General features: G+C 63.0%; 108 protein-coding genes, 3 tRNA genes and 4 pseudogenes. 48 read left to right on the top strand and 67 right to left on the bottom strand.

Features of this window, described 5'->3' with window-relative positions:
• Positions 1–41: 41 nt before the first annotated feature.
• Positions 42–1,016: a nucleotidyltransferase family protein gene (locus ACWUI7_RS08910; protein WP_496641875.1), complete on the top strand. Its 975-nt coding sequence runs from the start codon at positions 42–44 to the stop codon at positions 1,014–1,016.
• A 182-nt stretch (positions 1,017–1,198) separates the two neighbouring features.
• Here ACWUI7_RS08910 and ACWUI7_RS08905 read toward each other — a convergent pair.
• From ACWUI7_RS08905 to ACWUI7_RS08890, 4 genes and pseudogenes are all read right to left on the bottom strand, one after another.
• A pseudogene (locus tag ACWUI7_RS08905) lies at positions 1,199–1,384 on the bottom strand (DUF8145 family protein); the annotation flags it as partial.
• Between the two features lie 89 nt (positions 1,385–1,473).
• Entirely contained in the window at positions 1,474–2,997 is a 1,524-nt protein-coding gene (gene menE / locus ACWUI7_RS08900) for an o-succinylbenzoate--CoA ligase (protein ID WP_496641874.1), read from the bottom strand.
• Positions 2,998–3,027: 30 nt separating this feature from the next.
• Positions 3,028–3,462, bottom strand: coding sequence for a universal stress protein (locus tag ACWUI7_RS08895; RefSeq protein ID WP_496641873.1), 435 nt, complete (start codon positions 3,460–3,462; stop codon positions 3,028–3,030).
• A 152-nt stretch (positions 3,463–3,614) separates the two neighbouring features.
• Positions 3,615–4,568, bottom strand: a complete 954-nt coding sequence (locus tag ACWUI7_RS08890) for a transcription initiation factor IIB (RefSeq protein WP_496641872.1) — start codon at positions 4,566–4,568, stop codon at positions 3,615–3,617.
• Between the two features lie 239 nt (positions 4,569–4,807).
• Between ACWUI7_RS08890 and ACWUI7_RS08885 the strand changes: the two genes are divergently transcribed.
• On the top strand, positions 4,808–5,431 hold the full coding sequence (locus ACWUI7_RS08885) for an METTL5 family protein (RefSeq protein ID WP_496641871.1): 624 nt from the start codon (positions 4,808–4,810) through the stop codon (positions 5,429–5,431).
• Positions 5,432–5,461: 30 nt separating this feature from the next.
• On the opposite strand, the gene ACWUI7_RS08880 is transcribed toward ACWUI7_RS08885, so the two are convergent.
• From ACWUI7_RS08880 to ACWUI7_RS08870, 3 genes are all read right to left on the bottom strand, one after another.
• Entirely contained in the window at positions 5,462–7,306 is a 1,845-nt protein-coding gene (locus tag ACWUI7_RS08880) for a rhomboid family intramembrane serine protease (RefSeq protein ID WP_496641870.1), read from the bottom strand.
• Between the two features lie 67 nt (positions 7,307–7,373).
• Positions 7,374–7,652 (bottom strand): UPF0058 family protein, encoded by a 279-nt coding sequence (locus ACWUI7_RS08875; RefSeq protein ID WP_496641869.1) that lies wholly within the window; start codon positions 7,650–7,652, stop codon positions 7,374–7,376.
• 73 nt (positions 7,653–7,725) lie between these two features.
• A complete protein-coding gene (locus ACWUI7_RS08870; RefSeq protein ID WP_496641868.1) occupies positions 7,726–7,941 on the bottom strand; it encodes a DUF7120 family protein in 216 nt (71 codons plus the stop codon).
• Positions 7,942–8,127: 186 nt separating this feature from the next.
• On the opposite strand from ACWUI7_RS08870, the gene ACWUI7_RS08865 reads away from it, so the two are divergent.
• Complete coding sequence (locus ACWUI7_RS08865) at positions 8,128–8,739, top strand: molybdopterin-dependent oxidoreductase (protein ID WP_496641867.1); 612 nt, start codon at positions 8,128–8,130, stop codon at positions 8,737–8,739.
• Between the two features lie 67 nt (positions 8,740–8,806).
• Positions 8,807–10,228, top strand: coding sequence for an isochorismate synthase (locus tag ACWUI7_RS08860; RefSeq protein ID WP_496641866.1), 1,422 nt, complete (start codon positions 8,807–8,809; stop codon positions 10,226–10,228).
• A gap of 15 nt (positions 10,229–10,243) precedes the next feature.
• On the opposite strand, the gene ACWUI7_RS08855 is transcribed toward ACWUI7_RS08860, so the two are convergent.
• Entirely contained in the window at positions 10,244–10,984 is a 741-nt protein-coding gene (locus ACWUI7_RS08855; RefSeq protein ID WP_496641865.1) for a proteasome assembly chaperone family protein, read from the bottom strand.
• Between the two features lie 89 nt (positions 10,985–11,073).
• On the opposite strand from ACWUI7_RS08855, the gene ACWUI7_RS08850 reads away from it, so the two are divergent.
• On the top strand, positions 11,074–12,036 hold the full coding sequence (locus ACWUI7_RS08850; RefSeq protein WP_496641864.1) for an RsmB/NOP family class I SAM-dependent RNA methyltransferase: 963 nt from the start codon (positions 11,074–11,076) through the stop codon (positions 12,034–12,036).
• A complete protein-coding gene (locus ACWUI7_RS08845) occupies positions 12,033–12,560 on the top strand; it encodes a DUF7122 family protein (protein WP_496641863.1) in 528 nt (175 codons plus the stop codon). Before ACWUI7_RS08850 ends, ACWUI7_RS08845 begins: the two co-directional genes overlap by 4 nt.
• Positions 12,561–12,597: 37 nt before the next feature.
• Here ACWUI7_RS08845 and ACWUI7_RS08840 read toward each other — a convergent pair whose 3' ends face one another.
• The 6 genes and pseudogenes from ACWUI7_RS08840 to ACWUI7_RS08815 form a co-directional block, all read right to left on the bottom strand.
• A complete protein-coding gene (locus ACWUI7_RS08840; RefSeq protein WP_496641862.1) occupies positions 12,598–12,768 on the bottom strand; it encodes a hypothetical protein in 171 nt (56 codons plus the stop codon).
• A gap of 100 nt (positions 12,769–12,868) precedes the next feature.
• Positions 12,869–14,155: pseudogene (locus ACWUI7_RS08835) on the bottom strand (RNA-guided endonuclease InsQ/TnpB family protein).
• Positions 14,152–14,541 carry an IS200/IS605 family transposase gene (gene tnpA / locus ACWUI7_RS08830; protein WP_496641861.1) on the bottom strand — a complete coding sequence of 130 codons (390 nt, stop codon included), beginning with the start codon at positions 14,539–14,541 and terminating at the stop codon, positions 14,152–14,154. Before tnpA ends, ACWUI7_RS08835 begins: the two are co-directional and overlap by 4 nt.
• A 41-nt stretch (positions 14,542–14,582) precedes the next feature.
• Positions 14,583–14,741: a hypothetical protein gene (locus tag ACWUI7_RS08825; protein WP_496641860.1), complete on the bottom strand. Its 159-nt coding sequence runs from the start codon at positions 14,739–14,741 to the stop codon at positions 14,583–14,585.
• A 14-nt stretch (positions 14,742–14,755) separates the two neighbouring features.
• Positions 14,756–15,289, bottom strand: coding sequence for a DoxX family membrane protein (locus ACWUI7_RS08820; RefSeq protein ID WP_496641859.1), 534 nt, complete (start codon positions 15,287–15,289; stop codon positions 14,756–14,758).
• A 142-nt stretch (positions 15,290–15,431) separates the two neighbouring features.
• On the bottom strand, positions 15,432–16,937 hold the full coding sequence (locus tag ACWUI7_RS08815) for a DUF790 family protein (protein ID WP_496641858.1): 1,506 nt from the start codon (positions 16,935–16,937) through the stop codon (positions 15,432–15,434).
• Between the two features lie 295 nt (positions 16,938–17,232).
• Between ACWUI7_RS08815 and ACWUI7_RS08810 the strand changes: the two genes are divergently transcribed.
• Together ACWUI7_RS08810 and ACWUI7_RS08805 are read left to right on the top strand one after the other, a co-directional pair.
• A complete protein-coding gene (locus tag ACWUI7_RS08810) occupies positions 17,233–17,673 on the top strand; it encodes a universal stress protein (RefSeq protein WP_496641857.1) in 441 nt (146 codons plus the stop codon).
• The gene (locus ACWUI7_RS08805) at positions 17,670–19,952 is read left to right on the top strand and encodes an amino acid permease (RefSeq protein WP_496641856.1); all 2,283 of its coding nucleotides are present in this window, start codon (positions 17,670–17,672) and stop codon (positions 19,950–19,952) included. The genes ACWUI7_RS08810 and ACWUI7_RS08805 overlap by 4 nt, the downstream gene beginning before the upstream one ends.
• Positions 19,953–20,005: 53 nt before the next feature.
• Here the strand turns inward: ACWUI7_RS08805 and ACWUI7_RS08800 are convergent, their stop codons facing one another.
• Entirely contained in the window at positions 20,006–21,367 is a 1,362-nt protein-coding gene (locus ACWUI7_RS08800; RefSeq protein WP_496641855.1) for a DEAD/DEAH box helicase family protein, read from the bottom strand.
• Positions 21,368–21,416: 49 nt separating this feature from the next.
• On the opposite strand from ACWUI7_RS08800, the gene lipP1 reads away from it, so the two are divergent.
• Positions 21,417–22,364 carry a LipP1 family hormone-sensitive lipase gene (gene lipP1 / locus ACWUI7_RS08795; protein ID WP_496641854.1) on the top strand — a complete coding sequence of 316 codons (948 nt, stop codon included), beginning with the start codon at positions 21,417–21,419 and terminating at the stop codon, positions 22,362–22,364.
• A gap of 71 nt (positions 22,365–22,435) precedes the next feature.
• Here lipP1 and mvaD read toward each other — a convergent pair whose 3' ends face one another.
• Positions 22,436–23,434 carry a phosphomevalonate decarboxylase MvaD gene (gene mvaD / locus ACWUI7_RS08790; protein WP_496641853.1) on the bottom strand — a complete coding sequence of 333 codons (999 nt, stop codon included), beginning with the start codon at positions 23,432–23,434 and terminating at the stop codon, positions 22,436–22,438.
• Positions 23,435–23,522: 88 nt separating this feature from the next.
• On the opposite strand from mvaD, the gene ACWUI7_RS08785 reads away from it, so the two are divergent.
• The 3 genes from ACWUI7_RS08785 (at position 23,523) to ACWUI7_RS08775 (ending at position 25,402) form a co-directional block, all read left to right on the top strand.
• Positions 23,523–23,894 (top strand): hypothetical protein, encoded by a 372-nt coding sequence (locus ACWUI7_RS08785; RefSeq protein WP_496641852.1) that lies wholly within the window; start codon positions 23,523–23,525, stop codon positions 23,892–23,894.
• Positions 23,895–24,021: 127 nt separating this feature from the next.
• Positions 24,022–24,945, top strand: coding sequence for a sulfide-dependent adenosine diphosphate thiazole synthase (locus tag ACWUI7_RS08780; RefSeq protein WP_496641851.1), 924 nt, complete (start codon positions 24,022–24,024; stop codon positions 24,943–24,945).
• Positions 24,946–25,072: 127 nt separating this feature from the next.
• On the top strand, positions 25,073–25,402 hold the full coding sequence (locus ACWUI7_RS08775) for a 2Fe-2S iron-sulfur cluster-binding protein (RefSeq protein WP_496641850.1): 330 nt from the start codon (positions 25,073–25,075) through the stop codon (positions 25,400–25,402).
• Positions 25,403–25,697: 295 nt separating this feature from the next.
• On the opposite strand, the gene ACWUI7_RS08770 is transcribed toward ACWUI7_RS08775, so the two are convergent.
• Positions 25,698–27,017 carry an NAD(P)/FAD-dependent oxidoreductase gene (locus tag ACWUI7_RS08770; protein WP_496641849.1) on the bottom strand — a complete coding sequence of 440 codons (1,320 nt, stop codon included), beginning with the start codon at positions 27,015–27,017 and terminating at the stop codon, positions 25,698–25,700.
• Positions 27,018–27,125: 108 nt separating this feature from the next.
• Here ACWUI7_RS08770 and ACWUI7_RS08765 point away from each other — a divergent pair, with 108 nt between their 5' ends.
• Complete coding sequence (locus ACWUI7_RS08765; RefSeq protein WP_496641848.1) at positions 27,126–28,331, top strand: threonine synthase; 1,206 nt, start codon at positions 27,126–27,128, stop codon at positions 28,329–28,331.
• Positions 28,332–28,346: 15 nt separating this feature from the next.
• Here the strand turns inward: ACWUI7_RS08765 and ACWUI7_RS08760 are convergent, their stop codons facing one another.
• Positions 28,347–29,477 (bottom strand): PGF-CTERM-anchored ABC transporter substrate-binding protein, encoded by a 1,131-nt coding sequence (locus tag ACWUI7_RS08760; protein WP_496641847.1) that lies wholly within the window; start codon positions 29,475–29,477, stop codon positions 28,347–28,349.
• Between the two features lie 62 nt (positions 29,478–29,539).
• Here ACWUI7_RS08760 and btuC point away from each other — a divergent pair, with 62 nt between their 5' ends.
• The 6 genes from btuC to ACWUI7_RS08730 all read left to right on the top strand — a co-directional run bounded on the left by btuC (position 29,540) and on the right by ACWUI7_RS08730 (position 34,334).
• Positions 29,540–30,682 (top strand): vitamin B12 ABC transporter permease BtuC, encoded by a 1,143-nt coding sequence (btuC, locus tag ACWUI7_RS08755; protein WP_496641846.1) that lies wholly within the window; start codon positions 29,540–29,542, stop codon positions 30,680–30,682.
• Complete coding sequence (locus ACWUI7_RS08750) at positions 30,679–31,884, top strand: ATP-binding cassette domain-containing protein (protein WP_496641845.1); 1,206 nt, start codon at positions 30,679–30,681, stop codon at positions 31,882–31,884. Before btuC ends, ACWUI7_RS08750 begins: the two co-directional genes overlap by 4 nt.
• Positions 31,885–32,003: 119 nt before the next feature.
• Positions 32,004–32,993 carry a class I SAM-dependent methyltransferase gene (locus ACWUI7_RS08745; RefSeq protein ID WP_496641844.1) on the top strand — a complete coding sequence of 330 codons (990 nt, stop codon included), beginning with the start codon at positions 32,004–32,006 and terminating at the stop codon, positions 32,991–32,993.
• A gap of 70 nt (positions 32,994–33,063) precedes the next feature.
• On the top strand, positions 33,064–33,285 hold the full coding sequence (locus ACWUI7_RS08740; protein WP_496641843.1) for a hypothetical protein: 222 nt from the start codon (positions 33,064–33,066) through the stop codon (positions 33,283–33,285).
• A complete protein-coding gene (locus ACWUI7_RS08735; protein ID WP_496641842.1) occupies positions 33,272–33,661 on the top strand; it encodes a peptide ABC transporter ATP-binding protein in 390 nt (129 codons plus the stop codon). Before ACWUI7_RS08740 ends, ACWUI7_RS08735 begins: the two co-directional genes overlap by 14 nt.
• Positions 33,662–34,261: 600 nt before the next feature.
• Positions 34,262–34,334: transfer RNA gene (locus ACWUI7_RS08730), tRNA-Thr, on the top strand.
• 546 nt (positions 34,335–34,880) lie between these two features.
• Here the strand turns inward: ACWUI7_RS08730 and moaA are convergent.
• The 7 genes from moaA to crtID form a co-directional block, all read right to left on the bottom strand.
• Positions 34,881–35,885, bottom strand: coding sequence for a GTP 3',8-cyclase MoaA (gene moaA / locus ACWUI7_RS08725; protein ID WP_496641841.1), 1,005 nt, complete (start codon positions 35,883–35,885; stop codon positions 34,881–34,883).
• A 116-nt stretch (positions 35,886–36,001) separates the two neighbouring features.
• Positions 36,002–36,805 (bottom strand): MBL fold metallo-hydrolase, encoded by an 804-nt coding sequence (locus ACWUI7_RS08720; RefSeq protein WP_496641840.1) that lies wholly within the window; start codon positions 36,803–36,805, stop codon positions 36,002–36,004.
• Complete coding sequence (locus ACWUI7_RS08715; RefSeq protein WP_496641839.1) at positions 36,802–37,227, bottom strand: universal stress protein; 426 nt, start codon at positions 37,225–37,227, stop codon at positions 36,802–36,804. The genes ACWUI7_RS08720 and ACWUI7_RS08715 overlap by 4 nt, the downstream gene beginning before the upstream one ends.
• Before the next feature lie 52 nt (positions 37,228–37,279).
• Positions 37,280–37,837, bottom strand: coding sequence for a hypothetical protein (locus tag ACWUI7_RS08710; protein ID WP_496641838.1), 558 nt, complete (start codon positions 37,835–37,837; stop codon positions 37,280–37,282).
• A 126-nt stretch (positions 37,838–37,963) separates the two neighbouring features.
• Positions 37,964–38,842 carry a bisanhydrobacterioruberin hydratase gene (gene cruF, locus ACWUI7_RS08705; protein ID WP_496641837.1) on the bottom strand — a complete coding sequence of 293 codons (879 nt, stop codon included), beginning with the start codon at positions 38,840–38,842 and terminating at the stop codon, positions 37,964–37,966.
• A complete protein-coding gene (locus ACWUI7_RS08700) occupies positions 38,839–39,816 on the bottom strand; it encodes a prenyltransferase (RefSeq protein ID WP_496641836.1) in 978 nt (325 codons plus the stop codon). The genes cruF and ACWUI7_RS08700 overlap by 4 nt, the downstream gene beginning before the upstream one ends.
• On the bottom strand, positions 39,806–41,305 hold the full coding sequence (crtID, locus tag ACWUI7_RS08695; RefSeq protein ID WP_496641835.1) for a bifunctional phytoene desaturase/3,4-desaturase: 1,500 nt from the start codon (positions 41,303–41,305) through the stop codon (positions 39,806–39,808). Before crtID ends, ACWUI7_RS08700 begins: the two co-directional genes overlap by 11 nt.
• 126 nt (positions 41,306–41,431) lie before the next feature.
• Between crtID and ACWUI7_RS08690 the strand changes: the two genes are divergently transcribed.
• On the top strand, positions 41,432–42,148 hold the full coding sequence (locus tag ACWUI7_RS08690; RefSeq protein WP_496641834.1) for an SDR family NAD(P)-dependent oxidoreductase: 717 nt from the start codon (positions 41,432–41,434) through the stop codon (positions 42,146–42,148).
• A gap of 69 nt (positions 42,149–42,217) precedes the next feature.
• Positions 42,218–42,799: pseudogene (locus tag ACWUI7_RS08685) on the top strand (transposase domain-containing protein).
• A gap of 106 nt (positions 42,800–42,905) precedes the next feature.
• Here ACWUI7_RS08685 and thiM read toward each other — a convergent pair.
• Both thiM and thiE read right to left on the bottom strand, forming a co-directional pair.
• Positions 42,906–43,766: a hydroxyethylthiazole kinase gene (thiM, locus tag ACWUI7_RS08680; protein WP_496641833.1), complete on the bottom strand. Its 861-nt coding sequence runs from the start codon at positions 43,764–43,766 to the stop codon at positions 42,906–42,908.
• On the bottom strand, positions 43,756–44,394 hold the full coding sequence (gene thiE, locus ACWUI7_RS08675) for a thiamine phosphate synthase (protein ID WP_496641832.1): 639 nt from the start codon (positions 44,392–44,394) through the stop codon (positions 43,756–43,758). The genes thiM and thiE overlap by 11 nt, the downstream gene beginning before the upstream one ends.
• Positions 44,395–44,520: 126 nt before the next feature.
• On the opposite strand from thiE, the gene ACWUI7_RS08670 reads away from it, so the two are divergent.
• Positions 44,521–45,972 (top strand): MATE family efflux transporter, encoded by a 1,452-nt coding sequence (locus ACWUI7_RS08670; protein ID WP_496641831.1) that lies wholly within the window; start codon positions 44,521–44,523, stop codon positions 45,970–45,972.
• Positions 45,973–45,986: 14 nt separating this feature from the next.
• Here the strand turns inward: ACWUI7_RS08670 and ACWUI7_RS08665 are convergent, their stop codons facing one another.
• The 6 genes from ACWUI7_RS08665 to fen all read right to left on the bottom strand — a co-directional run bounded on the left by ACWUI7_RS08665 (position 45,987) and on the right by fen (position 52,156).
• The gene (locus ACWUI7_RS08665; protein ID WP_496641830.1) at positions 45,987–46,850 is read right to left on the bottom strand and encodes a mechanosensitive ion channel family protein; all 864 of its coding nucleotides are present in this window, start codon (positions 46,848–46,850) and stop codon (positions 45,987–45,989) included.
• Positions 46,851–46,882: 32 nt separating this feature from the next.
• Positions 46,883–48,082: a 7,8-didemethyl-8-hydroxy-5-deazariboflavin synthase subunit CofG gene (gene cofG, locus ACWUI7_RS08660; protein ID WP_496642056.1), complete on the bottom strand. Its 1,200-nt coding sequence runs from the start codon at positions 48,080–48,082 to the stop codon at positions 46,883–46,885.
• Between the two features lie 70 nt (positions 48,083–48,152).
• Positions 48,153–48,881 carry a 2-phospho-L-lactate guanylyltransferase gene (gene cofC, locus ACWUI7_RS08655; protein WP_496641829.1) on the bottom strand — a complete coding sequence of 243 codons (729 nt, stop codon included), beginning with the start codon at positions 48,879–48,881 and terminating at the stop codon, positions 48,153–48,155.
• Positions 48,882–48,893: 12 nt separating this feature from the next.
• The gene (locus tag ACWUI7_RS08650; protein ID WP_496641828.1) at positions 48,894–50,072 is read right to left on the bottom strand and encodes a tubulin/FtsZ family protein; all 1,179 of its coding nucleotides are present in this window, start codon (positions 50,070–50,072) and stop codon (positions 48,894–48,896) included.
• Positions 50,073–50,193: 121 nt separating this feature from the next.
• Positions 50,194–51,090, bottom strand: coding sequence for a complex I NDUFA9 subunit family protein (locus tag ACWUI7_RS08645; RefSeq protein ID WP_496641827.1), 897 nt, complete (start codon positions 51,088–51,090; stop codon positions 50,194–50,196).
• A gap of 88 nt (positions 51,091–51,178) precedes the next feature.
• Positions 51,179–52,156: a flap endonuclease-1 gene (fen, locus tag ACWUI7_RS08640; protein ID WP_496641826.1), complete on the bottom strand. Its 978-nt coding sequence runs from the start codon at positions 52,154–52,156 to the stop codon at positions 51,179–51,181.
• 266 nt (positions 52,157–52,422) lie between these two features.
• Here fen and fer point away from each other — a divergent pair, with 266 nt between their 5' ends.
• A complete protein-coding gene (fer, locus tag ACWUI7_RS08635; RefSeq protein ID WP_496641825.1) occupies positions 52,423–53,082 on the top strand; it encodes a ferredoxin Fer in 660 nt (219 codons plus the stop codon).
• A gap of 85 nt (positions 53,083–53,167) precedes the next feature.
• On the opposite strand, the gene ACWUI7_RS08630 is transcribed toward fer, so the two are convergent.
• Together ACWUI7_RS08630 and ACWUI7_RS08625 are read right to left on the bottom strand one after the other, a co-directional pair.
• Positions 53,168–55,387, bottom strand: coding sequence for a DHH family phosphoesterase (locus ACWUI7_RS08630; RefSeq protein ID WP_496641824.1), 2,220 nt, complete (start codon positions 55,385–55,387; stop codon positions 53,168–53,170).
• Between the two features lie 47 nt (positions 55,388–55,434).
• Positions 55,435–55,995 (bottom strand): YIP1 family protein, encoded by a 561-nt coding sequence (locus ACWUI7_RS08625; protein WP_496642055.1) that lies wholly within the window; start codon positions 55,993–55,995, stop codon positions 55,435–55,437.
• A 208-nt stretch (positions 55,996–56,203) separates the two neighbouring features.
• Here ACWUI7_RS08625 and ACWUI7_RS08620 point away from each other — a divergent pair, with 208 nt between their 5' ends.
• The 4 genes from ACWUI7_RS08620 to ACWUI7_RS08605 all read left to right on the top strand — a co-directional run bounded on the left by ACWUI7_RS08620 (position 56,204) and on the right by ACWUI7_RS08605 (position 59,757).
• The gene (locus ACWUI7_RS08620; RefSeq protein WP_496641823.1) at positions 56,204–56,659 is read left to right on the top strand and encodes a type IV pilin; all 456 of its coding nucleotides are present in this window, start codon (positions 56,204–56,206) and stop codon (positions 56,657–56,659) included.
• Positions 56,660–56,722: 63 nt separating this feature from the next.
• Positions 56,723–57,829 (top strand): S49 family peptidase, encoded by a 1,107-nt coding sequence (locus ACWUI7_RS08615; RefSeq protein ID WP_496641822.1) that lies wholly within the window; start codon positions 56,723–56,725, stop codon positions 57,827–57,829.
• Positions 57,826–58,830: a DUF4350 domain-containing protein gene (locus ACWUI7_RS08610; protein WP_496641821.1), complete on the top strand. Its 1,005-nt coding sequence runs from the start codon at positions 57,826–57,828 to the stop codon at positions 58,828–58,830. Before ACWUI7_RS08615 ends, ACWUI7_RS08610 begins: the two co-directional genes overlap by 4 nt.
• A 114-nt stretch (positions 58,831–58,944) precedes the next feature.
• Positions 58,945–59,757: a PspA/IM30 family protein gene (locus ACWUI7_RS08605; RefSeq protein WP_496641820.1), complete on the top strand. Its 813-nt coding sequence runs from the start codon at positions 58,945–58,947 to the stop codon at positions 59,755–59,757.
• A 45-nt stretch (positions 59,758–59,802) separates the two neighbouring features.
• Here ACWUI7_RS08605 and thiL read toward each other — a convergent pair whose 3' ends face one another.
• Positions 59,803–60,696 (bottom strand): thiamine-phosphate kinase, encoded by an 894-nt coding sequence (gene thiL / locus ACWUI7_RS08600; protein ID WP_496641819.1) that lies wholly within the window; start codon positions 60,694–60,696, stop codon positions 59,803–59,805.
• A gap of 494 nt (positions 60,697–61,190) precedes the next feature.
• On the opposite strand from thiL, the gene ACWUI7_RS08595 reads away from it, so the two are divergent.
• Positions 61,191–62,489 carry a DHH family phosphoesterase gene (locus ACWUI7_RS08595; RefSeq protein WP_496641818.1) on the top strand — a complete coding sequence of 433 codons (1,299 nt, stop codon included), beginning with the start codon at positions 61,191–61,193 and terminating at the stop codon, positions 62,487–62,489.
• Positions 62,490–62,541: 52 nt separating this feature from the next.
• On the opposite strand, the gene ACWUI7_RS08590 is transcribed toward ACWUI7_RS08595, so the two are convergent.
• The 4 genes from ACWUI7_RS08590 to ACWUI7_RS08575 all read right to left on the bottom strand — a co-directional run bounded on the left by ACWUI7_RS08590 (position 62,542) and on the right by ACWUI7_RS08575 (position 65,183).
• Positions 62,542–63,450, bottom strand: coding sequence for a DUF106 domain-containing protein (locus tag ACWUI7_RS08590; RefSeq protein WP_496641817.1), 909 nt, complete (start codon positions 63,448–63,450; stop codon positions 62,542–62,544).
• Between the two features lie 96 nt (positions 63,451–63,546).
• A complete protein-coding gene (locus ACWUI7_RS08585) occupies positions 63,547–64,170 on the bottom strand; it encodes an adenylate kinase (protein WP_496641816.1) in 624 nt (207 codons plus the stop codon).
• Positions 64,171–64,233: 63 nt separating this feature from the next.
• Entirely contained in the window at positions 64,234–64,818 is a 585-nt protein-coding gene (locus ACWUI7_RS08580; protein ID WP_496641815.1) for a GNAT family N-acetyltransferase, read from the bottom strand.
• On the bottom strand, positions 64,815–65,183 hold the full coding sequence (locus ACWUI7_RS08575; RefSeq protein ID WP_496641814.1) for a universal stress protein: 369 nt from the start codon (positions 65,181–65,183) through the stop codon (positions 64,815–64,817). The genes ACWUI7_RS08580 and ACWUI7_RS08575 overlap by 4 nt, the downstream gene beginning before the upstream one ends.
• Before the next feature lie 95 nt (positions 65,184–65,278).
• On the opposite strand from ACWUI7_RS08575, the gene ACWUI7_RS08570 reads away from it, so the two are divergent.
• Positions 65,279–65,986: a DUF5806 family protein gene (locus ACWUI7_RS08570; RefSeq protein WP_496641813.1), complete on the top strand. Its 708-nt coding sequence runs from the start codon at positions 65,279–65,281 to the stop codon at positions 65,984–65,986.
• A gap of 33 nt (positions 65,987–66,019) precedes the next feature.
• Here the strand turns inward: ACWUI7_RS08570 and ACWUI7_RS08565 are convergent, their stop codons facing one another.
• The 6 genes from ACWUI7_RS08565 to gcvH all read right to left on the bottom strand — a co-directional run bounded on the left by ACWUI7_RS08565 (position 66,020) and on the right by gcvH (position 72,314).
• On the bottom strand, positions 66,020–67,744 hold the full coding sequence (locus tag ACWUI7_RS08565) for an aldehyde ferredoxin oxidoreductase family protein (protein WP_496641812.1): 1,725 nt from the start codon (positions 67,742–67,744) through the stop codon (positions 66,020–66,022).
• Positions 67,745–67,817: 73 nt separating this feature from the next.
• Positions 67,818–68,384, bottom strand: coding sequence for a metallophosphoesterase (locus ACWUI7_RS08560; RefSeq protein ID WP_496641811.1), 567 nt, complete (start codon positions 68,382–68,384; stop codon positions 67,818–67,820).
• Positions 68,385–68,460: 76 nt separating this feature from the next.
• Positions 68,461–68,907, bottom strand: coding sequence for a hypothetical protein (locus ACWUI7_RS08555; RefSeq protein WP_496641810.1), 447 nt, complete (start codon positions 68,905–68,907; stop codon positions 68,461–68,463).
• An 84-nt stretch (positions 68,908–68,991) separates the two neighbouring features.
• Entirely contained in the window at positions 68,992–70,425 is a 1,434-nt protein-coding gene (gcvPB, locus tag ACWUI7_RS08550) for an aminomethyl-transferring glycine dehydrogenase subunit GcvPB (protein WP_496641809.1), read from the bottom strand.
• A 1-nt stretch (position 70,426) separates the two neighbouring features.
• Positions 70,427–71,746 (bottom strand): aminomethyl-transferring glycine dehydrogenase subunit GcvPA, encoded by a 1,320-nt coding sequence (gene gcvPA / locus ACWUI7_RS08545; RefSeq protein ID WP_496641808.1) that lies wholly within the window; start codon positions 71,744–71,746, stop codon positions 70,427–70,429.
• A gap of 184 nt (positions 71,747–71,930) precedes the next feature.
• Positions 71,931–72,314, bottom strand: a complete 384-nt coding sequence (gcvH, locus tag ACWUI7_RS08540; RefSeq protein WP_496641807.1) for a glycine cleavage system protein GcvH — start codon at positions 72,312–72,314, stop codon at positions 71,931–71,933.
• Between the two features lie 243 nt (positions 72,315–72,557).
• On the opposite strand from gcvH, the gene tmk reads away from it, so the two are divergent.
• A complete protein-coding gene (gene tmk, locus ACWUI7_RS08535) occupies positions 72,558–73,154 on the top strand; it encodes a dTMP kinase (RefSeq protein ID WP_496641806.1) in 597 nt (198 codons plus the stop codon).
• A 29-nt stretch (positions 73,155–73,183) separates the two neighbouring features.
• On the opposite strand, the gene ACWUI7_RS08530 is transcribed toward tmk, so the two are convergent.
• Both ACWUI7_RS08530 and ACWUI7_RS08525 read right to left on the bottom strand, forming a co-directional pair.
• Positions 73,184–73,507: a DUF7991 family protein gene (locus tag ACWUI7_RS08530; protein ID WP_496641805.1), complete on the bottom strand. Its 324-nt coding sequence runs from the start codon at positions 73,505–73,507 to the stop codon at positions 73,184–73,186.
• Positions 73,508–73,605: 98 nt separating this feature from the next.
• Positions 73,606–74,121, bottom strand: a complete 516-nt coding sequence (locus ACWUI7_RS08525; RefSeq protein WP_496641804.1) for a DUF5813 family protein — start codon at positions 74,119–74,121, stop codon at positions 73,606–73,608.
• Between the two features lie 100 nt (positions 74,122–74,221).
• Here ACWUI7_RS08525 and ACWUI7_RS08520 point away from each other — a divergent pair, with 100 nt between their 5' ends.
• Complete coding sequence (locus ACWUI7_RS08520) at positions 74,222–75,412, top strand: amidohydrolase family protein (protein ID WP_496641803.1); 1,191 nt, start codon at positions 74,222–74,224, stop codon at positions 75,410–75,412.
• Positions 75,413–75,453: 41 nt separating this feature from the next.
• Here ACWUI7_RS08520 and ACWUI7_RS08515 read toward each other — a convergent pair whose 3' ends face one another.
• Positions 75,454–75,873: a halocyanin domain-containing protein gene (locus tag ACWUI7_RS08515; protein WP_496641802.1), complete on the bottom strand. Its 420-nt coding sequence runs from the start codon at positions 75,871–75,873 to the stop codon at positions 75,454–75,456.
• A gap of 87 nt (positions 75,874–75,960) precedes the next feature.
• Here ACWUI7_RS08515 and ACWUI7_RS08510 point away from each other — a divergent pair, with 87 nt between their 5' ends.
• Positions 75,961–76,413 carry a DUF5799 family protein gene (locus ACWUI7_RS08510; protein ID WP_496641801.1) on the top strand — a complete coding sequence of 151 codons (453 nt, stop codon included), beginning with the start codon at positions 75,961–75,963 and terminating at the stop codon, positions 76,411–76,413.
• A 25-nt stretch (positions 76,414–76,438) separates the two neighbouring features.
• Here ACWUI7_RS08510 and ACWUI7_RS08505 read toward each other — a convergent pair whose 3' ends face one another.
• Entirely contained in the window at positions 76,439–76,597 is a 159-nt protein-coding gene (locus ACWUI7_RS08505; RefSeq protein ID WP_496641800.1) for a DUF7557 family protein, read from the bottom strand.
• 123 nt (positions 76,598–76,720) lie between these two features.
• Between ACWUI7_RS08505 and ACWUI7_RS08500 the strand changes: the two genes are divergently transcribed.
• Positions 76,721–77,830 carry a phosphotransferase family protein gene (locus tag ACWUI7_RS08500; RefSeq protein WP_496641799.1) on the top strand — a complete coding sequence of 370 codons (1,110 nt, stop codon included), beginning with the start codon at positions 76,721–76,723 and terminating at the stop codon, positions 77,828–77,830.
• A gap of 65 nt (positions 77,831–77,895) precedes the next feature.
• Here the strand turns inward: ACWUI7_RS08500 and ACWUI7_RS08495 are convergent, their stop codons facing one another.
• Both ACWUI7_RS08495 and ACWUI7_RS08490 read right to left on the bottom strand, forming a co-directional pair.
• Entirely contained in the window at positions 77,896–78,717 is an 822-nt protein-coding gene (locus ACWUI7_RS08495; protein WP_496641798.1) for an RIO1 family regulatory kinase/ATPase domain-containing protein, read from the bottom strand.
• Positions 78,718–78,854: 137 nt separating this feature from the next.
• A complete protein-coding gene (locus ACWUI7_RS08490; RefSeq protein ID WP_496641797.1) occupies positions 78,855–79,481 on the bottom strand; it encodes a hypothetical protein in 627 nt (208 codons plus the stop codon).
• A gap of 145 nt (positions 79,482–79,626) precedes the next feature.
• Between ACWUI7_RS08490 and ACWUI7_RS08485 the strand changes: the two genes are divergently transcribed.
• Positions 79,627–80,238, top strand: a complete 612-nt coding sequence (locus ACWUI7_RS08485; RefSeq protein ID WP_496642054.1) for a halocyanin domain-containing protein — start codon at positions 79,627–79,629, stop codon at positions 80,236–80,238.
• A 70-nt stretch (positions 80,239–80,308) separates the two neighbouring features.
• Positions 80,309–80,959 (top strand): DUF6517 family protein, encoded by a 651-nt coding sequence (locus tag ACWUI7_RS08480; RefSeq protein WP_496641796.1) that lies wholly within the window; start codon positions 80,309–80,311, stop codon positions 80,957–80,959.
• A 332-nt stretch (positions 80,960–81,291) separates the two neighbouring features.
• On the opposite strand, the gene ACWUI7_RS08475 is transcribed toward ACWUI7_RS08480, so the two are convergent.
• Both ACWUI7_RS08475 and ribH read right to left on the bottom strand, forming a co-directional pair.
• Entirely contained in the window at positions 81,292–82,446 is a 1,155-nt protein-coding gene (locus ACWUI7_RS08475; protein ID WP_496641795.1) for a pyridoxal phosphate-dependent aminotransferase, read from the bottom strand.
• Positions 82,443–82,847, bottom strand: a complete 405-nt coding sequence (gene ribH / locus ACWUI7_RS08470; protein WP_496641794.1) for a 6,7-dimethyl-8-ribityllumazine synthase — start codon at positions 82,845–82,847, stop codon at positions 82,443–82,445. The genes ACWUI7_RS08475 and ribH overlap by 4 nt, the downstream gene beginning before the upstream one ends.
• 91 nt (positions 82,848–82,938) lie before the next feature.
• Here ribH and msrA point away from each other — a divergent pair, with 91 nt between their 5' ends.
• Positions 82,939–83,475: a peptide-methionine (S)-S-oxide reductase MsrA gene (msrA, locus tag ACWUI7_RS08465; RefSeq protein ID WP_496641793.1), complete on the top strand. Its 537-nt coding sequence runs from the start codon at positions 82,939–82,941 to the stop codon at positions 83,473–83,475.
• Between the two features lie 474 nt (positions 83,476–83,949).
• On the opposite strand, the gene ACWUI7_RS08460 is transcribed toward msrA, so the two are convergent.
• A tRNA-Leu gene (locus ACWUI7_RS08460) sits at positions 83,950–84,013 on the bottom strand.
• Positions 84,014–84,660: 647 nt separating this feature from the next.
• Between ACWUI7_RS08460 and ACWUI7_RS08455 the strand changes: the two genes are divergently transcribed.
• The 3 genes from ACWUI7_RS08455 (at position 84,661) to ACWUI7_RS08445 (ending at position 87,717) form a co-directional block, all read left to right on the top strand.
• Positions 84,661–85,149, top strand: coding sequence for a hypothetical protein (locus tag ACWUI7_RS08455; RefSeq protein WP_496641792.1), 489 nt, complete (start codon positions 84,661–84,663; stop codon positions 85,147–85,149).
• Between the two features lie 502 nt (positions 85,150–85,651).
• A complete protein-coding gene (locus tag ACWUI7_RS08450) occupies positions 85,652–86,560 on the top strand; it encodes a DpnII family type II restriction endonuclease (protein WP_496641791.1) in 909 nt (302 codons plus the stop codon).
• Positions 86,561–86,634: 74 nt separating this feature from the next.
• Positions 86,635–87,717, top strand: a complete 1,083-nt coding sequence (locus ACWUI7_RS08445; protein WP_496641790.1) for a PDDEXK family nuclease — start codon at positions 86,635–86,637, stop codon at positions 87,715–87,717.
• 4 nt (positions 87,718–87,721) lie between these two features.
• Here ACWUI7_RS08445 and ACWUI7_RS08440 read toward each other — a convergent pair whose 3' ends face one another.
• The 7 genes from ACWUI7_RS08440 to ACWUI7_RS08410 form a co-directional block, all read right to left on the bottom strand.
• The gene (locus ACWUI7_RS08440) at positions 87,722–88,645 is read right to left on the bottom strand and encodes a DNA adenine methylase (protein WP_496641789.1); all 924 of its coding nucleotides are present in this window, start codon (positions 88,643–88,645) and stop codon (positions 87,722–87,724) included.
• Between the two features lie 2,272 nt (positions 88,646–90,917).
• Positions 90,918–91,418: a hypothetical protein gene (locus ACWUI7_RS08435; RefSeq protein ID WP_496641788.1), complete on the bottom strand. Its 501-nt coding sequence runs from the start codon at positions 91,416–91,418 to the stop codon at positions 90,918–90,920.
• Positions 91,419–91,688: 270 nt separating this feature from the next.
• Positions 91,689–91,994, bottom strand: a complete 306-nt coding sequence (locus ACWUI7_RS08430) for a hypothetical protein (protein WP_496641787.1) — start codon at positions 91,992–91,994, stop codon at positions 91,689–91,691.
• Between the two features lie 809 nt (positions 91,995–92,803).
• Positions 92,804–92,944 (bottom strand): hypothetical protein, encoded by a 141-nt coding sequence (locus ACWUI7_RS08425; protein ID WP_496641786.1) that lies wholly within the window; start codon positions 92,942–92,944, stop codon positions 92,804–92,806.
• 68 nt (positions 92,945–93,012) lie between these two features.
• Positions 93,013–94,113, bottom strand: a complete 1,101-nt coding sequence (locus ACWUI7_RS08420) for a tyrosine-type recombinase/integrase (protein ID WP_496641785.1) — start codon at positions 94,111–94,113, stop codon at positions 93,013–93,015.
• A 152-nt stretch (positions 94,114–94,265) separates the two neighbouring features.
• Positions 94,266–94,336: transfer RNA gene (locus ACWUI7_RS08415), tRNA-Gly, on the bottom strand.
• A 34-nt stretch (positions 94,337–94,370) separates the two neighbouring features.
• The gene (locus ACWUI7_RS08410; RefSeq protein WP_496641784.1) at positions 94,371–95,006 is read right to left on the bottom strand and encodes a class I SAM-dependent methyltransferase; all 636 of its coding nucleotides are present in this window, start codon (positions 95,004–95,006) and stop codon (positions 94,371–94,373) included.
• 115 nt (positions 95,007–95,121) lie between these two features.
• On the opposite strand from ACWUI7_RS08410, the gene ACWUI7_RS08405 reads away from it, so the two are divergent.
• Positions 95,122–95,580, top strand: coding sequence for a DUF5793 family protein (locus tag ACWUI7_RS08405; RefSeq protein WP_496641783.1), 459 nt, complete (start codon positions 95,122–95,124; stop codon positions 95,578–95,580).
• Between the two features lie 25 nt (positions 95,581–95,605).
• On the opposite strand, the gene ACWUI7_RS08400 is transcribed toward ACWUI7_RS08405, so the two are convergent.
• Together ACWUI7_RS08400 and ACWUI7_RS08395 are read right to left on the bottom strand one after the other, a co-directional pair.
• Complete coding sequence (locus ACWUI7_RS08400) at positions 95,606–96,457, bottom strand: SAM hydrolase/SAM-dependent halogenase family protein (protein WP_496642053.1); 852 nt, start codon at positions 96,455–96,457, stop codon at positions 95,606–95,608.
• Positions 96,458–96,532: 75 nt separating this feature from the next.
• A complete protein-coding gene (locus ACWUI7_RS08395) occupies positions 96,533–97,051 on the bottom strand; it encodes a nicotinamide-nucleotide adenylyltransferase (RefSeq protein ID WP_496641782.1) in 519 nt (172 codons plus the stop codon).
• Between the two features lie 169 nt (positions 97,052–97,220).
• On the opposite strand from ACWUI7_RS08395, the gene lonB reads away from it, so the two are divergent.
• Positions 97,221–99,560, top strand: a complete 2,340-nt coding sequence (lonB, locus tag ACWUI7_RS08390; protein WP_496641781.1) for an ATP-dependent protease LonB — start codon at positions 97,221–97,223, stop codon at positions 99,558–99,560.
• A gap of 131 nt (positions 99,561–99,691) precedes the next feature.
• Positions 99,692–100,474 (top strand): CBS domain-containing protein, encoded by a 783-nt coding sequence (locus tag ACWUI7_RS08385; RefSeq protein ID WP_496641780.1) that lies wholly within the window; start codon positions 99,692–99,694, stop codon positions 100,472–100,474.
• A 542-nt stretch (positions 100,475–101,016) separates the two neighbouring features.
• On the opposite strand, the pseudogene ACWUI7_RS08380 reads toward ACWUI7_RS08385, so the two are convergent.
• Positions 101,017–102,297 (bottom strand): annotated as a pseudogene (locus ACWUI7_RS08380) (RNA-guided endonuclease InsQ/TnpB family protein).
• Positions 102,298–102,518: 221 nt separating this feature from the next.
• Complete coding sequence (locus ACWUI7_RS08375) at positions 102,519–103,436, bottom strand: NAD-dependent epimerase/dehydratase family protein (RefSeq protein ID WP_496641779.1); 918 nt, start codon at positions 103,434–103,436, stop codon at positions 102,519–102,521.
• Between the two features lie 218 nt (positions 103,437–103,654).
• Here ACWUI7_RS08375 and ACWUI7_RS08370 point away from each other — a divergent pair, with 218 nt between their 5' ends.
• Positions 103,655–103,945 (top strand): hypothetical protein, encoded by a 291-nt coding sequence (locus tag ACWUI7_RS08370; protein WP_496641778.1) that lies wholly within the window; start codon positions 103,655–103,657, stop codon positions 103,943–103,945.
• Positions 103,945–104,457, top strand: a complete 513-nt coding sequence (locus tag ACWUI7_RS08365; protein ID WP_496641777.1) for a PIN domain-containing protein — start codon at positions 103,945–103,947, stop codon at positions 104,455–104,457. The genes ACWUI7_RS08370 and ACWUI7_RS08365 overlap by 1 nt, the downstream gene beginning before the upstream one ends.
• A gap of 337 nt (positions 104,458–104,794) precedes the next feature.
• Here ACWUI7_RS08365 and ACWUI7_RS08360 read toward each other — a convergent pair whose 3' ends face one another.
• Positions 104,795–106,330 (bottom strand): flippase, encoded by a 1,536-nt coding sequence (locus tag ACWUI7_RS08360; RefSeq protein WP_496641776.1) that lies wholly within the window; start codon positions 106,328–106,330, stop codon positions 104,795–104,797.
• Positions 106,331–106,471: 141 nt separating this feature from the next.
• On the opposite strand from ACWUI7_RS08360, the gene ACWUI7_RS08355 reads away from it, so the two are divergent.
• From ACWUI7_RS08355 to ACWUI7_RS08340, 4 genes are all read left to right on the top strand, one after another.
• Positions 106,472–107,695 (top strand): sugar phosphate nucleotidyltransferase, encoded by a 1,224-nt coding sequence (locus tag ACWUI7_RS08355; RefSeq protein WP_496641775.1) that lies wholly within the window; start codon positions 106,472–106,474, stop codon positions 107,693–107,695.
• 2 nt (positions 107,696–107,697) lie between these two features.
• Positions 107,698–109,548: a glutamine--fructose-6-phosphate transaminase (isomerizing) gene (gene glmS / locus ACWUI7_RS08350; protein ID WP_496641774.1), complete on the top strand. Its 1,851-nt coding sequence runs from the start codon at positions 107,698–107,700 to the stop codon at positions 109,546–109,548.
• 163 nt (positions 109,549–109,711) lie between these two features.
• The gene (locus tag ACWUI7_RS08345) at positions 109,712–110,239 is read left to right on the top strand and encodes a DUF7342 family protein (protein ID WP_496641773.1); all 528 of its coding nucleotides are present in this window, start codon (positions 109,712–109,714) and stop codon (positions 110,237–110,239) included.
• Positions 110,240–110,689 carry a toxin-antitoxin system TumE family protein gene (locus ACWUI7_RS08340; protein WP_496641772.1) on the top strand — a complete coding sequence of 150 codons (450 nt, stop codon included), beginning with the start codon at positions 110,240–110,242 and terminating at the stop codon, positions 110,687–110,689. It abuts the gene before it with no gap.
• Positions 110,690–111,387: the final 698 nt, after the last annotated feature.

Raw genomic sequence — 111,387 nt, 5'->3', positions numbered from 1 at the left:
CGAACACAAGAAGTATGACGGGGGCCCGTGAGGGTGGTGGTATGAAGGCAGTGGTACTTGCCGGCGGGTACGCCACCCGACTGTGGCCGATCACGAAGGACCGTCCCAAGATGTTCCTCCCGGTGGGCGAACAGACCGTCATCGACGCGATTTTCGCCGATCTTGAAGACGACGACCGCATCGACGAGGTATTCGTCTCGACGAACGAACGGTTCGCCGAGACGTTCGAGTCGTACATCGCCGAGAGCGACTTCGAGAAACCCACACTCTCGATCGAAGAAACCGTCGAAGAAGACGAAAAGTTCGGCGTCGTCGGCGCGCTCGCCCAACTCGTCGACAGAGAGGGCGTCGAGGACGACCTCGTCGTCGTCGCCGGCGACAATCTCATTAGCTTTGACATTGCCGAGTTCGCCGACTTCTTCGAGACCAAAGAAACGCCCACGCTGGCCGCGTACGACGTCGGCTCGCTCGAACGGGCAAAGTCGTACGGACTCGTTGAGCTCGACGGCGACCGTGTCGTCAACTTCCAAGAGAAGCCGGACGATCCCAAGAGCACACTGGTCTCGATTGCGTGTTACGGATTTCCCGCAGAGACGCTGCCGGACCTCGAGGTGTACCTCGAAGACGACAACAACCCGGACGAGCCCGGCTGGTTCCTTCAGTGGCTACAATCGCGCGAGCCCGTCCACGCGTTCACGTTTGACGGCGCGTGGTACGATATCGGTACCGCAGAGAGCTATCTCGACACCGTCGAGTACGCGCTCGACGGAGAGCCGCTTATCGCCGACGATGCGACGGTCGAGAACGCCGACCTCGGCGACGTTGTCCACGTCATGTCGGGCGCAGAAGTCACCGACACCACACTCGAACGCGCCGTCGTCTTCCCGAACGCGACGATCACCGACAGCGAGGTGCGAAACGCCGTCGTCGACGAACACGCCGTCTTAGAGTCACTCGGTATCGCCGGAGCCCTCGTCGGGGCGTACACCTCGATCACCGAGGGCGACGACTTCTGAGACGCTCTCCCTGATCATCTCACTCCGCCTCCAGTATCGCTGGAGGCCCAGTGACTCGGGTCCAGCACGCCGGACTCGGTCGATCACGGCCGGTCGGATGGCTGTACAACATCTGTCGACCCGTCGTTCGGGTCGGCCACTTCTCGACCCGTCGCCTCAGAATGCGACGACACCGTCGACGTCTCGTGAGTGTGGTGATAACAGTCGAGCGCCGGCGCACCCTCGACAGTCGACGGGTGAAAACACACGCGTCGGTAGCGCTCGTTGTCAAGGAGGTTGACAAGGAAGCCGTCGTCGTGTCGCGACACCGACTCGTACTCGTCGCCGCAGGCCGGACACGTCGCCGGTGGGTTCTCTGGAACGAACATACGAATGCGCCTAACGGGCTGTTGTACTGGCCCCGCGGACAAAACTCACTCGACGGTCGTGTTCGACGTCCAACACGCTGGCACCAGCCTCATAGCTCATGTCCGTCAGCGAGGAGTCGATCGCGGACGGCGTCGCGGTCAACCGTCCCCGAGACAGTCCGGGGGAGCTTCTCGACGTACCCGACCGTCTTTGGGCGCTTGAATCCGGCAAGTCGCTCCTGAATGAACGCGTGTACCGACTCGTCGTCAAGTGATTCGGCATCGCTTTCGGCCGCAACGAGCGCCGCGACCCGTTCACCCCACTCGTCGTCGTCAAGTCCGATGACAGCCGCCGCCGCCACTGCTGGGTGTTCGGTGAGCACCGCAGTCACTTCGCCCGGGTCAACATTCTCCCCACCGGTGACGATCCGGTCGTCGAGACGACCGAGCACCGTCAGTGACCCCGTCTCGTCGAGACGCCCGACGTCACCGGTATGGAAGCCGTGCGGACCAAACGGCGTCTCACGCCCATCGTCGATCAGGTACCCAGGCGTGATCGTCGGTCCGCTGACGACGATCTCACCGGCGTCGCCCTGCCCGACGGGACAATCATCCTCGTCGACGATCGTCACCGTCGTTCCAAACAGCGGGCGCCCGACGGTCCCCGGCTGCTCACGGGTGAGCGCAGGTGTCGCGGTCGTCACCTGTGAGGCCGCCTCGGTCATCCCGTAGGTCGGGTACACCGGCACGGCACGCTCGTGACACCGCTCGATCAGCGTCTCACTCGCCGGTGCGCCGCCGAGCAGCACGACGCGCAGCGAGTCGGCTAGTGTGTCGTGATCCGCGAGCATGCGGCGAAGCATCGTCGGCACGAGCGAAACGAGGGTGGCGCCGTGGCGCTCGAGATCGGCGACGACACCTTCGGCGTCGAACCCAGCCCGGAGCACGACCGTCGTCCCGTACAGTGCCGAGCGGTACACCGGAGCGAGCCCACCCATGTGGTGTAACGAGAGTGTCACAAGCCATCGGTCGGCCGGGTTGAGCCCCAACCGGAACGCCGAGGCGACCGCCGAGGAGAAGACGTTCCCGGCGGTGAGTGACACCGGCTTGGGTGCCCCGGTCGTTCCGGAGGTGAACAACACACACAGTGGGTCTGCAAGCGACCACCCGTGATGCTGTACAGTAGCCGAATCGTGGGCCACGCTCCCCGTAGCCGTCCGACCTGGTGTCGCGTCGTTCACAGTCGTATCAGCTGGCTCGTCGAACGTGTACAGGGGGAGGCTGTCGACCGCGGCCGCGGCCCGTGGTCTGGTCACACCGGTACACGCCACTGCGTCGAGATCGACGCGGGTCAGCCGATCGCGAGCCTCGCGTTCGGTCAGGGTCTCACCGATAGGTACGAACACCGCGCCGAGTCGCATCGCTGCGTGGACGAGCACGACGGTCCCGACCGTCGATTCGGTGAACACACCGAGTCGGTCGCCAGCACCGACACCGGCAGTTGCGAGTTGACCGGCCATCGACGAGACGTGATCGTCAAGTAACCGGTAGGTCCAGTGACGGCCGTCCGCGGCCCGAATCAGCGCCGGTCGATCTGGCGTTACGACGGCTCTATGTGCGACCGGGTCGCGCATCAGCACGCGGTTTGCCGGTTCACCGGCCGCTCACGCATCGTCTGGTTGTCGGACGGTGAGTACCGGGACGTCGGAGGTTCTGACCACCCGCTCGGTTACGCTGCCGAGGAGGTAGCGGTCAAGCCCCTTCCGGCCGTGGGTTCCCATCACAATCATATCGATTTCGTTCTCGTCGGCGTAGTCGAGGATCGACCGGTATGCGGTGCCGCTCGTCACTGTCGAGTCGACGTCGACGCCGGCGTCCGCGGCGGCCGCGGTGACACGCTCGGTTGCCGACTCACCCTCTTCTTCGAGCGCTTCGACGACGATCTCCGAACCCGCCTCGAGCGTCGAATAGGCAGTTCCATCGACGACGTAGAGGGCGTGAAGCGTGGCGTCGTACTGCGCGGCGAGGTCGATAGCGTGGTCGATCGCGACGTCTGAGGCTGGACTCCCGTCGGTCGGCACGAGGATGTGGTCGTACATCACAGGAAGATGTACGATGGGTGGTAAGTAAAAACCGATCCTCCGTGCCCGGATCCCGAAGGTACGCCAAGCGTGCCGACCACTCATCGAGGCGCGTCCAGTTGGTGGTCCGCTTCGACTTGAGGGATAGTGGCTCCTCTGTATCCGTCAGGTCACCGGAATCCCATCGCTTCGATCTGCTCTTGGTACCGATTCCGGATGGTGACCTCGGTGACCTGCGCGACGTCTGCGACCTCACGCTGGGTTTTTTTCTCGTTACACAATAGCGAGGCGGCGTAGATCGCAGCAGCCGCAAATCCAGTCGGCGACTTCCCCGAGAGCAGTCCTTGTTCGGCCGAGACGTCGATGATCTCGGTCGCTTTCGACTGTACCTCCTCTGAGAGCTGTAACGAGGAGGCAAACCGCGGCACGAACTGCTTCGGATCGACCGGTTTGAGCTCCAAGCCGAGCTCCTGAGAGATGTATCGATACGTCCGACCGATCTCTTTTTGTGGCACACGCGATACCTCTGCGACCTCATCGAGCGAGCGGGGGATCCCCTCCTGTCTACAGGCGGCATACAGCGCGGCAGTGGACACACCCTCGATAGAGCGGCCGCGGATGAGGTCCTCGTCGAGTGCACGGCGATATATGACCGAGGCGACCTCGCGAACCGATCGGGGCACGCCAAGCGCGCTCGCCATGCGGTCGACCTCCGAGAGTGCGAACTGAAGGTTGCGTTCGCCGGCATCCTTCGTACGGATTCGCTCCTGCCACTTGCGCAGCCGGTGCATCTGCGAGCGCTTGTTCGATGAGATAGAGCGGCCGTAGGCGTCTTTATCTTTCCAATCAATCGTCGTTGTCAGCCCCTTGTCGTGCATTGTCTCCGTGATCGGGGCGCCGACGCGTGACTTCGACTGCCGCTCCGAGTGGTTGAACGCACGCCACTCTGGTCCGCGGTCTATCGTTTGTTCGTCGAGTACGAGTCCACAGTCCTCACAAATCAGCTCCTGGTCGGCGTCGGTGACGATCTCATTTGAATCACACTCCGGGCACGTAATCGCCGCTTCGTCCGATTCCTGCTCCGTATTCCGCTCCTGCTGGCGCTGACGGCTCGGACGTTCCATATAAGCGTTCTGGTTACTCCCCTATTTAACACTTGTCCAGGCGTGTCGACTATCAAATGTGTTTGCGTGCAGCCACCGCTCGCGAAGCGCTTTTGTGTCGCTGCCGGGTGCTGATGATATGTTCGAGTTCGTAGCCGCGTTCTCTCTCGGTCGATCGAGCCTTCCTGCCCGTCACCGGGTCCGTATTTTTCGACCGTCTGTACCAGTCGTCAACAGCCAGTCCGTGCTTGGCCGGTAAGATGGCGACGAAGCGATCGCTGGCGGCAAAACTCGGGGTCGTCGCCGGCTTCGATTCCCCGCGTGCGGCCCTCGAACAGTATCACACACCCCCTGGACTTGCCGCCCACGTCGTCCATCTCGCGGACCTCAACGGTGACGTCGACGGGCGCACCGTCGTCGATCTCGGTGCCGGAACGGGCATGCTCGCGCTCGGGGCCGCCCTCCGCGGCCCCGCCCGTGTTATCGCTCTTGAGCTTGACCGCGCTGCCCTCGAGACGGCCCGCGCGAACGAGCGCCGAGTCGCCGCCAGTGCGCCGATCCACTGGGTCCACGCCGACGCCACACGGTCGCCGGTCGCTCCGGCTGAACCGGTCACGCTCGTCATGAACCCACCGTTCGGCGCACAAAACAGCAATCGTCACGCAGACCGCCGGTTTCTCGAGACGGCAAGTGACCTCGCTGCGGTCTCGTACTCCGTACACAATGCTGGCAGCGAGTCGTTCATCGACGCATTCGTGGCCGACCGTGGCGGTGCCGTGACACACGCGTTCGCGGCCGCATTCACCGTCGACGCCCAGTTCACACACCACACCGACGAGACGCGCGACCTCGACGTCGAGGTGTACCGGATCGAATGGGCGTGAGCCTGTACTCGTGAGACTCCTCTCATCCAGTCAGCCGCTGCGTCGCTGTCCTTCGTACTGCTCTCTCTCGGCGACGCGCACCCGTGTTTCGCCGCGGGCAGCGTATATCACGCCGCCAGCACGACTGAACATCACCCCACGAAGCGTCACCGACTCGCTCGGTTCCGGGACCGGTGCCGTCTCGACCGACCCCTCGTGGTCGACGCGGAGCTCGAACTCCCGGTCAGTCGCTGCGATCGTGACGATGCGGCCGTCGATGCGCGCCTCTGCGTTGACCGGCTCGCTCACGAACAACGTCGACCGGTCGCGCTCGTGTACGGCCACCACGCGGTAGGTCGGGCCGCCGCCGGTAGCGACCCATCCAGACCGTCGTATCGACACTGTCTCGCGCCACCCTGTCCCGCCGACGTCGACCCGGCGCTCGCCCCAGTAGGCGAGTGCCCCCTTCGAGACGGCCGTCGTCCAAATTGCCCGGTTTGGATTCGCCACGATCACTCCCGAAGTCTGTACTGCTGTGGTTCGCCCGAACACCTCCACATCCACCACGCTTACGACCCGATCCTCGACGTTTTCGGCGTACGTCACGCCGTACCCATCGATTTCGATCGGATCGCCAGGAAGGTCGCCGTCGGCGACTGTCACGAGATTCGGAACAATACCCGGCCCCGCAAGACCACCCAGCGCGGCGACGAGCAGCAGCATGCCGACCGCGACGGGCGTCACCGACGCGAGTCGCCCTCGGAGCGTCTGCGGCGCAGCCGCGGCGCGTTCCGGCCAGAGAGGCTTGTCACGACCGGTCGCCGCGACAGCGACAACCGCAGCGAGCACGACGAGCGCCCCGAGACCGATCGCGCGGTACAGCTCGTACTGATCATTGCCGAGGTACCAGTATACTGCCCACAGGCGACGCGAGGCGCCAAAAAACAACACGGCAAGGAACACGACGAGCGCGCGGTGTCGAACGGGGTCGAACCCGGCGTGTGCCTCGCGTCGATGCGCGTCAGCGTTGTGCTCACTCTGCTCGGGGTAATCGACCTCGTTCTCGCCGGCGCGCCGCGAGCGCCGCAGCCACACCGCGGCGAGCACGCCGGCGACGAGTCCCAGCGCGTGTCCTTGTATCGCGACGTTCGCCCAGCTTGGTGGCCCAAACGAGGGCGTCGCCTCGGCGAACTCGACGGGTGCCCGGAGCGTTTCGTACCCGACGTGCGCGAGCGTTACGCCCGAGAGCGATGCGAGCGTCCCTACCGGATACCACACCAGCGCGAAGCCCCACAGCGCGAATACCACTCCGGAGAACCCGATTACGGGCCCTAAGACGAACAGTGCAGACACCACACCGAAGCCGATCGTGGCGAGCGGAAACACGACCACCGCCCGGGCGAGCGGGGACGTACGCAGCCTCGAACGGGCCCTTGCCATCCACGAGGCACCCGCAACCTCGTGTTCGGTGTCGGCCGGTTCGACATCGGTCGGTTCGGTGTCGACGGTTCGGGTTGGATAGTGACCAAACGCGTGCTCTGCGAGCGTCCCTGCGACGAGCGCGGCGAGTGCGTTCCCAACGAGGTGACCCCGGCTCGCGTGCGCGAACGACGACCAGACGAGTCCCTCCGGGGCAGTGTACGACCACGCTCTAAACGGGATCACCACGGGATTCGACGGGTCTTCGACGCCCCGCTGGACGAACAAGTAAACGGCACAGACGAACACGACAACTAGGAGCGTGCCCCACGGCACACCGTAGATGAGTCGTGAGCGCAGCCGGTCAAGCGGCGACGCGGGCCGGTCCACGGCGATCACCGCGGCGAGTGCGACCGCAATCGCGACGACGACGAGCGTCAAGTGAATAGCGTGGACCAGTTGGCCCTCCGCGACCATACCTCAAGGTGGGTTCGACGGATAATGAATACGCGGGTCAGCTCGACATGCCGGCCGGCGGGTCAGCTCAGATCTTGTTCTCGGCGTCGTCAGCGAGCTCTTTCATTCGCTTGCCGACGCGGCCGGCCGGCGAGAACTCGTCCTCGCTCATGGCATTCGCCAGCGCGTTTCCGAGGACGAACACCGCGTGTTTGTGCTCGCTCTTCGATTTGTGTACGTGTGAGGGGTCGACGTCGAGCTCGTCATACGGGGTAAAGAGGTTGCTGTCGACGCTCTCGTGAGCCCTGAAATGCTCCATGATCGTCACCATCTGCTCGTGGAGCTCGAGCAGCTCGTCTTTGTGCATGATTTCATGTACGGGTGCGCGCCGCTAAAAGCGTTGTTGCGGCGGTCCGCGCCGTCGACGCTGGCCCGCTCGCTCAGAAGACGTACTCGTCTTCGTGGCCCATCATCCCCTCGCCTTCGAATCCACCCGAGTCTTCATCGTCGATCGGTCCGCTCGTTTTGTACGCCTTGATTCCTGTCGAGAGCAGCTCTTCGACGGCCTCCTCGCGGTTGAGAAATTCGCCTCGTTCAACCATCTGTGTGATCTGCATCTCGAGATGTTCCGGCACAGTCATCTTCACCCGTGGCATTCTTTCGTGGGCGACTAACAGCATGGGGGATATAAATGTAGCGTCGGAGACCAGGAAAATAGAATATATCGATCGTACTCAAGAAATAAAATATATCACAACGAAAACTCTAGTGACAGTTCAGAAAACTCACGTCACTCACCGGCGGGCGGTAGGCCTACGTCACCAGAGGGCGTGGTAGCTGGTATGACAGACTCTCAGGGTACTGCCCTCGAGGACCACACCGACCTCTATCGTGAGTACGGCGACAGTCGCATTCCGCCGGGGCAGCGGGAAACGGACACGTTTCCGGTGCTCTCGAAGAGCGGAACCCCATCGTGGGGACCGGACGACACGCTCGAAGTCTGGGGTGCCGTCGACACACCACTCACGCTGTCGCTCGAAGCGGTTCGCTCGCTCCCTACAGTCACCCAACAACAGGACTTCCACTGTGTCACCGGGTGGAGCAAGCTCGGTTGTACGTTCACCGGCGTCCGGTTCACCGATCTCGCAGAGCGCGCCGGCGTCGATGACGATGCGGTACACGTGGTGTTTCACGCCCTCGACGGCTACACGACTGACCTGCCGCTGTCCGAGTGCACCCGCGAGAGCGTCCTCCTCGCGTACGGGTACGACGGCGACGACCTCCCGGCCGACCATGGCGGGCCGCTCCGCGTCGTTACCCCACACAAGTACGCGTACAAGGGCGCAAAGTGGGTATGTGGCGTCGAGTTCTGTACCGAGCCCGAGCGCGGGTACTGGGAAAAGCGCGGCTACAGCGACACCGCAAATCCCTGGAACGAAGAACGATACAGCTGATCGGGCGACGACGGGACGGGATCCGGAGTTGACACCCTTAATAGCCCTCGGCTCCGATCAATTGGATATGGAACCGGCGCGCTCGACGTCGTCGCCAACGCTCGTCAGCCGCACGATCGCGGTCGAGGAGCCGGCGTTCGCCCCGACGTTCGACGCGCTGCCGGCCCCGCGGACACTGTGGAGCGCACCGGACGACGCGCTCGTCCTTGGTGGGGGCGCAGCAGCCACGCTTACTGCCAGCGGTCCCGACCGATTTACCACAGTGCGAACGGCAGCCGAAGAGCTGTTCACTACGGGCGACGTCCACGCGGGAACCGAAGCGGCTCGCCCTCGCCTGTTTGGCGGGTTTGCGTTTCACACGGGCGCGTGTGCCACTGAGCCGTGGACGGCGTTTCCGGAGGCCCGATTCGTCCTTCCTCGAGTGCAAGTTACCGTCGCCGACAACGGAGCGTGGCTCACCGTCACCGACGTCGGCGAGGGCGCCACGCCTACCGCGGTGGAGCACCGGCTCGAGGACGAGCGAGCACGGCTCATCGGCGCCGGGCTCGACGAGTCTCCCCCTGAGCGTCCAGGAATCCGTGCCGGTCGACGCACGACGACGAAGGCCGATTGGCGCGAGAGCGTCACCGCTGCGACCGACCGGATCCAGGCGGGGGCGCTCCGAAAAGTCGTGCTCGCACAGGCGATGGAAGCGCAGCTATCGGCCGACCTCCCGCGTGGGGCAACACTTGCGCGCATCGCGCAGACGTATCCGGATTGTCTCCGCTACGGCTTCGAAACTGCGGGAGGGAATCGAATCTTCTTCGGCGCCACTCCCGAGCGTCTCGTCTCACTACGTGGGCGGACGGTCGAGACGGACGCCCTGGCGGGGACGACGGGACGGGGCGAGACTCCAGCGGAAGACGAGTGGCTCGCCGACGAACTGCTTGCAGACTCGAAGAACGGACACGAACACGAACTGGTCGCCGAGACGATCCGCGAGCAGCTCGAACCGTACGCGGCGTCCATCGCCACCGGTGAGCGACGCGTGCGGCGGTTGGCGACGGTCCAACACCTGCACACGCCGATCACGGCTGAGTTGGCGGCCGACGGCCACGTGCTTGACCTCGTCGAGGCGCTGCACCCGACGCCGGCTGTCGGCGGACTTCCTCCCGGACGCGCTCTCGAGACGATCCGCGACACGGAGCCGTTCGACCGCGGCTGGTATGCCGCACCCGTCGGCTGGATCGATGCCGCGGGTAACGGTACGTTTGCGGTCGCGATCCGGTCGGCGGTCGCGAGTGAACGGCTCGCGACGCTGTTTGCCGGCGTCGGCGTCGTCGCCGACTCCGAACCGGATCGCGAGTGGGACGAAGTTCAGCTCAAGTATCGACCGATACTCGACGAACTAGAGCGTGATGCGGGAGCGGACGCCGAGCGGTTCGAGGAGCCGGCGTCGGCACCGTCATCAGGCGAGGATGACCGGCAGTCTGGCGCGCACACCGATTGAGCTCGTGGCGACGCGTCACTGATACATCTTCAGCGGCTCAGCCTGCGTGCTCTCCTCCGTAGCCTGTCGCATACGCTCTGCGAGCGCCTGCTTGGCGTTTCGAATTTCTGAGGCCTGCTCAACGAGTCCGTCCGTCGGCGTCTCCGTGCCCGCGATCGGGTCGATGCCGTCGACGATCAGTCGGCGGGCGGCTTCCGGGTCCGGAAACTGTGGATCCGACTCGACGACGAGTCCAACAGCGTCTCGGCCGTGTTCGAGCGCCTCTGCGAGCATCGCTCCGGTCGGTCCCGAAACGAGCCCCGTCTCCGGCGGCTCGGCGATCGACGCCCGTGTGAGGGCGTCGGCGCCGTCACCTGTCGCCACACCGTACAGCTCGGGCGGCTCCTCGTTCTTTTCGCGGCCGAGGCCGGTGAGGTAGACGGGGAACGCACCGTGGTCGTCGAACCACTCCTCGAGACAGCCGGCCAGCTCGTCGGCGGCCATCGGCGTCACCGGGACGTCACTGCGGAGCGCCATGAGGTCGCGTTCTGTGTCGGCGTAGAGCCTGACAGGCGTCGAAAGCAACGTATCTGACTCGTGGTACACCGCCACCGGCGGGATACCATCACCGTAGACGTTCGCGTAGTGGGTCATCTCGTAGGCGTCGATGAGGTGGTCGGTCGCGATCTTCCCGACCAGCCCGACGCCGGGGAATCCTTCGATCAGTGTCGGCGCGTCCAGCGAGACGTCCTCGTCGACGACGGAGATTGTTGCCATAGCTACAGGTTGTGCTGGCTTCGTGATTAAATGATGGGGAGACGGCCGCATCCCGAAACCGACTAACCCGATGGGAGTGTACAGCGGTCATGAATCCACTCGAGCGGTACGAACCGCTCGTCGACGATCCGGCGGCGTTCCGGGCCGCCTGTGAGCGGCCACTCCCGTCCGTCGTTCGCACGAACACCCTCCACGTCTCGCCTGACCGGGTTCGTGAGGCGTTCGACGAGAGCGGCGTCCCCTACGAGCCCGTCGACTGGCACGACGGCCTGTTCCGGCTTCCCGAGGGAAGCCCCGGCCGTACCTGGCCGCACGTTCACGGCTGGACACACGGACAAGAGGAGGTGTCGACACTCCCCGGTATCGCGCTCGACGCACAGCCTGGAGACCGTGTCTTCGACGCCTGTGCGGCCCCCGGAAGCAAGACGACACAGGTGGCCGCCGCGATGGACGACACCGGCACCCTCGTCGCCAACGACAACAACCTCGGCCGGCTGTCGGCGCTTCGACACAACGCCGAGCGCCTCGGCGTGACGAACACCATCGTGACGAACCAGGACGCCCGCAACTTCTCACTGAAACCGCTCGCGTTCGACGACTTCGACAGCGCGCTCGTCGATGCGCCGTGTTCGTGTGAAGGGACGTGTCGAAAGAACCCGGACGTGGTCGACGAGTGGACGCTTGACCACGTCCATGGCGTTGCTGGCATCCAGAAGGGCATTCTCACACGCGCAGTGCAGGCAACCCGGCCCGGCGGTACCGTCGTCTACTCGACGTGTACGTTCGCCCCCGAGGAGAATGAGGCCGTACTTGACCACGTGCTCGCTGCTGAGGCCTGTGAACTCGTCTCTGTTGACCTCCCGCTCGAGACGACCCCAGGCGTGACCGAGTGGGAAGACGAGACGTACGACCCAAGCGTCAGGCGTGCACACCGGATCTACCCACACCACAACGACACTGGTGGGTTCTTCTGTGCGGTGCTTCGCGTCGGCGGAGCCGACGAAGGACGCGGAGCGCAGAAGACAGTCCGCGACGCAGAGGTGGCCTCGTGACCGACGGAGCCAACGACGGGAGTCGGTTCGACAGACTCCCGTCGACGCCGGCCGACCGCGAGGTTACCGGTCGAGCCAGCCGCGAGGAGGTGCTCGACTGGTGGGAGACCCGCTTCGGGATCGGACGCGAGATCCTCGGCGGCTACTCGTTCTGGGAGAAGGGCGCCGGGAAGGTGTGGGTGTTCAACGGCGAGGCGTCGGACCCGAGTCAGCTCGAAGCGATCGGGATGACGTTCTTGCGGACCAGACAAGAGCACTGGAAGCCGACGACCCGCGCCGTGAGTCGCTTCGGCAGCTACGCCACGCACAACGTGGTGGAACTCGACGGTGAGCGCGCGAGCCGGTTCGTCGCCGGCGAGGACCAGCCGCTCCCCGGGTGGGATGGCGACTGGGGGTACCTCATCGTCGCACACCGGATTGCGGGTAGGGTCGAGCCGATCGGTGTCGGGCTCTACCTCCACGACGAGCTCCGATCGGTCGTTCCGAAGGGGAGCCGAGCCGATCTTCCGGTCGTCGAGCACTGAGGTCGCGTCGGTGATCGTCTGTCGGCGTCCCCGCAGCTCACACCGATGTATCTGTGGCCGGTGCCTTCGTGGCGACGCGGGCGACCGCGTACGTCCCCCACAGAAGCAGTCCGAGCAGGATGACGTACGAGCGGAAGTGTAGCGGTACCAGCGCCTCGTGGACGATCTGTCCCTCACCGGTGACCGGATGGGGTGCGCCAGCGACCATCTCCAGCAACCCGATCCCGACCGTGCCTTTGACCTCCTCCCGCGCCTAAAATCGCGGGAATCCCACCATGGGATTTCAGGCCGAGCGCGGCCCCAAGGTTTCAAGACGCATACGTTCCAAGCATCTCTTGCTGGGTGTCAGCATCGGCTTGGCTGTCTTGTGGGACGGTCAAACGTCCCCCTTCCTCAGCCGAGTCATCGCCACTCGTGTCTTCTCTTGAATGGCTCTCTCCACTGAGGTAGCGGTCTGCAATATTGAGCGCGGCATTAATGTCTGCTTGGTACTCTGAAACCCAACACTCCGAGTTGGAACACTTGAACGTCGCCTGCTTCGGACGGTAGCCCTGTTCTCCACAACAGTGGCACGTCTTCGAGGTGTACGCGGGATTCACCATCTCCACACGAATTCCTTTCTCAGCCGCTTTGTAGCGAATCTGAGCGTGCATCTTGGCGAATCCCCATCCATGGAGGCGGCGGTTCATGAACGCGCCGTAGTCCATGTTCTCGCGGATGTGCGTCAAGTCTTCCAGAACCAGTACGGGGTTCTCGAATTGGTCGGCGTAGGCGACGGCCTCCGATGTGACCGTGTGAAGGATGTGGTCGATGTGCCGCCACAACTCGCCGCCGTAGGACTCTGCGATACGTTCGCTTCCGCGTTGCTGAAGGCGTCGAGTCGCCGTAAAATACGTCTCACGGAGTTAGCGTACTCGCTCGCCTTCGTCGTTCCAGAGGGTGGGTGCAGTCGGGGAGCCGTCGCCAGATCGCTTGCGATCTGGCTGCCCATCAGACATTGTCTGATGACCGCGCTCGTCACGGTGACACACCGTTAACAAAGAGGCTTCCCCAATGTCTACTCCAATCGGCGTTTCCGCCGAACTGGTTTCTCGTTCCGCCACATCTCGCGTAGCAACGATGTGGAAGTACCACTCATCGTCGCGGTTGAACAGCCGACACTCTCCCAGTTCCGCGTCTCCGGCGTGCAACGCTTCCAGCCACTCTCGTTGTTCGGGATTCGGCTGTGCAGGCAACCAGAGATGGTAGTCGTTGTGGTGCGGGATTTTGACGTACCACTCGATGGCGTTCTGCGGCTTGTGGTTGAGCTTCGGCCCTTCGTTCGTGAACCGAACAGGGTGGTCGTCGTGAAGCTCGTTCGCGTCGTAGCTTCCGCCACAGAGTTGTGGGACGTACTTCTTGAGCGCATTCTTCGCGTAGCCGCTCAGGTCGTAGTTGACTACTACGTCGTTGGCCGCTGACTGTGTGGTGCAGTTAGCGTTGAACGCGGCTTCGAGCGCGTCTTGATACGCTTGTTTCGTCTCACAGAGTTTACGATGCTTGTGGGCGTTCGGCTCCACAAGCTTGAGTTCTAGCGTCTCGGTGAGTTCGGTCATTGTTCGTCCTCCTCGTGACCTTGGATGTACTTCTCGACAGTCTCGCCCGAAACGTGTCCCGCTGTTCCTGCGTAGTAGCCACGTGCCCACTTGATTTTCTCGCCGTCGTGGTTGGCGTGTCGGTGGTTGTATTTCCGCGAACTGATGCCTTTGAACCAGTTGGCGAGGAGAGAGGGGGCGTGTTTCGGCGGGCTACTGACGAACAGGTGGATGTGGTCGGGTTGGACGGTCAGGTCGATGATCTCCAACCCTTTCCCGTCGGCTATTTCGTGGAGGATGTCTCGCACACGGGGTGCAACGTCACCGACGAGTACCGATTGGCGGTACTTCGGTATCCACACTATGTGGTAGTTGAGGTTGTACGTTGCGTGCCGTGTAGTCTTCATCCGTACTACACACTATACCTCTGTGGTGTATTAAAACTAACTCACACGGTGGGAAATCCAGCCGTACTATCATCGGTAGAGATGTACGCTATTGTCCGCTTGACCCGCGCCTGAAGACGCGGGTATGCGCTCGCACTATGTATCAAGAGGAGGCCGCCGCCGTACAGTGCGATCCGTTCGAGTGTGGTGAGTTGTGTCATTGGTTTGGTCTCCGTTAGCCGATCAGGTACCGTAGCCGCGGGTGGTCGGTGACGATCGACGTCTGTGCGAGGTAGGCGTCGACACCGAGTACGCGTCCGGCGCCGAGCGTCGCGATCATCACGAAGATGAGCAGCCCGAGCAGGTCACCGGTGATCACGCCGTGTACCCAGCCACCGGTCTCACCGTTGATAAAATAAAAGAATACCATCAAAAACGCGCCGAAGAACGCGGCGAGCTTGGTGAGCGCACCCACCAACAGGCCGAGCCCGATCAGCACTTGGCCGACGGGTACCATGACGTTGGTAAACGCCAGCAGGGCACCGTCGGCAAACAGCGTCACCACCGGTCCGAGACTCGTTTGTGCGGCTGCACCGCCGACGAACCAGCTCGCGTCAAACGGCCACGCGAGGAACTTATCGAGCCCTGCGTGGAGGAACCACCAGCCGACGACGAGTCGCAGCACGACGAGCCAGTACGCCAGCCACGACTCCGCGACTGGGAACGCGACGGGTCGTCCGAGCAACTGCGTATGAATGTCTGTAACCATGATTCGACAGCTGAAGCTCCACCGCGTGAATATAAATGGTGCGGTCGAGATTATCACAGGACAACAACAGTGAACGCGCTTGGCGACACCAAGCGGTCAGACCGTGTTTCGATGACTCCTCACCGCGTCCCTGAGCGGTCCCTCACGCTCGCTCTCTGACGGTTCCTCCACTGATCCCCTCCCACTCGACGCGATAGCCGAGCCACGAAAGCGTCGCACTGACGTCGTCGATACCGTGTTCTTTGAGCCGCGATTCGACCGTCGACAGCGACATCCCCGCCTCGACTACTGACGCGAGCCGGTTGAGCACGGCCGGGCGAACGAGCGTCCGCCCGACTCGCACGTGATCCGGAAACGAGACCGCCTCCAGTGCGTTCTCGCTCACCCCGTGTCGATCCGCGAGTGTCTCGAGGTCGACGACGTCATCGTCGGGCGACAGCGAGTCGGGAAGCGCATCGGCCGCCGCCTCGACGAGGGCCGTCTCGTACTCCTGAAGGACGTCGACGACGTCTTTCACCCGCACGGTGTCTGTGTACGGTATCACCCGGTGTTCGTGGGCGGCAATCTCCTCGCCGACACCGAGACTCTCGTCGACGGCAACGATGAGGTCGACGGCTTCGAGGTCCGCGAGCTGCTCGAGCTTCTTCTCGACGTAGGCAGGCGTCCAAAATCCCATCACCTCGAAGTAGTACGTGACGTCCGCGTGGGCGTACCCGAACGAGAAGTCGGGGATCATCACCCGACTGCCCGTCGCAAGCGGGGCGGGTTCACGAACCAGCGACCAGTCGAGCTCAAGCGCCCGGAAGCGACCGGCGAAGTCGGCCTCCACCCCGCTGTCGAACGACGGCTCCGCCACGGGGTCGACGTCCGGCACCGACACGTCGGCGTCAGTGAGCGTCAGTTCGCGCGTCGTCCCTCGGTCGTCGATCGTCGCCTCGAGTCGCCACTCGGCGGTGCCCGCGACGCTTCGGAGAAGCCGTGCGAACGCGGTGCCGTACCGCCGGGTCCGCCGAAACAACGCGTCCGGGCCGGTGACGAGAAGTTCGCGGTCGCCGTCGTCGGTCACGCGGAGCTCGTACATGAGCCGGAGCCGCTTTACCGCGCTCACGAGCCGCTTCGGGTCGACGGACCGCACCCGCACCTCGGTGGCGTCGAACAGCGCGGTCTGTGCGAGCGAGAGGTTGTACTGCTCGAGCAGCGCGTCGGGGTCGAATCGAACACTCGCGTCGACGAGAACCTCGTTAGACTCGCGGTCCGCGTAGAGGTCTGCGTCGACGACCGCGGGGTCGACACCGAGTTGCGCCGCGGCCCGGTCGATCGCTCGCGACCTGTCGGCCGCCTCGGAGACGCCGACGGCCTCGGCCGCCTCGAAGGCGGCTCGGCGAACGCGCCCCGGCGGCACGGTCGACCGCGGCTCGAAGGTGCACTCCCGCTCGACCAGCGCGGCGAGTCCACGGACGAGTTTGTAGTCGTCTGCGTCCGCCTCCAGCGTCTCGAGTCTGTTGGTGAGGGCCGCACGTCGGTCGCCGACGGCTGCCTCGAACGCGCCGAGGACCCGTGCGGCGAGCGGCCGCTGGGACCGGTCGACGAACGCGGGGCGGTAGCCGCCGCCGGCTCGCGAGACGCGGAGGTGGTCCTTCCGTAACACAGCGAGGGGTAGACGCCGCCCAAATTAATACTCGACGACGGCCGTCCTCGTACGTGTTCTCGACGGTGACTCGATCGAGGTATCGTAGTCCTTCACACGGTATGTCGGATAACTGGGCTGTTCAGGCAGGTGAACGCTCACGGTGTTCTCGAAGTGAGTCAGTCGGCTGGACCTCGTTCCGATGCTCACAGTGTGCCTGTTGGTGAGTGACCGTCCGTGCCAAGTGCCGAACCAGCGCTCGCATCTTCGGCGTCGAGAGGGTATCTTCTTATCTGGCAAACTGAATACGGTAGGTATGACGCGCACCGACAAGACCGCCGATCAGGATCTACTCGGTCACATTCTCCTCCCCGTCGCTCACGAGGAGGATGCGCTGGCGACAGCGCGGGCGCTCAAACCGTATGGCCCGGAGCATGTGACCGCGCTTCACGTCGTCGAGAAGGGCGAGGGTGTCCCAGACAAAACGCCCGTCGTGCAATCTGAGGAACTAGCAGCGGAGTCGTATACTGCTGTTCGGCGGGTATTCCCTGATGCTGACGATCACACCGCGTACGCTCGCGACATCGTCGATGCCATCTTCGACGCAGCTGAGGAGGTAAATGCGAGCGCAATCGCCTATCGGTCCCGCGGCGGGAACCGAATCATGCAGTTCCTCTCCGGTGATCTCTCGTTGAAGTTGGTCACGAACTCCCACCTTCCTGTGATTGCTCTTCCGCGTGGGGACGCAACCGAATGAGCGACGAAGAGCTCGCGAAGGATCTTGGGTTGGTGTCAGCGATGACGATCGGGATCGGGACAATGATCGGGGCGGGGATCTTCGTCCTCCCGGGCGTTGCTGTTAACGCCGACGGCGGCGCTGGCCCCATCGTCGTCGTGTCGTTTCTCGTCGGCGGTGTGATCGCAATGGTGAACGCGCTCTCGGTTTCCGAACTCGGAACCGCGATGCCAAAGGCCGGCGGCGGCTACTACTACATCAACAAGTCACTCGGTCCGATGTTCGGGTCGATCGCGGGGATGGGCGACTGGATGGGCCTTGCGTTCGCCTCCGCATTCTACTGTATCGGATTCGGCCAGTACCTTGCCGTCTTCGTTGGTCTCCCCACCATTCCCGGTCTTAATTCGATACAGGTTGGGGCGCTCGTCGCCGGCGCGATCTTCATCGGCGTGAATTATATCGGTGCAAAAGAGACTGGGAGAATCCAGACGGTGATCGTCGGCCTTCTAGTTTCGATTCTAACGTTGTTCGCCGTCGCGGGCTTCTTTTCATTCGATTACGCGACGCTCGCGGGCAACGACGGTGGGATCGCCCCTGGCGGGTACGGCGCGATACTCCCCGGAACCGCGCTCGTGTTTGTTTCCTTCCTCGGGTACGCAAAGATTGCAACCGTCGCTGAGGAACTGAAGAACCCCGGCCGTAACCTTCCGATTGCAATCATTGGGAGCGTAGGTATCGTCACCGTGATCTACGCGATTCTCGTCACGACGATGCTTGGTGTCGTCCCGTGGCCGGAACTCAGCCAGGATGCGCCGGTTGCCCAAGCGGCACGCGTGGCCTTCCCCGGGTCAATCGGTCCGTTCGGTGGTGTTGCGGCCGCAGCGGCCGCGGTGATGACCGTCGGTGCACTGTTGGCGACCGCCTCATCGGCGAACGCCTCGATTCTCGCATCCGCACGGATCAACTTCGCGATGGGACGCGACAAAATCGTCACCAACTGGCTCAACGAAATTCACCCCAACTACGCGACCCCGTACCGGTCGATCCTCGTCACAGGTGGGCTCATCGTGGTATTCATTGCACTGTTAGGGCAGGACATCGAGATCCTCTCGAAGGCTGCGAGTGTGCTCCATCTCATTGTGTACGCGCTGATGAACGTCGGGCTCATCGTCTTCCGCGAGGCCGACACACCAGAGTACGATCCAGATTTCACCGTCCCATTGTATCCGATCACGCCACTACTCGGTGCAGTGTTGTCACTCGGACTTGTCGCGTTCATGGACGGAATCGAGATCGCGCTGTCTGGCGCATTCGTCGTCGCTGCCGTGGCGTGGTACTTCGTGTACGCGCGTGAAAAGACCGACAAACAGGGCGTGCTCTCCGAGCACATCCGGAGCCGCGGGAGCGACCTCCCCGACGGGGTCGTTGATGCTGCGGACGCGGTTGCGCCGACCGGAATCGAGAACGACGGGCCGACAATCATGGTCGCCGTGGCGAATCCGCGGACTGAAAGCGCGCTCATCACTCTTGCAGGTGCACTCGCCCAACACGAGGGCGGTCGCGTACTCGCGACGCACATCGTCACTGTCCCCGACCAGACCTCGCTTGAGATGGCCGCCGAGAACCGTACCGGGCTCGATAAATTCTCTGAGGAACTGCTCACTGCCGCCGCAGCTGACGCCCAGGCGTTCGACGTTCCGATCGAAACGAAAACGATTCTCTCACACCGCGGGATCGAGGAAGTGTTCGACGCTGCGCGTACCAATAACGCTGATACCGTCCTGATGGGATACGGTGGGACGCAGTTTGCCGGGGGGCGCGTCGAAGGGTCACTCGATGAACTCACCCACGACCTCCCGTGTGACTTTCTCGTCTTGGACGGGGAACAACTGGACCTGTCTGATGTGCTCGTACCGACCGCTGGTGGCCCCTCTTCGGACCTCTCTGCGGAAGTCGCTTGCGCGCTTCGAGACACAGCCGGTGTCAACGTTTCACTGTTGTACGTGGTCAATCCTGGTGAAGAGGCGTCCGGCCGTGATTTCATTACAGACTGGGCCGACGGGCACGATCTTACGGACGCAGCGCTCCGCGTTGAGGAAGGTGACGTTGAAGAGACAATCGGCCGTGTCGGCCAAGCGTACGACCTCGTAATAATCGGGGCGACTGAACGCGGGCTTCTCTCGCGGATCGTTCGCGGCTCCTTAGCGTTCGAAACAATAGAAAACCTCGAAACACCAGTGTTACTCTCAGAGCGACCGTCTGCGCGGTCACTGTGGGAGCGGCTGGTCGGCGGAACGTAATCTGGCCCGTCCACATCGCTGACGGCCGCTGCCAAATCGCTCTCACCGAGTGCTCACCGTCGCCGACGCGCCACCCGCTCTTCGGCCGTCTCCGTCGACACGACCTCGTAGAGCACGGCCCGTCCGCCGTCCGACTTCGGGCGGAGGATCCGCCCCAGCCGCTGGGTGAACTCGCGCTCGCTGCCCGACCCGGAGAGGAGGACCGCGACGTTGGCGTCGGGAACGTCGACGCCCTCGTCGAGGACGTTCGCGGCGACCACCCGGGAGTACGTGCCGTCGCGGAACCGCTCAAGGATCGTTTGCCGCTCTGTCGCCCCAGTTTCTGCCGTGATGGCCGGGATCAAGAATCGCTCGGAGATTCGATACACCAGCTCTGTGTGTGCGGTAAAGACGATCACGCGGTCGTCGTGGTGACGGTCGAGGAGGTCGGCGAGTCGCTCGAGTTTCTGCTCGGCGTTCATCATGATCGACCTCGCGGCCGACTTCGCCAGCAGGGCCTCGCGAGCCCGCGGGTCGGTCCCCGAGCGCATCACCAGCTTTCGGTAGTCCTCACCGCTAGAGAAGGTGATCCCGGCCTCTCGAACGTACTCGAGGAACGTTTCTTGGTTCTCGTCGTACCGCTCGCGCTCTGTGGGTGTCAGCGACACCTCGATCCGACGGACGTCGTACGGCGCGAGGTGGTCGCCGGCGAGGTCGTCGACGTCGAGCGCGTAGACCCGGTCCCCGACGAGGTCCGTGACCACCTCGTGGGCGCCATCGGGTCGCTCGAAGGTTGCCGTGAGCCCGAGGCGAGCCGGCGCGGCGAGTAGTCGGGCGACGTCGCGGTATCCCTCGCCGCCGAGGTGATGGACCTCGTCGAAGACGACGAAGCCGAAGGCGTCACCCACCGAGGCCGCCTTGCGGTACGCCGAGTCGTACGTCGATACCGTGACGGCCTCTCGCCGCTGCTCGCCGCCGCCAAATCGCCCGATTGGCACGTCGAACTCCGCGTCCAGCTCTCGCTGCCACTGCTCAAGGAGGTCGATCGTCGGGACGACGACGAGTGTCGGAACGCCTTCGTCGACCATCGCGCGGATCGCAACGACCGTTTTGCCGGCGCCCGTCGGGAGCTCGACGACTCCCCGCTCGTCCGCGTCGTGCCAGGCGGCGAGCGCCGCCCGCTGGTACGCACGGAGCTCGTACGCGGTCGAGAGGGTGAGTCCGTTCGGGGCCGTTTGCTTCCATCCCGGTACGCAGTCGTCGACCGCGACGCTGGCGACCGTCAGGGCCCGTCGGAGCGCAGCATACTGGTACGCCGGGGCTCGGCCCGTCTTCGATCGCGGATCCGCTTCGACTCCGGGCAGCGGTGGGAGCGACGGCTCGTTGGCGGCCTCGACGCGTATCGTGCCGGCCTCGTACGAGAGGCGGACGGTCATCGACGGACGTTACCGACCGACTGATAAAGCGTCACCGCCTGCTGGAGCCATGCGCGCAGCCGAACTCGACCCCGAACTCGCGGCGGTCGTCGACGAGCTCGAGGCGCTCGGGCTCCCGCCGTGGCACACGCTGTCCGTCGCGGCCGCAAGGCGACTCGAAGACGACGTGTTCTCGGGGCCGGCCGAACCGCCCGTCGCGGCCGTGCGCGACCTGGCGTTCGCAGGGCCACACGGAGACGTGCCCGTCCGGGTGTACCAACCGGAACAGGCGACAGATCCGGACACCGGTCCGACGCGACTGCTCGTCTACTTGCACGGCGGCGGGTGGACGCTGGGCACGCTCGACTCGATCGACGGCCCCTGCCGGGAGCTCGCGACGCGGACCGACGCCGTCGTCGTCTCCGTGGACTACCGGCTCGCACCGGAGCACCCGTTCCCGGTCGCCGTCGAGGAGGCCGCCTCGGCGGTTGAGTGGGCCGCAACGGTCGCCCCAGCCCTCGGTGCCGACCCAGGGCGAATCGGTGTCGCCGGCACCAGCGCCGGTGGGACGCTCGCCGTCGCGGCCGGACTACACGCCCGCGAGTTCGGTGGCCCCGCCCTCGCCGGTCAGTTCCTCCTCTACCCGATCGCGGGCCACGACTTCGAGACGGAGGCATACGAGGAGAACGCCGACGGGCCGCTGCTCACCCGAGCCGATATGCGGTGGTTCTACGAGCAGTACCTGCGGAGTCCCGTCGACGAACACAATCCGTTCGCCGTGCCGCTCGCGGCGAACGACCTCGGCGGGCTCCCACCGGCGACCGTCGTCACCGCCGGCTTCGACCCGCTCCGCGACGACGGCGTCGCACTTGCCGACCGGCTCGAAGCGGCGGGAACGCCGACGACACACCGGCACTACCCGGCGATGGCGCACGGCTTCTGTAGTCTCACCGACCGCGTCACGGTCGCCGACGAGGCAATGGCGGCCATCGCTGCCGACGTTCGTGAGCGGTTGTGAGCGATCCCAGATCGACAGCCCGGAGCCTCGGTCGACCCACGCGTCGACACCGCATCCGGTCGACCCGCGCTTCAGAAGAGCGCCTCACTCGCGTCGAGGACACGCGCTGGTCCCCCGACCTCCCACACGTCGGTGTCGACGCCGGCGTCGGCGACCCGCGATTCGACGGTGTCGACGTGCTCGGCGCGCGTGTTGACATACACCGACGCACCGGTGTCGGTCGAGAAGTAGACCGGCACGCCCTCCTCGCGGAGCGCGCGAACCGCGTTGAACACAGCAATCGTTTCGGGCTGCCAGTACACCCAGCCGGCGGGCCCCGTCATCGTCGTCGCCGTCAGCGACAGCGAGTCGTGTTCTGCGGTCCCGTAGATGCGATCGAAGTCGCCGGCACGGAGCGCGTCGCGCATCTCGACGAGCTGGTCTTGGACGTGTGCGGTACGGGCCTGCATCATGTGGCTCTCGGCCGCCTCGCGGTGGGCCGCTTCGGTCTCTTTGTACGCAGGGACGTGGGCGGCGACGATCCGGAGGTCCGATTCGGGGTCGAAGCCGTCGTCGCCGACGCCGACGTCAAGCCGCGTCGACCGGCAATCGGCGTCGTTCAGCCCCGCCGTGAGGACCGAGTACGCGCCGGTCACCGAGCGCGCCGCCGACGAGGAGCCACGGCGGGCGACAGTCGAGACGTCCGAACGAGACAGCTCGAGGTCGGCCGCCTCGGTCAGCGCTAGGGCGGCGGCGGCGAAGCCCGACGACGACGACCCGAACCCAATGTTTGAGGGGAACGAGTTCTCGCTCTCGAGTCTGACCGCGTGGTCTATCCCGGCGAGCTCCCGCACGTGGTCGACGACCGCGTCGATGCGCTCTGCAGCGCGTCCCTCGACCGGCTCGCCGCCAATGACGTAGGTGTCCTCGCGACTGTCCGGTTCCCACTCGACGGTCGTCGTCGTCGCGGTGGGCGCGGTACAGAGACTGATGCTGTCGTGGTACGGGAGTCGGAGCGAGGCGTCGCGCATCCCGTGGTACTTGACGAGTCCCTGTATCGGGTGGGCGCGGGCCGTAGTCTTTCGGGTCATACTTCGGGAGGCGGTCGGCGGGGGATTAGTCGTTGCGATGGGCGGAGCGGGTCGGAACGCACTTGCAAGTGGCGGTGCATCTTTCGATATGTCGAGTGAGACGGCGACCATCGAGGTGAAGACGTGGGAGTTTCGCGACCGCGAGCTTCCACGAGTCCCGCCAGCCGGATGGGCCGAGACGACTGACGATCTTCGGGCAGCGGTGTGTGCCGCGATCGAATGTCGCGTTGACGGCATCGTCTCTGTGGAGCCGTTCTCGGGGCCGGCGCGTGACCGCGAGCGGTTCGACGCTGTCGTCACGACGGACGCCGTCGTGAGCGACTACGTTCGCATCTGTGCGTCTCGCTCATCGCCGGCAGATACCGATCACGACGACGATCAGGGCGGTGCCGGCCAGTCGGACGAGTTCGAGACGCGGACCGAACAGTTCGATCTTGACGAGGCGCTCGAACGACTGTAAAAACGGGACTGCATATGTGGTTAATGACGTTTCGAATACGCTCGCAGCCGTGCGTTTCTGCATGTCTCAACACGAGGTGGTAGCCACCGGAAGGTTTTATTACCACTGTAAGATATAACCAAGTGGTATGCAGGATTTCGACCAGTTCAGCGACGTTGGCGAAGCAGAGGTCACCCGCGCAATCGGACAGGAATGGTCGGAGGAGTTCATGGACTTCTCGGATACGGAGGTCATCATCGTCGGCGGCGGTCCATCGGGGTTGATGGCCGCGAAGGAGCTCTCCGAGCGCGGTGTCGAGGTGATGGTCGTCGAAAAGAACAATTATCTCGGCGGCGGATTCTGGCTCGGCGGCTTCCTCATGAACAAGGTCACCGTGCGCGACCCCGCACAGGAGATTCTCACCGACCTCGACGTGGAGTACACACAGTCACGGGACAGCGAGGGTCTCTACGTGGCCAACGGGCCGGAAGCGTGTTCAGGTCTGATCAAGGCCGCGTGCGACGCCGGCGCGAAGATGCAGAACATGACCGAATTCACGGATATCGTCATCCGCGAGGACCACCGCGTCGGCGGCATCGTGATGAACTGGACGCCGGTCCACGCCCTTCCTCGCGAAATCACCTGCGTCGATCCGATTGCCGTCGAGGCAGACCTCGTCATCGACGCGACGGGCCATGATGCCATGGCGGTGAAGAAACTCGATGAACGTGGCGTACTGGACGCCGACGGTATCGAGGAGGGCGACACCGGCATGGACCAGACGAGCAACGACACGTACGGCGCACCGGGCCACGACTCGCCGGGTCATGACTCCATGTGGGTTGGAGAGAGCGAGGACGCAGTGGTCGAGAACACCGGTCTCGCTCACGACGGCCTTGTCGTCACCGGTATGGCGACGGCGACGACCCACGGCCTCCCGCGGATGGGGCCCACCTTCGGTGCGATGCTCGTCTCTGGGAAGGAGGCCGCACAGGTCGCACTGGACGAACTCGGCGTCAGCGCCCCCGACGTGGAACTCTCGACCGGGAGTCCTGCGCCTGCTGACGACTGATCCGAAACGTCCGTCGCCGTCATCCAGGCTATCGAACGAGCGCACTCGAACGTTCGACCGCCACATCCGTCGACCGTCTCTCGAGCGATGATAACGCTTTATGTGTGCCCGGCAGGTAGTCGGCCCTATGACCGAGTACACCGTCGAGTTCGTCGGGACCGGCGAGACAATCGAGGTCGCCGACACCCAGACGATCCTCAACGCCTGTCTCGAGGCGGGGATCGCACAGGAGTACTCCTGTCGCGTCGGCATGTGTCTCGCCTGCTCGGCCGAGATACTCGAAGGCGACGTCACCCAACCGGCCGCCCGCGGACTCAGCGATGAAGAGGCCGATGATTACGCGCTCACCTGTATGGCCCGCCCACAGTCTGACCTCAAGATCGTCCGTGGCCGGTACCCGCCAAGTCTTGAGTCATCCGAAGAATCGACCGGGGCGGCTCCGGCCGACGACGACTAATCTCAACTGGTCCGCGTCTGCGGCACAATGCTGTCGTCCGCGTCGAATGCTTCGCCGGTTGGTACACGTGTCGTCACTCCTACCGGAGCGTCCGCTGATCATTCACTCATTGCAGCAGAAATTATGCAGCGTCAAATGAAATAGTTGGATAATAAGTACGTATACAGCACAACACAGCCGGATGCAGCTGTACGATTGGATCCGTGTTAAACGGCTCTCAGCGGGAAGGTACATACGACGGCAGAGGGATCTGTACCGGTACACCGAGCCGCCGGGGCGAACCCACACGAGTCGCTCAGTCGAGGTGTGAACGTGCCGCCGCTGCGGCTCGACGACCACTCTCGAGTGCACCTTGGATTGCTGACCACTCGGTGTACTCGCCGGCGAGCACGACCGATCCACCCGGGTCGTCGGGACGCGGCAGGTCGTCGTACACACCCGGTGGCTGGGCGAACTGCGCAAAGGGTATTCGGTCGACAGCGACCGTCTCGAGGCCCTCGAAGCCGTGTTCTGGGAACCAGGCAGCGAGGGCATCTCGGACATCACGGCGGAGCGCGTCGTCCTCGCGGTCAAGCGACGCGTCGCCGAGGAACGTCGCACAAAGCAGCGGTCTGTCGTCGTCGCTGTATCCCGGTGCGACCTCCGACATCGGCACCACCGTGTTCGGCGAGTCGGACACGGCGTTGAGCAGGATACGCCGGCCGGTTTCGAACGTCACCCCGGCAGGAAGGGCGTACCAGCCGGTGGTCGTTGGCACGCCCGTCGTTGGGATCGACGAACAGCCGGTCAGTCGTCTGGCCTCCGGTGGGGTCGCCGCGACGACGACCGTCGACGCGTCGAGCGTCGAATCGTCCGCGAGCATCACCCGGGCACCCGTTTTCGGACCTCGAGAGCGGAATGGGAGCCTGCTACCCGATTCGGCGGCCGACTCGACGTGTGCGACCGACTCGCCGGTCCGGACCGTCACCCCAGCGTCGCGGGCACGGGTCTCGAGTTGGCCGGCGATCGCCGCCATCCCAGCTGTGGGGACCGCGATCGAGCCGCGGCTCATCGCCCGGAACGTGTACTCGAACACCTGCTTCGAGGTCGACAGCGACCGGTCGAGCGTGATCCCCCCGTAGAAGGGTTCGACGAAGTGCTCGATGTACGCACGCGAGAAGCCCCACTCCTCCAGGTACTCACGGATCGACGCATCCGATCCGGTGAAGAACGTCTCTTCATCCCGCTTCGAGAGGTCATACCGGAGCGCGAGGGTGCGCAGCTTGTCGGCGAACGGCACCTCGTGATTGAGTGCCGACTCGAGCGCGGCGGTGGGGTCGCGCAGCGGATCCGAGAGCACGGCGCGCGACCCGGGCCGGCAGATAGTGGCCCCGGGTGAGAACGCCTGCAGGTCGAGTGCGTCGACGTCGAGCTCACGCGATACGGCCGGGTAACTCGTGAAAAGCACCTGAAAGCCGCGGTCAAGCGTAAACCCGTCTACTCTGCGCGTGTCGACGCGCCCGCCGGTCGCGTCTGCCCGCTCGAACAACGTCACGTCCGCACCGGCCTCGGCAAGCCGAGCTGCCGAGACGAGCCCGGCGAGGCCGCCGCCGACAACGATGGCGTCTGTATCCATGCATCGTGTTTGGGCCGGCACCGGTATAATGGTCGGCGGGTCGGCCTCACACCGACATACACAACCGTGAGAGGGAAGCGCTTAGTCGCCGCCGCCACAAGGAACTGTATGGACACGACGGAGGCGTTTGAGGGGCTCAAGAGCGTGTCGTCCGGGCGCGTGTACGAGACGGCGGACCCTGGCGAACTCCCAGACGACGTGGGAGCGGTCGAACCGACCTACGACTACGACGCCGTGGATCCGGACGCGTTTCTCGTCGGAGCCGCCGGTGAAGATGGCCCGACGCCCGGACACTGGCGGTACGACGCGTTGTTGCCGTTCCCGGCGTCGACAGCGATCTCGGCAAGTGAGGGGCGAACCCCTCTCGTGTCGACGGCTCGGCTCGCCGAGGAGCTCGACGTCGCGGCCGTCTACGTCAAAGACGAGGGGCGCAACCCCACGGGAACCGTCCTCGACCGCGGGTTCTCCGTCGCGATGACCGCGGTCGCCGGTGTCACCGGAGACCGGGACGTCGAGCCGCTTGCGTGTGCCAGTCCGGGCGCCGGCGGGCAGTCGATGGCAGCGTACGCGGGTCGGGCCGATCTCCGATCGTACGCCTTCGTCCCCTCGCGGTGTCCGTTCTCGAGTAAGGCGATGACGAACGTCCACGGCGGGGACATGCGGGTCGTCGGTGGGCGATATCCAGACGCCGCAGCCGCCGTCGACGACCAGCTCGAGACGACATACACGGACCTGACCGCGTTCGCCACGCCGTACCGTCACGAGGGAGCGAAGACGGTCGCGTTCGAGGTTGTGGCCGACCTCGGGGCGACTCCCGATGTCGTCGTCGTTCCAGCCGGATCTGGTGAGGTTATCGCCGGCGTGTATAAAGGATTCACCGATCTGACCATGATCGGCGCGATAGACGCGGTCCCGCGGATCGTCGCCGCCCAGCCGAGCGGGTGTGCACCGATCGCGACAGCAGTTGAGCGAGGACTCACTGAGCCGGAGCCGTGGTCGACGCCGGACACCATCTGTGGCGAGTTAGAGGTGCCCGACCCAGCGGGGGGGCGAGCGGCTATCGAAGCGGTCACAGAAAGCGGCGGCACGGCAGTAGCCGTCGACGACGACGACATCTTAGCGAGCGCGGTCGCGGTCGCACAGAACGAAGTAGTTGAGATGGGCGCAACGGGCGGGGCCGCTCCGGCCGGTGCGTGGGCGCTCGCTGAAGCCAACGAACTCGATCCGGACGACACCGTCGTCCTGCTAAACAGCGACGCCGGGCTCAAAACGCCCGACGTCCTCCGCAGTCACCTGATGGGCCAAGGTATCTGAACGAATCGCGGTCGGTCAGGGTCGGCGCCGAGTCGCTCCAAGGAGTCCGAGAAGCACGGCGAGGACCGCGACTGGGACACCGAAGCCCGGTGCTGTGGCACCGGTCTCAGATGCCGTCGAATCAGCCTCCCCGTCGGTCGTATCGGACGACACGTCATCACTGCCACTCGCCGTTGTCTCGGATCCTGTGACCGTGTCGGCGATGGTCGCTGTCGCCTCAACAACGCTCCGTGGTGCCGGCTGGTTCATCCACTGAACCTCGACGACCACGACGCGTGCTGTCTGTCCCGCGGTCGTGCTTGCGTACGGCTCCGTCTCGAGGATCGGGGCGTCGGGGTCGGTCACCACCAGCACCTCCGGGTCCGCCTGCAAGACGACCTCATCGGAGAGCTGCGGGTAGCCAGCGTACTCGGCAGCGACGTTTTCGAGTCCGCCAATCTCCATCACCGCGGTAATGAACGTGTCGCCGCCGGCGACGAAGCCGCCGCCGAGCGGATACAGTGCGGCCGGCCGGTCGATCCCGGCGGTCCGGTTTCGCGTCGTGTTCACCGCCGCGCGCATCTCGGCGTTGGTGTCGGCAGCGGCCGCACAGGCGCCGACGAGTCGCCCGGTCGTCGTCGTCTTGGCGGCGATGTCCGCGACGCTCGTCGCCTCGGGGAAGTGGTACACGGTGAGTCCGGCGTCACGGAGCGACTCAACCTGGTCGGCGGAGGCGTTCGGCGCCACCACGAGGTCTGGGTTTGTTCCAACCACTCGTTCGACGCTGACACCGAGACCTGCTGCGGAGACGTTCGTCCGGTTTTTAGCGCCGTCAAGGTACGAAGCGTACTGGGTTACGCCGACGACGCGGTCGCGCTCGCCGAGCTCCCACAGGGTCTGTGCGGCCGACGGATTCGTCGTGACGATGCGCTCCGGTGGCGACTCAAGCGTCACGGTCTGGCCCGTCGCATCAGTTATCGATAGCGGAAACGAGCAGGTCTCATCTCCGCCACCGGTCTGTGGCGTGGCGGCCGCCGCTGGCGACGCTACACTGGCCGGTCGGTCGCTGGCTCCGACCGAGCCGTCGGCTGCTGCCACCCCAACAGCACCGCCGACGAGTGCGGTCACCACGAGCAGTCCGACGACGACCGCGAATTGGGTTCGCATCGGATCACCGAGGCCGCTGTGTCAATAAGTATTTACCTACTACAAGCGGTGTTGGATATCGAATGCGCGTCCGTCGTCGTGTGACTCTCTGGTCGCTCGCGCTCTCCGTAGCACTCGCTCTCACGATCACGGTGAGCGCTGGCATCGGGCCCGTTCGGATTCCACCGGCAACGGTCGTGCGAGTCGTGGCGAACGCGGTCGTGATCCCGGCCGGCGTCGAGTTCGGTACCGCCGGAATCGGTCCGTTTGCGCTGCCGCGGCTCGGCGTGGCGTACCGGTCACCGTTCGCGTTCCCCGTGGACGACGTACACCGCCGTATCGTCGTGTTGGTCCGGCTGCCGCGCATCCTGCTCGCGGCACTCGTCGGATTCGCGCTGGCGGCCGCCGGCACCGTAATGCAGGGATTCTTCCGGAACCCGATGGCGGATCCGTCGATTATCGGCGTTTCGTCGGGTGCGGCTGCCGGTGCGGTCGCATTCATCGTCTCACCGATTGCGCTCGCCGGAACACTGTGGGTGCCGGGGATCGGCGCGGTCGACGTTGGTCTTTCATACGGCGCAGGGGTCAGCTTGTTCGCATTCGTCGGTGCCCTCGTGGCCGCGTTCGGCGTGTACGCCATCGCAACCCGACAGGGGCAGACACCGGTCGCGACGCTGCTTCTGGCGGGCGTGGCGGTCCAAACGTTCCTCGGTGCGGTCATCTCGTACCTCCAGCTGCAGGCGGGTGAGTCGCTCCGACGGATCGTCGCCTGGCTGATGGGCCACCTCTCCGGTGCGAGCTGGAGTGAGGTGCTCATCGTCGGACTCGCCGTGCCCCCATTGTTCTTCATTCTCCTCGCGTACACACGCGACCTGAATGTCATGCTCCTCGGTGAGGCGGAAGCGCGAGGGCTCGGTGTCGATGTCGAGCGGACCAAGCGGGTGTTGCTCGGGGTAAGCGCACTGGTGACGGCTGCCGGCGTCGCTTTCGCCGGGGTCGTCGGCTTCGTCGGGCTCGTCGTTCCACACGTGCTCCGACTCGTCGTCGGGCCGGACCACCGAGTACTGCTTCCGACAGCCGCACTCGCCGGTGGGACCTTTCTGGTCGCTGCCGATACGATCGCTCGCGCTGGCGCAACGGAGCTTCCGGTCGGCGTCGTCACCGCCGCTGTCGGAGCGCCCTTTTTTGTCTACCTGCTCAGCCGCCGCGAGGTGTACGAGCTGTGAGCGATGAGGTGTCGGCTACAGTTGACTGTGCCCCCAATGAGACCAACACGGAGTGTCCCGTCTTCGTCCGCAACCTCGCGGTCTCGTACGGCGACGTCACCGTCGTCGAGGGGGTCAATCTGACACTCGAGTCGGGCTCGCTCGTCGGACTGATCGGGCCAAACGGTGCCGGAAAGACGACCGTTCTGCAAGCGATCCAAGGAATAACAGAGCGGGATGCAGGTTCCATTCGGCTCGCAGGTGACGCACTTGAGACGCTCTCTGCGCGTGCCGTCGGACGTCGTGTGGCAAGCATTCCCCAAGAAACGGGACTTTCGTTCGCGTTCACCGTTCGAGAAGTCGTCGAGATGGGTCGTACCCCACACCGCGGACGGTTCGAGGGACCGAACGCAAGCGACGTCGACGCAGTCGACAGCGCGCTGGCACGCACGGGGACCGCAGTCTTCGCCGAGCGGCCGATCACCGAACTGTCCGGTGGGGAGCGGGGGCGTGTCCTTCTTGCGCGCGCGCTCGCCCAAGAGACGCCCGCCCTGGTGTGTGATGAACCCACGGCGAGTCTCGATGTGAACCACGCGGTTGAGACGATGGCCCTGCTCCGGCGACTCGTTGACGACGGCCGAGCCGCGATCGCTGCGATTCACGATCTCGAGATGGCAGCCCGGTACTGCGATCGGGTGGTGATGCTCGCGAACGGGCGAGTTCGGGCGGCCGGACCGCCCGATACCGTGCTCCGTGCGGATACCATTCACGAGGCGTTCGACGCAGAGGCGTTTGTGGGGCGCGCCTCCGCAACCGACTCGCCAACGGTGACGGCATATCCACCCACGGACGTCACGTCCCACCGGGTCCACGTCGCGGGCGTGGGACCCGAGACGGCCCGGGTCGTGGCTCGCCTCGGTGCAGCCGGACACGACCTCTCGGTCGGCGTCGTCCCTGACGGTGACGCCGCCGCACTCGTCGCCGCCGACGTCGGCGCGGCGATCGTGTCGGTCCCACCGTTCGCCGGCGTCGACGAGCAGGCTCGGGCAGCAGCACTCGATCACGTCCAGCGCGCGGCTGTCGTCGTTGCAGTCACGGATGGATCAGGAACGGTTCCATCGGCAATCCGTGAACGCGCAGACGTCGTGGTCGATCCAGCGGATCCGCCGACCGACGAAACCCTGCTCGCTCGAGTTGCTGCTGTGTCTGCATCTGGTGCGTGACCCACCGTGCTACCGGAACAGCCGACACCGCAGGTGGCTTGCCGGGTCGAATCACCGCGGTCACACTCTGTGGCAGCCGAAGCGTCACGCTTTATCGCTCCGACCGTCTTCGTCAATCGATGACCGTTCCCTGCGTCGCGGTCGCGCGTGAGCGCGGCGAGACCGTCCGAACACAACTCGCCGAGGCCGACGTGTTGAACGGCGAGTACCAGATTGCTGTCGACGACGGGACGATCTACCTGCCGGTAACGGACCCGACTGCGGTCCCGGAGTGTCTCGCCAGCCAGGTCGTCGAGCGCGATCTCGCGGCCCGAGACCACCAGCAGACGCCCGCCGACCTGCTCGGCTTCGAGCCGTCTTTAGAGCGACTCGGTGACATCGTCATTATCGACGAGGACAACACAGCGCGCGCCCACGCTATCGCCGATGCGGTGATGGCGTCCGATCTCCCGTGTACGACAGTGCTCGACCGAGCATCACCGATCGAGGGCGACCACCGCGTCCGCGAGTGGGACGTACTCGCAGGTGACAGCACGGAGACGGTCCACCGCGAGTACGGCCACGCATTCGCCCTAGATGTGGCGCGAGTGTACTTCTCGCCGCGGCTCGCCACCGAGCGACACCGGGTGACAAAACAGGTGTCTGCGGGCGAATGTGTGATCGACATGTTCGCTGGCGTCGGCCCGTATGCGATCCCGATGGCCGACCGTGGGGCCGATGTCATCGCCTGTGACCTGAACGAGACCGCAGTTGCGTACCTCCGGGAAAACGCGGTCCGAAACGGCGTCGAGGACCGCGTGACGGCGATCGCTGGCGACGTTCGTGCGTCGACCGACGCCTACACCGACACGGCAGACCGTCTCGTGATGAACCTCCCACACTCGGCCGATGACTTTCTCGAGACGGCCGTGTCGCTCGCGGGCGAGGAGTGTGTGCTCCACTACTACGATATTCAACACGACACCGATCCTTTTCGACCAGGTCGACGAACGATCAGTGAGGCGGCCGATGGGGCGTACGACCTCACCGTCGAGACTGAACGGGTGGTCCGGTCGTACGCCCCCCACGAGGAGAACGTCTGTCTCGACGTTCGGCTGACACGGCGGTGAATACGCTTCGGCGGTAAATCGTCGAAACCGTGACAAATTATATGACGGTAGAGGCTAAACAGAAGTCTGCATGAGTGCCGACGACACCCCCGAGACGCGGATCGAAGAGACGACGAGCTGGCCCGACCTGGCAATTAGTCTGTACGATCGGCTGACTGGTCGAAACGCGGAGATCATCTACGACTTCGAGGATATGAGCGTCGAGGTGCCGAGCGGGACCGGCGACGACGCAGAACACGCTCACTGGCGGCTCGACGGGACGGTGCGAGTCACGACCCGTGAACAAGAGTGAGTTGCCGGCCCCGCTGACCGTCGCGACCGACGACTTGACCGTGGCCATCGATGGGGCCGAGTTCGATGTGCGGTCGACCGGTGACCGCCTCTTCGTCGAAGTACCGACGGTTCGCGCGGCTGTGCGGCTCGCGCGGTCACTAGCGAGCGAGACAGACACGACTGGGCCGACGCGGCTCCTCGTCGCGACCGACCTCAGTGTTGAGGTGCGGGTGAGAGGCCGGACCGTTGCCGTGCTCGGTGCGACGGCTCGGCCCGGGCCAGTCGCACGGTGGCTTGCGGTTGCCCCGGCCGAACCGCGGGTCGCTGGCGTCCTCGGCGCTGGGTGGGACGGACTCTCGGCCGCCGTCGACGCGGCGCGTCGGCTCGTCGGGTAGCAGCTCGGTGGGTAGCAACTCGGCGAGTCAGAGTGGTCGCGCTGTCGGAGATTGTCTACACTGGGAGGTTGCTCACTACTGCGCGTGATCAGCGTTGCGGCTGCAGCGCTTCTCGTGGGTTGGCTGTCGCAAGTGGATTGCCGTCCCCGCAAAACGGGTGGGGACGAACACGAGTGCCCGGTACATGACAAGGATCCACAGCCGTTGACTGTCGGGGCCAGAGGCGACCTCGCGCTTGGCACGTCAAAGACGTCCGTCACACGTCGGCTGTGCTGACAGTGGAAGCCCGTGGTCGGCGACCGGTGGGGGCAGCCGCCGATGGGGTCTTACCATCCGATTCGGGCATCGGTCGGTTTGACACCAATCTGAAACCGTTCTCGATATCGTGGCATACGATCGGTGTTGTACGGCATCAAGGTAGAACTCGCAGGGATATTTAGATTTTATCCTTATATGTGATCTAATAATCGGATGATTATCAACCGTTTTCGTTTTTCTTGGTTGACGGGTTCGATAGGAAAGCAGCGTGAACCGCCCAACAGCGACGTCGGCCCCGTTCCGGAACCCTTATTTTCGCCATCGGGGTACATTGTGATGCGTGCCGGAGTAGCTCAGCTGGCAGAGCGATTCCTTCGTAAGGAATAGGTCGAGGGTTCAAATCCCTCCTCCGGCTTACCCTCGGCTGCGCGTTTATCTGTGTCGTCGGATTTATCCCACCGGCAATGCTGTGGACTTTCTCCTTTAGCTCATGTAACCCCGCCATCTAGCGAGTAGAAAAAACGAAGTGTGAGGTGGGGCTGGCATGGGTACCTTCCAGAAAGGCGCGCGCCTCGCGAGTCGCGGAACGTGCTCGCGAGCGCGTGCGAGTGAATCGGCTGGGGAGGGTGTGGCGGTAATTGGTGTCCGGCAATCACGCAGTCGTGTTCGTCACATACTCATACCAACAACCGTCACACACGTACAGAATCGGCTGGGGAGGGTGTGGCGGTAATTGGTGTCCGGCTGTCACAGCGTTGTCTCGGTCACACGACCACTGTCACACACGTACAGAATCGGCTGGGGAGGGTGTGGTACAAATTGCGCCTGGCTATCACGAAGTCGTCTTGCTCACACAACCAGTACCTCACGCGTATGGAACCAGCTGACAGGAGTGTGGCTGGAACCGCACCCGTACGTGACGCATCCACATCCCGCGTGGTATCACGCCGACCGTCGCGGCTCAGTCAGCGATCGTCGGGGTCCCAAGGTACTCCTCGTTGAGTTCGTAGGTTCCATCCTCGTTTTTTACTAGGTACTCACCGTAGTACGGCACGCGGTTCGCTACGACCGCCTCGAACGCCTCAGCAATCTTCGCACGCGTCATCTCGCCCATCGATCGAAGGTCGTCGTTGCGGTTGAGACACCCTTTCAGGTAGCCTTCGTGTGTCACCCGGACGCGGCCACAGTTCGCACAGAACGACTCGTTCTCGACGGGGTCCACAATCTCGACCATACCGCCGCCCTCACCGGGCGCTTCCTCACCGACGTAGTACCGCCGCCGGTCGTGCATCTGGCGGTGCTCAACTCGGTCGGCGACCTCTGTGAGCCAGTTGTGGACCCGCTCGATATCGATATTCCACTCCGGCTTGCCGGTGAGCTCCGGCATATACTCGATGAGCTGGAGCTGGAGTCCGTCGTTTTCGGCGACGTGTTCGACCATCTCCTCGACGTATCCCGCCGTGTGGGTGAACACCACCATGTTGAGTTTCACTGGGTCAAGTCCGGCGTCGACGGCGGCTTTGACGCCCTCAAGGACCTTTTCGTACGCCCCGGATGTCGTCACCGCTGCGAAGTCGTCTGGATCGAGCGCGTCTTGAGAGACGTTGACCCGGTCGAGCCCGGCCGCTCGCAGGTCTGCCGCGCGACCTGGCAGGAAGGTGCCGTTCGTCGTCATCGACACCTCCATCGAATCGGGCGTGCGTTCGAGTATCTCCTCGAGATCCCGCCGTAACATTGGCTCGCCACCGGTGAATTTCACCTTCTCGACGCCGTACCCTTCGACAACCTCGAGAAAGCGGACGACATCGTCCGCGTGCATCTCGTCGTCACTCGGATCCATCGGGCCGCGCGTATCGCCGAGACCCTCGTTGTGACAGTAGACGCAGTCGAAGTTACACCGGTCGGTGAGCGACACCCGCACGCCGGTCACCTCCCGCCCGAAGTCGTCCGAGAGCGGCTGGGTCATACCCGGAACTCCGCCTGTGATCTATTAAACATCCGGTTCAATGCCCGTGTGGCGAAACCGTCAGAAGTTACATCTCCCCGACGAGTGACCGGCTGCGCTCGCAACGCACGGTCCGACTACACCGACACGGTGAGGCCGTCGGTGGCAAACCGAACTGCGCCGTTGAAGCCGGCAGCGCGCACGTTCGCCGCCATCTCGTCTTCACGGCCAGTCGTGTGCGGATACAGGTGCGAGCACACGAGCGTATCGACGTCGACACCCGCGAGCGACTGACCGAGGGTGGTCGGGGTCGGGTGATTCGAGACGTCGACCTCGTCCGGGAACGAACAGTCGTGGACGAGCAGATCACTGCCGTCGGCGAATCGTGCGAGCCCGGCGAACGCCTCGGTATCGCCCGAAAGTGTCACCGGCCCCGTCGCGGGCTCGTCCGACTGGTCCGGCGGTGAGATGCGATACGCGAGACACGGCATCGAGTGACGCGTCTCGCGGCCGACGACCCCGAACCCGCCGGCGGTGAACGGACGCCCGGCGGGCACCTCCCGAATCGCGAGATCGATCCGGCCGTCGAGATAGTCGTGGACGTCGAGCAGTCCGTCAACGAGCGCTTTCGTGCCGGTCGGACCAATCACCTCGAGATGCGTCTCACCGGCGAGCCACCGCGCCTTCACCAGCGGGAGCAGCGACGCAACGTGGTCGAGGTGGCGGTGGGTCACGAGTACGGTCGAGACGCCCTCGTAGCCGACGCTCGTCTCGGCGAGGCGGCCGAGCACACCGCTTCCGCAGTCGACGAGCAGCGCGCGGTCGGTCTCAGCGTCCGAGTCGTACGCCTCAAGCAGGTACCCCGACTGCGCCCGCCCCGGTGTGGGCATCGCGCTTCCACTGCCGAGGACCGTGAGTCGCGTGGTCTCGCTCCGGGTCACTTGACGAGGAGCACCGGAACGGTCGCGTCATCGGCCACGCGGTCAGAGACGCTGCCGAGCGACTGGATTCGCTCGCGCGGTGACTTCCCTGTCGGGCTCATCACGATGAGGTCGACGTCGTTCGACGCCGCATACGCAACGATCTCGGTGTCGGGCGTGCCCTGTGTGACGGTCGTCTCAGCGTCGAGACCGGCCGCTTCGGCGCGATCGGCAACCGCCTGGACGGCTGTATCACCCTGTGATTCTAAGTCCGCGGTCACCGCCTCACGTAGGTCTCCGGAGTTCGCTGCCAGTACACGGCCGTCCACGACGTAGAGGGCGTGTACCGTCGCCTCGTGGTCACTGGCGAGTGGTATCGCATGATCGAGTGCTTGGCTGACCGCATCGCTCCCGTCGGTCGGGATCAACACGTCGTCGTACATGTATCGGCGTTACCGCGGAGCCGGTATAACTGTACCCAGTGTCTCTGAGCGATCACTCGGTACGCCAGGCGCCACCGATCGACTCGCGAGCGACGGAGTCGGCTACGCCGTCGCGGAAGACACTCACGCGACCGGTCTCCTCGCTCAGCGTCACCGTTGCGACCACTTCTGGCCGCACCGACGTCTCGATCGCACTCATGTGGCGCGATCCCATCCACGGCTCGTACCCCACGTCGTCGACGAGGTCGGCCTCATCGCGTCGCGTCCCGAGATCGCGGAACCGAACCATCTGCGCTTCGACTTCCCCATCGACGGCGACGACGATCCCGCCGTCCTGGTTGACGCTCACAGACTGGGTCGCTGCGACGAATTCATCCTCGTCGAAGACCGACGCACACCGGTCTTTTGGCCATCGATTATCGCCCATTGGGTCGGCGTACGCCCCGTATTCTCTGTCGGCGACGACCGCGAAGTACAACCCCGGCCCCTTGACGTGTGGTTCGTCCCACTCGCCGAAGTCGACGCTGACGTACTCCGCATAGAATAGAATCCGGTCTATCACCTCTGTAACGCGGTCGTGCACCCCGTACTCGATCGCGAGACTATCCATCGACACCCCGTTCATCGCTGCCAGTTTGCAGTCGACTCATCGCCATGGCTGCAGGAACGACTGGCTGGCATATAAGTGGTGCCGAGTCGGTCCACGCAGTCGACAGAAGATCCGCCGCGACGCCGACTAGGCGTCTCGGAGCTGTAACAGACCGCTGTCGAATCGGTCCGCCTTGAGCAGGCCGACCCCGAAGAGACCCGCGACGAGCGCCGGTACGAGATTCCCGAACCAGACGTTGATTCCTCCCCAGAGAATAACGAAACTCACCATATCGTCGAGCATGAACGGACACCGTCTGAGTCTGGCAAGCACCGCCACGAGGTCGAACGCGCGGTCGAGCGCGACGACCGCGACCACGGCCGATAACACCCACCCGGCGTAATTTGAAAGTGGCACACCGTAGAAAGCGCCCCCGTTAAACGTCCAAAATCCCAGCGATACTGCCCCCGGGTCCAACACCACGTCCATTGCGACGACAGCCGCGCTCACGGTAACGAGCCGGAGCCAGGTGTTTCGCGCCCGCTCACCCAACAAGAGCAAACAAAGCAGGTACCCGTTCATCACGAGTGGGATGAAAAACACCGGCAGCGCGACCGGCACTCCGGCGAGCATCGGACCGAGGTCGATCGTGTACGCGAAGCTCCCGTACGGCCACCCCGTCTGAATGCCGATCGTCTCGATTGCATAGGTGTACGCGATCAGCGCGCCGATCCACCCGACTGACCGTCGACTAAAAAGTGGTACCACCCCGATGACGAGCGGTGAGCGCATCACGAGCACGCCGAACAGGACGAACAACGGGTGAAACGCGAACGGCTCGGGGATCCATCCTTCGGCGCTGCCGACGAGCGATACGGCCCCGACAGCCGGAAACACGACGGCGATGGTAAAGCGGTTCTCTTCAACAATCCGGTCGAGTTCACGCTCAACTCCCGCTCGCGTGCGAGGCAGTCGATCGCGGAGCGTCTCGCTGTGAGACGCCGCCGAGGGCGCGTCGTCACTCATCCAATCACCGTCCAGACGGGGTACACCCGCCAGAGTCCACCCATCGCGAGCAGCGTGCCAACTGCGGTGTTGAGTGCCGGAAACCACCAGTAGGCTCGGTCGACGCTGACGGCCGAGCGCGCTACCCACGTCACGAAGACGGGATACACGCCGAGTAAGAGCCCAAGACGAATATCGACGGTCGCGAACGCGGCCGCTGCGACCGCCCAGCACGCCAGACAGTACAGGTAGGTCCGACGAGCCCCGAGCACTGTGGCCGTCGTTCGAATGCCGGCCGCCCGGTCGGGCTCGATGTCCGGGATAGCCGAGAACGTGTGCATCCCCATCGTCCACAGCCAGGCACCGACGAGAGCCGCAAGCGGCGGCTGTGAGCCGGCGGCCGTCGCATACGCGGCCGCCCCTGGAAGCACGTAGAGGCCGTTCGAGACCGAGTCTGCAAGCGGTGTCGTCTTGAATCGCAGCGGTGGCGCACTGTAGCCAGCCGAAAGCACGAGGAACCCGGCGAGGTATGGCCACGCGATACGTGGGGTAATCGCGAACGTGCCGATGCCCAGTCCCGCAGCGAGCCCCACCGCGGTCACGGTGAGCCGGTCACCCTGCCAGCGTGCCTCCCGGTCGTCTTTTTTCGGGTTCAACTCGTCGACGTCAGCATCGAAGAGGTCGTTGATGCCGTATAAAAAGACGTTCGCCGGGATCAGAAAGTAACCCGCAAGCGAAATCGTGACCGGCGTGAACAGTTCGCTCACATCGCCGATTCCGTACGTCACCCCCACAGCGACCGGACCAGCAAGGTAGAGCCAGAATCGGGGGCGTGAAAGCACGAGAAGGTACCACAGGCGAGCGGCAAAGCCAGTCCGGTCTGTGTGTCTTGTTCCGCCAGATTCGACCGTCGCGTCTGTCGCAGTCGATTCGGCCGCCGTATCGGCCGCGTCACGGCGAGTGTCGTCGCGGTCGTTCACGGCGTCAGATCGCATCCGCGATGCGCTCTGCTGTAAGCCCACCGCTTATCAGACACATCGGTACGCCGATGCCGGGGGTCGTCGTGCCGCCGGTGAAATAGAGCCCGTCGACCGCATCAGAGCGGTTCGGTGGCCGCAACAACGATGTCTGCCGGAGCGTGTGAGCGAGGCCCAGCGCGCTTCCATCGTAGCTGTTGTAGCGGTCAGCAAAGTCTTCGACACAGAACATTTTTTCGAACACGATCCGGTCGTGAAGTGCCGTTCCGGTATTTGCTTCGATATCATCAAGCACGAGCTCGCGGTACTCCTCACGGATCTCGGGCGTATCCTCCAATCCGGGTGCGATGGGAACGAGCGCGAAGAGATTGCTGTGGCCGTCTGGCGCGACCGTGTCGTCGGTCTTCGATGGCACGCACAGGTAGTACGCCGGATCATCGGGCCAGGCCGGGTCGTCGAAGATCTTCGCGAAGTGCTCGTCCCATTCTGTCGGCAACACGAGGGTGTGATGTGCGAGCTCGTCAACGTCGCCTTCGACACCCAAGTAGAGGAGAAACGCCGAGGGAGCGAACGTCCGCGACTCCCAGTACTCTTCGGTGTACTGTCGCTTTTGCTCGGGAAGAAGCGACTGTTCGGTGTGTGTATAATCGGCGTTCGAGACGACAAGATCGGCGAGGTGACGGTCACCGTCGACGGTGTCGACCGCGAACGCGCCGTACCGCCCCTCGATCCCGGTAACTTCAGCGCCAGTGACGAACTCGACACCGAGCTCACCCGCGAGTTCAACGATGCCGTCGACGACCGCTCCGATGCCACCGTCGGGGTAGTAGACGCCCATGTTGAAATCGACGTGGCTCATCAGGTTGTACAATGCGGGTGTGTTCGTCGGTGAGCCGCCGAGAAACACCAGCGTGTACTGCATCAGCTGCTGGAGCTTCGGGTGGTCGAAGTACCCCTCGACGTGCCCCTGCATCTTTCCGAGCAGCGAGAGCCCCCATGAGTACCGGAGCACGTCGGTATCGATATAATCGCGGAGTCGTGGCCGGTCCTCGTAGACGAAGTGCTCCATGCCGATCTCGTAGGTTCGTTTCGACTCCTCAAGGTACGCGTCTAGCGCGTCGGCTGCTCCCGGCTCGTACGACTCGAAGAGCTCGCGGTTGTGTTCCATGTCGGGGAGGACGTCGACGCGGTCGCCGTCTTTCCAAAACACGCGGTAGTGCGGGTCGAGCCGCGAGAGCGTGTAGTACTCCTCGGGTGAGCGGTCGAAGTGGCCGAAGAAGCGCTCGAAGACGTCCGGCATCAGGTACCACGACGGGCCCATATCGAACCGGAACCCGTCGGCTTCGAGACGGCTTGCACGTCCGCCGAGCTGGTTGTTCTTCTCGAGCACGGTGACGTCCGCGCCGGCGTCGGCGAGATAACAGGCGGTCGAGAGGCCGCCAAATCCGCCGCCGATCACGACGACAGATTCACCGGCCACGGCGTCGATGTCGGGGGCCGCGTCCATATTCGATCGATAGGGCGGCGTCCGTATAAATACCAGCCACCCCTGGCCGCGTGCCGACCACCCCGCGTGAGTCGACAGTGATCGGTGGACATCACTAAGTCATTGTCGGGCGTACCGATACTCGATATGGACGTGACGGTCGCGGTCACCGGTGCAACGAGCGGGATCGGACGGGCGGTCGCAACGGCCTTCGTCGACGAGGGGGCGACCGTCGCCGTCTCTGGGCGTGACGGAGCCGCCGTCGAAGAGACGGTCGAGACGCTCACCAACCGGGGAGACGAGACAGACACAGACGCGCCGGGAACTGTCTGGGGCGCGCGCGCCGACGTTCGCGACGAGTTCGACCTCGAGCGGTTCTTCGAACGTGCGGTCGCAGAGCTGGGTCCGGTCGACATCCTCGTCGCCAACGCCGCGGTGTTCGCGGGCGCCCCAGGCGAGTCACCGATAGACGAGGTGAGCTACGAGACGTTCGACGACACGATGCGGACGAACGCTCGCGGTGTCTTCGCGACGATCTCTGAAGCGGTACCTCACCTCGCAGACGACGCGCGAATCCTCGTCCCATCGGGGTCGGTTGCACACGAAGTCAAGCCCGGGATGGGCGCGTACGGGGTCTCGAAGGCCGCCGCCGAAGGCGTCGCGCGGAGCTTCGCGGCCGACCTCGAGGCGACCGTCGGCGTCGTCGATCCCGGCCTCGTCGCTACCGACCTCACCGGGATGGAACGCGCCCGCGACCCAGAAAGCGTCGCACCGCTCTTCGTATGGGCGGCCACCAAAGCGCCAGGCGACGACCTCAACGGGGACCGCATCGGGCTCCGCGAGTGGAAGCGCGCGACCCGGTGAGTTTGGCAACGCTGCAAACCGCGACGCCGACAGCATAAGTACGATACCGCCCCACCCCAGCGATGATACATTAACAACGAGGCGGCCGGTGTTTCGAATGGTCTATTTCGAAACCAACCGCTCACCGGTTTTACTGAGTGGATTAACTTGGAGTTTGTAGAGCGCGAGCAGACATCCCACGAGATCATTGAAACTGGTATTCAACTCCATCTTGCTGGCCTATCACTTTCGAATCCAAAACAGTATTTTGACAGTTTGGGTGTCGATTTGAGTCGAACAACAACTTACAACTGGGTTTAAAATGCCGATCTACAGCCATCTGATGGGGCAAGTACGAATCGCGTTGTGATTGATGAGACTACGACTCAGATCAATTCGGACAGATTCTGGCTGTACACCGCTGTAGATCCTCGTACAAACAAATTCGTTCACGTTGACGATGCGCTATTTCTCGTTGACGCTGGTGGACATCTCACGGCTGCGCTCTCACAAATCCCGATCCGATTTCAAATCTCTCGTCATGGAAATCGAAATGCCGTCAAACGTGTCTTTAGAGAAGTAAAAGCAAGAACCCCCTCGTTTTCAAATACGTTCAGAAGCACGGAGCCGACAGCGGCGGAATCTTGCCACCGAGCCGTCGCCGTCTGCTAGAACCGATGCTTAACTTCACACGACTCCCCACCCCTCGGTGAAACGAGCCGGTGCCCCAGGGTCGCGGGCACGGTGGCGGTGTGGTCCCCCATGGCCAGCCGGTCGCTCACCGCGTGGAGACGCGTTCGTCGACGGTCACGGTCGGCGGTTGGTCTGCGAGCGCCGCCACAGCGTCCATGAACGCGGCCCGGTAGCTCGCTGGTCCTCCTGACGTCTCGTCGGCTGCACGCTCACCAGCGAGTCCGTATGCGAGGACGGCGACAAGCGACGCCTCGAGCGTCAATGTCGGCGCTTCCGTGGACGTGCCGACGGTCGACGCGACCGTCGCGAGCGTGCTCCCTAGCATACAGCCCGAGCCGACGAACGAGCCCATCTGCTCGTGGCCGGCATCGACGGTGTACACGCCATCCGATCCGGCGACAACGTCCGTCGCGCCCGACGCGACCACAACGGCACCTGATGACTCCGCCAGCGCACTCGCCGCGTCGGCGACCCCCGATGCCTCCCCGACCGATTCGACGCCTTTGACGGCTGCTTCCTCGCCGGCCAGTCCACGGATTTCGCCGGTGTTCCCCTTGATGATGTCCACGGAGACCGCCTTGAGGAGTCGCCCAACCGACTCGACGCGGTGTGGCGTCGCGTCGTACCCGACCGGATCGAGGACGACCGGGACGCCGGCCTCGTTCGCGCGATGGCCGGCCTCAACCATCGTGTCGACGTCGGTCGTCGTCGCCGTCCCGGTGTTGATTACGAGTGCGTCCGCGCCGGCAGCCATGTCACCCGCCTCCGCCGGTGCGTCCGCCATCACCGGGAGCCCACCCCAGTGGAGTGTGACGTTCGCCGTCTCGCTCGTCGTCACGTCGTTGGTGAGGTGGTGGACGAGCGGCGACGACGACGCAATTGCGGTCAGTGCACCGCTGACGGCGTCGTCGTCGATCGGTGGCGCGGTGGCCCGCTCATCTGGCACGCTCGACCACCTCTTGGAGCGCCGCTGCGGCCGCTTTAGGGTCGTCAGCGGCCGTGATAGCTGAGATGACCGCGACGCCACTCGCGCCCGCTTCGACAACAGGTTTGGCGTTTTCAGCGGAGATTCCGCCGATGCCGACGACTGGGACGTCGACCGCGTCGGTGATCGACCGGATTCGCTCGGGACCAACACCGTCACGATCGTCAGCGACATCCTTCGAGCTCGTTCCATAGATGGCACCCACGCCGAGATAGTCAGCCCCGGCGTCGACGGCCGCGCGCGCCTCCTGGACGGTTGCCGCAGACACACCGACGATCGCGTCCGAACCAAGCTGGTCGCGAGCGACCCCGACCGGGAGGTCTGTCTGGCCGAGGTGTACGCCGTCGGCGTCGACGGCCGCGGCGAGGTCGACGCGGTCGTTCACGACGAGTGGGACGTCCGCCTCGGCGGTGAGCTCGCGAAGCCGGTGACCGAGCCGGTACCGGTCGCGGGCGTCCATCCCCTTCTCCCGGAGTTGGACGACGTCGACGCCGCCCGCGAGCGCCGCCTCGACGACGGCCGGCGTCTCCCTACCGGCCGAGTGAGCGTCGTCCGTCACGAGGTACGTTCGCCACGCAGGTGTATTCATTAGTGATACCTAGTCGTGGTCGCCAAAAAACGGTTGTGTTCTGCTGTCGTTCGCGTGCAGGCGGTCTCTTCGTGTACCTGAGGGTCGACAGACAGACCCAAGCCGGTGACGACACAAGAGCTGTATATGGGTTCCCGGCTTCGAAGCGCAGCCACATTCGCCGCGGCGACCGTCGCGGGCGCGCTCGATCGTGCTGGTGTTATCGAGCGGGACCGGCTCACCGAGACCCTTGACCTCGCCTGGCCGCGGATCGTCACGGGCTTCGCCATCATGTCGAAGAACACGGTCGACCTCGCCGTCATCGGTATGGTACTCGGTGCGCCCGCTGTCGCCGGGATCGCCTTCGCGTTCGCCTACTGGCAGCTGGCGAAGTTCGTCTCTATCGGCCTCGCCGGTGGCACCGTCTCGCTCGTCTCACAGAACTACGGCGGCGACGAACGCGACCGGGCGGCGCTGGTGGTCAAACAATCGCTCGTCGTCGCCGTGGCACTCGTGTTACCGATCGTCGTCGGCTACGTGACGTTCGCGGAGCCACTCATTGCGCTCGTCGGTGGCCAAGGAGACGCACTCGGGTATGGGGTCACCTACCTCGTCGTCACCGCGCCGGCGCTCGCGTTCGAGTTCTTCAACATGATCGCCAGTCGGACGTACGCCGGCGTCGGCGACACGTTCACCCCGATGGTGTTTCGCGCCGGTGGGGCCCTGCTCAATGTCGGACTCACGATCGGGCTCGTGCTCGGTGCGGGCCTCGGTGTGACCGGTGCTGCACTCGGGACGGCCGTCTCGATTGCGGCGGTTGCGATCGGGCTCTCGTGGGGCCTCACCGGGCGGTCGTACTTCGGCCGCGGCGCCTCACCGGTCCCTGTCGGTCGTGACGGCGCCTGGATCGACACAGAGTTGATCGGACAGCTCGTCCGAGTGTCTGCGCCGCTCGTCGCGCGTCGGGTTGCAGAGGGAATCGCCGTCTTCCCGCTGCTCTGGGTGGCGTCGTCGTTCGGCCAAGCGACCGTCGCCGCACTGGAGGTCGGACGACGGGTTCGAGCCCTACTCGGTAGCTTCAGCTGGGGGTTTTCGATCGCCGCGAGCACCCTCGTCGGACAGCGTCTGGGCGCCGGCGACGAAAACGGGGCCACGGCGTATGGGCGAGACATCATCCGCCTCTCGGCGCTGGTCTACGTCCTCGTGTCCGCAGCCGTCGTGGCTGCGGCGACGCCAATAGCACAGGTGTTCGTCGACGACCCGACCGCGATCGCCGCGACCGCGGCGTTCGTGATCGTCGCAGCGGTCTCTGCGGTGCCACTGGGTGTGAACGGCTCGATAACCGGGTCGCTGCGGGGTGCTGGTGATACTCGGTGGCCGTTCTTTGCCGCAATGCTCGGGCTCTATGTGTTCGCACTCCCGGCTGCGTTCTTGGGAACAGTGACGGCGCTCGGCGTCGGCGGCCTTTACGTCGCCGTGCTCGTCGAGAAGTTCGTTCCAATGGGGGTGAACCTGATTCGATTCCAGTCTGACCGTTGGCAGGCAGTCAGTCGGCAGTACCGCCCCGACGAGACGGAGTCAGAAGGTGCCGGTGGGTGAGCCTGGTTGACCGACTACTGGTCGGCGGCGGCGACGGCATCAACGACCTCGATGCTTCCGGTAAGCTGTCGGTGGACGTACGGAATGTCGATCCCGGCCTCGTCGAACGCCTCTTTCACTGCTGTGACGTACTCAGAACGGACGCGGACGAAGTCTCCGCGGTCGGGGTCGTCGATCCACCAACGGGACTGTAACCCAACGTCGGAGCCACCGAGTTCGACGAGCCGAACGGACGGCCCCGGATCCGCCATGATATCTGGATGGGCCTCGGCCTTCTCGATGATGATGTCAGTCGCCTCCGCGATATCGTCGTCGTATCCGATCCCGAAGACGAACTTCTGCCGGAGCGTCTCGTAGGCGACTGGGTTGGTGACCGCGCTGTTGGCAAGATCGCCGTTTGGCACCGTTATTTGCTCGTTGTCGAACGTTCGGATCCGCGAGACGCGGAGGTCGATGTCCTCAACGCGACCGGTGTTACCGTCCCACTCGATCCAGTCTCCGACCTGGAACGGTTTGTCTTTCAGGATGAACACACCGGCGACGAAGTTGCCGAGCAGGTCTTGTGCGGCGAATCCCACAGCGAGTGCGAGGGCACTGCCGAAGACAGCGAACGCCGAGAGGAACGCACCATACCCGGCGAGTGTGAATGCGACCGTGACCGCAGCCACCCAAACGACCACGCTCGCGACGCGCGACCCGAGGCCACGAACCGCTTCGTCGAAGCCGCGGGCGGTGAGTGCTCGGTCGACCGCCGGGACGAACACCGTCCGTCCGAGAAGCAGTACCCCGAGGAAGCCGCCGAGGAACAACGCAACAGTGAACAACACGTCTGCGGCGGCAGCCGTGATCGCCGTCAGTCCGAACTGTAACGATACCATCAACTCATTATTTTTGACGGTCACATAATAGCCTACCGGGACCCGTCGCTGGCGCGGGCGTCACCGGCCGGTTGGGGATCGAGCGGCCCATCGCCGCGCGCGACCGCTCTGAGTCGTCGGCCATGGACGTCATCAGCACGGATCCGGTCGCGAATCCGTGACGAAAGCCACGACTCACCCTTCGATTGTGCCGGTGCCGGCGCCGGAGACGTGTCCGAAGGCCGGAGATCGGTAGGAAGATATCGGCTGTATGTCGGAAGTCGCTCGCGGAGCGTGAGTCCGCCAGCGTCGGCGACCGCACGAAGCCCATCGAGGTCGGGCCAGGCGTAGGCGGGGTTGATGTAGTCGTCTGTCACCGGCGAGACCCCGCCAAGGTCGTCGATCCCGCAGTCGACCAGCTCGCCCGCCGGCGAGAGGTTCGGTGGGACCTGCACCGAGACCTCCGGTGGGAGCGCGGCTCGGGCCATAGTGACGACCCGTCGCATCGTCTCAAGGCCCGGCTTCGGAAAGTCGGACCGCTCGTTCGGCACGACGTTCTGGACGATCACCTCTTGAACGTGGCCGTACCGCTCGTGTAGCTCACGGATTGCGAGGAGACTCTCGGCGCGGTCACGCCAGTCCTCACCGATCCCGACGAGGATGCCCGTGGTGAACGGAACACCGTGTTTTCCGGCGGCACGAATTGTGTGCAGCCGCTGTCCGGGCGTCTTCCGGCGGCTGCCACTGTGGGCGTCGACGTCGGCGGTCGTCTCGAGCATCACCCCCATCGAGGCGTTTACGTCACGGAGGGTTTCGAACTGTGCCTCGGTGAGGTCGCCGGGATTCGAATGCGGTAGCAGGCCCTCCTCTAAGGCGATCTCACAGGCACGATAGAGGTAGTCGTGGATGTCCTCAAACCCCCACGCGTCGAGCTGCTCGTGGATCGCGGTGTACCGAGCGTCAGGGGCATCACCAAAGGTGAACAGTGCCTCGGTACAGCCTGCGTCTGCACCCACGCGACACTGGTCGCGTACCTCCGTTGGCGAGAGCAGGCTCGCCTCTCCTGGAACGTCGTAGTACGTACAGTACGTGCAGGTGTACCGGCATGCCGTCGTCAACGGGATGAACACGTTTCGGGCGAAGGTGAGCGACCTCGGTGTGTTGACGTCGGCCGGCTCGACGGAGAGCAGTCGCTCGACCGCCGGCTCCTCAACGTCGACGTCTACGTCGTACTCGGCTGCGCCCGCGAACACGTCCAGGGCTGGGTGACCGAGTAGCAAAAGCGTCGCGGTCGCGCCAATCACCGGTCGCATCGAGTGCCGGTCACGCCCGCGTCGCGGTCACGCGTCCATCGGCCGTCTCGAGTGTGAATCCCGCATCACGAAGCCACGCCGTCGCGGCCCCCGACCCGTGTATCAGTACCTCCGCCAGGTCGGTCGGCTCATCGATATCGACCGCAAGACGATACGAGTCGACGGTGTTGACCGTCGCGTCGAGCCGCTCAGCGGCGCGCCGGTGATCGAGGTACGACGCGCCGTGGTAGTCGACGCGGAACGCCGGCTGCCGGACAACCAATGCGTTGGTGCCACCGCCGCGCCCTGGCGCGATCGTCACGTCGGCGGGCGACTCCTCCTCCAACTGGTTGCACTCTCGGTCCGGCGCGAAGAGCTGCGCGAGAGCATCCGGCGTAGCGAGCGCAAGGTCGGCCATCACGACGGCGACGCCATCTTCCCACGGGAAGGCGAAATCGCTGGTTGTGTCGGTCGCGGTGGTTGAGTCGTCCGCGATGTGTCCTTGTTCTAGCGCTGCGTTGACCGCGTCGGTCAACGGCCGAGCGTCGACGATGACAGGCGGATCGAGTGACCCGGGGACGTCGACGGCTGGATCGAAGGGTGCGGTCGCGAGAATGTGTGGGGTGCCGTCGGCCATCACGATGGCGTCGAGCACGTCGGCGAGCATCGCCCGGGCGAACTCGCGTCGCTCCTCAGGAGTGAGGACAGACGCGAGGCGTGACTTCGGCTCAGCGACGGCAAACGGAACGAGAACGTCCATCCAGCGGTGAGATTAAAACAGTGACTCGAGCTCGTCGGTGTCGTCGGAGACGAGCGATTCGAGGTTCTCGTCGCTCTCCTGGCGGATCTCGTCGAGGTTCTCTTGTGCCTCGATGGCGACCTGCTGCAGCTCTTTGATCCGTGGGACGTTCGTCACGCCCGACAGCAGAATCACGCTCGCGACGAAGCCGGAGCCGCTGTACGGGTAGTCGCCGCCGCGAACCTCCATCGAGCCGGTCTGCTCTTCGAGCCACTTCCGACCGCGCTCTATCCCCTTTCGGTTGAGGTACGCTGGCGGTCCGGCGAGTACGAGTAGTGCGCGCTCTGTCCCGTCGACTTCACACGGAAGCGTGAGCCGGCCGAGCGCCGCCTTACGGACGAGACTCGTGATTCGGTTCGTGGTGTGTGCGCTGTCGAGTTCGTCGGCACCGTCGTCGCTGCGGAGTCGCGAGAGCAGTCCGCCGCTGTTCGGGTCTTCGACCGCTTCTTCTGCGTACCCGATCGTCGAGACGCCGCCACCAGAGAGGGTATTGATTATCTCAGAGGAGTCGACGACGCTCTCTGCGACCTCTTGGCCCTGTTGTACCTCGCCGGCACCGAAGAGGATCCCGAACCGACGAACGATCTCCTCGTTGATCTGATCGTATCCGCCTTGGACGGACTCGCCGGTCTTCCGCCAGGCGTCGTTGTCGAACACCATCAGGTTGTCCACCTCGCGGACGAACGTCTGGAACGACCGCGCCGCGTTGAGCGTGTAGATTCCTCCTTCGTCGCTTCCGGGGAGGATGCCCATCCCGTACACCGGCTCCGTGTAGATGCGCTTGAGGTGTTTTGCGAGCACCGGCGCGCCACCAGATCCCGTGCCGCCACCGAGCCCAGCGATGATGAGGAACGCGTCAACCTCGTGAACCGGGATCGAATCGATCGTTCCTTGTACCTCGTCGATGTCCTCCTCGGCAATCTCTGCGCCGAGCTCGTTGTCGGCGCCGACGCCGTGACCCTTCACCCGCGACTGGCCGATGAGCACGCGCTGGTCCTCACGGATGTGTTCGAGACCCATCAGGTCCGCTTTCGCCGTGTTCACCGCCGCGGCGGCACGAACGATCTCAGAGCCAGTCCGTTTGTCGTACTCTAAGAACTTGTCGACGACTTTCCCTCCCGCCTGTCCGAAGCCGATCATTGCTAATTTCATCGTGAACTCACCCGTTCAATTGGATGTGCAGAGTCGCATCGGGTATATAATCGTTCTGGTGGTCGCGCCCTGACCGACGGCCCATCACGCTCCGATCGGCTGTGGATCGTCACGTGCACGGTCACTCGACCCCCAGGTACGAGCCCAGCGTGGTGAGATCGTCGGAGTCGATTTCGAACGCATCGACGTCGTTATCATCGGTAGTGTTGTCGAACTGTAACGACCGGTACTGGTCACTGCCCATTGGAAAGCCCGGGACGGCACCGAGTATACCGAGCCCGATCCGGGCGAGCGGCATCGGCAGCGGGACGATCGTTACCCCGTTACGCTCCGCTTCGTAGACGAGCTGTGTCACCGCCCGAAGCGTCAGTCGCTCTGGTCCACCGATCTCGTAGATTGCACCGATGTGCTCGTCTGCTTCGAGCGATTCGACGATCATCGAGACGAGATCGTCGACGTGAATGGGTTGGAATCGCGTCTTCCCGCCGCCGGGAAGCGGATACAGCGGGACGAGCGGGGCGAACAGCTTCTTCAACCGCTTGGTAAACGAGACGAACTCGCCACCCTCTCCAAAGACGACGGAGGGACGGAACACCGTCCAATCGAGGTCGCTCGCTTCGACGATTCGTTCGGCCGCACCCTTCGCGCGGATGTACGCCGTGTCGCCGTTCGGGTCGGCGCCCAGCGCACTGAGCTGGACGAATCGATCGACGTCGGCGGACTCGGCGGCGCGGACCAGGTTCTCGGTGCCGGCCCGGTGGATGCGGTCGTGCATGACGTTCCCGCCTTTCGGCTCGAAGAGCGGTGAGAGCGCGACGAGATTCACCACCGCATCCTGCCCGTCGACCGCAGCGGCGATCGAGTCGGGCGCCGTGACATCGCCAACGACGCTCTCGACACCCTCCGGTGTCTGCGCTGGTGACCGTGACAGCGCGGTCACCTCGTGACCGGCCTCGGCGAGCGCGCGACAGAGATGTGACCCGATGAAGCCGGTCCCACCGGCTACCAGCACCTTCATATTTCCTAGTTAGCGAGGGGCAATTGTAAACTTACCGTGCTTGTCAGACGGGAGGCCGACGCGGCGCATACGGATCCGTACCGAACTATCACGTCCACCGGTCGAGTCCGGTCTGCACCTGTGACTCCCGGATCCGGTCGAACCCCCGCTCGACCGAGCTCGGATCGACACCCCACTCGTCGACGACGTACGCCCGAGCGGCGTCGACGTCCGGTGAGACCGTCGCATCGAAAGAGGCGTCCGTGACGGGTGGGTCGAGGAAGAACGAACGGACCGCCTCTGCGTTCGGGATCGACGCGTCACGCGCTTCGAGCACCCCCCAGAGGTCGTCGTGCTCGCGAATGGCTGAGACCGCTGTCTTTGGACCAACACCGTGAACACCCTCGTTGAAGTCCGTCCCGCACAGCATCGCAACGTCGACGAGTCCCCCACGGTCGAGCTCAAGGTCGGTGAGCGTCGCCTCGAGGTCCATCAACTCGGGGTCACCCTTGCCAGTCAGGCCGCGGAGGGTAGTTGGCGCGCCGAACAACAACGTGTCGTAGTCCTCGCTGCCGGCGTGGTCGACCGAGCCGGTTGCGGCCATGTGTGCACACTGTGCCTCGCCTTCCGCCGGCGCCTCGATCACCGGCACGTCGAGCAGGCCAAGCAGCTCACGAGTCGTCTCTTGGATGACGTCGGTGAGCCGCTGTGTCCGCGCCGAGAGCCGAGCAGCCTCGACGTCGTCACCGCGGGCCGCCGCCTCGGCCCGTCGCTCCTCAGCGCGCTCTCGCTGGGCGCGACGCTCCGCGACCTCGTCGGCTTTCATCGACGTCACCTCGCCGTCGAACACCATCACCGGCGTGAGGTCGTGTTCGAAGAGCGACGCGAGGCCCGTGACGACGCCGAGTAGGTTCGGCACCTCAACGCCGTCAGCGGTCGTGTACGCCGACGTGCTCGTCCACTTCACCGTCGTGGTGAGGTACCGGTACAACCAGTTGTGTGCGTCGACGGCGACGACGCTCCCCTCGAGCTCATCGAAGGGGACCGTCTGTATCGCTGCGAGATCGCGCAGGTCCGCGTTTCCCATCGTATCGGAACAGGCTCTCCGACCGCTTAAACGGTGAGCAGATGAGTCAGAACAACTGCGGTGCCGACCACGACCGTTGAGTCACTCCCGAACGCGACAGATAGTAGCGTTTGCAATTGGGTTCACGAATCGATCTAGCATGTAGGCTGCAGCGCTTTTGAACCAGTACGACAGCGAAATAGATGAACGCGTACGTGTGAGCGCTACGATAGCAGCGACACAGTGTGAGACGTTTATGTGTCTGGATCGGCTACCGTGTGCTGTGAATGGTTTCGCCGTTCGACGTGTTAGACGTCCCCGACGACGCCGACGCTGATGACGTCGAACGGGCGTACCGTGAGCGTGTCAAAGAGGCGCACCCCGACACCGGTGGATCGATCGAGGAGTTCACCCTCGTTCGGCGCGCCTACCGCGAGCTTGCCGCCCGCGACCTGAACGGGACGTCCACGGAGCCGGAAACCGACGAATCACTCGACATCGAGCCCGAAGCGGCCGCCGAGGAGACACAAACCCGCGTGACGTTTCTCGACTACGAGGCGGTCGCCGACCGCGGCTGGGGCATCGGCGACGAGGACCTCTTCGTGAAGGCGGCCGACGCGGGGATGTCGTCCACAGACTACGGCCGGTTCCTCGTCGAATCCGACGAGAGCCTCCTCGAGGCCGCAGAAAACCGTGGATACGCCTGGCCGTTCTCGTGCCGGGGCGGCGCGTGTGCAAACTGTGCGGTGTACCTCCACGAGGGCGACCTCTCACAGCCCGCGAATCACATCCTCTCTCCAGAGCTCACCGATCGAGGATTCCGACTCTCCTGTAACGGGTATCCGGTTTCCGACGAGCTGAAACTCGTCTTTAACGTCAAACACCTCCCCGAATTGGACGAACTCCGACTGCCTCCAGGACCGTTTCGGCGCGCAAAATCGCAATAATCGGCCCTAATCGCAGTAGTCGTCTTTATCTGCCTCGCGTGGGCGCAACCACGGGCGCTGTGATCGACTGGCGACCAGCGTGCGCTCAGAACGCGTCGGCGATCGCGGCGACAACCGCGTCCTCGACCGCGTCGCGCTCGCCGGCAAGGAAGGAGATCTTCCCCTCACGGCGCCCGGCCGTCGAGACGTCGGCCCCCGGAGCTATCTCGGCCGCTCGTGAGGCGACCGACCGCACAGAGAGGTCTCCCGTAGACCGCACGTACAGCTCGTCGGTGCCGATCCCGACGGTGGCGAAGGCGTCACCGTTCGCGTGGTGGCGATGGAGGTCGTCAAGCAGGAGCGGCGTTGGTGGGAAGTCGTACCGATGGGTGTACGCGTCGGTATCCAACAGCGCGAACTCGACGCCGTTTACCGACTCGGTGACGATGTTCGCGCTTGCCGTCTCGCGTTCGGTCTCAAGCTTCTCGCGGAACTGTGCGGAGACGTGGGCGGCGAGGTCGCCGCTGTCGTCGAACAACAGGTCGTCGATCAGCTCGCGTTTGTCCTGGTACGACTGGTAGTACGCCTCCAGGGCGACGGCCTCTCGGAGCTCCGCGATCCGTTCGCGGTCGTAGCCCGCGTCACGGGCGAGCGTCACGTACCGCGTTGGCGTCTCCGCCCAGTAACTCACCGCCGGGAGGTGTACGAGGTCCGACCGCACCTCGTCGTTGACCGCAGAGGCGAGCGAAGACACGAGTGCGCCCGTCGAAAGGTCGGCGTCGACGGACTCGAGCGTCGGCGACACCAGCGTGTCGACCTGCTCACGCGTCTCGGCATCGGCGACCGCAGCGTCGACGACGACCGCCTCAACGTCGTACACAGAGAGCAGGTCAAGCCCATCCGCGGACTCGGTTGTCGACCCGATGCCCACGAGTACGAACAACGGCAGCTTCTCATCGTGCCGGTCGCGGTCCTGGAGCATCCGCGTGGCGTCGTTTGTCGCTGCATTCATTCCGTACACCGGCTCGTCGGTGGGCCGGCGAGTAAAGTAGTGGTACGCCGCGTCGCTCTGTTCGTGTGCGTCGCCGATTAGCGGTAGCACGGCCCGCTCAAGCGCCGCGCCAGCCACGTAGCCGTCCGCCGTCGCCGGGTGCCGAACGACGATCGGTCGTGACTCGAGCACGGCACGACGGATCGCTTCGGCGGCATCCAAGAGCCCCTCACCGAGCCCTGCGACCGCCTCGTCACCGGCGAGTGGCTGGAGTCCCTCGGGTCGGGCTTCTGCAGCGAGAGCGTCCGCGAGTCGCGTCTCGACCGTGTCGGCGTCGTCGCCCGCGAGTACGGCGAGTGCTTCGGTCTCGATCTGCAGATCGCCGCGGCGGCGCTCAACCTCGCCGTTGAGTCGAATCGCGTCGCCGACAGACACGTCTGGGTACGCACGGACGCCCGGCTCGACGAACGCCGCGGCGTCGACAACGCCCGTCTCGTCACGAAGCTCGAAAATGGTCGGTCCACCGGTCTGTCTGACGCTCACGACCTCGCCTTCAACACGGACCGTCTCGTCGACGCGGTCGCCGAGTGAGGCGACGGTAACACGTTCCTCCGGTGCCGGGGTCACCGAGTCGGTCGGCTCGGCCGTCTCTTCGACGGTGGACTTTGTTTCCGGTTCGGTTGGCTCCGGCTCGTCTGACGCGACCGGCTCTGGTTCGGTTGGCTCCGGCTCGTCGGCGACCTCGGCTGCGGTGTCAGTCGTCTCGGTCCCGTCCGTTTCGGTCGTATCCGCCTCGGTTGGTTCGGTCGTCGTTTCGGCCGTGTCCGTCTCGGCTAGTTCGGTCGTCGTTTCGGCCGTGTCCGTCTCGGCTAGTTCGGTCGTCGTTTCGGCCGTGTCCGTCTCGGCTGGTTCGGTCGTCGTTTCGGCCGTGTCCACTTCTTCGGACTGGCCTGTCGGAAGCCACTCGCTGTCCCCGTCGTGGATCAGTTCACCACGGAACTCGCGTTCGGCTTGCCGAATCGACCACGCGAGGTCGATGTTTCCGTTATCGCGCACACCAGTGACCTGCACGAACACGTCGTCGCCGGGCTCCCACTCGAGACTCTCAAGGCGCATATCGAGTTCCGAGCGGTGGAGGAGGCCGGTGACGCCAGGCGCCAGGTCGACGAAGACGCCGAAGTCAGCGTACCCATCGACGACACCGCGGTAGAAGCGGTTCGCGACGAGTTGGTCTGGACTGTTCCCGCGGAATTCAAAGACGACGTCCTCTTGGTGAGACCGGCAGATCAGACCGTCACCCTCGACGTCGGTGCCACAAATGATACAGGATCCCATTTGCGTGTATCGAGTGGCTCCCGCTTAAAACGGTTGTCGAAACCCACTCAGGCGCCCAGAACCGCACGAACGGCGGCGACGACACGATATCCGACCCCGTAGCCAACCAAGGCCGGCGGCACGCCAGCGACGAGCGTTCGGAGCGGTGTCGTCTCATGTACCGTGTGCAGACCGACCAAGAGAAGCAGTGTCGCATACGCGCCACAGGCTATCCGGAGACTCGGAATCGCCGGCCCAGCGAACGCCATCGGCGCACTCGCGTACGCAACTACTTGAACGGTTTCGCTCACGCCACCACGGTCACCGAGTCGGAACGACGGGGTGACTGCGATGCTGGCGACGAGCAGCGACACTGTCGCGAGCGCGGCAGTCAAGTGGAGCCCGACGGGAGCGCCGAGTGCCGTGACGATCAACACGACGACGACAGCAGAGAGCGCTACGCTCTCGGCGATACCAGGGACGACCGCTGGTTCCGTCACAGTCCACCCGAGAGTGAACGCCCCCGCGATGACTGCAGCAAACGTCAGTCCAGGCGCTTGGTCGCCGGGTACGACACCCCGCTCAAAGAACCGCCTCGGGCCGGTGAGCACTGCGACCCACGCTCGCATGATGCCGCGCGGGCCGCGCGCCCGACCGCTGGGAGAATCCGGTGTCGGCGTCGGGGCAGTCGGGGCGTCGGGGCGCTCGGTCGAACGAGTCACGACTGGTTTACGGGCCGACTCACTAATGCGATTGCGGTTCTGGACTGGCCGTGTGAATTATCAAAATCAATACTCGGGGGGAAACAGGTAGCGTCCTCCGCGAGCGAGAATGCGTATGCGCTCTCTCGTACCCGACCGCCGCGGATTCATCCCGGTCGCCGGCACCGGCGTGCTCGTTACCGTCGTAGCGCTTGTCTTGACTGTCATCGGCGCAGGTGTCTTCGGACTCGTCGACAACACCGCGCCGCCGGAGGCGGCGTTCGAGATCGAATCGACGACAGACGGCGTCGTCGTCACGGCACTCGGGCCCGACACCGTCTCCGCCGGTGAGCTCTCAGTGCACCGGGAGGCTGAGAACGGGACGGTGTCTGTTGTATCGTGGCCGGGGACTGGGGTCGTCTCGGCTGGAGACCAGGTGACACTTGCGGCGACACCCCCCGGTGAGAAGCTGACAGTCGTATGGGAGCCGCGCGGATTCGCCCGCGAGGAAACACTCGCACGCTACAACCCCGAGCGAGACGCCGGGTCGGAACTGCGTGCGGCCGGAGCAACGAACCCAAACCAGGCCTGAGGGGCAGGTCAGCGCGTGGGTCCACCACGTGGTTTATGTGGGTGACCGTACGTATACTGCATAATGTTCTCACGGGCTCGACGCGCCTGGCGCTTCGCAGTCGACTCGTACGTGCTCTTCGTCGTGCTCGGCGTGGTCCTCGGGGCGACCCTCGCCCCGATAGCGGTCGGTCTCGCGTCCGCACCCGGAGGTACCGTTGCCGTCGTCTACATCGATGGCAGCATTACCGGCGCGCAGGCCACCTCGTATTCGGCACAGATGGAGGCAGCCCGAGCAGAGGCTGACGCGGTCGTCGTAGTTGCTAACAGCGGCGGCGGCAGCGCACCCGCGAGCGAGGAGATGTACATGGAGACGGTCCGAACCGCCGAGCAGGTCCCGGTCGTCGCCGCTGTCGATGGTGTCGCCGCCTCCGGCGCGTACTACGCGATTGCACCCGCTGAGTCGATCTACGTGAAGCCCTCGTCGACGGTTGGGAGCGTCGGTGTCGTTGCGCAGGCGCCGCCACAGATAGAGCCGAACGACCAGATCGCAACGACGGGACCGAACAAACTTAGCGGCGGAGACGGACGGGAGTTCCTCCACGGCCTCGCAACGATTCAGTCGGCGTTCCTCGGCGCGATATACGAACACCGCGCGGACCGGTTGGCGCTCGAGCGCGACGAACTGGCCGACGCGGCGACGTACACCGGGATGGCGGCGGTCGAAAACGGGCTTGCAGACGCGGTGGGCGATAGAGAGCGAGCAGTCGACGCCGCGGCGGCAGCCGCAGGCATCGAGAATCCGTCTGTCGAGGTGATACGACCGGCTGACACGCGGTCGACGTTCCTGACACAGAGCGCGTACCTCGCGAGCGACGCCCCCTCGCGCGAGCTCACGGGAGTCGATGTGTACCGCGAGGAAGGAACCGGGCTCCCGACGTATCTGATGGTGCCTGCGGGAGTGGTAGACGCTGAATCCTCGGTCGTCGACGGGGAAGCTGCGGTAGCCGCTGTCAACACTACCAGCGAGGCGAGCACCGAGGTAGCCGAGGCGACGGAGCCCTCGGTCCACAACGACACACGGTCGTCGGTAAGAAGTCGGCTAGGACCAGACGCGCGCTCGGTCGCATCAGTGGGTCTCACATCGGCGACGAATCTGGCAGTCTCCGCGGCGGTCGGAGGTGACCGATGAGTCTTCGTCGTGGCCTCCTCGTGACCGTTGTCGTCGCCGCGGTCATCGTCGTCGCAGCTGTCGGCGTCTCACTCGGTGGGTCGTCGAGCACGCCGGCGAACACGACCTTCGAGGCGTTCGACACCGACGACGCGGTAAGTGAACCCTTGCCTCGCGGTGGCTCCGTAACCCCCGACCCGTCGATCGGAACAGGAGATGTTGTCCTCGTAGACGACTCGAACGGGAACCGGTTCACCCGCGCGGACATCGGCCCGCTCACCGAGGGCATCGGGCGATCCGGCGCACGGGTCCAATTCCACGAGACGGGGGAGTTTGAAGACGCGCTCGCAACGGCAGACGCGCTCGTCGTAGTGGACCCTGCGACCGCGTACAGCGAGTCTGAGATCGACGCCATCGATGCATTCGTCGACGACGGCGGCCGGTTGTTGATCCTCGCTGAACCGACACGAACCTCGATCAGCGGCGGGCTGCTCGGCGCGCAGCTAACCGCCCAGGAGAGCGAACTCACCGGTCTCGGATCGCGGTTCGACGTCCAGTTCGATACGCGGTACGTGTACGATCAAACACAAAACGACGGTACCTATCAACAGGTCGTCGCAGAGCCGAGTGGCGATGGGGCGCTCTCAGATAGCGATACAGCCAGACTCGATGCAGACGCCGAGATCGCGTTCAGCGTCGCCAGCGAGGTACAGAGCACCGGCGACGGCGAGCCGGTGCTCGTGAGTGGTGAAACCGCACGAACCGCTGGCACCGACGACCCCAGACGCCACACGCTTGCGGTGCGGGACGGGAATGTGCTCGCCGTTGGAGACACCTCGTTCGCAACCGCCGGTCGCTACGACGTGGGCGACAACGAGGCGTTCCTGACGGGGATCGTAGAGTTCCTTGTGGGCGCCAACGAGGCCGGTACGAGCAGCACTACGGAAGCGGTCACGAACGCGACCACAGGAGGATCGAACGCGACGGCGAATACGACAGTGAACGCGACGGCAGAAGACTAAACACGGCGCCGTCACCGGGGCTGACCTTCGATCGAGTGTGGTCCCGTCTCGGCCGAGGTCCGCGAGTGAGCGAAACCACATGAGATTTTAACGCATGGAGCCGTTAACCAGTCTATGGGAATACTCTCTCGCGCCTCCTACGTCATCCGCTCGAAGGTGAACACGCTGTTGAACCGCGCGGAAGATCCAACGGAGACGCTCGACTACTCCTACGAACAGATGCGCGACGAGCTCCAGGACGTCAAACAGGGCATCGCCGACCTCACGACACAGAAGAAGCGCCTGGAGATACAGAAACGAAAACTCGAGGAGAACGTAGAAAAGCACAATCGGCAGGCTCGCGAGGCGGTCCAACAGGACCGTGATGACCTCGCACGCAAGGCCCTCGAAAAAAAGAAGTCGAAGATGAGTCAAATCGAGGCGCTTGAAGGACAGGTAGCCGACCTCAATGACACCCAGCAGGGACTCGTCGAGAAGAAAAATCGGCTCCAAAATCAGATTGAGGAGTTCCGCACGAAAAAAGAGACGATGAAGGCCCGCTATGAGGCGGCAGAGGCCTCCTCACGCGTGTCGGAGGCGATGACCGGCGTCGGCGACGAGATGGAAGACGTGGGGCGTTCGATAGAGCGCGCCGAAGAACGAACCGAAGAGATGGAAGCGCGCTCGGAGGCGATGGACGAACTCGAAGAGTCCGGCGCGTTCGAGAGCGCTCTCTCGGACGAAGACGACATCGACCGAGAACTCGAGGAGCTCTCGACGCAAGGGGCGGTCGACTCCGAGCTCGAGACACTCAAAGGAGAGGTCGGCGGAGACGAGGATGCTGGTGAGAGTGGGGAGTCGACAGAATCGACCGAGAGCGACGAGGCAGTCGAAGCGGAACTCGAAGAGATTCACGCGGACGTCGACGCCGAAGAGTCGACCGAGTGACGAGCACCCAGTGTGCAGCGAGAGAACCGACTCCTGTGACGAGTCTCACCCGTGTGTGTAGCCGCGGTCTGCGAGTGGGTCTCCATCGACGGTGACACCGGTGTCAGCCGCACGGACGCTCCCGACGCGGGTTAGCTCGACCGGACACTCTCGGCGGGCACGGTCGATAGCGGCCGGGGGAAGCGTGCACACAAGTTCGAAGTCCTCGCCAAAGTGCGCGGCCATCTCGAACCGTTCGTCGGGGTCGTCGGTCAGGGTCTCGATGGCCGGGTGCACCGGAACTGATCGGCCGTCGAGTGCGATACCGACGTCGCTCGCCTCGGCTATCTGATGGAGCGACCGGGCGAGCCCATCAGAGGAGTCCATCATCGCAGTGGCCGTCTCAGCGAGTGTGTGGCCGGCTGCAACCCGCGGGGTGAACTGGAAGAGTTCGTTCGCTTGGTCGGTTGCCTCGGCTGTCTCCCGGTCGAAGAGACGGAGTGCAGCCGCCGAGCGACCCCATCGGCCGGTGACACAGAGGGCGTCACCGGGGGCCGCTCCCGATCGCCTGATGACACCATCAGCAGGAGCTGTCCCGATCGCGGTCGTCGCGGTCGTGAACTCAGCGTGGGTGTCGAGGTCGCCACCGACGTACGACGCGTCGACGGCGGCACAGACGTCGGTTGCGCCCGCGATGAACGCGTCAAGAGCGTCGGGATCGAACCGCTCGTCCGCGTAGACGGCGACTGCCGCGGTGGCTTCTGATCCCATCGCGGCGACGTCCGAGAGCGAGGCGCCGACCGCGCGCCACCCGGCGGTGTACCGGGTCGTTCCCGGCGGAAAGTCGGTTCGCTCGTGGAGCATGTCGGTGGTGATGACCGTGTCGTCAACGACCGCCGCGTCGTCGCCGGCGGGCGAGAGGTCGGCCGCGAGTCGTCGAAGGGCGTCGCGCTCGTTCACGGCCGCACCATGACCGCCGGGCGATTAGAACGTTCGGTCCCGAACGGCTCCCGTGGACAGTACTATCATAATCGTTCATTAGAGTTAAGTCACTAGAAGGTGTACACAGAGACGAGATGCCTGTACACGGCCGCGATCACATCCACTCCCGACGCTCAATCGAGTTACCAGCCGACCGATCAAGCCGTCACCCGAGACACCCGAATGACACCTAACCCGACGACGACCCACCGCACGAAACCAGCGACACAACAGACCAACTCGCCGAATCACCACAGTGATTCACCGAATCACCGAACCGACCCAACAGCGACGACGAACCCGACCACTCCCGACAACTCGGATACAGCGGTTGAGCGACTCGTGCCGATGGCGCCATCCGGATGGGGACCGCAGCCAGATCCGACGACCCTCCCGATAGGTCGATACGACTGAGTCGGTCAGCTCTGGACCAAGAGCGGCGGAGTTTTCCCGCTCCCAGCCGGGGTTCACGTATGGACGATGAGCTCATCGACAACACGGGGAGGCCGCTGTCTCGGTACACTCGCCTCCCGGGCGCCGGCTTCTTTTATCCCGACTCACTGGACGAACAGCGGGCAGAGACCCGCGACCGCGAGACAATAGCGGGCGCCGACGCAGTCGTGATAGCTGACGGCGATGCCGACGGGCTCGCCTGCGCGGCGATGATCCGGGCCGCCCACGACGCAGCACTTGACCCGGAGCCCTTCGAGCGAGCACTAGCCGCGAGGGCGGCCGACAGCGACGCGGACGCCGACGCAACCGCACACGACGAGGCGACCGAGGACGTCGATGATACCGCTGTGGACGCCGACGAGACCACAGACGTCGACCCAACCGAGGACGCACACACTCGGTCTTCGGTGGGCCTCCTCGCCGCCGGTCCGTACGCACTCGACACCACCCTCGAACGCGTCGCAGAATACACCGAGGCGGACGTCGATGTGTACGTCTGTGACCTTTGTCCAGACGACTACGAGCCGATAGCGGGCTCGCTCGAATCGATCGCAGAGACGGCGGCCTCAGTTCGGTGGTTCGATCATCATCAGTGGGACTCGGCGGTCGCCAAGGCAGTCCGCGATACCGGGGTCGACCTCGTCGTCGGGGCATCAGACGAAGAGTGCACTGCCGACGTGACGCTCCGATCGCTCGCGACCGACTTCGGCGAGCGATGGCACGAGCTCGCCGAGGTGACGCGTGACCACGACCTGTGGATCAAGACGGACCCGCGGTCTGACGACCTCGCCGACTTCTCGTACTGGTCAGAGAGTGAAACGTACACGGCACTCATCGGGGCGTACGGCGCAGACCTTCCTGAGACAGTTGGGAAGTACATCGAATCACGACGAGTCGAAAAGACCGCGCGGATCGACGCAGCCGTGGACCGGGCGGTCGTCCACGAGGTGGGTGAGTGGTCGGTCGGTGTGACCTACGGCCGCTGTTCACAGAACGAGGTGGCAGAACGACTCCGTGAGGCCGGTGCCGACGCCGCCGTGATCGTCAAGCCCGCCGGGTCGGCGTCCATCCGGGGATCGGAGCGCTTCCAGTACGCCCACGAGGTCGCCGGTCGAGTGAATGGGGGCGGGCATCCACAGGCGGCCGGCTGCAAACCGGATATCTACGACGACATGCTCGATTACGCCAACCACTGGACGACCGAGGGACAAGCGTGTAAGCGAGTCATCCTCGCCGCGTTCGAGGCGGTCGCCGAAGCGGCGCAAGCTGACGAGGAGGACGGCGAGGCAAAAAACGGCGGGTCGAACGACGGCGAGTAGGCCGACCGGGGCGACGAACCGAGAAGGGAACCCAGTCGCGCGGCGCGTCCGATCACGACGTCGACGGCGACATCTGAATGTTCAGGCTCTTTTGTACAATCTGCGTGAACGCCATCGAGCAAAGGAAGTACCAGACGATCCACATCTGTAGCGGCCCGACGAGCCCGGCGTCCCACGTTACGGCGCCGGCGAGCGGCACGATGATTTCCTGGGTGGCTATCGCCGGGTACGCGGACTCGGCGCCGCGGTAGCCGATAACCCAGAACATCCAGAGGAACGCCGGGATCGTGAGGAACATTATCCAGACCATCGGGCGGAACTGTTCTTTGAACATACCGAGCTGATCGCCCATCGCGTCCATCTGCTCCTCTTGGATCGCATCAAGCGCCTCGTCGTCGTCGCGTTCTTTGGCGTCCTTGCGCCGTTCTTGGATGTCTTTCATCCGATCTTGATACATGCTCATCTTCTCCATATCCATGAGCCCGGCGCGCAACAGCGTGGAGTAGAGCCCGGTCGCGAGTGCGATGAGCATGATGATCACATAAAAGGGGACGAGCGAGAGCAGCGGCCCCAACACTACATCGATCGCCCCCGCAATGAGTTCTCGAACCGGTGCGACCGCGTATCCGGCGAACGCACCGATCGTCGCGACCGCCGCCAGCTTGTCCCACTTCGACCACGATGTGGTCTCGGGGGTCTCGATGTCGCTCCCGCTGGAATCGTCGGGTGTTTCGAGTCCCGCCTCGATCTCCTCGATGCTCGCGAGCGCGAATCCCTCCTCGCCGTCGACGAGCACCTCCTTTTCTATCAGCCGGCCCCACTGGCCGCTCGTTATCTCGTCGCGGACATCGACCCAGCGAACCTCGCCGTCCGTGGCGCGATCAAGGACAACTTCAACGGCGGTTCGCATCTCGTTGTCGCCGTCGACGAGCGAGCGAACCCGTCGTTCGACTTTACCCATTGCACGCCGGTTCGTCGCCGACGGTTAAGAAGCTTGTAGGATCGACGAGCGGGGCGTCGCCGGGGTGGCTCACTCGGCGGAACTCTGGCATAAGGCCTACGACTCGACGACCGACTGGATCCGCTCGAAGACGGTCGCAGGGGGTGCCTCTCCGTCGACCGTCTCTAAGACGCCCTCCGCACGGAAGTGTTCGACCACGGGTGCCGTGTTCTCCTCGTAGACGGTGTGTCGCTCGCGGGCCGTCTCCTCGGTGTCGTCCTCGCGCTGGACGAGGTCGCCGCCACACTCGTCACAGACGCCGGGTTCTTCCGGCGGCTGGAACTCGACGTGGTAGTTCGCGCCACACGATTCACACACGCGACGGCCCGTGAGCCGGTCGACGAGTACCTCCTCGTCGACGTCGAGGAAGACGACCGCGTCGAGGTCGGTAATAGATGAGAGGAACTCAGCCTGTTCGAGCGTTCGGGGGTAGCCGTCGAGGACGAATCCATCGGCGTCCGAGAGCGCCTGTTCGACGATCTCGTTGACCACAGGATCCGGAACAAGTTCGCCCGCCTCCATGTACGAGCGCGGCGTCCCGTGTTCCGTCTCGATATCCTTGTTCGCTCGAAGCGCGTCCCCTGTGGTGACGTGCTCGAGGTCGTACGCGTCGGCCAGCTTCGCGCTCTGTGTGCCCTTCCCGGCGCCCGGCGCTCCCAACAACAAAATGCGGTGACTCATGGGTTTGCGGTCGGTGTCCGCACGTAAAGCCTTGAAGATTCGACGCCGGGCGCTGTGATCGGACTACTCGGCTGAGCCGTCGTCTGAGGCGTGCTCGGCGGCTGTGTCGGCGGTTGGCTCGTTGAGCCGCAGCGCCATCTCGAGTTCGAAGCTCTCGGTGTTCGACGTCTCGAAGCCGATTTTCTCGTACAGCGAGACGGCCGCGCGGTTCCACCGCTCGACGGTGAGCCACACCCGCTCGATCCCGGCTGCCTGTCCACACCCGAGGAGCCCGCGGATGAGCCGCGTTCCAATACCCGCGCGCTGGAAGGTCTGGTGAACGAAGATCGCGAGCTCGTACGCCTCATCGTCCGGCACGAGCGTCGCATGCCCCGCGACCGACCCTTCACACCAGGCGATCACGTTCAGGCAGTCGTCGGTGAGGATCGCATCGAGCCACTCGCGCACCCGTGACTCGCCGCCAGGGGGTATCCCCTGTGCGCGGTCCGAAGGGTCGAACGAGTCGTACATCGCCACGAGCGCCTCGTAGGACGCATCCGAGCCGTCGTACTCGCGTATCTCGACCTCGCGTCCCTCGCCGTCGGTGAACGTGATCGGGGGCGTCTCGAAGCGTCCCGCAACCGCGTCCGGGTAGCGTCGATCTCTCATCGGACGAGCGTGACCGAGGTGTTGCTGTTCAACAGGACGAACTCGGCTATCGGCCCGATCGAGATCTTTCCCATTGGGCTAGTGTGTCCGCCACCCAACACGATTCGGTCGAATCCCTCCTGCTCGGCAATATCGACAAGTCGGCTTCCAGGGTCACCATCGATGTGGCGGACCGTAGCGTCGATCCCCGCCTCAGCTATCGCCGCTTCCGCGCGGCGGATCACCTCTACAACTGCGATCTCTGCGTCCGGGTTCTCTACCACCCCAATGGTGAGGTCGTCGCCGGCAACCGCCGCGCGTTCGACTGTCTGCTCGAGCGCGCGCAGCGAGTCGTCGCTGCCGCCGATTCCACAGAGCACGTGCATGGTTCCCCTCTCACGCGGGGGTCTCAAAAGCGTTCGCCGTCGGCGCGGTCAGAGGGACCCACAACCATTTGTCCGCGCCACGACTGTGAGCGAGCATGACCGATGATCCCGGGCCGTCAACGGAGGCCACGGCGGATGCGGCCGCGGACGAGTCAACGACGGACGATTCAACGACAGACGAGTCAACGACGGACGATGACACGGTCGGCGACGACGCAGATCGCGACGACACGGGTGCGGCCGACCAGTCGCCGGCCGACACCGACGCGTCAGTACCGCGTGACGTCCAGACGTACGAGCGGTTCACGAAGATCGACGGGGCCCGCTACGAACGGGTCAACGAGTTCTTGCGAGATCGCACGTACGTCACGGCCCGCGAGTGGGCGATCGCTCGACTCTGTGCGGACTTTCGGACCGAAACGGGTGTCGAGATGACCAAGATCGGCGAGAACCTTCCCGAGCTCGTTCCGTTCATGACCGACACGTACACGCCACAGGCGGTCAATCAGGCGCGATACGCCTTCGAAGAGAAGGTGACGAAAGCCGGGGCGACGTTCCTCTACGGCGCGATGTCGGGCTTTTTCACCGCCGAAGATCTCGACGAGATGATGTACGAGGTGACGGAGATCGCGAAGTTCCTCCTCGAAGTCGAGGGTGTCGACCTCGCGGTCGCAGAAGAGCTCGACGCCGAAGATCGCATCTCTGCGGTGATGCGTGAGGTGCGCGAGTCTTCTGCAGATCTTCGTGGTGAGGAGGTGCGGTGTCCCGAGTGTGGACACGTCCACGAGCCGGGCGAGGAGTGACCGTCAAAGCAGATACGATCGTGAGCTGCCCGATCAGTCGTCTGCGGTACTCGTGACGCCGCCGGCACCGCCGAGGAGTTCGTCGCCGTACTCGGGGACCGTGCCGTCGTCGTTCCATCCCCGAAGCGCATAATACTCAGAGAGCCCCGCGTCGAAGCCATCGATCTCGTACGGGAGCGTGTCGTCTGTGCGGTCGAATCCACGCGCGTTGTTGAACCCCCGCTCGAGTTCGACGATCCGAGCGCCGACCGCGAGCAGGTCTTCGTAGTCGGCGTCTAAAAGCGCTCCAAGCCGGTCGTCGGTGACCACGCCCCGAGAGAACTTACACACCACCGCCGAGTCAAGGATTGCGTTCCGGTTCTCTTTTTCCACGAGCTTCGGTGGCTTCCCGTCGAGCCCCTGCGGATCGAGCGCCTCGTCTTTCCCGACTAGGGGGTACTCGTACGCGTAGAACTCACCGTACATGTGGTCTGCACCGCGATTTGCCGTTGCGAACGCGAGCCCTTGTCCGTTCAGGTGCCGGCCGTCGTGCCCGGAGAAGTCGAGTCCCTTCACCGTCCAGTCGTCGACGCCGAACTCGTCGTGGACGCGGTGGACGCCCTCAGCGAGTGTATCACCGACCCCTTCCCGGTAGGCGATCTGCTCGACTATCGACTGTGCGAGCTCCGCGTTACCGAACTCGTCTTCGCTCGCGAGATACATCGACACCGTGTCGCCACACGAGATCGTGTCCATCCCGAGCTCGTCACACAGCTCGTTCGCGGCCATCACGTCGACGATGTCGTCGACGCCGGCGTTGCTGCCGAACGCCATCACCGTCTCGAACTCTGGCCCCTCGGTTTCGAGGCCGGTCGCCTCGTCGCGAGTGGGGAGCTTACACGCGAACGCACACTGCGAACACGTTCCCTTCTTGTACTTCTTTTCTTCGACGCGGTCACCCGAGATGCCGGCCGCTCCCTCGAACGACTGCTCGGCGAAGTAGTACGACGGGAGCGCCTCCACCTCGTTGGCGAGTTCGGTCACACTAGCCGTCCCCTGTCGTTTCATGATCGAGTCAGAGGTAGCCGCCTCCCGGTGGACGTCGCCGGCCTCATCCGGCCACTCAACGTCGATATCGGCGTCGGCCTCGCCATCGAAGGTGAGCGCTTTCACGCCCTTCGACCCAAGCACGGCGCCGAGCCCACCACGGCCGAACGCACGCGACTCCGAGGTCATGATCGACGCGAACCGGACGGCGTTCTCGCCGGCTGGACCCACACACGCCACGTGCTCCGGCTCCAGGTCGTGAGTGGACTCGACGTGCGCCGAGACGTCGGAGACGCGCGCTTCAGCGAGCCCTGGGACGGCTTCGAACGTGACGTTCGGGGAGCCGTCGTCGTCGGGCTCACGGACGTGTACCGCGAGCAGTTCGTCACTCGCCCCAACGAGTTCGACGGCGGCGTATCCCGCGCCAGTGAAGTTGCGTGAGAGGAAGCCGCCCGCGTTCGACGAGAGGAGGCCGTCTGTCAGCGGTGAGACGGCCGTTGCCGCCATCCGCCCGGTGTACGACGTTCGCGAGTACTGCATCGGCCCGGTCGAGAAGTACAGTCGGTTCTCCGGGCCGAGCGGGTCGACGTCAAACGGGATTCGCTCGTACGCGAGCCGGGTATTGAGTCCGCGGCCGCCGATGAATGAGGCGAGCACGGTCTCGATCGGCTCGGTGCTGGCCGTCCGTTCGGTCAGATCGATCGTGAGAAGATCGCCCTGTGCGTGTCTCATGCCCGACCATACGCCAGCGTGTCAATAAACCTCCGGGTCACCACGTGGATCGCCGGATCTGCGGCCGCAAGACTCAGGGCCGCAACCGATGGCTCGTCACCGCCTCGGCACCCGCCACGCTGGTGTCGAGCACCGCCACGTGGAAGGCGTCGTCGGCACCCTTGACGGGAATCGGCAGTCCGCCCGGGTTCACCCGAACCGTCTCGCCGCGCGTCTCCACGGCTCGGGCGTGTGTGTGGCCGTGTACCACGACGTCGTAGTCGCCACAGTCGACGAGGGCGTCGACGACAACCTCGCTCGTACCGTGGGTGACTGCGACGTCGAGCGACTCGGCCGATTCGACCGACTCGGTCACCTCGACTGCCGACTGGCCAGGAGCCCCGGCCGGGAACGACAGCGCACCCGTCTCGCCGAGGTACTCCCCGAACGCGTCGACGGTCGACTCGACGGCCCACTCGCCGTCGTTGTTCCCGCGCACCGCGTAAAAGTCGAAGTCGGCGTCGAAGGGGGTCACCGAAAACGGCGCGACGAAGTCGCCACAGTGGACAACGGTGTCGACGCTGCGCGACTCGAACAGCGCTACTGCCGCCTCGATGGCGTCAAGGTCGTCGTGGGTGTCAGAGACGAGACCAACGAGCATACTCGATCGGAGTGTCAGCGCCGTGAGCCATAAGTGTCGGTCTTCGGTCGCGCTCTTTCTCGCACCTGCGTCGGCCTCACGCTTCGGCGTCGTCGCCAGCGACGGCCGAGGACGCTCCCGACCGGCGTGCCGCGAGTGCAACTGCCACGTACAGCGCACCGATCGCTCGGAGCAGCGGTGTCGATCGATCGTGCCACCGGACGCGGTCGGGGTCCTCGAAGATCAGTCGTGTCGCGAGCCGCTGGTATCGTCGCGGGAACGTCACCACGATGCTCCCGCCAACACCGATCACACCGATCATCAGCCGATACAGTCGACCGCCCACGAGCGCCGCGAGGACTAATATTACTCCCTCAGCGCGGACAAGCGAGGGGACCCACGGGCGAATCGTCGGGACGCTCACCGCCTCGTCGCTCTCAGCGTCGGTGTCGACGTTGACCGCGACGGTTTCGAACGCCGCGAGCGTCCGGTGTGGCGCCAGCGCGACGATCCCACCGAGGGCCGCCAGAATCTGTCGGAGCATACGTGATGGTTCGTCGACACCGGTCAAGAACACATCGTCCGTTCTCACCAGCCGAGAGATTTGACTCCGCAGACCGCTCGGTGCTCACTCCGTCTCGTGGAGGGCCTGCCAAGAGAGCCGCGGGGTGCGTGCGGCACCGACCTGGTCGATCCGAGAGGCGGCCGTGCGGCTCGGTGCCGAATCGAGCGTCTTGTCGTCGTCGCCGAACGCGACGTTGAATGCCGCCGCAAGGTCGTCAAGCGACGCCTTGTTCTCGATCTCCGTCGGCTCCGTCAACATCGCCTCGGGGACCATCTCGGGCCACTTCGTCGTCGGCGGGTGAACGCCGAAATCGAGCATCCGTTTTGCGACGTCCGCGGCGTCACGGTCCCCGGCCGTCGCCGCGAACTCGTGGTGGAAGGGGCCGTGTGGGACCGCGAGGTCGATCTGGTCGGCCAGGTAGTTCGCGTTGAGCACAGCCTTCGCCGCCGCGTCGGACAGCCCCGCGTCGCCCAGTCGGGCGATGTACGCGTACGCCTTGATCAACACCAGCCAGTTGCCGTGGAAGCCGTGGACCTTCCCGATCGACTCAGGTGGCGCGAAGCGCTCGTACCCGTCGCCGTCGGTCGCCTCGCGGACCCGGGGCGTCGGGAGAAAGTCGGCGAGTTCGGCGGTCACCCCGACGGGTCCGGCTCCGGGGCCGCCCCCGCCGTGTGGGGTCGCGAACGTCTTGTGGACGTTGTAGTGCATGACGTCGAATCCCATGTCGCCCGGGCGCCCTCGGCCGAGCAGCGCGTTGAGGTTCGCGCCGTCGTAGTAGAGGAGCCCACCGGCATCGTGGACGATATCAGCGACCTCGGCGATGTCGCGCTCGAAGAGGCCGACCGTGTTCGGATTGGTGAGCATGAGTGCGGCGGTGTCCTCGCCGACGGCCGCCCGGAGCGCGTCGAGGTCGACGCGACCGTCGTCGCCGGAGGGGAGTTCGACCACGTCGTAGCCGGCGGTCGCGGCGGTGGCGAAGTTCGTTCCGTGTGCCGACGCGGGTATCACCACCTCCGAGCGGTCGGTACCGTGGTGTTCGTGGTACGCCTTCGCCACGAGGATCCCGGTGAGCTCACCTGCCGCGCCGGCCGGCGGCTGGAGGGTGACGGCATCCATGCCACCGATCTCGGCGAGGACGTCCTGCAGTCGGTACAGGATCTCGAGGATCCCCTGGCTCGACTGGTCTGACCGGGCCGGGTGGACCGCCGCGTTCGGGTCGGCCGCGACGTCCTCGGTGAACGACGGGTTGAACTTCATCGTGCAGCTCCCGAGCGGGTACGGCCCCGAGTCGATAGACCAGTTCATCTGGGAGAGTCGGGTGTAGTGGCGGGCGATCTCCGGCTCGGAGGGGTTCGGCAGCGTAAGCGACTCACGCGTCAGGTCGTCCGGCAGCGGCGAGTCCACCGACACGTCGACTGTCGCCGTCCCCTTCTCGTCGAGCAGAGGCTCCCGAACTGCGTCCGACTCACTCGTGTACGTGGCCTGGTCGTGGTACATCTCAGATCACCTCCGCGACCGCGGCGACGAGGTCGGTTGTCTGGCCCGCGGTCAGGTCGGTCACACACGCCTGTAGGTGGCTGTCGTCGACGACGTGCACGGCGAATCCGTCCGTCTCGAGCGCTGATGCGACCGCCGGCGCCGGTGACTCGGTCCGGAAGACGAACTCGCGGAAGTGGTGGCGGTCGTGGACCGGCGCCGTCACCCCCTCGATCGCGTCGAGGTCGCTCGCGAGGGCGGCCGCGTCAGTGACGCAGTCGTTCGCGAGATCGACGAGCCCCGACGGGCCGAGTGAGGCGGCGTGGATCGCCGCCCGAAGCGCGACCCACGCCTGATTCGTACAGATGTTCGAGGTCGCCCGCTCCTTGCGAATGTGCTGTTCGCGGGTTTGGAGCGTGAGCGTGAACGCCCGGGTTCCGTCGGCGTCCTCGCTCGCCCCGACGAGGCGGCCGGGCACCTGTCGGAGATAGTCCTCGCGACACGCGAAGATACCGAGCCCCATGCCGTAGCTCGCCGGGAGTCCGAGCGTGCCCGCCTCACCGACGACGACGTCTGCACCCACGCTCACCGGCGCCTCAAGCACCGAGAGTGCGACGACGTCCGAGCCGAGCACGAACAGCGCGTCGGCGGTCTCGGTGATCGAGCCGATCGCTTCGAGCCGCTCTTCGAGACAGCCGCGGACGGTCGGGCTCTCGGCGTACACCATCACAACGTCGTCATCGGCGCGATTGGTGAGCGCATCGACGTCGGCGGTGCCGTCCGCCATCGGGTACGACTCGACGGTGAGACCGGCACCGTCACAGTAGTTCTCGAGCACCGCTCGCTTGCCGGAGCGTAGGTGTGCTGGCACGAGCACGACGTCACCGGTCGTCGCTCGAACGCGGTCAGCGAGCGTCGCCGCCTCCGCGAGTGCGGTCGCGGCGTCGTACATCGAGCAGTTCGCGACCGGCAGGCCGGTCAGCTCGACGAGCATCGACTGGTACTCAAAGAGTGCCTGCAGGAATCCCTGTGAGACCTCTGGTTGGTACTGGGTGTAGCTCGTGAGGAACTCCGAGCGGTCCGCGAGGTGGTCGACGATACTCGGCACGTAGTGGGAGTAGTGGCCGCGGCCGAGGAACTCGACGAGGTCGTCGTTGGCCGCGAGTGCGTCGGCACACTCCCGACGAATCTCCCGTTCGGTCCGTGGCTCGATTCCGAACGTCCCGTCGAATCCGACGTCCGCGGGAATGTCGAATAACGCCTCCTCACTCTCGGCGCCGATGGCGTCGAGCATCGCTTCGGTCTCGGCGTCCGTGTGGGGCGCGTACGGACTCCCACTCATCGGTGCGCCTCGATCGTGGCGGACTGGTCTTCAGTCCTCTTGTCGATCTGCTCGGTGGCCCTATTGCCGGTCTGTTTGGTGGTCGGGTCGTTGGCGCGTCGTCGGTGCGGGTGTGTCAATGTCATGTCGATGTGTCTGCGTTTGAACCGGGGCGGTCGGCCGCGGTCGCGGTCGACGAACACGGTCAGGCGATCTGGTCGGCGTACTCGGCCGCTGTGAGCGTCTCCTCCTCGTCGACGCCGTCACTCGGCTCAACTTCGAGCATCCACCCGTCGTCGTACGGTGACTCGTTGACGAGCTCCGGGCGGTCGAAGAGCGCCTCGTTAACGGCAGTGACCGTTCCCGATGTCGGTGCGTACAGGTCCGAAACCGCCTTGATCGACTCGACGACGCCGAACGCCTCACCTGCAGTGACCTCGTCGCCGGCGGTAGGGAGTTCGACGAAGACGACGTCTCCGAGTTCGTCCTGAGCGAAATCAGAGATACCAACGCGAACGGTCGCGTCGTCGACTGTCGTCCACTCGTGCGATTCCAGATAGCGTACGTCGTCGGGAACTTCGAAGCTCATTGTGTGAGAGACCGCGGTGCGTGCTGGACGTCGGCCCCCGAACCGCACGACGGCCTCATCCAACACGCACCACAGTGTGCTGTGTAAACCGATCACAGACGGGCAGATAAATGGTGTGTTCTCGGCGGATTTCAACGTGGACGTTGGTGATCGGTCGAATCTCTCGACTCGCTCGACCGGGTTGCGAGCAGGTCGCGGAGCGGAAATCCCCCAGTTTATCGGCCACCAGACCGGAGCGGGCCCATGCTGATCACGCTTGAGGGAATCGACGGGAGCGGGAAGACGACTGTCTGGGAGGCGCTCCAGGACCGCTACCCCGACGCGGTCTTCACCCGAGAGCCGACCGAGAGCTGGTATGGAGACGCAGTGTACCGGTCGCTCGCTGACGAGGACGCCGACCCGCTCGCAGAGCTCTTCTTGTACACCGCCGACCACGCAGCCCACCTCTCAAAGACGATTCGTCCAGCGCTCGCCGAGGGCACCCTCGTCATCTCAGACCGTTACTCAGACTCGCGGTTCGCGTACCAGGCGGCCACGCTCGACGCGAGCGATGTCATCGACGTCGACCGGCCGATGGAGTACATCCAGGGGATCCACGCCGCGTTCTCGCGCACCCCAGACGCGACAATCTATCTGGACCTCGACGCGACGACGGCGGCCGCTCGGGCCGGACGGACGGACAAGTTCGAGCGCGACGGGTACCTGGCGGCGGTCCGAGCGAACTACGAGCGACTCGTTGACGCCGAGCCGGGACGGTTTACCCGCGTCGACGCCAGTCAACCACCAGAAGTAGTTGTCGAACGGGTCGAGTCCGCGGTCGCAGCGCTTGTCGAATCGTGATCGTCACGCGGTGACCGTTGAGGACTCGATCACTGCGTGTCCGGCAGCTCGTACTCCTCCGGCGGCGGGACGTAGAGGTAGTCGATCACCGCACCAAGCACCACCGGGAGCCCGACGAGCGCGCCGACGACGATGGTAGGACTGCCTAGGTCGACCCCGGCACCAACGCCCAAGAATCCGGTGAACACGAGCGTCGAGACAAACAACACCATAGGTGTCAACACAATCGTGTACAACACCCACCCCCACGAGGTGGCGAGCCGCAGTCTGAAGAATCGGGTCGCCACGCCGGCGACAAGCGTGTGGAACGCGAGGAGACCGATGAGCGTCACAAACCCGACGAACGCAAGCATACGCGTTGTTCGTGGTCGGGACTCTTTGCTGTGTCGCCCTCGCGGCGCCTCGTCACTCGCGTCGTAAAAGGCGACCCCGCTCGCCGCTCACCCGCGACTCAGAATGGCCCGCCGCCGCCCTGTTGTCTCGCCGACGAAATCAGCGAGTCGACCGGCTCGGTGTACTCGTACCCGGGGATGACGCCCTGGACGTACGTCCCCTCAACGAAGTCGACGAGTGCGCCCGCGTCATCGACGCCACGTCGCTCGTTGATGTCGGTCACCGACAGCCGCACGGCGATCTCCTCGTCGGTGGCTTCGACGGTCGGATCGAACGTGTGGTCTCCGCGGGTGATGCCGCCGACGTCGGCGACGCGCCGCTCGAACGTCTCTGTCCAGCCCTCTTCGACCACGTCGGCGACGTGTTCGGCGGTGACCGCAGACAGCGTTGGGACGCGGACGACCACGTCGTATCGGATGCGCGGGTCGTCTTCGGGGGTCGGTTCGGCCGTCACGGTCGCGTCGAAGGCGGTCGTCTCGAACGTCCACTCGGCCTCGCCAGCCGGCGTGAACGAGTCGTGTGCACGAAACGCCCGGCGGACGCGGTCAGGGAGGGTGTACTCGGAGTCGCTCATACGGTTCTGTTCGTCTGCGTGAGCAAAAACACCGCGCTGTCGGCCGACCAATCTGGTGTGCACACAACGGTTAACAGCGGAAGACCGCGTACAGAAAGATATGCATGCACTCGTCGGAGGGACGGTACATACGGCCACAGCCGAGGGAACGTTCGAAGGGACCGTCGTCTTCGACGAGGACGGGGTCGTCGCGCTCGGTGACGTCGAGCCGCCCGCAGAGGCGACGATCGTCGATGTCGAGGGGCACCACGTCACGCCCGGGCTCGTCGACGCCCACAGCCACGCCGGAATGGCGGAGTGGGGCGAGCCCGAAGACGCAGACATCAACGAAGGCACCGATGCGGTCACGCCACAGGTGTCGGCGCTCGACGGCTTCCACCCCCGCGATGAGGAGCTGCGGCACGCGTTTCAAAACGGCGTGACGACCGTCTCCGCGCGGATGGGCTCGGGAAACGTGATCGGCGGGATCATCTGCTCGATGAAGACGTACGGGCGCACGGCCGATGAGATGTGCATCCGTGAAGACGGCATGAAGGCCGCGATGGGCGAGAATCCCAAGCGGTTCCACGGTGAGGAACACGACCGACAGCCCGCGACGCGTCCCGGCGTGGCGGCCACCCTTCGGTCGGCGCTCATGGCGGCTGAAGACTACGTCGACCGGCGTGAACACGCCCGCGAGTCTGGCGAGCCGTTCGAACGCGACCTCGGCATGGAGAACCTCTCGCGCGTGCTCACCGAGGGGCTCCCGCTACGGGTACACGCCCACCGGACCGACGACATCATGACCGTCTTCCGCATCGCCGAGGAGTTCGGTATCGACGCGCTCTCCATAGAGCACGCGACCGAGGGGCACCTGATCGCAGAGGAGTTCACGACCCGGGGCGTACCCGCGGTCGTCGGCCCATCGTTGTACTCGGGTGCGAAGTACGAGCTTCGCAACATCACCTTCGAGACGCCCGCAATCCTCCACGAGGCAGGCGTGAAAGTAGCCATCCAGACCGACGCGCCGGTGCTTCCGCAGCACCACCTCGACGTCTGTGTCGGCCTCGCCGTGCGCGAGGGGCTCCCAGCCGAGACGGCTCTCGAGTCGGTGACGCGGCACCCCGCGGAGATCCTCGGGATCGACGACCGGGTCGGAACCCTCGAGGTTGGGACCGACGCCGACGTCGCGGTGTGGGACGGGGTCTTCTACGAGAATGACAGCAAGACACGGCACGTCTTTGTCGACGGCGAACGCGTCTTCGACCGGGAGCGCGACGCTGTCGACCCACGCGACGCGTACGACTGGTGATCGTGGACGGTTGGTGAGGGGGACCGTATCCGGGGAACCACTCACTCGACGACGACGACACCACGCATTCCCTGCGTCTGGTGGGGCGTGCACACGTATTCGATTGTGTCCGGCTCGGTGAACGTCTGCGTGAACGTGTGGCCTGCTTCCGCGGTCAGTGTCGACTCGAACGACTCGTCGACGGCGACGACGTTGTGACCGCCGCCCCGACCGGTCCACTCCCAGACCACGGTCGTGCCGACGTCGATACGAACGGGTGCCGGGTCGAAGGCGAACCCGTTACCGGCACCGACGGCGACGGCGACCTCGTCCTGGCCGGTTCGATCGACGGGCGGCGCGTCGACGTCCGTCGTCGGGGGATCGCCGCCGTCTGTTCCTCCAGCACCGCCACACCCCGCGAGCGAGACGAGCGAAGCGGCCCCGAACGCGCCGAGGACCGCTCGCCGACTGTGTTCGACCATATCGGTCATTAGTGCCGGCGAGCTAAAACGTCTCGACCGCTCCCGCCGGGTGGAAGAGGTTTTCACCGACAGTGACGAAAGACGGGCATGAGCGAGTGGACCGACGCCATCGTCGGGGAGCGAATGGCCGTCGACAACCAGTTCACCGACCGGGTTACCGCCTCCCGCTTCTCGAGTCAGGAGTGGGGACTGATCATGACTGCGACCGAGTTCGAGATCGCAGACGCAGACGACCCCGATGCGGCGCAGATCGTCGCGAATACGACCAATCTCCCGGCCGTGATGCCCGAGTTAGAGAACGTCCGGTCACAGGTCGCCGCGATGGGCGGCGCCACGAGCGACGACGGTGGGAGCTCGGGCGGCGGACTCCTCGGGTCGGTGCTCGGCGCACTCGGTCTCGGCGGGAGTTCAGACGACAGCCCGAGTGACGAGGAACTTGAGGCAGCAGAACAGCTGGTTCAGGCGTACGCCGACGAGCTCCAGGCACACTTAGAGGAGGTCGGGCGGTGGGAACAGATCCGGATCGCCTATCAAGAGTAGTCGGCCGCGTCTCCGGCCGAGACCCTCACGCGTCGTCGCCGTTCACACCGCCCTCGAAGAGCGGTCGGGCCTCGGCGTCGCAGACGGAGATCAGCTCTCGCACGAGTTCGTCGTACTCCTCGCCGTCGACACGAAGCGCATCGAGTCGCTCGACGGTCTCGTCGTCGAGATGTATCTGTGGCATACCGGTAATTCGTCCGACCGGGTCAAAAGCGTGTGGAACGCGTCGCCGCCTGGCGTGCCCATCGAGGGCACAGCACGCATCCCGGAGCACAACGCTTTTCGAATCCGCCCGGCCACCGACCGTATGGACCAGTCGGTCGAGACGGCGCTCGATGCCGCCTTTCCCGGCCGAACGGTCGTCGACGTCGAGGGAGCCGGGCCATCCTGGAACGGCGGCAACGAGACGGTGGTCGTCACCTTCGCCGATGGTCGCCGCGCCTATCTGAAGACGGCCGTCGACGGCGCCAGCCACCGGCTCGACCGGGAGGCAGCGATACTCGCGTACCTCCGTGCGTGTCGATCGATTTCCGTCCCGGCGACGCTCGCGGTCGATACGAGTGGTCCGGTACCATACCTCGCTACCGCGCCCGCCCCCGGCCAGTCCGTTGACGAGCGCTTCGAGACGGCAGGGCCTGACACACAGCGTCGACTCCTCCGCCGGGTCGGCCGGGCGGTCGCGGCGCTTCACGCGGTGCGGTTCGACGACCACGGCACGATCCGTGGGCCTGGCGAGACGGTTGGTTGTGATGAGGCGGTCGGTCGCAGAGAGACGGTCGGTCGTAGAGAGACGGTCGGTCGTGGTACGCCGGCTGAATTCAATGATGCAGTCGAGAGCCCATCCGCGCGACCGGGGCTCGAGCTGTCGGTCGCGCCGTGGCCGGACGTCCTCCTCGAGACCGTCGAACAGACCCGCGAGATCGCCACGACCGACCGACTCGACCGACACTTCGACGCGGTCGTCGATTGCATCGAGACACACCGCCCGCTGCTCGAGGACCCTCCCGCGGCACTGCTTCACGGCGATATCACCAAGCCAAACGCGTTCGTGGTCGACGGGCAGAGTGATGCTCCCGCCGGCGACATCGGGCTGCTCGACTGGGAGCTCGCGCACGTCGGCGACCCGTCCCGCGATCTCGTCCGGGCGCGTGACCAGCTGTGTAACGGGTTCGACTCCGAGGGCCCCGATCGACTCACAGGCGCCGTCCTCGGCGGGTACCGAGGCCGCGCCGGAAGCCTGCCGGCAGGATTCGAGGTCCGGGAGCCGATCTACCGCGTCGTTCGTGTGCTCGGCCGGTCCGGGTTCCTCGACCAGTGGGTGCCGTACCTCGGTGAGCCGATGGAGGCACTCGTCGACCGGATCGACGCCGAACTCGACTCGCGGGTGGCTGCGGTCCGCCGCGAGACGGGCGAGTGAGAGGCTTCGCGAGGCCGCCGTCAAGGCGCCGCTATGTCGCCGACTACGGAACCATGTCGTAGTCGTCACCCCCCGTCTGCGTCCGGCGCGCTGGTGGCACGCTTTTCTATCTCGCCGCGCAGCTTTGCCGCGTCGAAGTCGTGGTCCGGTCGGATCGCGACAAAATCGAGGAATCGTCTGGCGGCGAGCAACGCGTCCGAGTCGTAGCTGGTCAACGCCGCGTCGACGGCACTCGTCGCCCCCACGAGCGGTTCGAGTGCCGCGAGCGCGCTCGCGAGGTCGTACGATCGGGCGTCCGTGCGGCCGTCGCCGCTCACGTTCGTCGCGTCGATCACGTACAGCTCGCCGTCCAACACCAGTACATTTTCGGCGCGGAGGTCACCGTGTGCGAGTCCCGCGTCGTGGATCGTCGAGAGTGCCTCAAACAGCCCCGGGGCAAGCGCGCGACACGAATCGGCGTCGAGTTCGTCGAGGGTACAGAACTCGGGGAGGTACTCCGCGACGACGACGCCGAGGTCGCCCACCGCAAGCGCCTCGATCGGCTCCGGGGTGTTCACGCCGAGAGCGCGGACCTGTCGGGTCGCCTCGAGTTCGTGACGCGCCATCTCGTAGGGCGTCTCGTGGCGTTCGAAAAATCCCTCGCTGCCGGCTGAGAACGCCCCGAGGTTTCGGCCGGTGGTAAACAGCGTATGAACAAGGGTGTTCTGTGGCGTGATCACCTTCACAAAGCGATCGTCATCGAGCACCATCGGTGTCGACAGCCAGTTGTCGGCGTCGAGAAACTCGATCCGGACGTGGTCGCGGTCGTACCGGTCCGCCAGCTCGCGTCCGACCCGCTCCAGCGCTGGCCAGTCTGCGCTGCCACGGACGAGCCGGCGAAACGACATACAGGTGGACTAACGCCCGCACGGTGTATAAACTGTCGCGCGAGGTTCGTACAGCGAGAACCGTGAGCTATCGAGCCCGACGCGGCGTGCCGTAGGCGTGGCTCGATCCGGTGTGTGCATCGGGAGTGTCACGCAGGTCAGCTGCCGTCGGCGTCGGCCTCGTCGCTCGCGCAAACTGAGCCCTCGACGAGGTCGTCGTCGACATCGTGAATTGCGTCTGCGAGACGGGACGCAGTCGGCACGGCGTCGAGGAACGCGCGGGAGCCGAAGGGGGCGTCCCCGTTGACCGAGAGGTATCCCACGTCGATTGGGTCTCCGGTGAGCCCCGTGAGAAATCCGACGGTCCGGACAATGGGGACGTCGTCGACGCGCCCAGCCTGTGTGACCGACTCGTACAGCCGTCGGTGGGTCGCGACGTGGTACACGCACGTCGGCGTTGGCGCGAAGAGCAGGCAGTAGCGCGCGCCGGGTTCGGTCCGGCCGAGTCGCGGCCGGAGCGCGTGTGTCTCGTCTAGATGAAAGTAGCGCTGCATTCGGTTGAACTGTCTGAGCATCGCGTTGGCGCCCGTCGCTTGACGAACCGCAGCGTCGGCTTTCAACTCGATCACGTGATCGACGCGCGTCGGAGTTCGGCGCCGGACGTACAGGTCGACGGCCCCCTGGCGGCCGGCCGCGTCGTACGGCTCCTCAAGCCGGACGATTGGGTGCTTGAACGCGGCCTCGTAGTGGTCGACCAGCCGCGTCGCCAGCTCGTCTTCCCGCATGCCTCTGGGGAAGCGAGCCCAAGTCTTAATAGGTGGCATTCTGCCAACACCCGGCAGCATGCTGTTGTTTTCTGTCGGATCCCTGACCGGGCCTCGTCGGCCCGGATCAACGCCCTTGTATGTGCTCGCGTGGTACCAGAAAATGATGGCACGAAGAGTCTCTCGACGGCGGTATCTCGTTGGGACTGGCGCGGCGCTCACCACCGGACTGCTCGCTGGCTGTTCCGGCGGCAGTGGCGGTGAGAGCGAGGAAAGTAGCAGTGAAGAGAGTAGCAGTGAGGAGAGCAGTGACGGCGGCAGCGACGAGGGAAGCAGTGACGGTGGCAGTGGAGCGGAGAGCAGCGGTGAGGAGAGCAGCAGCGACAGTGGCAGCGTCGAGATGCTCGACGACGTGCCGACGGAAATCGACGACTACCTCAGCGAGGGTGAGGCCCGGCTGTACGAGGGGACGGTCGCCGACTACACCGGCCAGGACGAAGTCGTCGTCGACGTCGGTGCCGGCGACATCGGCTTCGCGTTCGCCCCGCCGGCGATCCGCGTCGACGCTGGCACGACCGTGGTCTGGGAGTGGACCGGCGAGGGCGGTGCACACAACGTCGTCTCCGAGGACGCCTCCGCGACCCAGTTCAACAGCGGCGACCCGATAGACGAGCAGGGCTACACCTTCGAACAGACGTTCGAGTCGGCCGGCATCCAGCTGTACTACTGCACGCCGCACAAGGCAAACGGCAAGATCGGCGGCGTCGAAGTCGTCTAATAATCGGTACGGCCCCGGTCTTTTTGTCGGCCCGATGAGAATTTGACGCATACCAACTGGAGTACCGCGTATGCGACGACGACACTTCGCGGCGAGTGTGACTGGGCTCACGATCGGGCTCGCCGGCTGCGCCGCGACACAGACCGAGTTCGAGGCCGCACCGGGACGATTCAGCACCACGGCGGCGGACGCGGCCGGCTACCGACTGGTGACCGAAACGGAGGCGGTCACGCGACGAACGGTCGACCTCGGCGGGTCACAACGCGAGATCACCGTTCGAAACCAGGTCGCCGAGTACGAGCGAGACGTGGTCGTCGCCGGGGGTGAACGCCCACTTGCCGGGGCAACAGTGGTCACCACGCCGTCGATTGCCGTCGCCGGCCGTGAGTTCAATCCGGTCGCCGACGCGTCTCTCAACTCGCTCGCCGACCGGGCAGCGGGACGCGTCGGCGACCAGCTGGCCGGTGACGGGCTTGAGGATCTCTCATCGGTCAGCAACGAACAGACCACCGTGCTCGGAACAGAGACGGAACTCGGCGTCTTTGAGGGCACGACGCAGGTCGGGCCGACGACAGTCGCGCTTCGGCTCCTCGTCTGTCGAGTGTCACACGCGGGTGATTTCGTCCTCGTCGGGGCGACGTACCCGGCCGCGCTCGCAACCGACGAGCGTCCGCGCGCTGAAACGCTGTTGGCCGGAGTCGAACACGACGGCGACGGCTAATTATAGAGAATCGAGGAGAATGCTGGTGGCTTTAGCCACCAGATGAATCCGACAATTTAATACAAAAACTACCGTATCACGCACTGTGCGTGGAAAATTGGCGGTTGACTCGGTGTTCGCCACGGTTCAGAGCCGAAATCAAAAAGTAAGCCGACCACGCCGACAGTCGATAACTAATCAGGTAACTCGAAGCCCCTTCCGGGGTACGAGTAACGGCTTCGTGGCAAAGCCACTGGCTGACTGTCCAGCAAACCTTAGACTCCCAACCTTCAGGATTGACCTGCTCGGCCAACACCGGGTGGGAGGCCCGCGCCTGTAGGCGCGGGAGGATGTCACAAGAGATCGTTCGTGACGAGTCGATCGACCGCCTCGCGGAGCCGTTCTTCACTCGCCGCGTACGAGATCCGCGCGAAGCCGGGCGCGTTGAACGCGGCTCCGGGAACGCACGCGACCGACGCCTCTTCGATGGCGCGCTCACACCATGCCTCGTCGTCGTCATCGACCGGGATCATCATGTAGAAAGCGCCCTCACCGACGTCGACGTCGACGTCGTGTTCGTCAAACAGGTCGACGAGCAAGTCACGGCGGTCGGCGAACGCCTGGCGCATCTCTTCGACCGCCTCGTCGGTGTGCTCGAGCGCCTCGACGCCAGCGTGCTGGACGAAGTTCGTCGCACACGAGACCGAGTGTGAGTGGAGCTTGCCCGCCTGACTCACGAACGCCTCGGTGGCGTGGAGGTACCCGAGCCGCCAGCCGGTCATCGAGTACGCCTTCGAGAACCCGTTGATCGTGATGGTGCGATCGTGCATCCCGTCGAGGCTCGCGAGCGCGACGTGGTCAGCGTCGTAGACTATCTGGCCGTATATCTCGTCGGATATCACGGCGATATCGTGTTCAACGGCGAGGTCGCGGACACCCTCGAGTGCTGCTTCAGAGAACACCGCGCCCGTCGGGTTCGACGGGGAGTTGACGACGAGGAGGGCAGTGTCGTCGGAGACTGCCTCGGCGAGGTCCTCGAGAGCGGGTTCGAGTTGGAAGCCGTGCGGGGCCAAGTCGACACGAGAGAGCGCACCGCCGGCGAGTTTGACCATCGCCTCGTAGGAGACCCACGCGGGGTCGAGGAGAACGACCTCGTCGCCGTCGTCGATGAGCGTGCCGATCGTCTCGTACAACGCCTGTTTGCCGCCGGGCGTGACGATCACTTCGTCAGCGCTCGCGTCGACGCCCTGTCCGCGGAGCTTCCCGGCGATACCCTCACGAAGCGCGGGGATTCCGTTTGAGGAGGTGTAGCCGGTGTGGCCAGCGTCGAGGGCGGCTTTCCCCGCTTCGACGACGTTCGCAGGGGTGTCAAAGTCCGGCTCGCCGACGGAGAGGTCGACGATGTCTGCACCCTCCGCCTCCTTTTCTGCGGCCAGGTTCGATATCGCCAGCGTCGCACTGGGCTCTACGCGTCCGATTCGGTCGGAGTAGTCGTACACGTCGGTCATGGAAGTTCCTCGATGAGGTCGATAGCGGCGTGGGCGGCCTCTGCGCCCTTGTCGATGCGTTCTCGCGCCTCCGCGCCGGACATCCCCGGGCCGCTCACGCCGAAGGTAACCGGGGTGTCGCGGTCGAGGCTCACCCGAGTGAGCCCCTCCGCCGTCGCGTCCGCGATGACGCGGTCGTGGTCGGTGTCGCCGGTGACTATCGCGCCGACGACTGTGACCGCGTTGACGTCGTCGCGTCGTGCCAGTCGGTCGGCAGCCAGCGGGCTGTCGTAGACGCCCGGCACGGTCAGCTCTGTGGTGACGACCGCGCCGCGGTCGGCAGCTGCATCCCTGGCGGCGGCGGCCATCGGCTCCGTAACAGAGTCGTTGAACCGAGCCACCACGAGTCCCAGCGAGACCATACCTCGATTCGAACCGGCGACGGCAAAGGTCTACCGTTCGGCACCGATGACCCGGGCGTCATTTAAGCGTGCGCGGACCCTAGATTGTGGTATGACTGACCAACTCGAGACGGCGACGCTTGGCGGTGGCTGCTTCTGGTGTATCGAAGCAGCACTCGAAGAACTGGCAGGCGTCGAGTCAGTGACGTCGGGCTACGCCGGCGGCCACACGAGCGACCCGTCCTACCGGGCGGTGTGTTCTGGGTCCACCGGTCACGCCGAGGTGGTACAGATCGAGTACGATCCGACTGTAATCGAGTACGCCGACCTGCTCGAGGCGTTCTTCGCCATCCACGACCCAACACAGCGTAACCGACAGGGACCCGACGTGGGGAGCCAGTACCGCTCGATCGTCTTGACCCACGGCGAGGCGCAACACGAGGCCGCGGCGGCGTACATCGAGGCGCTGGACACGGAACTCGACGACGACGTCGAGACCGAGCTCGAACCGCTCGAGACGTTCTATCGTGCCGAGGAGAAGCATCAAGATTACTTCGCGAAGCATCCAGACGACGCCTACTGTACGTTCCACGCGCAACCGAAAGTCGAGAAGGTGCGTGCCGAGTTCGAGTCGCTCGTAGCGAAGTGAGTGGATCATCGATCTAGTGCCTGTGTGATCAACACGACTTCGTGAGACACGGACACCAACTACCGCCACACCCTCCCCAGCCGATTCGCTCGTCGCCTGCGGCGACTCGCTCATCCCTCGCACGCGCTCGCAAGTCCGCCTCCGGCGGCCTGCGAGGCGCGCGCCACTGCACACGATCGAAATCCTTCTCGGCACCGTTCTTCACTGCAGTAAAAATGCGCCGGCCGGGAGTCCCGCGAGCGAACGCAGTGAGCGAGTGGGACTACGGCCGGCCCACGACCGAAGGGAGTGCGCCGGCCGGGATTTGAACCAGAATCAGACGTGCTCGCTCGCGTCGCTCGCTGTGCGCGACTGATAGGGTTCAAACCCCTCTCAGCACCATTTTTCGACGACGTTAAAAATGCGCCAGCCGAGAGTCCCGCGAGCGAACGCAGTGAGCGAGTGGAACTACGGCCGGCGCACGACCGAAGGGAGTGCGCCGGCCGGGATTTGAACCCGGGCCATGAGCTTGGAAGGCTCAGGTTCGCGCTCACCGCGCGAGACGCCAAACAACCACAGGAACGCTCCTGCGCCGGATTCTACCGGGGTTCACGTTCAGATACGACCCACCCGTATTTATACGTTCGGCCCAAAAACCGGGTGACCCCACTCAATAAGCCCTTAGGCTCATTTACTCAGAAATTCGTTTACACCCGGCATAATTCAAGCCTGTTTGCGGCGGGAAAGGCGGCGATACAGAAGCCCCGTAACCACTTTCGCTCCGAATTGGTTATTATCTTATCATTTGGCACTATTTTCTGAATTGATGGGTCGAAATACAGCCACCATCAACTATGGAATCGGGTCCCTGTTTGGGAACGCGTTCAACATGTATCTGTTTGGGAGCGGAATCCTAACTGGGATACAATTCGTAATTGGACTCGCCCAGACACAGTCGTTAGATGGGGCATTAAGCGTCGCTCTCAATTACTACATCACCAAACTCACCCCCTTCCCGCTGGACGAGTTTTTGACTGCCGGTGGCTTTGAGCAGGTTGCGCTCAACGTTACGATGGCCCTTGGACTCGGTCTATTGATTGGGATGTACCGGTACCAAAAGAACCGTTTCTAATCAGCAGGCCGGACCATTTTGACTGCGCGTAATTGTTGGGAATTTATCCGACGACGTAGTGATTATGTATTAACATGAAACTCGCAGGTTTGAGGGCATTCACTCAGGCGCGAGAAGAAATCTGGTTCTGGCCCTCTGCGGCGCTGGCGTACCTCATCACAGTCGACGACTCAGCAGTAATCATGGTCGGGCTATTTATTTCGCTGTTCACCGGCGCTACCATGTACAAACTACACGAATCCCTCCGAGAACTGTTTGAAGATGAAAAGGATATTTCTCGGGTTCGGAGACGAGTCTCACGGGAAGGAGCAGCGAATTCTTCCAAGTTGTCTTTTGAACTTTTTGAAGACCTGTTTGACTTTATCGCACCCTCACGGCCTGCGTTTCAAATAACGGTCGTTATCGGAATGCTTGCGAACATCATACTATTCATTTTGCTGTATCTCTGGATACTCTGGTGCGTCTTCGGTTCCGTGTCGCCTACAATCTCCGAGATGAGCCTGTTTTCCCTTCCTCTGCTAATGATAGCGATTGCTGGTGCTTCTTTGGTCTGGAATTCATAGCGTATCAGAGAGTCGTGGAGAGTGCTTGGATTGGGAGCTGCCGGTTCCTGCCGCATATGTCTCTTCGCAACAAGCTATCCAGCTGTCTTCTACCGAGCGTCACCGCAGAACGCAATCATCCAGAAACCTCTCTCACCGCAAAGCTACATAACCCGAAAAGTAATTAATGACAAGAAATCATTACGAACAAATAATGTATGCCTCCCTCTTACAGTTGCCCTCCTTATCAGACTCATTCCTAAATTGGGTTGACGTTGTACAGGCGATTGGCGGTCTTGTTTTGTCTTTGCTAATATATCTTGTATGTCGTAATATCACTTATGAATATATTGACTCCTCTACCGCGAAAAGGATTCTTGAATCTAAAGACCAGTAGTCTTCACTCAATCTGAGGCGCGATGAGTGCGGCAGAGAGTCAGAACAATTTGGCGTGATTATTCATCAACTCCCTTTCAATACAAATGTAAAGGACGCATTTGTGTCAATTCTGTAGTTAGTACCTATGCCAATTCGTCAGCATCGTCCCCCAACAGATGAGTTCGTAGATGAGTTTCAAGATACGATTGTTCCCTCCGCAATTCCTTCGACAGAGTTCATAGACTGGGGTGGGATTGAGGATGAGATTGAAAATTATGAAGTCCAAATTGATGCGATTCTCGACCTCCAAGATGTTTCCAAAGACGAATTTGTGGAAGGACTTACTGATGCTTTGATTGCCGCCGATGATACTCGAAAATGGATTGATTTCTACTTCGAGATTCTCGGAGAGCGAGGTAACAAATACAGCGCCCTCGAAGGTGTCTGGAAATTCTATGACATTCAGCGCGCTATCGACTCCGGTGACAGACAAGTCGCGCGTGATTTGGCTGACATACTTCAAGAAATCGGCCTTCAGTATGTCGTGGACGTAGCAGATGTTCGAGACCATTATCGAGGGATGCTCGTTGGGATGGAATCTCACGCTCGAAAAAACCGACAGGGAGAGTGTTTTGAGGAGTTAGTGGGCGAGCAGATAGCCGGGATTGCTGACCATCTCAATAACGCGGGGTACTCCGTCGAAATGGACGACGAATATACGACCGAATACAACGACGAATCAGGGCAAAAGAAGACCGTGGATTTTGCGCTGTTCGAGGATGGCGACCTCCGGCTCGTGGTTGAGGCAAATGCCTACAAAGTCGGTGGGAGCAAGCCCTCCGAGATACGCCGTTCGTACAACCACGTTGCGCAACGGATGAGAAACGACGATGTGGCTTTCGTGTGGGTCACAGACGGGCAGGGGTGGGAAAAATCGCTTACAAACGTTCTCCGAGAGAGCTACAACGATATAACTGACCTCTACAATCTTCACCAGGCAGAAAATCAACTTCCCGAGGACGTAGAACGGTTCTTCGAGACGAAGGAAGTGTAGATTGTTCTAATCTCCATATCCGTTCAACCCTTCTGTAATGGGCGTTTTTGTAAGCCAACCGTCTTTTTCTTCTCATGGACAACGGTGGCCTATTCATTACTCTCTACGATAAGGATACTCTCCAGTTATACCTTGACAAAGGGGTTTACGGTCAGCACATGACCCCACAGGAAAGCGAACCCTCCTCATACAGCGCCCACTACAAGACACTTGCCGACTACGCCGCCACCCGCGAGGGGAAACACGTATTCTTCTTCCTCGACCGCGAAATCTACTACGGTGGCCAAATCGTCGGCTCAGACGAACACGGAGCCTTCTACATCAACGGCCAAATGAGTCCAATGGGCCGAGAGGCAGACGCTCCACTGGTGTGGGACGAATCTCCCCGGGATGACTATGGCGAGACGGACGAGCTGGGAGTCTTTGACGCCGGAGGCGACCGAGGCGAGAAGTGCCAGCCCTTCCTCATACAGTTTGAGGATGACAGCGATATGGCCGGGCGGTACATTATTTCCGACCAACTCTACTTCGACCTTGGAGAATACCCCTACCCTCTGCCGTCGAACAGCATGGCAGGCATGGGATTCTGTACAATCACACCCGGTGAGACAGATATTCTCCTTGACCTACTCAAGAACGAACACGAAGGAGAGATTGAGCCGGTCAGCGACGAACCCATACAGCTGGAAGGTGACCCTGTTCCCTTCTCGCCTGAATATGGTGTTGACTCTCCTAGTGAGGCCCATCCTGAGTCACACCTTGAGGCGTCTCTGATTGCGAACCCTGCCCTTCTACCAGAACATATCCAACCGGATGGCGCAACAATCTGCCGACAAGTCCCAATCTCTCCGTTCAGAACGAGTAATATTGACCAAGCCGACGTATGCTACTTCACGGAGGATAGGATTCGAGATGGAACAATACCGAACACCGTTCTTGAACTAAAAATTGGGAAAGCAGGTAAATCAGCCTCTCAGCAGGTAAATCGGTATCTAAGATGGCTCCACGACCGACTCGGAAAGGATGCCCAAGATATAGAGATTCACGTCTATGCGCCTGGTTTTACCAGCACATTTGACGACTATATTGAAAACGAGCTACTGGAGCAAGTAGAAAAATACAATTTTACTGAAGAAGAGCACCAGTCAACGCTATAACTCGTCAGTTGAAGTCTGCGAGTCCCTGTTGGCCGGCCTGCCGTCGTTTAGCAGGAGGAACGTTCGTGGCAATGATTTCATCTACTTCATCGCGGTTTGATGCGTCGCTGTTAATGGCCCGTGTTGCGCCCTCTTTCTCGACGTAGAAGCCCGCCTCGTTGTACATCTCGTACATCACGCCGCTGTTACTAAGAATAACATTTACTCCCCGTCTATCAAGCTCCTGTGCTAACTCAAGCAGGCGTTCTTGGTCTTCTTTGCCGAATCCTTCTTCACTATAATCATTGAAGGATGCGGTAGGACTCATCGGCTCATACGGTGGGTCGAAATACACCAAGTCTCCTTCCTCAACTTGCTCGGAAACATACCCGAAGTCCGTGTTTTGAATCTCGATATTGTTGAGGACACCGCTCGCCTTTCGAATTTCCTCGGCTCGAACCCAATCGGGATTACTGTATCGACCGATTGGGACATTGAATCCACCAGTACTATTCTCGCGGTAGAGTCCGTTGTAGCAAGTCCGATTTAAATAAAGAAGGAGAGCCGCTTCTTCGAGTTCATCGAAGTCATCGCCGTATGGTCGGTTATTGAACCGCTCGCGTTGCTGGTAGTAGTAGTTCTTAATCTCTTTACCTTTCCTGTTGGATTCAGTAAACTGTAGGTCAGACTCAGGGTCAGACTCGGGGTCGTCAAATGACCGTAGACGCGTGATTAAGTCCTCAGGGCGGTCACGAACCTGCTTGTAGAAATTAATTAGCCGAGGGTTTGTATCGTTGATAGTCCCGTTATCGGGCTCTAAATCGAAGAACAAGGCCCCGCCTCCAAAGAAGGGTTCGTGGAAATGAGCATAGGATTTCGGGAATCGAGCGTATAATTCATCGAGGAGTTGTCGCTTCCCACCGGCCCACTTGAGAATTGGGCTAACCATCTTGTTAGCAGTTGTTTTGGCTTCAGGCTTAAACGTGGCCATTCAATATACCTTGAACGGTTTTTCGTACTGTACTTTTAAGCCGTCTTCTTCGCAATCATTGTCTGTGACCCCTGACCGCGATAAGGAATCAGGAAAATTCACGGAGAAGTACTCTCGTGAGGCGTTTCTCCAAGCGGTCAGTTTACTCGACAATGCGACGACGGCCCGTGTTGCGGACGAAGTGGGCTGTTCATACGATTTAGCCTATAGACGACTGATGCGATTGGAAGAAGATGGAGAGGTATCCCGAACAAAAATTGGCTCGTCGTTCGTCTGGTCATAGTAGCGGAATTCGTTCTAAGAAAACTCCCGGCTGATTCTGAGTGCGGCGAGAACGCGGCGCATCTAAAACAAACATGTCTGAGGAATACTTATTGTCGCAAACACATTATTACGTCAATTGTCGATTCCACCGGTATCCGACATACTGGGTGTCAATTAAAATATGGAAATCCATGAAGGTCAACCAGATAGTGTCAGGAGGTACTTGTTAGGCCGCTTACTCTGTACACTACCTGTCTACTTCTGTTAACTAATACGGGGTATCCATATATCCCATACGAACCCCTCCTTGATTGATACGTGTCCGGTTTGAATGGGTGGCCTTCCTGCTGGATAGGGGCTCTACCGTATCAGGAGCCGTATATACTATAACGTATCTGGATAGAGTTTATACCGTATCAGGAGCCGTATTGGGGGTTCTACCGTATCTGGAGCCGTATATCCTATATGGAGTAACGTATCCGGTTTAGACAGTTGCCTTCCTGCTGGATAGGGATTATCCGGAATAGGGTAATCCGTATATTCTATATGGACCCTCAACCTATCCCTCTATAAGTCTCCCTTTCCTTCTCCCAGAACGACTCAAACATGAGCTGTAACCGATATTCGGGCCACCGCTATGGGTACAGCGCTCTATCAGACGCAACAGGACGCCCGCAGAGCGATTTTTAATCTGCCTGAATGGTTTCCCACGTTCAGGAGAATAAAAGCTGTCTACGGGCCTGTCAGAGCCGATATGAGCAGTACCGATTATACAAACTGAATTCATTTAACTTATTCAGATGTTTTGCTATACGATGATTGTCGATATACTACCGAGCTTACGGCATGGTATAGCATATAGGCGCTTAGAACACGACTTGGAATTGGGTTTCCAAATATGACCTTACCCGACTCGATAAAATATCAAAATTTTGGTTGCTTTAATGGCAAATATCGGTAATATAGAGTCACCAGCCATTCTCACTCACAATATGTAACTGATGAATGAGGAGTCGGGATAGTCGCGTGCCTACCACGATTTAACCCGACTCAGGGGTTAACCAAACCCAACCTAAAGGGGCTTTCCCAACCAGAGATATGCCCCGTCATATCATAGGAACATAGAAATATTAAGCATATCGGTCTTGTCACTCTCTATACTGGAGCGCGCCTGAGATTGACAGAACGCCAATACTTTTACATATTACCGTAGTGCGTTCGAGATAATCAGTTATGTCGCACAAATCGTCTATACGCTATGTTCTTGTCTAATCACCTCCGGTAATAATATCATTTTATCCGAGAAGTCGCTTATAAACCCCCGACACCCTATATTAGAGGACTTGTATTACTATAAGTAGGAACTACCGGGACAAGGGAGACTCAGAGGGATTACTAACGGAATCTGGTATAGGTAAACATCCAGAGTAGCCGAATTTGATTCCGAGTTCAGCAGGAAGGCGGCGTCAAAAACCGTTCCGCTGTGAAACAGAGGTCTACATCGAAACAAGATAAGCCGGGTTTTGCCAGAGTGCCGCCCTTCCCGCAGAACTCGTCTTACCGAACCCGAGACCTCTGAAGTGGTTTACTCCAGTATTGGACTCCGTCTATGACTTTATGTTGAATATTCGAAACTATTCGTCGTTCAGTTCTACGCGGGCTACGTCCGGATGAGAAAACTCGTCTTGTATTTTCTGTAAGTGTTCCTCGGGCGTAAGCCGGAGAAACATGGGCCCGTTGTCTATTCGTCCTAACGGGCTTGTAGGCCCCCAATTGGGGTTTTTTCTGGGAGATGTAGTTCAAGTCGATTTAACTTAGATTCAACGTCTTCCCACCCGGATTCCGGGTGAGTAATAGCCATGTTGTACGTGTACCTATCGGGCTTTTCTACGTACCCAATTTCTACGCCCTCTGTATCATAGAAACGGAGTCTCCAAACCATTATAGAATAGTCAATAGGAACCTGCTACAAATTAAGCTCGTTGCGAAAGTAGTCTTGTGTGTACTTCGGCTCGCTCCGCTGGGTGGTGTGGCTCCGAATCTCATCCACGTACCCCATCAATTCGAGGAAGCCGTCTTCCGTACTCCCGAGACCATCTTCCAGTCCGGGTATCAGGTCTTCCAGCGCGACCTCGACCGCCTCGGCCCGGACCAGAATGTACGGTCGAATCAGATAGAGGAAGTCCCGAATGTCGTCTCGCTTTGACAACTCCAGCCGGAAGTTTTCTTCCCGCTCTCGGACTCGTGGCTCTATGCCGTGGTTCATACAGAACTCGTCCAGAAAGCCCATAACGGCAGGCCGAGTGTTCTCGACGTGTATCTGGAGGTGAATAACGTGGTCGAACCGAGCGCCGTCGTCTTTCGTGACCCGGACCTTGAAGTTGGAGCCGAAGTCCAAAACGCCAGCCACATACGGGTATTTCCACGGCTCGTCGGGTCGCTCTATCTCTCCGGAGTCTGTCATCATGTGATGTGGAACCTCCGATATATTCAGTATATCTTATGAGAATAAGGTACAGAAATCCAATATGAACTCGTTGTGTTCTTGTTTGAATTCTCTGGTTAGTAAGACGGCGACACCGGTCCAGATACATCTTATAGACGCAGTTCCCCGGTAACTGCGGTACGCTGAACCGCTTTAATGTGCGCCCTTCCCGCAGAACTCGTCATACCGAACCCAAGACCTCCGAAGTTGCTTACTCCAATATTGGACTCCGCCTATGGTTGTATGTCGATACTATTCGTCGTTCAGCACGCTATCCGCAACGTCCGGATGGGAAAATTCGTCTTGGACTTTCTGTAAGTGGTCTTCTGGCGGCCACTCGTCTATCATCGGCCCCGTATCAGATACCCATTCCGGGGACGTTAGACCGCTCTCGTCTTTGTCGGACAAGTGCCGCTTCTTCAATTCCAGCTTATCTTTGAAATCGTCCCATCCAGAGTCGGGGTGGGTAATAACGACGTTGTAGGTGGATTTGTCGGGCTTTTCAGCGTACCCAATCTCTACACCTCCATTATCATAGAAGCGAAGTCTCCACACCATTATAGAATACTCAGTAGGAACTTGCTACAAATTAAACTCGCTGTCTATCAGTTCAGGACAGCTGTCGCCGGTACTCCTGAGCCGGTCTCTCACTCTGGGTATGAGTTGTTGAGTGACCTCAGACAGTTAGTACGGAAAATGTCCATCCTGACAAAGCTTAGAATCTATGGCGAATTCAGGTAGCGTATGTAATAATCCGTAGTAATTATGAACGGCGGCTCTCTCCTCGACGCCATTCTTGAAACTCAGAATGGTCTATCTCGTGCTGTCGGCCGTCCTCATGCTCAGCGATAGTCGTTCCCATCTGGATACTAACTCTATCTACAGGGTCATCACATTCGGGACACCGGAATGACTCTGGCTCCTCAGGCGGTAAATCAGGCCAAATACCCATTCGTTGAGCCATGCCAGAACAATACATACAGAAGTCCGAATGAGCTCGGTGTAACTGCCACTCGTGGTCTGTTACCTCCTCTAATGGTTTTAGCCTCTCAGAGTCGGGACCGGGAACATTCACGTCAATACTACAGATTGTGTCTCCGTCCTTGACGATATGGTCTCTGTACATTTTCCGGTAGTAGACGTAGAACGACGGAGCAACCTCTGAACGGTTTTGTAGCCAGTTTCCGAGTCGGTCAGCATCGGACGGCCATAGTGTGATTTCATCTGTATCGTAGCCACGTCCACGAATCTGAACCGCCCCTGTGTCTTCGTCCTGTACTGCCCGTCCTGTAGCGAAATGAACTGTGTCTTCCATTATCTGCTGGGTGTTGTCGCTGCCTTCCCGCTGACTTCGGCTCCTATGTGGACTATCGGAGGTACCGTTCGAGGTCTGTGTTGAAACTCTCCATTAGGGCCCGTTCGCTGTCGGGTAGCCGGTCGTCGTGGATTGCCTCCTGAACGCGCTCTTGAACAAGGACAGCCTGCCGTTTTGAGGGTTTCAGACCCATGATACACTTAAGAGACGGAAGAACATATATATGTCGGGTAGATTACACTTAGAAGGGGTCTTCTGGGTTTAGCCCATCCCGTCAAGAGCGTCTTTGCGGTCTTCTATCGGTGCTTGGTCATACTTCATGGTCGTGCGCGGGGAGCGGTGACGCAGTTGAGCCTGTGCGGCGGCCAAGTCCTCTTCCCGAGTCATGTACGTCCCGACCGAGTGTCGGATACTGTACCAGCTCATCTGCCGATACTTGTAATCAATTCCGGCGTTGTCACAAAGGGTGTGGAGAAGACGCCGCAGAGAAGACGAACCGTAGGGATTCCCGTATTTGGTAAGCCAGAGTGCGTCAGTTCCCTCATAGCGAGTATAATTCTCGCGCTCCTCTAACCACCGAGATAGTGCGGTACTCGTCTGTTCGGTAAGAGCGACTATCCAGTTGCCCTCGTTCTTCGATGACTCCTCCTTTGGAATTCGGAGGACGCCGTTATCGGTATCAACCCATCGGACGGTTGCGCGCTCAACCTCTATAGGACGAAGGCCAGTATCGAGAGAGGTGCCGACAAGACTCGGTATCTTCCACCCGTTCGCTCGGACAAAGTCGGCGTCGGTTATGGCCTCTTTGGGCTTTTCGAACCGTTGAGCAAGATAGGCTGTCCATCGGTCGTACTCTTCCCCAGATACACTCGTGGCGGCAGGAACGCTCCCGTACTCTAATGAGGCTTCCCGGATGGCCTGACGTTCTTCCCGGGTGAGGTAATCGCGCGGTTCGTTCTGGCTGACCGAAAAAGAAAACTCTGAATCGTAGTCGAGGTTCTTGCCGCGCTCGTAGTTCCAAAATTTGAATACCCGTTTGAGAGATTTCTGCGCGGTATGGACGTAGGTATCGCTGTAGTCCTTCTCAGAAAGGAGGAGGCTGTCGAGGTACTCATCGGCCTCTTCGGGTAGGATTCCGATGGTGTAGGCCTCTTCGCGGTCCCACTTCCAGCGATAGAAGCGGTCAACGTGGTAGGTCACGTTGCGGATTGTCCCGTCAGCGTATCCTTTCCGGCGCTCGGGTTTCTTGCCTTGTTTGGATAGCCACCGAATGAGTTTCTGTTTATAGTCCTCGTAATCGGCGAGTTTGCGGGGACTGAGTCGGTCTTGAATTGGTTGGGTGACGGTCGGGATTCGGGTCATCCTATTTGACCTCTTCTATGTGAGCCTGACAGTTTCTGAAAACCGCATGACTGCGGCGTTGTCTCAACTGACTGACCACATAACGCTTGGTGTTCGGATACATTATTTCAGTCCGAACCCCAGTAAAATCGCAAGACGGCGGAGCCGTCTTATGCGCCGGCCGGGATTTGAACCCGGGCCATGAGCTTGGAAGGCTCAGGTCCTACCACTAGACCACCGGCGCTTAGTATGATGATTTGTATGCCGGGATAAGGACCTTACCCTTTCCGTCGGTTGTGGACGACCGCATAACAGTTGCCACTCGAGACCGTCAGGTCCTCGACGACGAGGTCACTCGCCGCGAGGTCAGCAGCAAACTCATCCGGATCGTAGATGTGGTAGTATCGCGGCACGGTCTCGCCGCCCGGAAGCGTCCAATCAACAGTTGTATCGAACCCGGCGTCGCGGTCGAATCGGTCGTGAGCGGTACTCCACACACTCACGAGTGCGGTCCCATCGGGACGGAGCACCCGCGCCAACTCCGATAAGCTCGCCACGCGGGTCGCCCGCGGCGACAGGTGATGCAGCGTCGCAACGTAAGTCGCGAGGTCGACCGATGCGGTCGCGATCGGGAGGTGAGCCGCGTCGCCGTGGATGAAGGCCGTTGCATCGGCGAAGCCGCGGTCGCGAGCTCGTTCGACCGCCGTGTCGAGCAGCCCACGGCTGAGGTCGATGCCGACTGCGAGGCGGGCGCGATCGGCGAGGAGCTCCGTGTGGCGCCCGTTCCCACAACCGACGTCAAGCGCGCGGTCGACAGCCCGGTCTTCGAGGAACGCCGTTACTTCCGGCCAGGCGTACTCGCGCGTGACCGCGAAGTGGTCGGCGATCCGATCGTATGTCGACTGCGGGTCCATATGTGTGTCTTCGGCCGGCCGACCACATTAGCTCTGGTGGCCGGCGGTGTGACGGCGCGTCGGCTGGAACTGCCGTTACGTTGATACGGCGTCGTGACCAATGATGGAATAAGAAATGCGGCGTGATTACTTCGAACTGACCGTCGATGGCGTCGACGCTGGCGCCGACGAGCCGATGACCCCCACGGTCCGGATCGACTTCCACGGACCGTCCGGGCTGCTCCGCGATCGACTCACCGGGTCCGACGGCGACCTGCTCACCGCCTCGGCGATTGACGTCGCGTTCCGGCTCCGCGACCCGCTCTCGGCTGGCGAGGCAGCGGGTGTCGTCGCCGTGACGAACCGCTTCACCGGCGAGTTCGTGCTTGAGCTTAACGAGACGGCCGCGGACGTGCTTCCGTTCGTCCGCGCCGCCCGTGAGACCGCTGACGGCGACGACGCCAGCTACCGGATCGAAATCGACATCGAGGGAGACCATCTCGTCACCTATGATAAAGAGACGTTCCTGGTGTACGACCACGAGGGGAACCTCCTGCGCAGCGAGAGTCTGATCCCGTCCGGCGTCGAGCTATAAGTGGGGTCGCGTCTAGGTCGGCCGCTCACTCCTCGCGTATTCGAACCACGTCGCCCGGCGACAGCCCGAACACTGTTGCACCATCGCCGTCATTGACGTCACACTCTACGTGGCCGTGGCTCCCGACGGTGACGAGTTTCGCGCCAGGGTCGACGTCGGCAAACGTCTCGGCCACTGAGACGACCGCGTCATTCACCCGGATGCGATCGCGGTCGCCGTCCTCGACGACTGGTCCAGGGATGTTCGTGATGGCGTTGCCGAAGTCGTCGACGACGAGCACCTCCCCGTCGACGGCCAAGCTGTCCGTCTCGGAGTAGCGTGTCGGCTTCGGAATCTCGAGGTCAACGTAGTCGTCGACGTGAGTCAGCCAATCGAGATCCTCGAGCGTCTCGTGGAGTTCGGCTGTGTGGTCGGCGTCCCGTTCGCCCGGCTGTGCGATCGCCTCGACGATGTCGGCGGCCGCAGGAGCGAAGACGTCACGGCCGTGAAAGGTCGCACTCGCCGGATCGAAGCCGTCGATTCGATAGACGTCGATCGCAGACGACGAGGGTGACGCGCTGTCGCTGCCCTTCGAGTCGGTCACCAGTACCCGTGCCGGTGGGAGCGCGAGTCCGTTGTCTGGAGCGACAATGACGTGGCCGTTCGCGCGGACGACGATCGCGTCGCGGTTGGTGCCGACGCCTGGATCGACGACCGCACAGTGGACAGCCGGCGGAAACTCGGGGAGGACAAAGCGAAGCCAGAAGGCGGCCCCGAGCGGATCACCACGCGGGAGCTCGTGGCTGACGTCGAGGAGGTCGGCGTCGGTTCGACGTCGAACGACGCCGCGCATCGCAGCAGGGTACGGAGTGCCGAAGTCCGAGGCGAGCGTGAGCAGCGGCCGGGGATGAGAAGCGGATGACTGGGGAGTCACAGGTGGGTGATTGGGGTGATGGTCACAGATGGGTGATTGTCATAGATCGGTGGTGGTGTCGGTCTCAGCGATGCGGCGGATGCGTTCGACGCCGTCGATCTCTTCGATGACGTCAACGACGGTGGTCGGCACGAGGTCCGTCCAGTCTCGATCGTGGATCATGCGTTCACGGAGCTCTGCGCCCTCTAAGACGTCACGGCGGAACATCGGGGAGCCTCTGACTTCAACACCGGCCTCCTCGAAGAGCCTGACGACGAGTGGGTTGTTCGAGTAGGCGACGTCGAAGCGGGGAGTCATACTCCGGACGTGGCTCACCCAGACGGCGTTGCGGTCAAGGTCTTCGATCGGGACGACGTAGGTGGTGACGTCGAGGTCCTCGACGGCCTTCGTGACCATCATCACACGTTCGCCGGCAGTGAAGGGGTTCCGAGTGGTGTGTGAGTCGCCAGCCGAGCCGATCCCCAACACCAGCTCGTCGACCTCGCTGGTGATCTCCTCGGCCATGTACCGGTGGCCGTCGTGGAACGGCTGGAACCGCCCGATGTAGAACCCCCGCATGGATCCACCTAGCGGCGGCTTCATTTATAAACTCCCCGGGACGTCCGTGAGCGGTAAGACGGCCAGTACGTGGCGATAGCGGCCGGCTCACGGGTTTCGGATGTGATCTCCGTGGGGAGAAAGTATATCAGTAGCCGACCCGTTCTTTGGATTAACGGTTACAGACTTTATGAGCAACGAGAAGGACACGAACGACCCACCGGAGGAGGACGCTGCGCCGCCGGACGATTCCGTGTCGCCGGCGTCGGACGAAGACGTCCGAGCCCCGGTTAGGGACGACGATTCCCGCGATACCCACGACGACCACGCCGCGGTTGACGACGAGACCGCAGAGCCCGACCCGGCCGAGGATGGATTCCGCGAGCCGACGGTCACCGCGGCTGAGTCTGACGACGGGCGAGGCGATGACGGGCAGAGCGAGGACGCCGAGTGGGACGACGGAGACGAATGGAACGATGGAGACGAGTGGGACGACGGCATCACCATCGAGGACGACCTCGGCGACGAGAGCGGTGACGCTGGTGTCGGAACCGGTATTGACGGACCCGACAACGGTGGAATCGAGGACCTCGGCAGCACCGTTGAGGTCGATGGGGCTGCGATCGACGAGGACCCTGACGAGGACGACCTCCTTGGAGGGCTCAACGTCGATACGACCGACGAGATCTCGATTCCCGACAGACTCGTCGACCAAGTGATCGGCCAGGAGCACGCCCGTGACGTGATCATCAAGGCGGCCAAACAGCGCCGCCACGTGATGATGATCGGCTCGCCCGGGACCGGGAAGTCGATGCTCGCGAAAGCGATGTCCGAACTCCTCCCGAAGGAGGAGCTCCAGGACGTCTTGGTGTATCACAACCCCGACGACGGCAACAAGCCGAAGGTGCGGACAGTGCCTGCTGGGAAAGGCGACCAGATCGTCGATGCACACAAAGAGGAGGCCCGCAAGCGCAATCAGATGCGGTCGCTTCTCATGTGGATCATTATCGCCGTGGTGTTGGGCTACGCGCTCATCATCGTCGGCCAGATCCTTGTGGGCATCATCGCGGCCGGTGTCGTCTACTTGGTCTTCCGCTACCTGAACCGCGGCTCCGACGCGATGATCCCGAACCTGTTGGTGAACAACGCGGACACGAAGTCCGCCCCGTTCAACGACTCGACGGGTGCACACGCCGGCGCGCTCCTCGGTGACGTCCGGCACGACCCGTTCCAGTCCGGCGGGATGGAGACGCCGAGCCACGACCGCGTTGAGGCCGGTGCTATCCACAAGGCCAACAAGGGTGTGTTGTTCATCGACGAGATCAACACCCTCGACATCCGGAGCCAACAGCACCTGATGACGGCGATTCAGGAGGGCGAGTTCTCGATTACGGGCCAGTCCGAGCGTTCCTCGGGTGCGATGGTCCAGACCGAGCCCGTCCCGACGGACTTCGTCATGATCGCCGCCGGGAACCTCGACGCGATGGAGAACATGCACCCGGCGCTGCGCTCGCGGATCAAAGGCTACGGGTACGAGGTGTACATGGAAGACACCATCGAGGACACCCCGAAGATGCGCCGGCAGTACGTCCGGTTCATCGCACAGGAGGTCGCCAAGGACGGCCGGCTGCCGGAGTTCACCGCGGAGGCCGTCGAGGAGATCATCCTCGAGGCGAAGCGGCGCTCGGGGCGGAAAGGCCACCTCACGCTGCACTTCCGAAACCTCGGTGGGCTCGTGCGGGTCGCCGGCGACATCGCTCGTGGCGAGGACGCCGACGTCACGACCCGCGATCACGTGCTGCAGGCGAAGGGGCGTTCGCGCTCCATCGAACAGCAGCTGGCGGACGACTACATCGAGCGCCGGAAGGATTACGAGCTGCAAGTGTCTGACGGCTACGTCGCCGGCCGGGTCAACGGTCTCGCCGTGATGGGCGAAGACTCCGGGATCATGCTGCCGGTGATGGCCGAGGTGACGCCAACGCAGGGCGGCGGTCAAGTGATAGCCACGGGTCAGCTCAAGGAGATGGCCGAGGAGTCGGTCCAGAACGTCTCGGCTATCATCAAGAAGTTCTCCGACGAGAACATCTCCGAGAAGGACATCCACATCCAGTTCATCCAGACCGGCCAGCAGGGCGTCGACGGCGACTCGGCATCGATCACGGTCGCCACCGCGGTCATCAGCGCCCTAGAGAACGTCGGCGTCGACCAGAGCCTTGCGATGACGGGCTCGCTGTCGGTCCGCGGTGACGTGCTCCCCGTCGGCGGGGTCACCCACAAGATCGAGGCGGCCGCGAAGGCCGGCTGTGACCGGGTCATAATCCCGCAGGCGAACGAGCAGGACGTGATGATAGAAGAAGAGTACGAGGAAATGGTCGAGGTGATTCCGGTCTCACACATCAGCGAGGTGCTCGACATCGCGCTTGAGGGCGAAGCAGAGAAAGACTCGCTCGTCGACCGGCTCAAGTCGATCACGGGGTCGGCGCTCAACGAACAGGGCGTCTCCAGCCCGTCCAGTCCGAGCCCGCAGTAGGCACGAGGGCAACCACGGCGCGGGGTCGATCGCGGTGTGGGATTGGTCGCGGCAATAGTTCACTGCGGTGCAGATTCACTGCGGTCGTGCTCGGCCGACGCTTTTTGTACGATTCCGCCGTAGTATGTGTCATGTCCGGCAAGCCGACCGTGGGCGAATACATGACGCGGGACGTCGAAACGGTGAGTCCAGACGACACGGTCGCGAGTGTCGCCCAGCGGATGATCAACACAACCGGCCACAAGGGGTTTCCCGTCACCGAGGGGCGAACCGTCGAGGGGTTCGTCTCTGCGGGTGACTTATTGCTCGCCGATGACGACGCGCCGGTATTCACCGTGATGTCGACGGACCTTATCGTTGCACACCCGGATATGCGGGTCACCGACGCCGCTCGGGTGATCCTTCGATCCGGGATTCAGAAGCTGCCGGTCGTTGACGATGCCGATAACCTCGTCGGGATCATCTCGAACGCAGACGTTGTTCGCTCACAGATCGAACGGGCAACCCCCGGCAAGGTCGGCAAGCTCATACGGACCCTTGAGCAGATTCACGGAGTGACACTGGCCGAAGAACGGCGCGAGGTGCCACTCGCTGACCTGATCCCAACGCAGAGTCGGGTGTACGCCGATGAGCTTGAGGGGCGCAAGTATGAACTTGAGCGAGGACTCGCCGAGCCGCTCGTCGTCATCGACAACGATGGAACGTTACACCTCGCGGACGGCCACCATCGGGCGATGGCTGCACACGAGCTGGATATCGAACTCATGGACGCCTACGTTATCGTCACCGAAACGCCCGTCGAGTTGGGGATGGCAGAAACGGCCCGCAAAGAAGGGCTCGTATCCGTCGAAGACGTCGAGATAGTGGATTACGCGCGACACCCGCTCGTCGAGACGACGAAGCGACTGCAGTGAGTGGGGATTCACACATTCCGGTCTCGAAACCGGCACACCTCAACGGTAACGGGGAGGTCTTCAAAGTCGTCATCTGCCCTCACGACGAGTGTGGCCGCACGCTCGTGAGCGAGCGCGATAGCATACGCGTCGGGCAGCGATAGCCCGCCGTCGTTGGCCTTGCCGGACGTGAGAGTGGTTGTGTGGATACAACGATGTCGCGGAACCCGGGTACTAATCTGCCACGTCCTCCCCAGCCGATTCTATCCGCATGTGCCAGTGGCTGTATGATCGACACGACTGTGCGACACACGGACACCAATTGGGCCACACCCTCCCCAGCCGACTCGCGACGGTGCCTGCGGCACCTCGCTTCGTCCCTCGCACGCGCTCGCGAGCCCGCCTTCGGCGGCCTGCGAGGCGCGCGCCACCGCAAGGGGAATCGTCAACGGGCTGTCCAGCTGTATCGGGTGTCCACTCACCACGGTCACCGTTGACATCCTCCCCGCGCTGAAGCGCGAGGATTCCCACGGCACCGCACCGCTGAGTTGGGATATTGTGGTTTACCACGTGATCTGTTCTTGAGGTGCGAACGCACCAGTTTCCTTGTCAAACAAGAACGTCGATGGCTGTGCCAACCAGCCGTTACTCCTATCACCGCCATCCATGGCGGGACTCGGAGATACTTTCTGTCGGATGTTTTCGGCCCCGTTCACATCAGCGTTCGCTACCGTCCCGCAGTCGTCACACACGTACAATCCACGTTCAACTCGGTTCGCGTCACGCTTGCGACCACAGCAGGAACACGACTTCGACGTGTCCTCCTCGGAGACTTCCTCGACCGTGATACCTTCCATCTCCGCTTTGTATTCGAGGAGGTCGGTGAACCGGTCAAATGCCCACGAGTGCAAGTCGAGGTTGCCGTGTTTGCCCCAGTTTCTCGACTCCTCAGAGTCATCCTCTTCGCGGATTCCCGAAAGATCTCCCACTACGATCGTTCCAACGCCTTGCTCAACACACCGTTCAACAATGTGTTTCGATAGCGTATGGAAATAGTGAGTGCGACGAGCCGACTTCTTGTGATTCAGCCGGGTGGCCTGCTCAGAGTTTGAGTCGTCACACCGGGCAATCCGCTTGCTGAAGTAGTAGTCGTCCCGCTTCAGACAGTTCAGCGGATACAGCTCGCTGTGGCCGTCTTCATACGCGAGCGCGGCGAAGTTGTTGATCCCGAGATCAACGCCCACCGTCTTCTCACCGGGGGCTTCAGCCACCTCTAGTTCAACCTTACAGACGAAGTGCAGTTCCCATTCCTCACCCGTCCAAACTGTCCGAACCTGTTGGACGTTCTCGACGGTCGAAATATCAACGTCGGGGCGAGTCTGGTACTCACAGAGGATGAAGTCCGACCAGTAGTCCTTGAGGTTTGACCCCTTTGAGAGTCGAACGCGGTTGTACTGAGTGTCGAGTTTGAAGCCAGCGGCTTTGAACGTGACTGTCGATCGCGGGTGCTCGTCACCGTGTTTGCGGTAGCTGGGTGGATTCGCTTTCGTATTCCCGTTACGTCGTTTACCGTACCACCCGTTGAACGCTTCAGCGAGTTCTTAAAGGACTCGCTGACTTGACTGCGAATGTAGGTCAGCATAGCGTTCGTGAGTTTTGAGGTACGTGGTGAGCTCGTTGTGGTTCGGGATGTGATCGATTTCATCCCAGATCCGACTGCACGTCCACCGTCCAACGTTCCAGAGCTTCGAGGCAGCGAACCCGAGCGAATCAAGGTCGTCTTGCACCCGAGACTGGTTCCGCATGGACGCGGTATAGGTGCGGGTGACGACTTGTTTCGCCATGCGTAACCTATGTAGACAAAATTACTTGAAGCTGTGTATTTGCTCAGCGTGGAATATCCAGCCGTGCCATCGGACGGTGGAGTGTGAAGGCTAATGTCGGATTCATCCCCGCGCTAAAGCGCGAGGCTTTCTCCTTGTTTCTCCTTGATTCTCCGTAAGCAACCCCGCCGAATGCCCTCGCGTGGGAGCCGTCTCTATCAGCGGTTGAGCACACGGCGGTTTTATTCGTCGCGGTAGGGTTCACAGACGCGCTTGACGCCCTCCTCGAAGCCGATCTCGGGCTCCCAGCCGGTGGCCTCGTGGAAGCTCGTGTAGTCGGCCATGGTGTCGTGAACGTAGCCGTCGAAGGGACACTCGATATACTCGGGGTCGATGTCGGCGCCGAGCGCGTCGTTGATCATCGCGACCATCTCGTTGAAGCTGTAGGCCTCTTGAGTGCCGACGTTGTACACGCCCGTGAGCTCGTGGTCGGCCGCGAGCTCGCAGGCGCGGGCGACGTCCGAGACGTGGGTGAAATCCCGCGTTTGGGAGCCGTCGCCGAACAGCTCGGGCGCCTCGCCGTTCGCGATGGCGTCGGCGAACTGTGCGACCGTGTTCGCGTACTCGCCTTTGTGTTCTTCGTTGCCACCGAAGCCCTGGTAGACGGAGAAGAAGCGGAGGCCGGCCATCGCCATCTCGTGGTGGTTCGCGTAGTACTCGGCGTAGCGCTCGCGGGCGAGCTTTGAGGCCTCATACGCTGTGTGTGCCTCCACGTCCATGTCGACGGGCGAGGGCTCGGTGCGGCTGCCGTAAATCGAGGAGGTGGAGGCGTAGACGACGGCGTCGCATCCTTCTTGACGGGCGCGTTCGACCGTGTTGATGAACCCCTCGACGTTGACGCGGCAGCCGCGCTGAGGGTTCTCCTCGTGCATGTTCCGCGAGGAGAGCGCGGCGAGGTGAAAGACGACGTCAACGTCGACTGGGAAGTCGTCGGCGAGGACGGAAGTCTCGTAGAACTCGACCGCGTCGTCGAGGTTCTCGGACGTGCCGAGGTAGGTGTCGTCGACGGCGATCACGTCGTTGTCGCCGGCGAGTCGGTTCGCGAGGGTCGAGCCGATGAAGCCCGCGCCGCCCGTGACGAGGACGCGTTTGTTCTGCATACTTGAGATGGGATAGATACGCTCAAAGGTGTGTTGATACGGCAGGTTCGGCGGTCGTGTACGTCCAGTCACGGTTGCTGACTGCGTCGTCCTCGATGCCGAGCCGCTGATCGCGCATACCGGCGGTGGACTCGGGAGCGACGTCGTCGAGAGACGGTAACTGGCAGGTCGACCTGCTTCACCGAAGCCGTTGTATACATTGAACACAACGTATACGTATGGGATCCATCTCCGCGCGCGTTCCCGACGATCTGGAAGAGGAGCTTGAGCGGTTCATCGACGAGGAGCGCCTCGACACGAGCACGGCGGTCCGAAAGCTGCTCTCGGAGGGATTAGACGCGTGGCGAACGGAACAGGCACTCGATCGGCTCGAGCGTGGTCAGGTGACGTTCAGCAAAGCAGCCGAACTCGCGGGCGTGGATGTGTGGGAACTCGCCCGGCTCGCCCGCGACCGAGACTGTACATGGGTCGGCAACGACCACCTCGAATCTGACCTCAAGGAACTCTAATGTTTGTTTTCGATGCGACACCGCTCATCTACCTCGCCAAAGCAGAGCGACTCTCGTTGCTCAGTCGTCTCGATGCATCTCGGTTGATTCCACAGCGTGTGTACGAGGAGGTTGTGACGACTGGTCTCGACGCCGGCTACCCGGATGCCCGCCGCGTCGAACGGTCGGTGGCAGACGGTGTGTTCGAGGTAGTTCCAGCACCTGAGAATGGGCTCTTTGAGCGACTCAGAGAGAACCCGAACGCCAGTGATGCCGACGTTTCGGTATTGACACTCGCAGCTGACCACGGTGCGATAGCCGTGATGGATGACGCATACGGCCGGAACATTGCCGACGTAGAAGCCATTGACACGTGGGGCACCGCCGCGCTCGTGCTCTCATTAGTCCGGGACGACGAACTCGAGGCGGACGACGCCCGGGAGACGCTGGAGGTGATGCTCGATTCGGGGTGGCACTGTTCACCGCGCCTCTATGCCAAACTGCTCTCAAAGCTGGCGGCGCTCGCCTCGTAGTCGCTCCACTCACCGACAGCGTGCCGGTAACTCGTATCGACGAGGATGTGAGCGAGACATTGCTGCGACATCCGGACACTAATTGGACCACAGCCTCCCGGGCCGAGTTCGTACGAATGTGGGAGTGACTGTGTGAACGAGACGATGCTGCGACACCCGGGCACTAATTGGCCACACCCTCCCCAGCCGATTCGCGAGTCGCCCACGGGCGACTCGCTCATCCCTCGCACGCGCTCGTGGGCACGCTCCGCGGCCCACGAGGCGCGTGCCACCGCGGAATGGGTGGCTGGGTGGCTGAGTGGCTGGGTGGGTGTACGTCAAGCGAGTGCTAAGCGTCTCACTCCATCACGAAGCGAGCGACCGTTTTCAACGGGCCGAGATCAACGTCGAACCGCTCCTCAAAGCTGAGCACGAGCGCGACCTCCTCGGATTCGATCCCACCGAACCGGAGGATGACGACGACGTACGCTGTCATGAAGACGACGAACATGCCGACGAGCACGGGCACCGTAATGGCAAAGAACGTCCGGGTCGCCCAGTGGACAACCGCGACGAGCGTGAGCGCGACGACCCCCGGCCGAACGAGTCCCCGAGAGAAGGGGTGGATGCCCGTCGCCCGGTAGAGCTGGGTGGCGTACAACAGATTCAGTGTGATGTAGGAGATCGCGGTCGCCACGCCGGCCCCGAGGTAGCCGTAGGTGGGTATCAAGAGTAGGTTCAAGAGGGCGTTCACGACCGCGACCGCGACAGAGTCCCACATCACGAGGCGGGTGTGACCGATTGCGGTGAGCGTGTTGGCGTTCGGGCCGGCGATGGCGTGCGTGAAGTACGCGACAGCGAGCAGCGTAAGCGCGGTCGCGCCCGGTCGATACTCGCTCCCGAACGTCACGGCGATAGTCATGTCCGAAAAGAGCGCGACGACCAGAAACACCGGGAGAGTAGCGACGAACACCCACTTCGTGACGACTTGATAGATCCGGCGCATTTCGTCGGGGGCGTTGTCGGCGTGGAGCTCAGAGATGATCGGCATGAACAGAAAGCCGAAGGAGGTGAGCGCGACCGTGAGCAGCTGAGCGATCGGATAGACCACGTTGTACACCCCGACCGCCTCGGTGCTCGCGAAGTATCCGAGCATGAACGTGTCAAGGTCGGTGAGCACGAAGCCCATCGCTGCGCTCACGACGAGCGGAGCCGAGAAGGCCACGAGGTCACGACGCATCGGTGTCGGGCTGACCGAGGCGAGAAGCGGGGTGCGCCGCACGACGAACGCGAGACCGACGAGGGCGGCCGCGACGTACGCGAGGGCGTACGCGGAGGCGACGCCCACGGCACCCGGACCGACAAAGACGGCGACCGCGACCGCGAGAAAGCGCGTGACGGGCGGGGTGACGTTCTGGACGACGACTTTGGGGGCCGCCTGCTGGAGCCCCTGGATCGCGCCGACGGAGAGCTTGGTGAGCGCCGCAAAGGGGATCGCGAGCCCGAAGATGCGCACGAACGGGGCGACGGCCGGGTCACCGAAGGCGTGCGTGGCGATCGGGTCGGCGAGACCGGCGACGAGGAGCCCGATGGCCGTGACGACGGGGACGACGATCTCGAACGCAGAGACGAGGACGCCTCGCCGGTCGGCATCGTCGTCGAACCGCGGAAGGTAACGAGCGACCCCGGTGTGGAGCCCGAGGAGGCCAAGCGTCGAGAGGAGACCCAACGTCGTTACGCCGAGTGAGACGGCTCCGTAGTCGACCGGCCCGAGCACACGGGCGATGACCGCCTTCGCGAGAAAGGAGACGCCGAGTTCGAGCACGAGGCCGAAAAAGAGCAGCCCACCGCCGGCGAAGAGTCTCTCGATGGATCCCTCGAGCGAGCGGCTCATATCGGATAGTGGGTGTGGTGATAGCCTAGGTCTTGTGAATCGTGGGTGGTCGGGGATGACGGTTGACACTAGTCACTGATCGATTGGGTGGGTGAGTCGGCTCCACGAACGATTTAACACCAGTGCTCGTCACCGACGTGTATGGGAACCGCTGGTGTTTCTGCGGTGATTCTCGCCGCTGGGGAGGGTCGCCGACTTGAACCGCTGACGAATCGGCGGCCAAAACCGATGGTACCGATCGCTAACCGGCCGCTACTCGAACACGTCCTCGAGGCGGTCGTCGCCGCCGGCATTGACCACGTCGTCTTCGTCGTGGGGTACCGCCAAGAGCGTATCCGGAATCACTTCGGTGATGGCGGCGAGTGGGACGTCGACATCGACTACGTCGAGCAGTCGACACAGCTGGGTACGGGTCACGCCGTATTGCAGGCCGAGTCTGCCGTCGACGGGCCGTTTGTCGTCCTCAACGGCGACCGGATCGTCGACCCAGCGATCGTCGTCGAGGTGTGTGAACGCGCCGCATCCGGTGAGACACCGACGATGGCCGTCACGCGGGTCGACCAACCACGCGCGTACGGCGTCGTCACCCTCGACGGCGATCAGGTCGTCACGATCGACGAAAAGCCCGAGGGACCCGTCGAGACGGGCCGCATCAACGCTGGTGTGTACGGCTTCTCGCCGGCCATCTTCGAGTCGATCCGTGAGACGACGACCGCCGGCGAACTGACGATCACCGCGACGCTCAACGACCTCGCGGTGTCGGCGGGTGTTCACGCCGTCTCGTACGACGATCGCTGGCTCGACGTCTCGAACCTCTGGGACCTCCTCGCGGTGAACGCCGCGCTCATCGGTGCGGGCGAAGCGGCGGGTGAGGGTGCGAGAGGCGATGAGAAGACGGGAGACGCTGAGCCAACCTCCGAGACGACGGGGGCTCATCCTGACTCCGTGTCGGTCGCCGACGATGTCGTCCTCGCGGACACGGTTCGGGTAGGCCCGAACGTGACACTCGGCGGGGCAACAGCGATCGGGCGCAACGCCACCGTCGAGGCTGGGGCCGTCGTCGAGAACGCAGTGGTGTTTCCCGACGCGGTGATCGGTGCCGGCGCAGTCGTTCGCGACGCGATAATCGCGGGGAATGCCCGTGTCGGGCCCAACACGACGATCGCGGGTGAGCCGGCCACGGTCGTCGTCGGCGACACAGTTCACCACGACGTGGCGCTCTCGGGGGTCGTCGGCGACAACGCGACGATCGGTGCGGGCGCTACCCTCACCGATGGCGCCGTGGTCGGTGACGACGTGGCGGCCGAGGCCGGGGTCGTGGTCGACGGACGCGTAGCGCCCGGTGCGGTCGTCCGGAGGGGGTAACCATGTGTGGAATCATCGGGCTCATCGGCGAGGTCGGCACGCGCGAAGCGAATGGCGAGCCGGGACCGTCGGTCGGAGAAGTCGTCCACCAGGGGCTGGCGAATTTAGAGTACCGCGGCTACGACTCCGCAGGTGTCGCACTGGTCGACACGGCAGACGGGCTCACCGTCGCAAAGCAGTCGGGGCAGGTCGACGAGCTCGCAGTGCCCGAGTCGGATGCGGTGACCCACGGGATCGGTCACACCCGGTGGAGCACCCACGGCCCGCCGACGGACGCGAACGCACACCCACACACCGACTGTGCCGGCGACGTCGCGGTCGTCCACAACGGGATCGTCGAGAACTACGAGACGCTGAAGAACGACCTCGAGGCCGCCGGGCACACGTTCACGAGCGACACCGACACCGAGGTGATCCCGCACCTCCTCGAGGACGCGCTGGCGACCGACCCGGACGCCGACCTGCTCGATGCGGTCCGCCGAGTGGAGACCAAACTGGCAGGCAGCTACGCGATCTGTGCGGTTCGTGAGGGTGACGACCGCATCGTTGTCGCCCGGCGCGGGAGCCCGCTGGTGATCGGGCGGGGAGCAGACGCCTCTTTCGTCGCGAGCGACGTGACGGCCTTCCTCGAGCACACCCGTGAGGTGACGTACCTCGAAGACGGCGACGTGGCCGCCCTCGACGCCGGCCGAGTGCAGGTGTTCCACGGCGGTGAGCCGGTCGACCGCGACGTCGAGACCGTCGAGTGGGAGGCCGATGCGGCCGAGAAGGGCGGCTACGACCACTACATGCGCAAGGAGATCCACGAACAGCCCGAGTCGCTGCGGCAGACGCTCGCCGGGCGGTTAGACGTCGAGTCGGGTGACGTCGACCTCGACGTCTCGTTCCCGCCGGGGGTGCTTGCAGACGTCGAGGAGATCCAGATCGTCGCCTGCGGGACGTCGTACTACGCGGGGCGGTACGCCGCCCAGCTGTTCGAGGAGTTCGCCGGAGTGCGGGCGACCGTCGAGATCGCGAGCGAGTACGCGTTCGGTGCGGGACGGACGCCAGACCGAACGCTCGTCGTCGCGGTGACCCAGAGCGGGGAGACAGCGGACACGCTCGGCGCGGTTCGGCGGGCGAACGCCGCCGGAGCCCGGACGCTCGCGGTGACGAACACGGTTGGGAGTACGGTCACCCGCGAGACCGACAACACGGCGTACATCCGCGCGGGTCCGGAGATCGGGGTGGCTGCGACGAAGACGTTCGCCTCGCAGGTCGCGACGCTCGCGATGCTCGCGGTGTTGTTCGGTCGCGACCGCGGCGCGCTCGGGGCGGCCGACGCGCGTTCGGTGCTGGAGGACTTGCGAGGACTGCCTGGCGCGGTCCAGCAGGTGCTCGACGAGGAGGACGCGGTGCGGGAGGCTGCTCGCGAATACGGCGACAGCGAGGCGTTCTTCTTCGTCGGGCGGGCACTCGGCGTGCCGGTGGCGCTTGAGGGCGCGCTGAAGCTCAAGGAGATCTCCTACGACCACGCGGAGGGGTTCACCGCCGGGGAGCTCAAACACGGGCCGTTGGCGCTCGTGACGTCGGAGACGCCCGTGCTCGCGGTGTTGACGGAGGGGGCGGACGCTGACGAGACGATGAACAACGTGACCGAGGCACAAACACGGGGGGCGCCAGCGCTCGGGTGTGTGTCGGCCGGCGAGACGTACGGCACCCTCGACGTGTCGTTTTCGGTGCCGAACGTGGGTGTGGTCGAGCCGCTCGTGGCGAACGTGTACCTCCAGCTGTTCGCGTATCACGTGGCGAACGCGAAGGGCCGGGCGATCGACAAGCCGCGGAATCTGGCCAAAAGTGTGACCGTGGAGTGAAGAGATCGTTCTCCAGAGACACGGTTGTTTTCAGCTGCGTTACATTAAACAGCATACCCGATGGCGGCTGCGCAATCTGCCCTGCCACGGACTCGAGCGCAGAGACAGCACACATATTTGCAGAACCCAAATATATATTGAGAGTGGCCGTCTACACGCACGTATGACCGAGTTCGATCCGGCTCCCACGTCCGACGATACGCAGCGTCGGTGGCAGATGGGGACAGACACGTTCGGTCGCGTCTACGACGTCGTCCTCGGCGTTACCGCTCCGACTCCCTACACCGAGATCGCCGCGCTTGCGGACTGCTCTCCGAATGCCGCAAAAAAGCATCTCGATCGGTTAACAGAGATGGGTATTGCTCGGGCCAAGAAAGACAGCCGCCCGGCAACATACGAACGGAACGAGGGGTATCTCGAATGGCAGGACGCCAGTCGAATCGCAGCCGAACTCCCTATCGAACAGATCATCGACCGCGTGGAGGCGCTCGAAGCCCAGCGAACGGAATACGAAGCGCAGTTCGAGACGACGGACCCAACGGCTGTTACCGTGTTTGACCACGACAGTCACGAAACCATCCATGAGCGGATGGCTACCATCAGCGAGTGGCAAGGCGTCATTCGGGATATCCGACTGTACGAACTTGCTCGTCAGCTCTCCCAGAACGATGGCCATCTGATTCCGGCCTAGATGAGCCAGCCACCGAAAGACCCGACCGCACGCGCGACGGGGCCACCAGATAGACAGACACTGCGCCTGCTGGAGCGGCACCTGTCGTCAGATTCACTCGTCGCAGAGACTGCGTTCGACCCGGATGCATACGAACCTCGACTGCTTCGTGGGCTAGTGGACGCTGGACGATACCCGGGTGCAGTGACGACTGCTCGTCTCGACGTCCGATGGTTCACGACTGGCGACTTCTCGATTCACTACGTCGAAGGACACGAGGACGGAGACCGCTGGGAGTGTCGCTGGGACCGGCACCCAAACGCACACAACACCCGGTTGCACTTCCACGAGCCACCGTCTGCCATCGAGATCATCGACCTCGAACTCCCGTCGCTCCATCCGCTCGAAGTGTACGCCACCGTCCTCACGGCCGTAGAGCAACGCATCGAGACACTGTGGTCGTCACGGTGAGCACGTATCACGTCGAGCGAGCGACTCATGGCAGGTGGTGGGTGTGGTGATAGAGTAGGTCTTGTGAATTGGGGGGAGCCGAAAGAGCGGTGTGCGGGGGTAGGTCGCGACCACCAATTGTCATTAGTACAGTGATCGAGCACGGGGAGTGTCTGACCCCTCATTGCCGCTGTAACGAGTACTCCGGAATAGGTTGATTGGCGTCTGCATGTGTGCCGCCTTACAGCGGCAACCCGGGGTGAGAGTGTAGCAATACGTGCTGCAGTACTCGACAGCTAACGCGCCTTCACAGCTACTGTGTGGATTCCACGAGTACATACAGCGGCAATGAGGGGTGTGCTTTTTTATACTATCGTAGTACCGTGTTGTGGCTATTGACCGTGACTCACCGACGGGTGGGAGAGAGTATATTTCGTGTGCTCTGTGGGTTAGTATGGGGGCAGCGCGTCGCCAGAGGCTCATACTGTGCGCAGGCGATTTCAATCATATCATACAAAATCGTACTCTGTGGCTCCATTTGTATGGCTGTCTGCAAGCAGGATCAGACACACCACTCTTCCAGGCGAAGCTGGGAGAGAGTTATAAAAAATCGAGGAGAATACCTGACCCTTTAGGGTCAGGATGAATCTGACACATCGGAGGCAATCCACGTTCGACTGCTAACCCGAGATTTCTAATCAGTAGTTTCAACTGGCGGG

This window comes from Halorubrum orientale (genome assembly GCF_059623105.1).
Note: the sequence above shows the minus strand (reverse complement) of the source record. Positions and strands in the feature narration are given on the sequence as shown.

Coding starts and splice junctions, on each gene's coding strand:
- ACWUI7_RS08370 (WP_496641778.1), top strand. CDS start 103,655: ATGGGATCCATCTCCGCGCGCGTTCCCGACGATCTGGAAGAGGAGCTT.
- ACWUI7_RS08345 (WP_496641773.1), top strand. CDS start 109,712: ATGACCGAGTTCGATCCGGCTCCCACGTCCGACGATACGCAGCGTCGG.
- ACWUI7_RS08630 (WP_496641824.1), bottom strand. CDS start 55,387: ATGGGATCCTGTATCATTTGTGGCACCGACGTCGAGGGTGACGGTCTG.
- ACWUI7_RS08820 (WP_496641859.1), bottom strand. CDS start 15,289: ATGGTTACAGACATTCATACGCAGTTGCTCGGACGACCCGTCGCGTTC.
- ACWUI7_RS08505 (WP_496641800.1), bottom strand. CDS start 76,597: ATGCCACAGATACATCTCGACGACGAGACCGTCGAGCGACTCGATGCG.
- ACWUI7_RS08525 (WP_496641804.1), bottom strand. CDS start 74,121: ATGAGCGACTCCGAGTACACCCTCCCTGACCGCGTCCGCCGGGCGTTT.
- ACWUI7_RS08855 (WP_496641865.1), bottom strand. CDS start 10,984: ATGGCAACAATCTCCGTCGTCGACGAGGACGTCTCGCTGGACGCGCCG.
- moaA (WP_496641841.1), bottom strand. CDS start 35,885: ATGACCCAGCCGCTCTCGGACGACTTCGGGCGGGAGGTGACCGGCGTG.
- ACWUI7_RS08375 (WP_496641779.1), bottom strand. CDS start 103,436: ATGCAGAACAAACGCGTCCTCGTCACGGGCGGCGCGGGCTTCATCGGC.
- ACWUI7_RS08870 (WP_496641868.1), bottom strand. CDS start 7,941: ATGCCACGGGTGAAGATGACTGTGCCGGAACATCTCGAGATGCAGATC.
- ACWUI7_RS08510 (WP_496641801.1), top strand. CDS start 75,961: ATGAGCGAGTGGACCGACGCCATCGTCGGGGAGCGAATGGCCGTCGAC.
- ACWUI7_RS08670 (WP_496641831.1), top strand. CDS start 44,521: ATGGGTTCCCGGCTTCGAAGCGCAGCCACATTCGCCGCGGCGACCGTC.
- cruF (WP_496641837.1), bottom strand. CDS start 38,842: ATGAGTGACGACGCGCCCTCGGCGGCGTCTCACAGCGAGACGCTCCGC.
- ACWUI7_RS08590 (WP_496641817.1), bottom strand. CDS start 63,450: ATGGGTAAAGTCGAACGACGGGTTCGCTCGCTCGTCGACGGCGACAAC.
- ACWUI7_RS08410 (WP_496641784.1), bottom strand. CDS start 95,006: ATGGACCCGCAGTCGACATACGATCGGATCGCCGACCACTTCGCGGTC.
- ACWUI7_RS08355 (WP_496641775.1), top strand. CDS start 106,472: ATGGGAACCGCTGGTGTTTCTGCGGTGATTCTCGCCGCTGGGGAGGGT.
- ACWUI7_RS08555 (WP_496641810.1), bottom strand. CDS start 68,907: ATGCTCCGACAGATTCTGGCGGCCCTCGGTGGGATCGTCGCGCTGGCG.
- glmS (WP_496641774.1), top strand. CDS start 107,698: ATGTGTGGAATCATCGGGCTCATCGGCGAGGTCGGCACGCGCGAAGCG.
- ACWUI7_RS08645 (WP_496641827.1), bottom strand. CDS start 51,090: ATGAAGGTGCTGGTAGCCGGTGGGACCGGCTTCATCGGGTCACATCTC.
- ACWUI7_RS08810 (WP_496641857.1), top strand. CDS start 17,233: ATGACGCGCACCGACAAGACCGCCGATCAGGATCTACTCGGTCACATT.
- ACWUI7_RS08875 (WP_496641869.1), bottom strand. CDS start 7,652: ATGCACAAAGACGAGCTGCTCGAGCTCCACGAGCAGATGGTGACGATC.
- ACWUI7_RS08385 (WP_496641780.1), top strand. CDS start 99,692: ATGTCCGGCAAGCCGACCGTGGGCGAATACATGACGCGGGACGTCGAA.
- ACWUI7_RS08405 (WP_496641783.1), top strand. CDS start 95,122: ATGCGGCGTGATTACTTCGAACTGACCGTCGATGGCGTCGACGCTGGC.
- ACWUI7_RS08595 (WP_496641818.1), top strand. CDS start 61,191: ATGGACGATGAGCTCATCGACAACACGGGGAGGCCGCTGTCTCGGTAC.
- ACWUI7_RS08440 (WP_496641789.1), bottom strand. CDS start 88,645: ATGGTTAGCCCAATTCTCAAGTGGGCCGGTGGGAAGCGACAACTCCTC.
- ACWUI7_RS08665 (WP_496641830.1), bottom strand. CDS start 46,850: ATGGTATCGTTACAGTTCGGACTGACGGCGATCACGGCTGCCGCCGCA.
- msrA (WP_496641793.1), top strand. CDS start 82,939: ATGACTGACCAACTCGAGACGGCGACGCTTGGCGGTGGCTGCTTCTGG.
- ACWUI7_RS08785 (WP_496641852.1), top strand. CDS start 23,523: ATGTCGAGTGAGACGGCGACCATCGAGGTGAAGACGTGGGAGTTTCGC.
- ACWUI7_RS08650 (WP_496641828.1), bottom strand. CDS start 50,072: ATGAAATTAGCAATGATCGGCTTCGGACAGGCGGGAGGGAAAGTCGTC.
- ACWUI7_RS08860 (WP_496641866.1), top strand. CDS start 8,807: ATGGAACCGGCGCGCTCGACGTCGTCGCCAACGCTCGTCAGCCGCACG.
- ACWUI7_RS08895 (WP_496641873.1), bottom strand. CDS start 3,462: ATGTACGACCACATCCTCGTGCCGACCGACGGGAGTCCAGCCTCAGAC.
- mvaD (WP_496641853.1), bottom strand. CDS start 23,434: ATGACCCGAAAGACTACGGCCCGCGCCCACCCGATACAGGGACTCGTC.
- ACWUI7_RS08340 (WP_496641772.1), top strand. CDS start 110,240: ATGAGCCAGCCACCGAAAGACCCGACCGCACGCGCGACGGGGCCACCA.
- lipP1 (WP_496641854.1), top strand. CDS start 21,417: ATGCGCGCAGCCGAACTCGACCCCGAACTCGCGGCGGTCGTCGACGAG.
- ACWUI7_RS08490 (WP_496641797.1), bottom strand. CDS start 79,481: ATGCGGGAAGACGAGCTGGCGACGCGGCTGGTCGACCACTACGAGGCC.
- ACWUI7_RS08625 (WP_496642055.1), bottom strand. CDS start 55,995: ATGCGAGCGTGGGTCGCAGTGCTCACCGGCCCGAGGCGGTTCTTTGAG.
- ACWUI7_RS08775 (WP_496641850.1), top strand. CDS start 25,073: ATGACCGAGTACACCGTCGAGTTCGTCGGGACCGGCGAGACAATCGAG.
- ACWUI7_RS08610 (WP_496641821.1), top strand. CDS start 57,826: ATGAGTCTTCGTCGTGGCCTCCTCGTGACCGTTGTCGTCGCCGCGGTC.
- ACWUI7_RS08495 (WP_496641798.1), bottom strand. CDS start 78,717: ATGTCGTTTCGCCGGCTCGTCCGTGGCAGCGCAGACTGGCCAGCGCTG.
- menE (WP_496641874.1), bottom strand. CDS start 2,997: ATGCGCGACCCGGTCGCACATAGAGCCGTCGTAACGCCAGATCGACCG.
- ACWUI7_RS08585 (WP_496641816.1), bottom strand. CDS start 64,170: ATGAGTCACCGCATTTTGTTGTTGGGAGCGCCGGGCGCCGGGAAGGGC.
- ACWUI7_RS08455 (WP_496641792.1), top strand. CDS start 84,661: ATGAAACTCGCAGGTTTGAGGGCATTCACTCAGGCGCGAGAAGAAATC.
- ACWUI7_RS08800 (WP_496641855.1), bottom strand. CDS start 21,367: ATGACCGTCCGCCTCTCGTACGAGGCCGGCACGATACGCGTCGAGGCC.
- crtID (WP_496641835.1), bottom strand. CDS start 41,305: ATGGACGCGGCCCCCGACATCGACGCCGTGGCCGGTGAATCTGTCGTC.
- ACWUI7_RS08890 (WP_496641872.1), bottom strand. CDS start 4,568: ATGGAACGTCCGAGCCGTCAGCGCCAGCAGGAGCGGAATACGGAGCAG.
- ACWUI7_RS08825 (WP_496641860.1), bottom strand. CDS start 14,741: ATGACACAACTCACCACACTCGAACGGATCGCACTGTACGGCGGCGGC.
- cofC (WP_496641829.1), bottom strand. CDS start 48,881: ATGGACGTTCTCGTTCCGTTTGCCGTCGCTGAGCCGAAGTCACGCCTC.
- fen (WP_496641826.1), bottom strand. CDS start 52,156: ATGGGAAACGCGGACCTGCGCGATCTCGCAGCGATACAGACGGTCCCC.
- ACWUI7_RS08765 (WP_496641848.1), top strand. CDS start 27,126: ATGGACACGACGGAGGCGTTTGAGGGGCTCAAGAGCGTGTCGTCCGGG.
- ACWUI7_RS08615 (WP_496641822.1), top strand. CDS start 56,723: ATGTTCTCACGGGCTCGACGCGCCTGGCGCTTCGCAGTCGACTCGTAC.
- ACWUI7_RS08620 (WP_496641823.1), top strand. CDS start 56,204: ATGCGCTCTCTCGTACCCGACCGCCGCGGATTCATCCCGGTCGCCGGC.
- ACWUI7_RS08805 (WP_496641856.1), top strand. CDS start 17,670: ATGAGCGACGAAGAGCTCGCGAAGGATCTTGGGTTGGTGTCAGCGATG.
- ACWUI7_RS08565 (WP_496641812.1), bottom strand. CDS start 67,744: ATGAGACACGCACAGGGCGATCTTCTCACGATCGATCTGACCGAACGG.
- ACWUI7_RS08475 (WP_496641795.1), bottom strand. CDS start 82,446: ATGACCGACGTGTACGACTACTCCGACCGAATCGGACGCGTAGAGCCC.
- ACWUI7_RS08780 (WP_496641851.1), top strand. CDS start 24,022: ATGCAGGATTTCGACCAGTTCAGCGACGTTGGCGAAGCAGAGGTCACC.
- lonB (WP_496641781.1), top strand. CDS start 97,221: ATGAGCAACGAGAAGGACACGAACGACCCACCGGAGGAGGACGCTGCG.
- ACWUI7_RS08745 (WP_496641844.1), top strand. CDS start 32,004: ATGACCGTTCCCTGCGTCGCGGTCGCGCGTGAGCGCGGCGAGACCGTC.
- ACWUI7_RS08690 (WP_496641834.1), top strand. CDS start 41,432: ATGGACGTGACGGTCGCGGTCACCGGTGCAACGAGCGGGATCGGACGG.
- ACWUI7_RS08435 (WP_496641788.1), bottom strand. CDS start 91,418: ATGATGACAGACTCCGGAGAGATAGAGCGACCCGACGAGCCGTGGAAA.
- ACWUI7_RS08520 (WP_496641803.1), top strand. CDS start 74,222: ATGCATGCACTCGTCGGAGGGACGGTACATACGGCCACAGCCGAGGGA.
- ribH (WP_496641794.1), bottom strand. CDS start 82,847: ATGGTCTCGCTGGGACTCGTGGTGGCTCGGTTCAACGACTCTGTTACG.
- ACWUI7_RS08420 (WP_496641785.1), bottom strand. CDS start 94,113: ATGACCCGAATCCCGACCGTCACCCAACCAATTCAAGACCGACTCAGT.
- gcvH (WP_496641807.1), bottom strand. CDS start 72,314: ATGAGCTTCGAAGTTCCCGACGACGTACGCTATCTGGAATCGCACGAG.
- btuC (WP_496641846.1), top strand. CDS start 29,540: ATGCGCGTCCGTCGTCGTGTGACTCTCTGGTCGCTCGCGCTCTCCGTA.
- gcvPB (WP_496641809.1), bottom strand. CDS start 70,425: ATGTACCACGACCAGGCCACGTACACGAGTGAGTCGGACGCAGTTCGG.
- ACWUI7_RS08365 (WP_496641777.1), top strand. CDS start 103,945: ATGTTTGTTTTCGATGCGACACCGCTCATCTACCTCGCCAAAGCAGAG.
- ACWUI7_RS08710 (WP_496641838.1), bottom strand. CDS start 37,837: ATGGATAGTCTCGCGATCGAGTACGGGGTGCACGACCGCGTTACAGAG.
- ACWUI7_RS08430 (WP_496641787.1), bottom strand. CDS start 91,994: ATGGTGTGGAGACTTCGCTTCTATGATAATGGAGGTGTAGAGATTGGG.
- ACWUI7_RS08425 (WP_496641786.1), bottom strand. CDS start 92,944: ATGGGTCTGAAACCCTCAAAACGGCAGGCTGTCCTTGTTCAAGAGCGC.
- ACWUI7_RS08560 (WP_496641811.1), bottom strand. CDS start 68,384: ATGCTCGTTGGTCTCGTCTCTGACACCCACGACGACCTTGACGCCATC.
- ACWUI7_RS08480 (WP_496641796.1), top strand. CDS start 80,309: ATGCGACGACGACACTTCGCGGCGAGTGTGACTGGGCTCACGATCGGG.
- gcvPA (WP_496641808.1), bottom strand. CDS start 71,746: ATGAGTGGGAGTCCGTACGCGCCCCACACGGACGCCGAGACCGAAGCG.
- ACWUI7_RS08770 (WP_496641849.1), bottom strand. CDS start 27,017: ATGGATACAGACGCCATCGTTGTCGGCGGCGGCCTCGCCGGGCTCGTC.
- tmk (WP_496641806.1), top strand. CDS start 72,558: ATGCTGATCACGCTTGAGGGAATCGACGGGAGCGGGAAGACGACTGTC.
- ACWUI7_RS08885 (WP_496641871.1), top strand. CDS start 4,808: ATGGCGACGAAGCGATCGCTGGCGGCAAAACTCGGGGTCGTCGCCGGC.
- ACWUI7_RS08530 (WP_496641805.1), bottom strand. CDS start 73,507: ATGCTTGCGTTCGTCGGGTTTGTGACGCTCATCGGTCTCCTCGCGTTC.
- ACWUI7_RS08450 (WP_496641791.1), top strand. CDS start 85,652: ATGCCAATTCGTCAGCATCGTCCCCCAACAGATGAGTTCGTAGATGAG.
- ACWUI7_RS08840 (WP_496641862.1), bottom strand. CDS start 12,768: ATGGTCGCTGGCGCACCCCATCCGGTCACCGGTGAGGGACAGATCGTC.
- ACWUI7_RS08485 (WP_496642054.1), top strand. CDS start 79,627: ATGGCACGAAGAGTCTCTCGACGGCGGTATCTCGTTGGGACTGGCGCG.
- ACWUI7_RS08570 (WP_496641813.1), top strand. CDS start 65,279: ATGACCGATGATCCCGGGCCGTCAACGGAGGCCACGGCGGATGCGGCC.
- ACWUI7_RS08880 (WP_496641870.1), bottom strand. CDS start 7,306: ATGGTCGCGGAGGGCCAACTGGTCCACGCTATTCACTTGACGCTCGTC.
- ACWUI7_RS08865 (WP_496641867.1), top strand. CDS start 8,128: ATGACAGACTCTCAGGGTACTGCCCTCGAGGACCACACCGACCTCTAT.
- ACWUI7_RS08395 (WP_496641782.1), bottom strand. CDS start 97,051: ATGCGGGGGTTCTACATCGGGCGGTTCCAGCCGTTCCACGACGGCCAC.
- ACWUI7_RS08445 (WP_496641790.1), top strand. CDS start 86,635: ATGGACAACGGTGGCCTATTCATTACTCTCTACGATAAGGATACTCTC.
- thiE (WP_496641832.1), bottom strand. CDS start 44,394: ATGAATACACCTGCGTGGCGAACGTACCTCGTGACGGACGACGCTCAC.
- ACWUI7_RS08715 (WP_496641839.1), bottom strand. CDS start 37,227: ATGTACGACGACGTGTTGATCCCGACCGACGGGAGCGATGCGGTCAGC.
- fer (WP_496641825.1), top strand. CDS start 52,423: ATGGTTTCGCCGTTCGACGTGTTAGACGTCCCCGACGACGCCGACGCT.
- ACWUI7_RS08760 (WP_496641847.1), bottom strand. CDS start 29,477: ATGCGAACCCAATTCGCGGTCGTCGTCGGACTGCTCGTGGTGACCGCA.
- ACWUI7_RS08605 (WP_496641820.1), top strand. CDS start 58,945: ATGGGAATACTCTCTCGCGCCTCCTACGTCATCCGCTCGAAGGTGAAC.
- ACWUI7_RS08700 (WP_496641836.1), bottom strand. CDS start 39,816: ATGCGATCTGACGCCGTGAACGACCGCGACGACACTCGCCGTGACGCG.
- ACWUI7_RS08360 (WP_496641776.1), bottom strand. CDS start 106,330: ATGAGCCGCTCGCTCGAGGGATCCATCGAGAGACTCTTCGCCGGCGGT.
- tnpA (WP_496641861.1), bottom strand. CDS start 14,541: ATGAAGACTACACGGCACGCAACGTACAACCTCAACTACCACATAGTG.
- ACWUI7_RS08850 (WP_496641864.1), top strand. CDS start 11,074: ATGAATCCACTCGAGCGGTACGAACCGCTCGTCGACGATCCGGCGGCG.
- ACWUI7_RS08575 (WP_496641814.1), bottom strand. CDS start 65,183: ATGCACGTGCTCTGTGGAATCGGCGGCAGCGACGACTCGCTGCGCGCG.
- ACWUI7_RS08515 (WP_496641802.1), bottom strand. CDS start 75,873: ATGGTCGAACACAGTCGGCGAGCGGTCCTCGGCGCGTTCGGGGCCGCT.
- ACWUI7_RS08740 (WP_496641843.1), top strand. CDS start 33,064: ATGAGTGCCGACGACACCCCCGAGACGCGGATCGAAGAGACGACGAGC.
- ACWUI7_RS08580 (WP_496641815.1), bottom strand. CDS start 64,818: ATGAGAGATCGACGCTACCCGGACGCGGTTGCGGGACGCTTCGAGACG.
- ACWUI7_RS08500 (WP_496641799.1), top strand. CDS start 76,721: ATGGACCAGTCGGTCGAGACGGCGCTCGATGCCGCCTTTCCCGGCCGA.
- ACWUI7_RS08910 (WP_496641875.1), top strand. CDS start 42: ATGAAGGCAGTGGTACTTGCCGGCGGGTACGCCACCCGACTGTGGCCG.